At 36.9% G+C, this 115343-nt stretch carries 105 protein-coding genes, 9 pseudogenes and 1 riboswitch (1 of these 115 running past the window's edge); of the genes and pseudogenes, 48 read left to right on the forward strand and 66 right to left on the reverse strand.

Features of this window, described 5'->3' with window-relative positions; all coding sequences use genetic code 11:
- Positions 1-427 precede the first annotated feature (427 nt).
- The 19 genes from K9V48_RS06620 to glaH all read left to right on the forward strand — a co-directional run bounded on the left by K9V48_RS06620 (position 428) and on the right by glaH (position 20095).
- Positions 428-853 (forward strand): hotdog family protein, encoded by a 426-nt coding sequence (locus K9V48_RS06620; protein WP_224137927.1) that lies wholly within the window; start codon positions 428-430, stop codon positions 851-853.
- Positions 854-861: 8 nt separating this feature from the next.
- Positions 862-2175, forward strand: coding sequence for a sigma-54 interaction domain-containing protein (locus tag K9V48_RS06625; RefSeq protein ID WP_224137928.1), 1314 nt, complete (start codon positions 862-864; stop codon positions 2173-2175).
- A 330-nt stretch (positions 2176-2505) separates the two neighbouring features.
- A complete protein-coding gene (locus K9V48_RS06630; RefSeq protein WP_224137929.1) occupies positions 2506-3660 on the forward strand; it encodes an acyl-CoA dehydrogenase family protein in 1155 nt (384 codons plus the stop codon).
- Entirely contained in the window at positions 3635-4075 is a 441-nt protein-coding gene (locus K9V48_RS06635) for a MaoC/PaaZ C-terminal domain-containing protein (RefSeq protein WP_224137930.1), read from the forward strand. The genes K9V48_RS06630 and K9V48_RS06635 overlap by 26 nt, the downstream gene beginning before the upstream one ends.
- 14 nt (positions 4076-4089) lie before the next feature.
- A complete protein-coding gene (gene menB / locus K9V48_RS06640; protein ID WP_224137931.1) occupies positions 4090-4932 on the forward strand; it encodes a 1,4-dihydroxy-2-naphthoyl-CoA synthase in 843 nt (280 codons plus the stop codon).
- A gap of 17 nt (positions 4933-4949) precedes the next feature.
- Positions 4950-6587 (forward strand): AMP-binding protein, encoded by a 1638-nt coding sequence (locus tag K9V48_RS06645; protein WP_224137932.1) that lies wholly within the window; start codon positions 4950-4952, stop codon positions 6585-6587.
- 53 nt (positions 6588-6640) lie between these two features.
- Positions 6641-7387: an SDR family NAD(P)-dependent oxidoreductase gene (locus K9V48_RS06650; RefSeq protein ID WP_224137933.1), complete on the forward strand. Its 747-nt coding sequence runs from the start codon at positions 6641-6643 to the stop codon at positions 7385-7387.
- A 146-nt stretch (positions 7388-7533) separates the two neighbouring features.
- On the forward strand, positions 7534-8727 hold the full coding sequence (locus K9V48_RS06655; protein ID WP_224137934.1) for a thiolase family protein: 1194 nt from the start codon (positions 7534-7536) through the stop codon (positions 8725-8727).
- A 50-nt stretch (positions 8728-8777) separates the two neighbouring features.
- Positions 8778-9608, forward strand: coding sequence for a 3-hydroxyacyl-CoA dehydrogenase NAD-binding domain-containing protein (locus K9V48_RS06660; protein WP_438803872.1), 831 nt, complete (start codon positions 8778-8780; stop codon positions 9606-9608).
- Complete coding sequence (locus tag K9V48_RS06665) at positions 9605-10753, forward strand: acyl-CoA dehydrogenase family protein (RefSeq protein ID WP_224137936.1); 1149 nt, start codon at positions 9605-9607, stop codon at positions 10751-10753. The genes K9V48_RS06660 and K9V48_RS06665 overlap by 4 nt, the downstream gene beginning before the upstream one ends.
- Positions 10754-10766: 13 nt before the next feature.
- Positions 10767-11546, forward strand: coding sequence for an enoyl-CoA hydratase/isomerase family protein (locus K9V48_RS06670; protein ID WP_224137937.1), 780 nt, complete (start codon positions 10767-10769; stop codon positions 11544-11546).
- Positions 11547-11608: 62 nt separating this feature from the next.
- Positions 11609-12361: an SDR family NAD(P)-dependent oxidoreductase gene (locus tag K9V48_RS06675; RefSeq protein ID WP_224137938.1), complete on the forward strand. Its 753-nt coding sequence runs from the start codon at positions 11609-11611 to the stop codon at positions 12359-12361.
- A gap of 60 nt (positions 12362-12421) precedes the next feature.
- Entirely contained in the window at positions 12422-13192 is a 771-nt protein-coding gene (locus K9V48_RS06680; RefSeq protein WP_224137939.1) for an electron transfer flavoprotein subunit beta/FixA family protein, read from the forward strand.
- Between the two features lie 14 nt (positions 13193-13206).
- Positions 13207-14193, forward strand: a complete 987-nt coding sequence (locus K9V48_RS06685) for an electron transfer flavoprotein subunit alpha/FixB family protein (RefSeq protein ID WP_224137940.1) — start codon at positions 13207-13209, stop codon at positions 14191-14193.
- A gap of 182 nt (positions 14194-14375) precedes the next feature.
- Positions 14376-16454 carry a (Fe-S)-binding protein gene (locus tag K9V48_RS06690; protein ID WP_224137941.1) on the forward strand — a complete coding sequence of 693 codons (2079 nt, stop codon included), beginning with the start codon at positions 14376-14378 and terminating at the stop codon, positions 16452-16454.
- 89 nt (positions 16455-16543) lie between these two features.
- The gene (locus K9V48_RS06695; RefSeq protein WP_224137942.1) at positions 16544-17071 is read left to right on the forward strand and encodes an acyl-CoA thioesterase; all 528 of its coding nucleotides are present in this window, start codon (positions 16544-16546) and stop codon (positions 17069-17071) included.
- Positions 17072-17221: 150 nt separating this feature from the next.
- Positions 17222-18439, forward strand: coding sequence for an L-2-hydroxyglutarate dehydrogenase (lhgD, locus tag K9V48_RS06700; RefSeq protein ID WP_224137943.1), 1218 nt, complete (start codon positions 17222-17224; stop codon positions 18437-18439).
- 29 nt (positions 18440-18468) lie between these two features.
- Positions 18469-18804: a DUF3870 domain-containing protein gene (locus tag K9V48_RS06705; protein ID WP_224138026.1), complete on the forward strand. Its 336-nt coding sequence runs from the start codon at positions 18469-18471 to the stop codon at positions 18802-18804.
- A gap of 343 nt (positions 18805-19147) precedes the next feature.
- Complete coding sequence (gene glaH, locus K9V48_RS06710; protein ID WP_224137944.1) at positions 19148-20095, forward strand: glutarate dioxygenase GlaH; 948 nt, start codon at positions 19148-19150, stop codon at positions 20093-20095.
- Positions 20096-20483: 388 nt separating this feature from the next.
- On the opposite strand, the gene K9V48_RS06715 is transcribed toward glaH, so the two are convergent.
- The gene (locus K9V48_RS06715) at positions 20484-20828 is read right to left on the reverse strand and encodes a hypothetical protein (RefSeq protein WP_224137945.1); all 345 of its coding nucleotides are present in this window, start codon (positions 20826-20828) and stop codon (positions 20484-20486) included.
- Positions 20829-21324: 496 nt separating this feature from the next.
- On the opposite strand from K9V48_RS06715, the pseudogene K9V48_RS06720 reads away from it, so the two are divergent.
- From K9V48_RS06720 to K9V48_RS06735, 4 genes and pseudogenes are all read left to right on the forward strand, one after another.
- Positions 21325-21486: pseudogene (locus tag K9V48_RS06720) on the forward strand (IS5/IS1182 family transposase); the annotation flags it as partial.
- A 48-nt stretch (positions 21487-21534) separates the two neighbouring features.
- A pseudogene (locus K9V48_RS06725) lies at positions 21535-21884 on the forward strand (IS4 family transposase); the annotation flags it as partial.
- Positions 21885-21949: 65 nt separating this feature from the next.
- Positions 21950-22282, forward strand: a complete 333-nt coding sequence (locus K9V48_RS06730) for a ribonuclease E inhibitor RraB (protein ID WP_224137946.1) — start codon at positions 21950-21952, stop codon at positions 22280-22282.
- A gap of 33 nt (positions 22283-22315) precedes the next feature.
- A complete protein-coding gene (locus K9V48_RS06735; protein WP_224137947.1) occupies positions 22316-23269 on the forward strand; it encodes an SMI1/KNR4 family protein in 954 nt (317 codons plus the stop codon).
- Positions 23270-23662: 393 nt separating this feature from the next.
- On the opposite strand, the gene splB is transcribed toward K9V48_RS06735, so the two are convergent.
- Complete coding sequence (splB, locus tag K9V48_RS06740) at positions 23663-24691, reverse strand: spore photoproduct lyase (protein WP_224137948.1); 1029 nt, start codon at positions 24689-24691, stop codon at positions 23663-23665.
- Positions 24688-24951, reverse strand: a complete 264-nt coding sequence (locus K9V48_RS06745; protein WP_224137949.1) for a transcriptional regulator SplA domain-containing protein — start codon at positions 24949-24951, stop codon at positions 24688-24690. Before K9V48_RS06745 ends, splB begins: the two co-directional genes overlap by 4 nt.
- A 199-nt stretch (positions 24952-25150) precedes the next feature.
- Between K9V48_RS06745 and K9V48_RS06750 the strand changes: the two genes are divergently transcribed.
- Both K9V48_RS06750 and K9V48_RS06755 read left to right on the forward strand, forming a co-directional pair.
- Positions 25151-25516 (forward strand): carboxymuconolactone decarboxylase family protein, encoded by a 366-nt coding sequence (locus K9V48_RS06750; protein ID WP_285872830.1) that lies wholly within the window; start codon positions 25151-25153, stop codon positions 25514-25516.
- A gap of 190 nt (positions 25517-25706) precedes the next feature.
- A complete protein-coding gene (locus tag K9V48_RS06755; RefSeq protein WP_224137950.1) occupies positions 25707-25898 on the forward strand; it encodes a hypothetical protein in 192 nt (63 codons plus the stop codon).
- 187 nt (positions 25899-26085) lie between these two features.
- Here the strand turns inward: K9V48_RS06755 and K9V48_RS06760 are convergent, their stop codons facing one another.
- Complete coding sequence (locus K9V48_RS06760) at positions 26086-26514, reverse strand: ferritin-like domain-containing protein (RefSeq protein WP_224137951.1); 429 nt, start codon at positions 26512-26514, stop codon at positions 26086-26088.
- A 138-nt stretch (positions 26515-26652) separates the two neighbouring features.
- Here K9V48_RS06760 and K9V48_RS06765 point away from each other — a divergent pair, with 138 nt between their 5' ends.
- Entirely contained in the window at positions 26653-27081 is a 429-nt protein-coding gene (locus tag K9V48_RS06765) for a pyridoxamine 5'-phosphate oxidase family protein (protein ID WP_224137952.1), read from the forward strand.
- A gap of 61 nt (positions 27082-27142) precedes the next feature.
- Here K9V48_RS06765 and uvsE (K9V48_RS06770) read toward each other — a convergent pair whose 3' ends face one another.
- Both uvsE (K9V48_RS06770) and uvsE (K9V48_RS06775) read right to left on the reverse strand, forming a co-directional pair.
- Entirely contained in the window at positions 27143-28108 is a 966-nt protein-coding gene (uvsE, locus tag K9V48_RS06770) for a UV DNA damage repair endonuclease UvsE (protein WP_224137953.1), read from the reverse strand.
- A gap of 47 nt (positions 28109-28155) precedes the next feature.
- Positions 28156-29109, reverse strand: a complete 954-nt coding sequence (gene uvsE / locus K9V48_RS06775) for a UV DNA damage repair endonuclease UvsE (RefSeq protein WP_224137954.1) — start codon at positions 29107-29109, stop codon at positions 28156-28158.
- Between the two features lie 506 nt (positions 29110-29615).
- Between uvsE (K9V48_RS06775) and K9V48_RS06780 the strand changes: the two genes are divergently transcribed.
- Positions 29616-30230, forward strand: a complete 615-nt coding sequence (locus K9V48_RS06780; RefSeq protein ID WP_224137955.1) for an RraA family protein — start codon at positions 29616-29618, stop codon at positions 30228-30230.
- Between the two features lie 486 nt (positions 30231-30716).
- Positions 30717-30944, forward strand: coding sequence for a nucleotide-binding domain containing protein (locus K9V48_RS06785; protein ID WP_224137956.1), 228 nt, complete (start codon positions 30717-30719; stop codon positions 30942-30944).
- Positions 30945-30959: 15 nt separating this feature from the next.
- On the opposite strand, the gene K9V48_RS06790 is transcribed toward K9V48_RS06785, so the two are convergent.
- A complete protein-coding gene (locus tag K9V48_RS06790; RefSeq protein ID WP_224137957.1) occupies positions 30960-31376 on the reverse strand; it encodes a DUF1284 domain-containing protein in 417 nt (138 codons plus the stop codon).
- 484 nt (positions 31377-31860) lie between these two features.
- On the reverse strand, positions 31861-32745 hold the full coding sequence (locus K9V48_RS06795) for a LysR family transcriptional regulator (RefSeq protein ID WP_224137958.1): 885 nt from the start codon (positions 32743-32745) through the stop codon (positions 31861-31863).
- A 172-nt stretch (positions 32746-32917) separates the two neighbouring features.
- Between K9V48_RS06795 and K9V48_RS06800 the strand changes: the two genes are divergently transcribed.
- The 5 genes and pseudogenes from K9V48_RS06800 to K9V48_RS06820 all read left to right on the forward strand — a co-directional run.
- Positions 32918-35806, forward strand: a complete 2889-nt coding sequence (locus K9V48_RS06800; RefSeq protein ID WP_263432750.1) for a 2-oxoglutarate dehydrogenase E1 component — start codon at positions 32918-32920, stop codon at positions 35804-35806.
- An 82-nt stretch (positions 35807-35888) separates the two neighbouring features.
- A complete protein-coding gene (gene odhB / locus K9V48_RS06805) occupies positions 35889-37136 on the forward strand; it encodes a 2-oxoglutarate dehydrogenase complex dihydrolipoyllysine-residue succinyltransferase (protein WP_224137959.1) in 1248 nt (415 codons plus the stop codon).
- 195 nt (positions 37137-37331) lie between these two features.
- Positions 37332-37859 carry an acyl-CoA thioesterase gene (locus K9V48_RS06810; protein WP_224137960.1) on the forward strand — a complete coding sequence of 176 codons (528 nt, stop codon included), beginning with the start codon at positions 37332-37334 and terminating at the stop codon, positions 37857-37859.
- A 38-nt stretch (positions 37860-37897) separates the two neighbouring features.
- Positions 37898-38047, forward strand: a complete 150-nt coding sequence (locus K9V48_RS06815; RefSeq protein WP_224138031.1) for a hypothetical protein — start codon at positions 37898-37900, stop codon at positions 38045-38047.
- A gap of 83 nt (positions 38048-38130) precedes the next feature.
- Positions 38131-38406: pseudogene (locus K9V48_RS06820) on the forward strand (citrate transporter); the annotation flags it as partial.
- A gap of 82 nt (positions 38407-38488) precedes the next feature.
- On the opposite strand, the gene K9V48_RS06825 reads toward K9V48_RS06820, so the two are convergent.
- Positions 38489-39196, reverse strand: a complete 708-nt coding sequence (locus tag K9V48_RS06825; RefSeq protein ID WP_224137961.1) for a DNA alkylation repair protein — start codon at positions 39194-39196, stop codon at positions 38489-38491.
- Between the two features lie 163 nt (positions 39197-39359).
- Positions 39360-39782: a VOC family protein gene (locus tag K9V48_RS06830; RefSeq protein ID WP_224137962.1), complete on the reverse strand. Its 423-nt coding sequence runs from the start codon at positions 39780-39782 to the stop codon at positions 39360-39362.
- Between the two features lie 334 nt (positions 39783-40116).
- On the opposite strand from K9V48_RS06830, the gene K9V48_RS06835 reads away from it, so the two are divergent.
- The 5 genes from K9V48_RS06835 to K9V48_RS06855 all read left to right on the forward strand — a co-directional run bounded on the left by K9V48_RS06835 (position 40117) and on the right by K9V48_RS06855 (position 44530).
- A complete protein-coding gene (locus tag K9V48_RS06835; protein WP_224137963.1) occupies positions 40117-40554 on the forward strand; it encodes a GNAT family N-acetyltransferase in 438 nt (145 codons plus the stop codon).
- Positions 40555-40566: 12 nt separating this feature from the next.
- Positions 40567-41337 carry a class I SAM-dependent methyltransferase gene (locus tag K9V48_RS06840; protein WP_224137964.1) on the forward strand — a complete coding sequence of 257 codons (771 nt, stop codon included), beginning with the start codon at positions 40567-40569 and terminating at the stop codon, positions 41335-41337.
- A gap of 199 nt (positions 41338-41536) precedes the next feature.
- Positions 41537-42514, forward strand: coding sequence for a type II toxin-antitoxin system SpoIISA family toxin (locus tag K9V48_RS06845; RefSeq protein ID WP_224137965.1), 978 nt, complete (start codon positions 41537-41539; stop codon positions 42512-42514).
- A 45-nt stretch (positions 42515-42559) separates the two neighbouring features.
- Positions 42560-42742, forward strand: coding sequence for a hypothetical protein (locus tag K9V48_RS06850; RefSeq protein ID WP_224137966.1), 183 nt, complete (start codon positions 42560-42562; stop codon positions 42740-42742).
- Between the two features lie 396 nt (positions 42743-43138).
- Entirely contained in the window at positions 43139-44530 is a 1392-nt protein-coding gene (locus K9V48_RS06855) for a VanZ family protein (protein WP_224137967.1), read from the forward strand.
- A gap of 2268 nt (positions 44531-46798) precedes the next feature.
- Here K9V48_RS06855 and K9V48_RS06860 read toward each other — a convergent pair.
- The 4 genes from K9V48_RS06860 to K9V48_RS06875 all read right to left on the reverse strand — a co-directional run bounded on the left by K9V48_RS06860 (position 46799) and on the right by K9V48_RS06875 (position 50976).
- Positions 46799-47368, reverse strand: a complete 570-nt coding sequence (locus K9V48_RS06860; protein WP_224137968.1) for a recombinase family protein — start codon at positions 47366-47368, stop codon at positions 46799-46801.
- Positions 47369-48317: 949 nt separating this feature from the next.
- Complete coding sequence (locus tag K9V48_RS06865; RefSeq protein WP_224137969.1) at positions 48318-49145, reverse strand: dihydrodipicolinate synthase family protein; 828 nt, start codon at positions 49143-49145, stop codon at positions 48318-48320.
- 157 nt (positions 49146-49302) lie between these two features.
- On the reverse strand, positions 49303-50169 hold the full coding sequence (locus K9V48_RS06870) for a PhzF family phenazine biosynthesis protein (protein WP_224137970.1): 867 nt from the start codon (positions 50167-50169) through the stop codon (positions 49303-49305).
- A gap of 207 nt (positions 50170-50376) precedes the next feature.
- On the reverse strand, positions 50377-50976 hold the full coding sequence (locus tag K9V48_RS06875; protein WP_438803871.1) for a helix-turn-helix domain-containing protein: 600 nt from the start codon (positions 50974-50976) through the stop codon (positions 50377-50379).
- A 128-nt stretch (positions 50977-51104) separates the two neighbouring features.
- On the opposite strand from K9V48_RS06875, the gene K9V48_RS06880 reads away from it, so the two are divergent.
- Positions 51105-51986, forward strand: a complete 882-nt coding sequence (locus tag K9V48_RS06880; protein WP_224137972.1) for a DMT family transporter — start codon at positions 51105-51107, stop codon at positions 51984-51986.
- Positions 51987-52185: 199 nt separating this feature from the next.
- Here K9V48_RS06880 and K9V48_RS06885 read toward each other — a convergent pair whose 3' ends face one another.
- The 5 genes from K9V48_RS06885 to K9V48_RS06905 all read right to left on the reverse strand — a co-directional run bounded on the left by K9V48_RS06885 (position 52186) and on the right by K9V48_RS06905 (position 60165).
- Entirely contained in the window at positions 52186-55185 is a 3000-nt protein-coding gene (locus tag K9V48_RS06885) for a Tn3 family transposase (RefSeq protein ID WP_224137973.1), read from the reverse strand.
- A gap of 392 nt (positions 55186-55577) precedes the next feature.
- Positions 55578-56294, reverse strand: coding sequence for a trehalose operon repressor (gene treR / locus K9V48_RS06890; RefSeq protein WP_224137974.1), 717 nt, complete (start codon positions 56292-56294; stop codon positions 55578-55580).
- 67 nt (positions 56295-56361) lie between these two features.
- The gene (gene treC, locus K9V48_RS06895; RefSeq protein WP_224137975.1) at positions 56362-58050 is read right to left on the reverse strand and encodes an alpha,alpha-phosphotrehalase; all 1689 of its coding nucleotides are present in this window, start codon (positions 58048-58050) and stop codon (positions 56362-56364) included.
- Positions 58051-58067: 17 nt separating this feature from the next.
- A complete protein-coding gene (gene treP, locus K9V48_RS06900; RefSeq protein ID WP_224137976.1) occupies positions 58068-59468 on the reverse strand; it encodes a PTS system trehalose-specific EIIBC component in 1401 nt (466 codons plus the stop codon).
- A gap of 253 nt (positions 59469-59721) precedes the next feature.
- Positions 59722-60165: a C40 family peptidase gene (locus tag K9V48_RS06905; RefSeq protein WP_224137977.1), complete on the reverse strand. Its 444-nt coding sequence runs from the start codon at positions 60163-60165 to the stop codon at positions 59722-59724.
- 262 nt (positions 60166-60427) lie between these two features.
- Here K9V48_RS06905 and K9V48_RS29665 point away from each other — a divergent pair.
- Positions 60428-60688, forward strand: a pseudogene (locus tag K9V48_RS29665) (hypothetical protein); the annotation flags it as partial.
- An 86-nt stretch (positions 60689-60774) separates the two neighbouring features.
- On the opposite strand, the gene K9V48_RS06915 reads toward K9V48_RS29665, so the two are convergent.
- The 26 genes and pseudogenes from K9V48_RS06915 to K9V48_RS07040 form a co-directional block, all read right to left on the reverse strand.
- Positions 60775-61035: a hypothetical protein gene (locus K9V48_RS06915; protein WP_224137978.1), complete on the reverse strand. Its 261-nt coding sequence runs from the start codon at positions 61033-61035 to the stop codon at positions 60775-60777.
- A 77-nt stretch (positions 61036-61112) separates the two neighbouring features.
- Positions 61113-61760: an RNA polymerase sporulation sigma factor SigH gene (gene sigH, locus K9V48_RS06920; protein WP_224137979.1), complete on the reverse strand. Its 648-nt coding sequence runs from the start codon at positions 61758-61760 to the stop codon at positions 61113-61115.
- 440 nt (positions 61761-62200) lie between these two features.
- Positions 62201-62798 (reverse strand): annotated as a pseudogene (locus K9V48_RS06925) (IS4 family transposase); the annotation flags it as partial.
- A gap of 416 nt (positions 62799-63214) precedes the next feature.
- Positions 63215-63829: pseudogene (locus tag K9V48_RS06930) on the reverse strand (polysaccharide deacetylase family protein); the annotation flags it as partial.
- Positions 63830-64139: 310 nt separating this feature from the next.
- Positions 64140-64304, reverse strand: coding sequence for a hypothetical protein (locus K9V48_RS06935; RefSeq protein WP_224137980.1), 165 nt, complete (start codon positions 64302-64304; stop codon positions 64140-64142).
- Between the two features lie 5 nt (positions 64305-64309).
- The gene (locus K9V48_RS06940) at positions 64310-65353 is read right to left on the reverse strand and encodes a hypothetical protein (RefSeq protein WP_224137981.1); all 1044 of its coding nucleotides are present in this window, start codon (positions 65351-65353) and stop codon (positions 64310-64312) included.
- A gap of 203 nt (positions 65354-65556) precedes the next feature.
- Positions 65557-66402 (reverse strand): energy-coupling factor ABC transporter ATP-binding protein, encoded by an 846-nt coding sequence (locus tag K9V48_RS06945; RefSeq protein WP_224137982.1) that lies wholly within the window; start codon positions 66400-66402, stop codon positions 65557-65559.
- A gap of 135 nt (positions 66403-66537) precedes the next feature.
- On the reverse strand, positions 66538-67314 hold the full coding sequence (gene cbiQ / locus K9V48_RS06950; protein WP_224137983.1) for a cobalt ECF transporter T component CbiQ: 777 nt from the start codon (positions 67312-67314) through the stop codon (positions 66538-66540).
- Positions 67315-67333: 19 nt separating this feature from the next.
- Positions 67334-67612: an energy-coupling factor ABC transporter substrate-binding protein gene (locus K9V48_RS06955; RefSeq protein WP_224137984.1), complete on the reverse strand. Its 279-nt coding sequence runs from the start codon at positions 67610-67612 to the stop codon at positions 67334-67336.
- Positions 67613-67614: 2 nt separating this feature from the next.
- Entirely contained in the window at positions 67615-68373 is a 759-nt protein-coding gene (locus K9V48_RS06960; protein ID WP_224137985.1) for an energy-coupling factor ABC transporter permease, read from the reverse strand.
- A 34-nt stretch (positions 68374-68407) separates the two neighbouring features.
- Entirely contained in the window at positions 68408-69061 is a 654-nt protein-coding gene (gene bluB / locus K9V48_RS06965; protein ID WP_224137986.1) for a 5,6-dimethylbenzimidazole synthase, read from the reverse strand.
- 41 nt (positions 69062-69102) lie between these two features.
- Positions 69103-69963, reverse strand: a complete 861-nt coding sequence (locus K9V48_RS06970; protein WP_224137987.1) for a GHMP family kinase ATP-binding protein — start codon at positions 69961-69963, stop codon at positions 69103-69105.
- Positions 69964-70059: 96 nt separating this feature from the next.
- Positions 70060-70629 (reverse strand): nitroreductase family protein, encoded by a 570-nt coding sequence (locus K9V48_RS06975; protein ID WP_224137988.1) that lies wholly within the window; start codon positions 70627-70629, stop codon positions 70060-70062.
- Positions 70617-71414, reverse strand: coding sequence for a uroporphyrinogen-III C-methyltransferase (cobA, locus tag K9V48_RS06980; protein ID WP_224137989.1), 798 nt, complete (start codon positions 71412-71414; stop codon positions 70617-70619). The genes K9V48_RS06975 and cobA overlap by 13 nt, the downstream gene beginning before the upstream one ends.
- Positions 71415-71620: 206 nt before the next feature.
- The gene (locus tag K9V48_RS06985) at positions 71621-73129 is read right to left on the reverse strand and encodes a cobyric acid synthase (RefSeq protein ID WP_224137990.1); all 1509 of its coding nucleotides are present in this window, start codon (positions 73127-73129) and stop codon (positions 71621-71623) included.
- Entirely contained in the window at positions 73122-74501 is a 1380-nt protein-coding gene (locus K9V48_RS06990) for a cobyrinic acid a,c-diamide synthase CobB (protein ID WP_224137991.1), read from the reverse strand. The genes K9V48_RS06985 and K9V48_RS06990 overlap by 8 nt, the downstream gene beginning before the upstream one ends.
- Before the next feature lie 18 nt (positions 74502-74519).
- Positions 74520-75644, reverse strand: coding sequence for a cobalt-precorrin 5A hydrolase (locus K9V48_RS06995; RefSeq protein ID WP_224137992.1), 1125 nt, complete (start codon positions 75642-75644; stop codon positions 74520-74522).
- A complete protein-coding gene (cobM, locus tag K9V48_RS07000; RefSeq protein ID WP_224137993.1) occupies positions 75641-76414 on the reverse strand; it encodes a precorrin-4 C(11)-methyltransferase in 774 nt (257 codons plus the stop codon). Before cobM ends, K9V48_RS06995 begins: the two co-directional genes overlap by 4 nt.
- Positions 76414-77115: a precorrin-2 C(20)-methyltransferase gene (cobI, locus tag K9V48_RS07005; RefSeq protein ID WP_224137994.1), complete on the reverse strand. Its 702-nt coding sequence runs from the start codon at positions 77113-77115 to the stop codon at positions 76414-76416. Before cobI ends, cobM begins: the two co-directional genes overlap by 1 nt.
- On the reverse strand, positions 77109-78326 hold the full coding sequence (gene cbiE, locus K9V48_RS07010) for a precorrin-6y C5,15-methyltransferase (decarboxylating) subunit CbiE (RefSeq protein WP_224137995.1): 1218 nt from the start codon (positions 78324-78326) through the stop codon (positions 77109-77111). Before cbiE ends, cobI begins: the two co-directional genes overlap by 7 nt.
- Entirely contained in the window at positions 78310-79428 is a 1119-nt protein-coding gene (locus K9V48_RS07015) for a cobalt-precorrin-5B (C(1))-methyltransferase (RefSeq protein ID WP_224137996.1), read from the reverse strand. The genes cbiE and K9V48_RS07015 overlap by 17 nt, the downstream gene beginning before the upstream one ends.
- A gap of 3 nt (positions 79429-79431) precedes the next feature.
- Positions 79432-80079 carry a precorrin-8X methylmutase gene (locus K9V48_RS07020; protein ID WP_224137997.1) on the reverse strand — a complete coding sequence of 216 codons (648 nt, stop codon included), beginning with the start codon at positions 80077-80079 and terminating at the stop codon, positions 79432-79434.
- Positions 80080-80081: 2 nt separating this feature from the next.
- On the reverse strand, positions 80082-80876 hold the full coding sequence (gene cobK, locus K9V48_RS07025) for a precorrin-6A reductase (RefSeq protein ID WP_224137998.1): 795 nt from the start codon (positions 80874-80876) through the stop codon (positions 80082-80084).
- Positions 80873-81751 (reverse strand): sirohydrochlorin chelatase, encoded by an 879-nt coding sequence (locus tag K9V48_RS07030; protein WP_224137999.1) that lies wholly within the window; start codon positions 81749-81751, stop codon positions 80873-80875. The genes cobK and K9V48_RS07030 overlap by 4 nt, the downstream gene beginning before the upstream one ends.
- Before the next feature lie 23 nt (positions 81752-81774).
- Positions 81775-83406, reverse strand: a complete 1632-nt coding sequence (gene cobJ, locus K9V48_RS07035) for a precorrin-3B C(17)-methyltransferase (protein ID WP_224138000.1) — start codon at positions 83404-83406, stop codon at positions 81775-81777.
- 146 nt (positions 83407-83552) lie between these two features.
- The gene (locus K9V48_RS07040) at positions 83553-83936 is read right to left on the reverse strand and encodes a (2Fe-2S) ferredoxin domain-containing protein (RefSeq protein WP_224138001.1); all 384 of its coding nucleotides are present in this window, start codon (positions 83934-83936) and stop codon (positions 83553-83555) included.
- A gap of 128 nt (positions 83937-84064) precedes the next feature.
- Positions 84065-84257: riboswitch (cobalamin riboswitch) on the reverse strand.
- A 103-nt stretch (positions 84258-84360) separates the two neighbouring features.
- Here K9V48_RS07040 and K9V48_RS07045 point away from each other — a divergent pair.
- Positions 84361-84525: pseudogene (locus K9V48_RS07045) on the forward strand (zinc ribbon domain-containing protein); the annotation flags it as partial.
- Between the two features lie 410 nt (positions 84526-84935).
- Here the strand turns inward: K9V48_RS07045 and K9V48_RS07050 are convergent.
- A complete protein-coding gene (locus tag K9V48_RS07050) occupies positions 84936-85529 on the reverse strand; it encodes a YitT family protein (RefSeq protein WP_224138002.1) in 594 nt (197 codons plus the stop codon).
- A 304-nt stretch (positions 85530-85833) separates the two neighbouring features.
- Here K9V48_RS07050 and K9V48_RS07055 point away from each other — a divergent pair, with 304 nt between their 5' ends.
- Entirely contained in the window at positions 85834-86052 is a 219-nt protein-coding gene (locus K9V48_RS07055; RefSeq protein ID WP_224138003.1) for a hypothetical protein, read from the forward strand.
- Between the two features lie 192 nt (positions 86053-86244).
- Here the strand turns inward: K9V48_RS07055 and K9V48_RS07060 are convergent, their stop codons facing one another.
- Positions 86245-87864 carry a multicopper oxidase family protein gene (locus K9V48_RS07060; RefSeq protein WP_224138004.1) on the reverse strand — a complete coding sequence of 540 codons (1620 nt, stop codon included), beginning with the start codon at positions 87862-87864 and terminating at the stop codon, positions 86245-86247.
- A gap of 373 nt (positions 87865-88237) precedes the next feature.
- Between K9V48_RS07060 and K9V48_RS07065 the strand changes: the two genes are divergently transcribed.
- On the forward strand, positions 88238-88885 hold the full coding sequence (locus K9V48_RS07065) for a cupin domain-containing protein (protein ID WP_224138005.1): 648 nt from the start codon (positions 88238-88240) through the stop codon (positions 88883-88885).
- Between the two features lie 138 nt (positions 88886-89023).
- Here K9V48_RS07065 and pdxK read toward each other — a convergent pair whose 3' ends face one another.
- Positions 89024-89860 carry a pyridoxine/pyridoxal/pyridoxamine kinase gene (pdxK, locus tag K9V48_RS07070; protein ID WP_224138006.1) on the reverse strand — a complete coding sequence of 279 codons (837 nt, stop codon included), beginning with the start codon at positions 89858-89860 and terminating at the stop codon, positions 89024-89026.
- Positions 89861-90369: 509 nt separating this feature from the next.
- Here pdxK and K9V48_RS07075 point away from each other — a divergent pair.
- Together K9V48_RS07075 and K9V48_RS07080 are read left to right on the forward strand one after the other, a co-directional pair.
- A complete protein-coding gene (locus K9V48_RS07075) occupies positions 90370-90603 on the forward strand; it encodes a hypothetical protein (protein ID WP_224138007.1) in 234 nt (77 codons plus the stop codon).
- Positions 90604-90977: 374 nt separating this feature from the next.
- Positions 90978-91364: a DUF1259 domain-containing protein gene (locus K9V48_RS07080; protein ID WP_224138008.1), complete on the forward strand. Its 387-nt coding sequence runs from the start codon at positions 90978-90980 to the stop codon at positions 91362-91364.
- A gap of 345 nt (positions 91365-91709) precedes the next feature.
- On the opposite strand, the gene K9V48_RS07085 is transcribed toward K9V48_RS07080, so the two are convergent.
- The 7 genes and pseudogenes from K9V48_RS07085 to K9V48_RS07115 form a co-directional block, all read right to left on the reverse strand.
- Positions 91710-91946, reverse strand: a complete 237-nt coding sequence (locus K9V48_RS07085; protein WP_224138009.1) for a glutaredoxin family protein — start codon at positions 91944-91946, stop codon at positions 91710-91712.
- Positions 91943-92272, reverse strand: coding sequence for a bacillithiol system redox-active protein YtxJ (gene ytxJ, locus K9V48_RS07090; protein WP_111616413.1), 330 nt, complete (start codon positions 92270-92272; stop codon positions 91943-91945). The genes K9V48_RS07085 and ytxJ overlap by 4 nt, the downstream gene beginning before the upstream one ends.
- Positions 92273-92455: 183 nt before the next feature.
- Positions 92456-93418 (reverse strand): tyrosine-type recombinase/integrase, encoded by a 963-nt coding sequence (locus K9V48_RS07095; protein WP_224138010.1) that lies wholly within the window; start codon positions 93416-93418, stop codon positions 92456-92458.
- 422 nt (positions 93419-93840) lie between these two features.
- Positions 93841-94239 (reverse strand): acyl-CoA thioesterase, encoded by a 399-nt coding sequence (locus K9V48_RS07100; RefSeq protein ID WP_224138011.1) that lies wholly within the window; start codon positions 94237-94239, stop codon positions 93841-93843.
- Positions 94240-94363: 124 nt separating this feature from the next.
- The gene (icmF, locus tag K9V48_RS07105) at positions 94364-97639 is read right to left on the reverse strand and encodes a fused isobutyryl-CoA mutase/GTPase IcmF (RefSeq protein WP_224138028.1); all 3276 of its coding nucleotides are present in this window, start codon (positions 97637-97639) and stop codon (positions 94364-94366) included.
- Positions 97640-97663: 24 nt separating this feature from the next.
- Positions 97664-98114, reverse strand: a pseudogene (locus K9V48_RS29015) (3-hydroxyacyl-CoA dehydrogenase NAD-binding domain-containing protein).
- Positions 98115-98440: 326 nt separating this feature from the next.
- Positions 98441-98725, reverse strand: coding sequence for an enoyl-CoA hydratase-related protein (locus K9V48_RS07115; RefSeq protein WP_224138029.1), 285 nt, complete (start codon positions 98723-98725; stop codon positions 98441-98443).
- Between the two features lie 126 nt (positions 98726-98851).
- Between K9V48_RS07115 and K9V48_RS07120 the strand changes: the two are divergent.
- Positions 98852-99233 (forward strand): annotated as a pseudogene (locus K9V48_RS07120) (VOC family protein).
- 563 nt (positions 99234-99796) lie between these two features.
- Here the strand turns inward: K9V48_RS07120 and K9V48_RS07125 are convergent.
- The 7 genes from K9V48_RS07125 to K9V48_RS07155 form a co-directional block, all read right to left on the reverse strand.
- Positions 99797-101227, reverse strand: a complete 1431-nt coding sequence (locus K9V48_RS07125) for a sensor histidine kinase (protein WP_224138012.1) — start codon at positions 101225-101227, stop codon at positions 99797-99799.
- A 12-nt stretch (positions 101228-101239) separates the two neighbouring features.
- A complete protein-coding gene (locus K9V48_RS07130) occupies positions 101240-101596 on the reverse strand; it encodes a hypothetical protein (RefSeq protein ID WP_224138013.1) in 357 nt (118 codons plus the stop codon).
- Between the two features lie 453 nt (positions 101597-102049).
- Positions 102050-102235: an aspartyl-phosphate phosphatase Spo0E family protein gene (locus K9V48_RS07135; RefSeq protein WP_224138014.1), complete on the reverse strand. Its 186-nt coding sequence runs from the start codon at positions 102233-102235 to the stop codon at positions 102050-102052.
- Positions 102236-102458: 223 nt separating this feature from the next.
- Positions 102459-102755, reverse strand: a complete 297-nt coding sequence (locus K9V48_RS07140) for a hypothetical protein (RefSeq protein WP_224138015.1) — start codon at positions 102753-102755, stop codon at positions 102459-102461.
- 440 nt (positions 102756-103195) lie between these two features.
- Complete coding sequence (locus K9V48_RS07145; protein WP_224138016.1) at positions 103196-103879, reverse strand: DUF421 domain-containing protein; 684 nt, start codon at positions 103877-103879, stop codon at positions 103196-103198.
- A 262-nt stretch (positions 103880-104141) separates the two neighbouring features.
- On the reverse strand, positions 104142-104516 hold the full coding sequence (locus tag K9V48_RS07150) for a nucleotide excision repair endonuclease (protein WP_224138017.1): 375 nt from the start codon (positions 104514-104516) through the stop codon (positions 104142-104144).
- A gap of 69 nt (positions 104517-104585) precedes the next feature.
- Complete coding sequence (locus K9V48_RS07155; RefSeq protein ID WP_224138018.1) at positions 104586-107789, reverse strand: DEAD/DEAH box helicase; 3204 nt, start codon at positions 107787-107789, stop codon at positions 104586-104588.
- A gap of 265 nt (positions 107790-108054) precedes the next feature.
- Between K9V48_RS07155 and K9V48_RS07160 the strand changes: the two genes are divergently transcribed.
- Positions 108055-108540: a GNAT family N-acetyltransferase gene (locus K9V48_RS07160; RefSeq protein ID WP_224138019.1), complete on the forward strand. Its 486-nt coding sequence runs from the start codon at positions 108055-108057 to the stop codon at positions 108538-108540.
- Positions 108541-108862: 322 nt separating this feature from the next.
- Here the strand turns inward: K9V48_RS07160 and K9V48_RS07165 are convergent, their stop codons facing one another.
- The 4 genes from K9V48_RS07165 to K9V48_RS07180 form a co-directional block, all read right to left on the reverse strand.
- Complete coding sequence (locus K9V48_RS07165; protein ID WP_224138020.1) at positions 108863-110062, reverse strand: oxalate decarboxylase family bicupin; 1200 nt, start codon at positions 110060-110062, stop codon at positions 108863-108865.
- Positions 110063-110684: 622 nt separating this feature from the next.
- Positions 110685-111125 carry an SRPBCC family protein gene (locus K9V48_RS07170; protein ID WP_224138021.1) on the reverse strand — a complete coding sequence of 147 codons (441 nt, stop codon included), beginning with the start codon at positions 111123-111125 and terminating at the stop codon, positions 110685-110687.
- Between the two features lie 150 nt (positions 111126-111275).
- On the reverse strand, positions 111276-112070 hold the full coding sequence (locus K9V48_RS07175) for an arylamine N-acetyltransferase family protein (protein WP_224138022.1): 795 nt from the start codon (positions 112068-112070) through the stop codon (positions 111276-111278).
- A gap of 350 nt (positions 112071-112420) precedes the next feature.
- Entirely contained in the window at positions 112421-113746 is a 1326-nt protein-coding gene (locus K9V48_RS07180; RefSeq protein WP_224138030.1) for an amino acid permease, read from the reverse strand.
- A gap of 784 nt (positions 113747-114530) precedes the next feature.
- Between K9V48_RS07180 and rsgA the strand changes: the two genes are divergently transcribed.
- Positions 114531-115343, forward strand: partial view of a ribosome small subunit-dependent GTPase A gene (gene rsgA / locus K9V48_RS07185; RefSeq protein ID WP_224138023.1) — the 5' portion only. The gene runs 282 nt beyond the window's last position; only the first 813 of its 1095 coding nucleotides appear in the window; its start codon is at positions 114531-114533; its stop codon lies beyond the right edge, outside the window.

The raw sequence follows: 115343 nt of genomic DNA on the forward strand, positions 1-115343 counted from the left end.
TTGATACATATTCTTTATACTCTCGAGTATGGTGCTTCCCCATTTGAACACGTCCTTTAATTAAATTATCTATATTATATCTTTATTCTCATTTCGACGTGTCCACTTTTAAGACTAACTCTAATATTTACTACATTTCGAATACTATTAGGATATAAAAATATAATCAATTATTTTTAAAATTTATGATTTTCTTATTAATCGAACGGAGGAGTTAGCGTAGAAATATAGACAAAAGAGGACTTCAAAAGGGTCCTCATCTATTAATAAGGTAACAACAGTCTTTTAGAACATAGCCTAGCAAAAAGTCAAACCAATAAGATATGCTACATTAAAGGGTTACTATGACTGATTCCTTTTCATTTCTATTATAAAGATATATACTGAATAATAAGAATATTCTAATAGAAATTTAATGGGGGATACCATGAGCTACTTAATCACGGAGTTGTATGCAGGGCAAATAGAGCGGTTACAGCGATCATTTACAGATGATGAGGTAAAGTCATGTATTGAATTAACGAAAGATCAAAGCCTAGTTTACGGACAAAATAATGATAGTTGGAAAACTTATTATAGCAGACCGATTGTTCCAGGCTTGTTGACTGAAGGGTTAATTACTCAAGTGATCAGCGATAAACTTCCTGGAAGTGCGTGTATTTTGCTACAAAAAGAATTAATTTTTTATCATCCTGTGTATGTTGGTGATGTGATAACCGCCGAGTTAGAAATTATTGATATAAATATAGAGAGAAACTGGGTAACTCAAAAAGTCACGTGCTTCAATCAGACTGGAATTGAGGTAATCAAAGGTCAAGTTGTCATTTTACTTTTAAATAATCGAAGGCTTTAGGTGGCAAAATGGAGATAACTCAAGACTGGGGAACAATTATCGTTGATGAGCATGGAAAACTAGTGGATGCTAGTGCGGACCTTTGTGAAAACTTTGGGGTGAAAAGGGAAAATTTAATAGGTATATCAATTGATCGAATTATCCAAAGAGCAAGTAACAAAAATCGAAATAAAGTATTTTATGGGATTATCTTTGGCCATTCTTGTTTAATAAGAGTGTCACACACGAACAGTCATAAAACATATCGAATCCTTGTACGACAAGAAGATATTGATTCGTTTGAAGTCGTTTCATTTATGAATTCCCTAAATCCAGATAAGGAAAAGAAAAGGGAGTCTGGACAGAATCGCTATAGCTTTGACGAGATTATTGGTGAGAGCAGTGCGATGAAGAAGGTAAAAGAACTAGCAGCTAGGATTGCAACAAGTAATTCAACAGTGCTATTAACTGGGGAAAGTGGTACAGGGAAGGAACTGTTCGCTCAAGCTATTCATGGATTAAGCACAAGAAAAAATAACCCTTTTGTTGCTGTCAATTGTGCTGCTATCCCTGATGAATTATTTGAATCTGAGCTTTTTGGATATGAAGCAGGTGCATTTAGTGGAGCAAAAAGAGAAGGTAAGCCTGGAAAAATAGAATTAGCACAGAATGGTACGCTTTTTCTTGATGAAATATCGGAACTTCCATATCAAATGCAAGGGAAGTTGTTGCGTGTGCTTCAGGAAAGAGAAGTTGAAAGGCTAGGAGGAACAGGCAGTAAAGATGTTGATATTCGAATTATTACTGCTACCAATCGGGATTTGCGAATCCTTGTTGAAGAAGGGAAATTTAGGCAGGATTTATTTTTTCGCCTCTTTGTGTTTGAATTATCAATCCCGCCGCTTCGAAAAAGGGAAGAGGATATTCTCTTATTAGCCCATTCATTTATTGATTACTATAATGAAAAGTTTGGAAAGCCAGGAGAAGGTGTAAAGTATATTGATGAGGAGCTTACAGAACGATTATTAATCTATGCATGGCCCGGCAATGTACGTGAATTAAAAGCCTATATTGAACGTGGAATGCATTTGGTTATGGGGGAGACACTCACATTGAGTGATTTATATGTTGCATCGAAAAAAACTACTGCCGCTACAAAACAAGAAAATAAGCAAGAATCCACAGTACTGGAAAGTTTAGAGGAAGAAGTGCAACGTGCAGAAATGAATACGATTAAGCGAGCTTTAGAAGCATCAAATGGTGATCGTACTTTAGCTGCACAAAAACTGAAAATACACATTGCCAGCTTATATAGAAAAATTGCAAAATACAATTTAAAATAATCACCATCGTTTAGAGAAGTTGATTCTACAGGGAATGGGTTCCCCCTATGAATCAGCTTTTTTTTCGTTCCTTGTTACACTGTTTAACAATTGAATAGAAGTAATGTTCATCTCACATGTAATGGCAATAATCCGCCAAATGTCGAAATCTCACATTATTAGAAGATAAAAACACAAAACAATCACAATATTCGCAAAAATGTTTCGCAACATTGCGAAAATTATCCTTATTGCGAAAATATCCGACAAGGAAATGCGATGAATTCAATAAAAACATGTTGGCACGATAATTGCTTATATATTTAGTATAAACGAAAGGAGGAAAATGAATTGGTAAACTTTTCTTTTACAGAAGAACAAGAGTATTTCAGAAAAATGTTAAGCGATTTTGCAAGAGAAGAACTGCTTCCGAATTATATGAAATGGGATCGAGAGGGAATAACGCCAAGGCATTTGTGGAAAAAACTTGGGGAATTAGGAGTGAATGGTCTAAGGATCCCAGAAGAGTATGGTGGCAGTGGAGCTGATTGTGTAACGACGGGGATTGCTGCTGAAGAAATAGGTCGAGGTGATTTCAATCTTACCTATGCTGTCATGCTGAATGCACTAATTGGAGAAATCATTAATAATCATGCAAAAGAAGAATTAAAACAAGAATGGCTTCCAAAAATTGCGAGTGGCGAAAAAATTGTCGGTATTGCGATTACTGAACCATCTGCAGGTACAGATGCTGGAGGAATTAAGACAACAGCAGTACATAAAGACGGCGTGTATGTGCTTAATGGAGAAAAATCTGGCATTAGCGTAGCTACTGTCGGTGATGCATTTCTTACCTTTGCAAAAACAAATCCTGAACTAGGGAATAGAGGAATTAGTGCATTTATCATTCCAGCAGATCTTCCTGGTGTTGAATGTAAAGCATATGAGGATATGGGGAATATTCCAATTGGCAGGGGATCTATTTATTTAAATGATGTTGAAGTTCCCGAAGAATACTTAATCGGCATGGAAAATAAAGGTTTTTCTCAAGTGATGAATGGATTTGATCTAAGTCGGTTGTTAATCGGATTGCAATGTGTGGGTGCTGCAACCCAAAGTTTGGACGAGACGATCGAACACGTGAAAATGAGACACTCTTTTGGCAAACCTTTAGCAACCTATCAAGGAGTATCATTTCCTATCGTTACCCACTTTACCCAATTAGAACTTATAAAGTGGCAGGCATATCGGGGTCTCTGGCTTCGTGATCAAGGATTAAATCACTCAAAGGAATCAGCATCTGTCAAATGGTTAGGTCCAAAATATAGTGCGGAAGCGATTCATGAATGTTTATTGTTAAATGGTCATTATGCTTATACGAAAGAGATGCCACATGAGCAACGCTTACGTGATGTTATTGGCTTAGAAATTGGTGATGGAACAGCACAAGCAAATCAAATGGTCATTGCAAAAGATATCATTGGAAAAGAATTCCGATCCTATTAATCTAGGGGATTCCATTTTAATAAAAACAGTAGATTGCTATTCTATCGGTCAAATGGAAAGACTAAAAAGGGAATTTACTAAGGCTGAAGTAAATCAATGGAGCTTATTAACACTAGATGTAAATGCTGTCCATCAACACCCAGATTTACTAAACACTTCTCTCGTTCCCGGGACTTTAGGTGAAGGACTCATAACAGAGGCAATCAGCAAAATGCATTCGTGCTCACCTTGTGTCCTAAAGGAAAAGGAATTGTTGTTTATCGAGCCAGTTCAAATTGGTCATACGATTACGGCAGAAATTGAAATCATTGACGTTAATCATAATCAAAATTGGATCACGGAAAAGGTTCGCTGTATCAACGAACAAGGCGATGAGGTTATTAAAGGGAAAATTATTCTTAAACTACTTTCATAATGGAGGGACTCAAAATGGAACGAACAGATACTATACCTAAGCAAACAGATGGAATTGGAGAATTGACAGATATTCTCTATGAAAAAACAAATGGGATCGCAAAGATTACGATCAATCGACCGAACGTTTACAATGCATTTCGGGGCAGAACGATTCAAGAGTTAATTTGGTCGTTCCGTGATGCATGGGATGATAACAGAATTGGTGTGGTTATCTTAACCGGAGCAGGAGAAAAGGCATTTTGTGTCGGTGGGGATCAAAAAGAAAAAGGAGATGAAGGTGGATACGATTATTCTGGAGGCTTAGGTGGTGGAATGGGCTTAGAACTTGAAACATTACATCAAACAATTCGCAACATACCAAAGCCAGTCATTGCTGCTGTTAATGGATTTGCGATTGGCGGTGGACATGTCCTACATGTAATTTGTGATTTGACAATTGCTGCAGAATCAGCAAAGTTTGGACAAAGTGGACCGAAAGTAGGCAGCTATGATGCTGGGTTTGGTTCTGCCTATTTAGCAAGGCTTGTTGGAGAAAAGAAAGCAAGGGAGATCTGGTATTTGTGCGAACAATATACAGCACAAGAAGCAAAAGAAATGGGTCTAGTCAATAAAATCGTTCCAGCTGAACAATTGCAACAAGCAGCAGAAGAGTGGGCTGAAAAAATTCTTGAAAAAAGTCCGACTGCACTTAAAATGCTTAAATACTCATTTAATGCGGATAGTGCAAACATCCAAGGGATTTCACAGTTATCGATGGGTAGCTTAGCAATGTTTTATAACACAGCAGAATCAGAAGAAGGAAAAAATGCTTTTCTTGAAAAAAGACCAGTAGATTTTAAAAAGTTCCGAAAGTAATGAGGAGGCTCGATGCTGTGAATTTGGAAACGATTTTGAATGAGGGGTATATCGAAAAATATCAATCTATTTGGCCAAATCGAACGATTATCGATTATTTAAATGATGCAATCGAAAAACACCCAGAAAAGATTGCCATCATTGATAAAAAGAGCCGCTATACGTATAGGGAGCTTGGTAAACTTGTTGATCGAGTTGCATTAGGTTTGCTTGAAATCGGTATAGAAAAAGGCGATGTCATCTCCTTCCAACTGCCTAATTGGAACGAATTCATTATTCTTCATTATGCAGTGACAAAAATTGGTGCCATTAGCAATCCTCTCATTCCGATTTACCGTGACCGGGAAATTGGCTACACGGTTGGCATGGCAGAGTCGAAAATGATCGTTGTTCCAGATGGATTTCGTGGGTTTGATTACCCGGCGATGGTCGAGAGGCTCATCCATCAGTGGCCAAGTATGGAACACGTATATGTCGTTGGGGATAAAGTACCAAACAAAATGAAACCGTTTTCTAATTTAATTGATCAACCGTGGGAAGAGAGAAAAGATCCAGCTATTCTTGACAAAATCACCCATGATCCGAATGACGTGACGGAAATCATTTTTACCTCTGGAACGACTGGAAATCCAAAGGGAGTGATGCATACACATAATACGCTCTGTGTTTCCACGAATTATTGGATTGACCGCCTACGCTTATCATCTGATGATGTCATGTTCATGGCGTCTACATTTGCTCATCAAACTGGATTTGGCTATGGTGTGCGGTTACCAACACATATTGGTGGCACAGGGATTTACCAGGATATTTGGAATCCGAGTGAATTTCTTGATTTGATAGAAAAGGAGAAGATTACATTTACAGCTGGTGCGACACCATTCCTGCAAGACACAATTCAACTCAAAAATCTTGATCAATACAAGATTGATTCACTTCGCATCTTTGTTGCGTTAGGAGCACCGATTCCGCGAAATTTGGTCAAAGAAGCGACCGAAAAAACGTCATTTAAAATTTTGTCTGGCTGGGGACAAACTGAAGACGGCTTGGTCACTTTGACAAGACTTGAAGATCCAGAAGAAAAGCTGATTGAAACGGATGGTATTCCTTTTCCAAGTATGGAATTAAAAGTAGTTGATAGTGAAGGGAAAATATGTGAACCACATGAAGAAGGCGATTTGCTTGCTAGAGGTCCTTCCTTGTTTGTAGGCTACTTAAAACGATTGCAGGAAACACTTTCGGAATATCATGATGGTTGGTTTATAACAGGTGACCGCGCAACAATGGATGAAGATGGCTATATCCGAATTTGTGGACGAAATAAAGATATCATCATCCGCGGTGGGGAAAATATTCCGGTCATGTACGTCGAAAATGTCCTGTATGAGCATCCAGATATAGCTGATGTCCAAATTGTCGCCGTTCCGGATCCACGTCTTCAGGAAAAAGCGTGTGCATGCATCACCATGAAACCAGGGAAAACGCCATTGACAATGGAAGCTATGAAGGAATTCCTTGCTGAAAAAGGGATCGCAAAACAATACTGGCCAGAACATCTCGAAATTTTCGAGGATTTCCCGCGTACAATGAGTGGGAAAATTCAAAAATTCCTTCTCCGAAAAATGATAGACGAGAAGTTAAAAGAAAAGGTCTAAGCAAGATAGCGACAGATTAGGAGTCAAATTCAACTAAATCAGGAGGGGAAATGATGAGTCAACGAGTAGCATTTATTACCGGAGCTGGAAGAGGGATTGGAAGAGAGATTGCGAAAACATTAGCTTCAAAGTCCAATAAAATCATCGTAACAGATATCAATATTGAAAACGCTCAAGAAACGGTTTCTATTTTAGAAAGCCAAGGGGCAGAAGCACTTGCTGTTTATTGCGATGTCACGAAGATAGAAAGCGTACAGGAAGCAGTCAAAACATCAATTGATCATTTTGGACAAATTGATATTTTAGTAAATAACGCAGGATGGGATAAGATTGAACCTTTCTTAAAAAGCGAACCAAGTACATGGAAAACAATTATTGACATTAATTTGATGGGTCAAATTCATACGTGTAAAGAAATATTGCCGATTATGATCGAAAATGGCTATGGGAAAGTTGTGAATATCGCATCAGATTCAGGAAGAGTCGGTTCAAGTGGTGAAGGTGTATATTCAGCCGCAAAAGGCGGCGTGATTGCGTTAACAAAAACGTTAGCTAGAGAAATGGCGAGATACAAATTAAATGTCAATTGTATTTCACCAGGCCCAAGTAATACACCATTGATTCAGGAAATTGGCTCATATAATGAGGGCATTGTTTCAGCGTTAGAAAAAGCCATTCCATTCAGACGTTTGGCAGAACCGAGCGACCTCGCAAATGCTGTAGCGTTTTTCGCTTCAGACGAAGCAGAGTATATTACAGGACAAACTCTCTCCGTTAACGGTGGCTTAGCGATGTGCTAATCGTTCTTAAGTACGAGTAACATTTCAACCATGCCTGGTATTAATAGAAAGCCTCATTAGGCAATTGACACGAACGAATTTTCAATACTATTTATGCTTATTGGGGCAATACCAGGATAAATGACTTTTCTTTAAGGAGGCAGATCATGAATCCAGTATATATAGTCGATTCAGTCAGAACAGCGATTGGGAAAATGGGTGGTACGTTAAAGGATGTGCCAGTAGATTTCCTAGCAGCAAAGGTTATTCAAGCAGTAGTTGATCAATCTTATATCAATAAGGACGAGATTGATGAAGTGATTTTCGGTCATGTTAAACAAAGTGCAGATGCTCCCAATCTTGGTCGTTTAGCAGCACTGCGCGCAGGACTTCCAGTTGAGATTCCTGGATACACAGTACATAGGCAATGTGGATCTTCTTTGCAGGCGATTAACAATGCTGTACAACAAATCGCATGCGGTTTAGGGGATATCGTAGTTGCTGGTGGGGCTGAATCGATGAGCACGGCTCCCTTCTATCTTCGGAATGCACGATATGGAGTTGGAACAGGGAATACTCAGCTGCTTGATTCCAATACGGAAAGTCAATCTCGTTCACAACCGTTTGAGGAGTATGGCAATCTTACAATGGGTTTAACCGCGGAAAATTTGGCTGAAAAGTATAACATCTCAAGAGAAGAACAGGATGAATTTGCTCTAAGGAGCCAGGACTTAACCAGTCAGGCAATCAGTGCTGGTCGATTTGAACAGGAAATTCTTCCTTATGAAGTTCGGGACCGTAAAACGACGAAGGTATTCGCAGTGGATGAACATCCCCGGGCGACGAATCGAGAAAAGCTTAGTCAATTAAAAGCTGTTTTTAAAGAAAATGGTACGGTGACTGCTGGTAATAGTAGCGGTCGAAATGATGGTGCATCAGCTGTATTGCTTATGTCGGAAGAAGCAGTTGATAAATATGGTGTGACGCCAAAAGCAAAGATAATAGCTCAGGCAGTTTCAGGTGTATCTCCTGATATCATGGGGATCGGTCCAGTTACAGCGACACAAAAAGCATTGAAGCAAGCTGGGTTAACTTTAGCCGATATTGGCTTAATAGAACTGAACGAAGCGTTTGCTGCACAAGCGCTGGCAGTCAAAAAAGAACTAGATTTGGATATGTCAAAGGTAAATGTCAATGGTGGTGCCATTGCTCTCGGTCATCCGCTAGGTGCCACAGGAGCTATTCTAATGACGAAGCTTCTTCATGAAATGGAAAGAAGAGGTGAGAAGTATGGATTAGTTACACTATGTATTGGCGGAGGACAGGGAATTACAACCATTATTGAAAACTGTCACGTATAAAAGGGGGAATTAGCTTGGTTAACCATATTGCTATCATAGGTAGCGGAACAATGGGGCGTGGCATTGCTTACACAGCTGCATTATCTGGGTTCCACGTAACCTTGCAGGATATTTCAGCTCCAGCAATTGCAAAAGCGATGGATTATATTGATTCGCTGATAACGAAAAGTGTTGAAAAAGGCTATATTCAAGGTGAACAAGGCGAATTAGCAAAACGAAATTTGACCTATACAACTCATCTTGAGGATGCGGTACGTCACACAGATCTAGTAATTGAAGCTGTTTTGGAAGTAATGGAGTTGAAAATAAATCTTTTCAAACAAATCGATGAAATCGCACCACCAAATGCGATTTTGGCTACCAATACATCAACGATGAGTCCAACTGAAATTGGCGCAGCAACAACAAGACCGAAACAATTTGTTGCCATGCATTTTTTCAATCCAGTACCTCGGATGAAATTGATTGAAATCATTCGCGGAATTGATACGTCTGATGAGACAGTGGAAATAATCAAGACCGTTTCTGAAAAAATGAGAAAAGAAACGGTAGAAGTGAATGAATTCCCTGGATTTGTGACAAGTCGCATGAATTGCATCATTGGCAATGAAGCCATGAATATGTTGATGGAAGGTGTTGCATCTGCTGAAGATATCGATAAAGCGATTAAGCTTGGATTAAATCATCCAATGGGTCCTCTTGAAATGGCAGATCTTGTTGGATTAGATAGCCGCCTTCGAAATATGGAGTATCTTTATCACAGTTTAGGAGAGAAGTATAGGCCATCACCACTGCTTGTGAAATACGTGAAAGCTGGCCGTTTGGGCAGGAAGTCTGGGCAAGGATTTTATCACTATAATCGAGAGGACGTGACGATATGAATTTCGAACTATCAGAGGATGTAAAATTATTAAAACAGGGTATTCGTAACTTTATTGACAATGAGGTTGATCCACATTCGATGCTGATTGAAGAAAGTGATGAAATTCCAGCATCTATTATGGAAAAGTCGAAGCAAATGGGATTATTTGGTCTCCATATTCCAGAAGAATATGGCGGACTGGGGCTCGATATGGTGGGGAAATGTGCTGTTCTTGAAGAATTAGGAAGAACACATAATGGATATACAACAGTCATTGGCGGTCATACCGGTATTGGTGGGGTCGGTATTGTTGATATGGGAAATGAAGAACAAAAGCGCAAATATTTGCCTGACATGGCTAGCGGAGATCGTATTGGTGCATTTGCCTTAACAGAACCAAGTGCAGGCTCACATGCTACGAATCTGAAAACAACGGCTGTAAAAAAAGGCGATAAATATATTCTGAATGGAAGTAAGCATTATATTACGAACGCACCGATTGGCGAAATTTTCACCGTTATGGCGGTGACTGACCCGTCCAAAGGCGCAAAAGGGATTACATCGTTTATCGTTGAAAAGGATTTCCCTGGGTTCCAAATTGGAAGCATCGAAAAAAAGATGGGACTTCACGGGTCACAATCATCAGAAATATTTTTAGAAGATTGTGAGGTTCCAGTTGAAAATGTTTTAGGCGAAGAAGGTCAGGGCTATGTCAACGCGTTAAAGATTTTAGCAAATGGACGTGCAGGAATGGCTGCGCGGAACTTAGGATCAAGTGATAAATTACTTGAAATGACGTTGGAATTTTCTCATATGAGAGTCCAGTTTGGAAAACCAATTTTCGAACAACAAATTATTCAACATTATTTGGCAGAAATGGCAATGGAAATAGAAGCATTGCGGTCGATGACATACAGAGTAGCATGGATGGTCGATCAAAATATGAGAGTGATTAAAGAAGCAGCAATGGTGAAATTATTGGGATCTGAAACGTATAATCGCGTAGCTGATAAAGCTGTTCAAATTCATGGGGGAATTGGTTATATATCTGAATACCCAATCGAAAGATTTTACCGTGATGCCCGAATTACAAGAATTTACGAAGGAACGTCTGAAATTCAAAAGAATATAATCGCTGCTCAGCTACACCGTAATTTTAAATAAGGGGGAGTTATTAGTGACTTATCAAAATATTGTACTTGAAAAAGAGAACCGAATTGGTTTTATTACCATCAATCGTCCCGAAGTGCTAAATGCGTTAAATGATTTAACTGTTGCCGAAATCCTGTCGGCATTTTCAGAATTAGAAAATGATCAAGAAATAGGCGTCATTGTCTTTACAGGTGCAGGAGAGAAATCATTTGCAGCAGGAGCGGATATTAATCAATTAACAGGTAGGATTTCGCTTGATGCATTAGCTGCTAAAAATATATCTGAAGTATATCGCACGATCGAAAAAAGCAAGAAAGCAACCATTGCAGCCATCAATGGATTCGCCCTTGGAGGCGGGTGTGAGCTGGCTATGTCGTGTGATATCCGGATGGCAGCTGAAAATGTGAAAATTGGGCTCCCAGAATTAAATTTATCGGTTATTCCCGCTGCTGGTGGTACACAGCGCTTAGCTCGAATCATCGGGAAAGGCAGAGCCATGAATATGATATTAAGTGGAGAATTCGTAACAGCACAGGAGGCGAAAGAAATCGGTCTAGTAACTTCTGTCGTTCCATTAGAAAATTTACGGACTGCTGTACAAGAAAAGGCTGAAAAAATATTAGCAAAAGGACCATTATCCGTCCAAATGGCAAAGCTCGTCGTCAATCGTGGCTTTGATGTTGATATGGATACTGGGTTGCTGATTGAAAGCTTAGCACAAGCTGTTTTATATGGAACGAGTGACAAGAAGGAAGGAACAGAGGCTTTTCTTGAAAAGAGAGAGGCATCATTTACAGGAAGCTAATCGTTTAATCAAATTACATCAAAAGTAACCAAATTATTAGACGATTTTAAGGAGATAACGAGATGGATTTCGGGTTAAAGGGGAAAAACATCCTCATTACAGGTGCCGCGAAAGGAATCGGGAGGAAAATAGCATTAGCTGCTGCTGCAGAAGGAGCAAATATTGGCTTGCACTACCGTGAATCTGAAGCGGCGGCATTAGAAGCTGCAACTGAAATTCGTGATTATGGTGTGAAGGTTACCCTTGTTAAAGGAGATATTGCAAGATTGAAAGATGTCAAGCAGGTGAAAGAAACGCTCAATCAGGAATTAGGTAGCATCGATTTTATTGTAAACAATGCTGGCTGGGCACAGATGAAATCGTTCTTTAAATATGAACCAGAAGAATGGAAAAGGGAAGTTGACATTTGTTTTTATGGGATAGTAAATCTCGCTCATACATTTATGCCAGACATGATCAGCAAGAATCAAGGTAAGTTTATCAATATAGTAGGTGATTCAGCAAGAACAGGTGATCGAAACTTAATTATTTCAGCCGCTGCTAGAAGTGGAGCGATTAGTTTTTTAAAGTCATTGGCGATTGAAGTTGGTAGAAATAATGTTCAATGTAACACAGTATCGTTAGGACTAATTGACCAAGGTGATTTAGGATTCAGTGACGTAGCACTTGACAAGCTTATAAAGCAATACCCTTTAAAAAGACTCGGAAAAGCGGATGATGTGAAGGGAATGGTTTTATTTCTGTTATCTAATTCAGCAGATTGGATTACTGGGCAAGTGATTTCGATAAACGGTGGCCATAGTATGTTAGGGTAACCTTTATTTCTAGTAATGACAGGTTAGTAGATTACGTTTTTATAAACAGGAGGAAAAAATATGAACATTTTCGTCATTATGAAACGAACTTTTGATACAGAGGAAAAAATTACGATAAATAATGGACAAATTGATGAAGGTGGAGCTGAATTTATCATCAATCCTTACGATGAATACGCCATTGAAGAAGCCATTGTTCTTCGTGAAAATCAAGGTGGTGAAATAACAGTTGTGACAGTTGGAGACGAAGAAGCAGAAAAAGAACTTCGTACTGCGCTTGCAATGGGAGCTGATAAAGCTGTATTAATCGATAGCGAAGACTTAGATGAGCTTGATCAGTTTACAGTTGCTACCCTTCTTGCAACGTATTTACAAAAACAGGATTATGACATCATTCTTGGAGGGAATGTTGCAGTTGACGGCGGTTCAGGACAAGTAGGACCAAGTGTTGCGCAAATTTTATCTATTCCACAAGTGACAACGATTACAAATCTTGAGATTGCTGATGGGAAAGCAACCATTGTTCGTGATGTAGAAGGAGACGAAGAAACGGTAGAAGTATCACTACCAGTTCTTGTCACGGCACAACAAGGCTTGAATGAGCCACGTTACCCATCACTTCCAGGAATTATGAAGGCAAAGAAAAAGCCTCTTGAAATGTTAGATTTAGATGATCTTGACTTAGAAGAGGAAGATGTGGAACCAAAGACAGCGACAATAGAAGTATTTCTTCCGCCAGCCAAACAAGCTGGAAAAGTGCTTGAAGGAGACGCTCCAAGTCAAGTAAAAGAATTAGTATCACTTTTAAAATCTGAAGCGAAAGTTATTTAATAAGGGGGATTATCATGACAAAAAAAGTATTGATTGTTGGCGAAGTTCGTGACGGAGAATTACGTAATGTTTCATTAGAAGCAATTGCAGCAGGTAAAACAGTAGCAGACGGTGGAGAAGTTGTCGGGGTTCTTCTTGGAGAAAATGTCAATCCTTTAGTCAATAGTCTGTTGTACTATGGTGCTGATCGCGTCGTTGCGGTGAATCATGCCGACCTAAAGAGTTATACAACAGATGCCTATCAACAAGCACTTCTTCAAGTAATCGAATCTGAAAATCCAGATGGATTGATCCTAGGTCATACTGCACTGGGGAAAGATGTATCACCACGTCTTGCGATGAAGCTAAATGCCGGTTTAATTTCAGATGCTGTTGCGATTGGAAAAGATGGAGAAGAAATCGTGTTTACACGACCAATCTACTCAGGTAAGGCGTTTGAGAAAAAGAAAGTAAAAGAAGGTATTGTATTTGCAACCATTCGGCCGAACAATATTCCATCACTTGAAAAGGACGAAACAAGAACAGGTGAAATTACGTACCTTACAGTAGAACTAAAAGATCTTCGTACAGTGATTAAAGATGTTGTTCGTAAAGCAACAGGCGGCGTTGATTTATCTGAGGCCAAAGTCATTGTCGCGGGCGGCCGAGGTGTGAAAAACAAAGAAGGATTTAAGTCATTGCAGGATTTGGCAGATGTGTTAGGTGGCGCAATCGGTGCATCACGTGGTGCGTGCGACGCAGACTATTGTGATTATTCCTTACAAATAGGACAAACAGGAAAAGTGGTTACACCTGATTTGTACTTTGCGATTGGAATCTCTGGTGCCATTCAGCATTTAGCGGGGATGTCAAACTCAAAAGTCATCGTCGCCATTAATAAAGATCCAGAAGCACCTATTTTTGAAGTAGCAGACTATGGAATTGTTGGAGATTTATTTGAAGTGGTTCCAATCTTAACAGAAGAGTTAAAAAGTGCTCTTAATGTAAAAGTAAATGTCTGAGATACGAACAAAAGCGAAAGCGCCTTGATCAGCCTCAGGCATGGCATAAGACGCGCATGACCCCAAGGGGCTAGGTGCTGGAGCTAGATGTCGTGTGCTTAGCCACAGTACAAGAATTTTATAATTTCCTAAATATAAACATAACCTATAGATAATAGATTGATAGAATTGGGAGTGGTTAAATGCCGATGTACATGATCATCAACTTAATTGCTTTTCTTCTCATTGTAGGGTATGCACTCTATTTATTCGCCTCCCTTGTAATAACGCGTTATGAGTATATTAAGCTTGGTAAAAAAGCTGAGTTTAACCATTCGTTGAAAGAACGATGGAATGCTGTATGGGTCAATGTCTTTGGACAGAAGAAGTTAATGAAAGATAAGAAAAGCGGGATTATTCATGTGATGTTTTTCTACGGCTTTTTGCTTGTCCAATTTGGAGCAATCGATTTAATTTGGAAAGGGCTAGCACCGGGTACGCATTTACCACTCGGTGCGGTGTACCCATACTTTGCATTGTTCGAAGAAATCGTTGTCGCTATGATTATCATCGCAGTTGTATGGGCATTCCATCGTCGCTATATTGAGAAACTTGTCCGCCTTAAACGCGGCTGGAAGTCAGGGCTTGTTCTTATTTTTATCGGTGGATTAATGATCTCAAAGACGATTGCAAAAGGGATGGAGATCATTTGGCTCGGAAAACCATTAACTGGATTTGAGCTGGTAGCATCAGGTATTGCTTTTGCCATTAGCTCGCTTGAACCAACAGTGGCTGGCATATTATTCTTTGTCTTTTGGTGGCTTCATTTACTTTTCTTATTAACATTTCTAGTGTATGTACCACAGTCAAAACATGCCCATTTAATTGCTGGGCCCGCAAACGTTTTTCTTGGACGCACACATAAAGTTGGTCAATTATCGACGATTAATTTTGATGATGAAACCCAGGAAGTATTTGGTGTCAACAAAATTGAAGATTTTAACCGAAAGCAACTATTAGATCTTTATTCCTGTGTGGAATGTGGTCGATGTACCAATATGTGTCCAGCTTCGGGGACAGGTAAGATGCTTTCACCAATGGATCTGATTTTAAAAATGCGTGATCATTTAACCGAAAAAGGGGCAGCTGTTACGTCAAAATCACCATGGCTCCCAAAGTTCGCTTTTAACGGTACGAAGGAAAATAAGCTTGCATTACAGGGAGCAGCAGAAGTAGCTGCAGGATATGATGTTAGCTTAATAGGTGATGTGATCACGGAAGAGGAAATATGGGCTTGTACAACCTGTCGTAACTGTGAAGATCAATGTCCTGTGATGAACGAGCATGTAGATAAAATAATTGATTTACGTCGTTATCTCGTGTTAACAGAAGGCAAGATGGATAAAGATGCTGGACGTGCCATGACAAACATTGAACGTCAAGGAAACCCATGGGGCATCAATCGCAAAGAGCGTGAAAATTGGCGTGACGCACGCGAGGATATTGAAGTGCCGACAGTCAAAGAGCTTGAGAAAAAAGGGGAAGAGTTTGACTACTTATTCTTTGTCGGTTCTATGGGTTCCTACGATAATCGGAGTCAAAAAATTGCCCAATCATTCGCAAAAGTCTTAAATGAAGCAGGAGTCAAATTTGCCATTCTTGGTAATAAAGAAAAAAATTCCGGTGATACACCTCGTCGTATTGGAAATGAATTTTTGTTCCAAGAACTAGCAAACGCAAACATCGAAACGTTCCAGAAACATGATGTCAAAAAAATCGTCACCATTGATCCACATGCTTACAACACATTCAAAAATGAGTATCCTGAGTTCGGCTTGGAAGGCGTAGAAGTCTACCATCATACAGAGTTAATATTTGAACTCATCCAGGAAGGAAAAATTACTCCGAAGTATGAAGTGAATGAAACAATTGTGTACCATGATTCCTGTTATTTAGGGCGTTACAACGATGTTTACGACCCACCTCGGGAAATATTGAAAGCGATTCCGGGTGTACAAGTTGTCGAAATGGAACGCAACCGTGAAAAAGGAATGTGCTGTGGTGCAGGTGGTGGCATGATGTGGATGGAAGAAGATACAGGTCAACGCGTAAATGTAGTGCGAACTCAGCAGGCATTGGCTGTCAGTCCAAGCGTAATTGGTAGTGGATGTCCATATTGCTTAACGATGTTAAGTGATGGCACAAAAGCAGCTGAAGTAGAGGACAATATTCAAACGTTAGATATTGTAGAAATAGTAGAGAAATCGATCTTCCGGCACTAACATGAGACCCTGATTGATGATGACGGAACGACACTAATTAAACTACCTTATCGGAAGTTTAATTACGTTTAGGCAAGAAGGAGGTAATCATGAGAGCAAAATATTGTAGAGAATCAAGAGTTATTCAAACAAGTCGTGTATTTCAACAAGATGTGAACAGTCATAATACATTATTTGGCGGTCGATTAATGAGTGATATAGATCAAGTTGCTTCCATTACCGCAATACGACATTGCCGCACAGATTGTGTCACTGCTTCAACAGATTCCGTTGACTTTCTTTATCCTATCCGCACGACAGATGCAGTCTGCCTTGAATCATATGTAACATGGGCGGGTTCATCGTCGATGGAAGTGTTTGTCAAGGTTATTGCTGAAGAATTAAAAAGTGGTGAGTGTAAATTGGCAGCAACCGCTCTATTAACATTTGTCGCAGTAGATGAGGATAAACGTCCAACACGCGTTCCACAAGTAATTCCTGAAACAGAAGAAGAGAGAAAATTAAATAAAACTGCACCAGAGCGAGCTAGACTGCGTAAAGCAAGGAAAGAAAAAAGCAAAGAATTGTCTGCCTTTTTTACAACAAATATCTTAGGGATGGAATCAGTTTTAAGTTAAGTTTCGATAAGAATTCAAATTTGTTCCATGGATTAGAACGCTATTGTAGCTGTTTTTCAAAATCATTGGTTTAAAACAAGTACGAAAGGCAGACCATTCTTAGACGGTCTGCCTTTCGTGAACCATATAAAAAAGCAGGGAGGAACATATATGTATGATTTTGCTATCGTTGGAGGAGGAATTGTCGGTTTATCAACAGGAATGGCTATTTACCAACGTTTTCCTAATGCGAAAGTAGTTGTAATTGAAAAGGAACCTGTCGTCGCAGAGCATCAAACAGGTCATAACAGTGGGGTTATTCATTCCGGTATTTATTACAAACCGGGTAGTTTTAAAGCTCGTTTTGCTCGTCAAGGAAGTAAGTCGATGACAGAATTTTGTCAAACACATGGAATTGATCATGACATTTGTGGAAAAGTGATTGTCGCAACAAAGCAGGAGGAACTACCGCTTTTAGACAATTTATATACAAGAGGTCTACAAAATAAACTCGACATTCAAAAAATAGGTCGAGATGAATTAAAGGAAATTGAACCTCATGTCAAAGGTCTAGGTGCAATCCGCGTTCCACAGGCAGGGATTGTAAATTATCGACAAGTAAGTGAGAAGTTTGCTAGCATAATAGAAGAAAACGGTGGAGAGATTAAGTTAAATACAAAGGTAGAGAAAATTATGGAAGAGTCTGATCAAGTAACAATCGAGACGAACCGTAATACGATCAAAGCACGATTGGTGATTAATTGCGCTGGTCTGCATAGTGATCGTGTTGCTGCAGCAGCTGGGTATAAAACAGACATGAAGATTTTCCCATTTAGAGGAGAATATTATAAATTGAAGCCTGAAAAACGCTATCTTGTTAAACATTTAATCTATCCTGTACCAAATCCTAAATTCCCATTTTTAGGTGTTCATTTTACTCGTATGATTAGTGGGGAAGTCGATGCCGGTCCAAATGCTGTGCTTAGTTTTAAACGGGAGGGTTATAAAAAAACGGACTTCAATGCGAAAGATTTAGCCGAAGCGTTAAGTTATAGCGGTCTCTGGAAAATGGCAGGTAAATTTATGAAAGAAGGAATGGATGAATACGTTCGCTCTTTTAGTAAAAAGCAATTTACAAAAAGCCTTCAGGAATTAATTCCTGAAATTCAATCCGATGATTTAATTCCAGCTCCAGCAGGAGTCCGGGCACAGGCAATCAAAAACGATGGAAATATGGTAGATGACTTCCACATTATCATGGGAAAACGCACGATACATGTATGTAATGCCCCTTCACCTGCTGCAACAGCCTCGATTGAAATTGGCAAAGAAGTCGTGAATCGAATACCAGAACAGGCAAACTTACAGGAAAAGGAATTAACTTTTTAATTTATTTTCGGGGAGGTCGCTTATTTATGATGAATGGAAAAACGATTTTCATTGCAGGTCATGCTCGTCTTCCACAAGGAATGGCCGCAAAAAGTGTATTTGAAACATTAACGATTACAGCAGAGGTTGATGTGAAATATGGCGTAATACTAGAGGCTTCCGCCACATTGGCGACTGAACATGGGCGTGAATTTATTGAGCGTCTATTAAAGGGAACTAGTTTAATAGATGGAATTGATGATGCAATTGATGCGATTCAAACGTATTACAGAGGAAAGGCAACGAACGCTCTGACTGCTGCATTAAAGGATCTCCACCTCCATTTTCAGCAAATTAAGTTTGAAGAAATACCACAGAAATCATAACCATTATCAAGAGATTATACGAAATTTATTTTTATAATATTCAAAATATATTGACATTTATCTCGACATATAGTATATTTAAATTAGTTAATATAAACCTTATGTTCACCTTCTGAAAAATGCCTTTTCAAAATCGTGAACAATCTATTAATAATTGGAAACGGGAAACGTAAATATGAAATGAACTGCGTATTCGCTGTGACTCTATTTGCCTAGAGCGGTGAAGTGAATATAAGCCAGTTGTACAGGAAATCTCCTATTTTATTAGGGGTCTTGTACGACTGGCTTTTTATATTTCCTGTTGACAAATTCACCTATCCACAAAAAACAGGAGGAATGAATGATGAGTATTGCAGAAAAGAAGAAAGCGAAATTTGAACAGAAAACAGCAACATATGAGGTGAAAATCCATCCACAAACAGCCCGTTTGTATCACATTGAAATTTCAAAAACCGCAATCGCAAAGTTTTTGGAAACGGTAGAACAGGATCATCAATCTGTTCAGCACTTAGAATACACTCCATATGCGCGCCATATTGTCGCTTCTTATTTACTGGACCAGGTTGGAGACGAGTTTGGTGAACTGATTCGAAGCATTGTTCATGATCGAGAGTCTGGTGGATTTACACTTGGCTTGGAGGGCGTAACTGAAAATACAGACGAATATGTTATTTTTGCAACAGCGATCTCCCACATATTGGGGATTCCTAATCATGATTCCATGTCAGGTAAATATTATGCACGTTTTTCTGTAAAAGATACAGATAGTAGCGACTCTTATCTTCGTCAGGCGTATCGATTATTCACACTTCATACAGATGGCACGTTCGTAGATGAACCGACAGACTGGCTGTTGATGATGAAAATGGTTGAACAAAATGCACGCGGCGGTGAGTCAAGATTATTGCATCTTGATGATTGGAAAGAACTTGATAAGTTTGTCAAACATCCATTAGCAAATCACAAATTTACGTATAAAGCACCAAAAAGTAAAAATGTTGATCAAGAAATCGATCGCCTAACATTCTTTAATTACAATAATGAGCCTGGTATTTGTTATATCGATCAATTTGTTAATCCCGAAACCATTGAAGAAGCAAAATATCTTCGTGACCTTTCCAATTCAATGGAAAACGACGAAAGCGTAATCGAACTTGAACTTCCGATAGGAGATCTAGTTGTCGTGAATAATATTTTTTGGCTACACGGACGAGCTGCTTTTGAAAAGAATCCAAACTTAAATCGTGAATTGCTACGTCAGCGCGGTCGCTTTAGCCAAAATGTTCAATAAGTTAACGCTTTGAGAAATTAATAAAAACATTGAGGAACCTCACTTTTTAAGAAAGTGGGGTTTTTAATCTTTTCTAGGTGCTTTATGTTATCAAAGAAGCAAGAAAAAGAAGGTGAAGTGATAACAGGATGACGAAATATATCGAGTGAGTTACTTTAGGACTTTACGTAGCGGGTTCTAATATGACGGGTTTTGGCGCCTGATGAAACAACGGCTTCTGTCTTTTCCACAAATGAAACAAAAAATGAAGGAAAGATACTAAATATTGCAAGTAGTGTAGCATCCAAACCAAAGAGTTTCTCTGCAAAAATAGCAAAGTATGTTGCAAGAAGGTAATAAATTTGTACGAGTGTAGTAGAAAAGAGACGATTACATCTTGATACCATTTTTATGGTTTATAGGGTTTATAGATAATAAAGATCAAGTTCCGTTTCAGTGAATGTTTCTCCCAATACTGGTGGAATGCCTCCAATACTTCATTCGCAAATAAGTCGCCTTTTCCTTCCTGCCTTATAACGCCATAATTCAGCATACTTTGATTAGTTGTATCATTAAGTTGTACATAATTTTCTAAGTCCAACTCAATAAAAAATTGCACTTCAATTCCTTCCATATTTTTTATGGCTGCGAGATAATTTCCGAATTCTTCTATAAGAACCTCGACCGTCCATCCCTTTTGCTCACTTTCATTTAAAAATTCTTGATACAATCTGATAAAAGTATTTAAATCCATTTAGTCCCCACACATCCTCTACTGATTGTTGAACATTTTTCAACACCAAAAAATAAATTTAGAATGAAAATGGTGAAATATTCATTTAGACTTGGATTCTATACTTATTATTGTATGCAACATCATAAACGAAAAGACGCTTTCCATAAACAGGGAGCGGGGATCTTACCGCACGGGATAGGAGATAGGAAGGAAGTAGCTAATGGGGTGTGACTCTTTAATAAGAAGGTCTCAAAGGTAAATTTAAAGTAATCAAGAAAATTAAGACTTTTATGCATTGGAATGTTCATTTTGGATTTCGTAATTGTTTATTTAGATTGGGAAGGTTTCTACTTAAACAAACAGGTGCTTTTGTGGATTAAAATGAGTCTCGTTTTGATCGTGTAAGGGGATAGCTGCTTAACTGGAAAAATACTTTTTTAAAAAAACTTGAAACTTTTATCACATTTTGCTTCAGGCAACCTAAATGACAAAAAGCCTGTATTCCTTTAGTGTCCGAGAACATTCGTATCACTACGATAGTTATGACACAAAATATGAAACACTAAAATATACACGACTAAAGGAATGTAACGATTGTCCCTTAGCCAAGGAGGGCCTTTGTCAACAGGCGTACAAAATGAAAATCACAACGAATCTTCGAAAAGATACAGCACCTTATAAATCTGATTATCAATAAAATACTTGAAAAGGATGACGTTTTTTCATGGACCTCTCGCTTTCTGAAGAATTACATCTCTTCTCACAAGAATTACAACTCTTTCTATCTCCAATCGTCCTACAAAAAATCGCTGAACAAGTAGGTTTTGTGAAACGATCTAGTAAGTATCAAGCAGACGAACTCATTGCCCTTTGTGTTTGGCTTAGCCAAGAAGTCGCAAGTACATCGCTTACGCAACTATGTAGTCGGTTAGAGGCTTCCACGGGAGTACTTATCAGCCAAGAAGGACTCAATCAAAGCTTTAATCCAGCAGCTGTCTCGCCTTCCTCCGAAAAGTCTTTACTTCGCTTCTAACACAGAAACTTTGTGCGACACAATCGCTATCTTCAGAGTTGAAGAGGAGGAAACTTGGGAATTTTACTTTGAGTTCTTATATCCTAATAAATATCAACAACAGCATATGGGTAATCGTCAAGTAGTTGATTCATTAGAAGAATCTGGTGATCAATCTGACATTCCCCGTAAAGTTGAACATTGGTTATACTTTGAAAATAGTAAAATGATGAAACGATTTATAAAAGCAGTAAAGAAAAAGGGCTTTTCCATAGAAGAGGAATCAAATCAAATGGATGGGGAAGGAAAATATATACTTTCACTTTCCAGAATGGATGCTGTTGATTTCGATTCGATTAATGAAGTAACGGATCTTTTAGTTGAAATCTCGGAAAAGTACGAAGGTGAATATGATGGTTGGGAAACAGTTGTAATAGAAGGAGAGTTTACGCTCGAATAACTCCTCTATCATTTTAAAAAAGGAAGGTCAATCATGAAGAAGCTAATAAAGTTGCTCCAAACAAGGAAACCAGGAGTGAATGAAATACATATAAAAGCTGCAGAAGAGAAATTAGGTGCGTTGTTTCCAGAAGAATATAAAGAACTGTTTAAGATGACAAATAACCCTGAGATTGGCGATTGGATTCTCTTTCCTATAAAAGATACCATAAATCTAAAGAAAACGTGGGATGATGTAGTAAGACAAAACCAGGAACAAAGAGAAGAAGCCTTACTGCACAATTTAATCGCGATAGGTGAGAACGGAACAGGGGATAAACTATGCTTTCGGATAAGAAAAAAGTTCATGCAAAGCCAAGTGTATATTTGGGAGCATGAAACAGCCAAAACTAGGGTTGCAGCCTTATCGTTAAAAGAATTTATTAAAGATGAAGCTAATGGTGAGTATAAAAATGAAACGATCACTCTGGGGACATTCCAATTGACGACTGACAAGATTATCGTAAGTGACCCCTGCTATCCTTACGACGAAGAAGAGACGGAAGATTTGCAGGTTCTTCTTATGCCAGCCAAAAGAGGGGAATGGTCTGTTACAGTTACGTACGATGAGGAAGAGGTTGTCAATCACCTAGTAGCCTTTTGGGGAAATACGGAGCCTGAAGGAGAATGGACCCGTACAGATCAGGTCATCACGGTCGATTCAGCACAAGCTGGGATTTTTGATTTCACTTTTTTTAATAATGATGAAAAGATAAATACTGAATTAGAAAATGTATATGATATTGTGATGGATGAAGATGTGTCTAAATACTATGTTGCATGCTGCGACGTGGTCGCTTCAGAACAGCAAGGTGGCATCGTGCCGGGTGGTTCGGTAGCGATGTCAGGATATGGCGATGGCCTCTACGAAGTTTATATCAAACAAGATGTTTCTGGTGAGATTGTTTCAGTCATGATTGATTTCTTGGGAGACGAAGAGGATGAATAAACGTTAAAGTCAAAAGAAGTTTGTTCCATCATTATAAGGAGTACTTGTAAATAAATATTGAAGAAATCGTTATTTTAATTGCTTCCTCTTCAAAATGATATGGGTAAAAAGTTGTAACGAGCCGCTTGAATCAAATGTAGCGTGATCGAGCAACTTTACACTTTAAACCTTCAAATATTAAAAATTCATTTTAAAATAAACTCGATCCTGAATGGATGCATTTAGTTGAGTAAGGCAAATAAAGGGCCGATTCCTTTTTATAGGAAATCGGCTTTTTGGGGTTAATTATTCGCTCAGCGTACAAAATTCTCGAAATGTTGGCGGTACTATCATTCTTGTTACCTTTATAGGGGAAATGATTCTTCCTTACATGACCTACGAATAAAACCACCTTTACGTAAAATATTCTAATTTTGCATGAGGGAAAAATTTCTCCATATACGTATAAAGGTGATTTTTGATATCTTCTTCTTCGTCTTTTTGATAAATGTATTTTCCAATTCCATATTTCCCCCATTTGTATCTTCTTTTTTCTTCATCTAATTCTAATTTCGTCATAGGATAGTTTTTTTCGATTACTTTCTTAGCCGGCTTTGTAAAACGGTGCTGAATAAATTCAAATGTTAAGTCTTTCTTCGCTTCTAGAGGTAACTCTGCATCCAAACGCTCAAACATGTGGTAATATCCATCTTCCCATCCTTCATGAAGATAAATAGGCGCTACAATAAAACCAAGTGGATATCCGGCTCTTGCCACTTTTCCTGCCGCCTCAATTCTTTTCGCTAAAGGAGAGGTCCCGGGTTCAAAGTTTTTAATGACGTAATCAGCATTAACACTAAAGCGAAATCTTGTTTTTCCGTTATGCTTGGCATCAAGTAGGTGGTCAACATGGTGAAATTTCGTAACAAATCTTAATTTTCCATACTGTGATTTTCCAAAATGCTCAATTGCATGCTTTAAAGTATGAGTTAAATGATCAATCCCAACAATATCGGATGTACACGATGCCTCAAACCTTGTCATCTCTGGAGCACGTTCCTCCATGTATTGATCGGCAGCATCGAGAATTTCCTCGACATTGACATATGTGCGGATGTACGGTTTACTTCCCATTGTCGTTTGTAAATAGCAATAATGACAATGCCCCATACATCCTGTTGCAAAAGGAATCGCGTACTCTGCTGATGGCTTTGACGTATCAAATTTGAGTGTTTTCCTAATTCCAACCACTAGAGTAGATTTTGCAACCCGGTATTTTTGAAAGTCATTATCACCAGGAAGATTTCTTATTTGATTGTGGGAAGTGGTGTGCCGAATTTCCACGTCCATCGTTTTAAATTTCTCATATAGCTCTTGTCCTAACGGATAATCCAATGCACTTGGTTCAAAATATACTAGCTTCGGTGTAAACGGCTTACTCATTCCAAGGTCCCCTCTGAATCATTTCCATAATAATAATGATAAGCTTGCTCAGCCTCTTCTTCAGTTGAATAGATAGCCATCTCACTTGATAGCGGATAATAAGTTTCATATAAAAATAAAGCTAATTCATTCGAATTCTCAGGGTTATTTACAACAGCTGCTGCCTGTATGTTTGCTACATCTTGAGCATGTGGATTTCGATAAAAAATATAAACGATATCTCCAGCATGATATTCTCGGTTTTCGTTATAAAGTTCCATTTCATCACCTTCTAATTTCATGAAATTTCCTAAAATATGTTATTCATTATTAAAATTTTGCCTTTAGTACGTAAAATTATGTTTTCTTGATTATGGAAAAGGTTTGAACAAAGGTAACAAATTTATTTTTTAAAACAATAATATTTAGCTCATACTAAATTGTGATGTTCAAAATAAGTGAATTGGAGTTGATTATATTTTGGAAATGGAAGCTAGAAACTCTACTGAATCCGCACTAATAAAATATAAAGAAGGACTTGGTATATTCACAGAAAAGATGCCTGAATTTGCAAGACAATTTAATCACTTTACTGAAGAGTGCTTTAAAGAAGGTGTATTATCTCAAAAAGCAAAACAATTAATCGCGTTAGGCATCAGTCTACATGCTCAGGACGAGTACTGTATCATTTATCATACAAAAGGTTGTCTTGATCAAGGATGCTCGGAACTAGAAATTCTTGAAGCTGTAGGTGTGACTGCAGCATTTGGCGGTGGGGCATCCATGAGTCAGGGAGTTACACTTGTTCAGGAGTGTATTCAGGAACTGAATCGATTGAAACAGTAAACTGAATTAAAAGCATTTTCAAACATGCGATAACAGTTATAGTTGTATTTTTTTAAGGTGAAATCATAATGGTTTCATCTTTTCTCTTTTGATTTTCATCCAGTTACCACTGAACAGACCTGACCACTTATCTTTCTCTCATCATTAATCCAGGAACTAGCAAATAAAGTATAAAAGGGGAGGGATAGTCATGTATTCTACAGGAGTATATGTACAAGAAATGTTGGTCCTATACGGTCGTGCAATGTTAGGTTTTACTGCTAGAAAAAATGAAAACGCAAACGTTGTTTTAAAACAACAGATTCTATATATCACTTTACCAACCCTCATTTTATACTCTTTCGTAAAAAAACTGGTAATATCCAGTTTTTTAGTCATTTGAATGAGAAGGCCTTATCAACTTCTAGAGAAACAAAAAATGTGTATGAAGAATTGATTCTTTTTGGCAACCAAGGATTTATTGAAAAAACGTTATTTTAATCTCTTTTTGGAGAGTAGGGAATGAATAATTAAAGTTAATATGAGCAAAATGGAATAGCATAAGATTGGAGCGGTTATGAGAAACTAAATTACTGGAGTAAACGATTTAGAAAATTCACATGCTCTCTGTCCTTATTTAATATTTCTTCAATTAATTGATAACTTTCAGGGTCTAAATCATCTTTTACAATTTCTTCTGATATTTGAATCCCATAATAATCTTCTCCCTTTAATGCACTTTCGATTATTCCAGAAGGAGAATCAGGAATCATGAATTGACCAATATAACCTTGGATGGAACCAATTAACCCTTCATTATCGACTGGTGTTCCTCCAAGATTTTGTATTCTTTCTGCAACTTTTAAGGCATGGCTCTTGTGATCTTGTTGAATTCTTTGAAATTCACTTTTTATATAAGGGTCTGCTAATTTCTGAATGTGGTGTTCATAAGCATGGATACCCATGTATTGCCCCTTTAAAAAAGTATTTAAGGTTTTTATTACATTGCTTACCGACATTTGAACACACTCCTTTTTCATTTATTGTCTTCTTAGTAGTGGATGTTATTCTTTGCATGGATTGGTAAATATTTTTCAGTTTCATGGCAATATCTAAGAGGGAAATTATAATAGCTTATGAAAAAGGAGGATGAATCTATGAGCGATCAAGATTTAAAAGAACAGGTGTTAAAAATTATTTCTGATCACAGAACTGGTATCCTGTCATCGGTTGAAAATAATAAGCCTCATTCACGATATATGACGTTTTATAATGAGGACTTAACATTATTTACACCAACAAAAATGGATACTGAGAAAATTGAGGAAATAGAAAAAAATCCAGCTGTTTCTGTATTGTTGGGGTATGAAGAGAAAGGACAAAGCGATAGCTATGTTGAAGTTTCTGGGACAACTTCCATTAATGATTCACAGGCTTTGAAAACACAATTCTGGGATAAATCATTTAATAAATGGTTTAACGGCCCTGAAGATCCGAACTTCGTATTTCTTCAAATACAACCTGAAACGATTCGTGTCCTAAACATTCATGATGAACCGCCAAAAGAACTTACTCTAGATCATTAAGGATAAATAAATTAGTCTATCTCCAAAACTAATCCTATCCTGATTTCGCTCTTCTTTTTATTTACCTCAAATAAAAAGAAGAGCCATCAATCATGTCAACGTCTGCTCTGGTTTTGACTTCCTCAATTAAGTTAAAAAGTGCTTCATCTTTTCTCTTAGCTTCAATCATACAATCAATTTGCGGAATACTGCCTTTTATCTCTTTTAAGAACTTGAAAAACATATCAATGTCTACATAATCTGAATGATGACGGAATGCTTTAGCGCTTTTGGGACTTGAAATGTGCATTTTTATCGGTAGCGGAGAATGCCTCCATGTTTGCACAACTCGATCCCATTGCTCCTCCCATTTTGAATTTTGATGATGGGCAAGGTGATGATGATAATCGAATACTAACGGGATATCTAGTTTTTCGCATAAGTAAAGGGTATCCTCTAATGTAAAAGAAGTATCGTCATTTTCAAGCATGATCATTTTTTGAATAGATCTTGGGATGACCATCCAATTATCAATAAACCGTTCAAGTGAATGTTCGGTTTCCTTATAGTTGCCACCAACATGCATGACACAGCGATGAGTGGGATCAATCCCCATAGCTTTTAGTAAGAAATAATGCAACTTCAAAGTATTGATTGAGTTTTTCAAGATGTGTTCCTGCATAGAATTAATAAGGACAAAGTGATCTGGATGAAAATCGATTCGAATCTTATGTTTTTTGGTGAAATTCCCAATCTCACTCAGCAGCCCTTTTAGTGGTTTCATATAATTCCAATCAAGCAATTCTTCATGGTTCGCCAAAGGAATAAGGCGAGAGGTTAATCGATAAAAATGAATCTCAGAAGCCACATTATGCTTTAATAACCGTAGTGTATTTTGTAAATTCAAGAGCGCGATTCGTTCCAATTTGCGAATGGCAGCTTCCCGATCATCAATTTTCTGGAATTGGGCAAACGTCATTGTTTTCGATGGGGACGCATTTTTTAGCTCCATGCTCATAGCAACATAGCCGAGACGTACAATCGTCATTTTTCCACCTCATCCTATTAGGGCGTTTTCATTTTAATCCTTGCAATTTACCATTCCACAGATGAACTAGATATACGTCTGACTCCTCGAATAGAGGCTATTTCTTCGATAAGTCTGTGCATAGCAAGGTTTTTTTGTTTGGCTTCTATCATAATGTCAAAGTCTTGATTCAGCACCTTTGCCATTTTTAAGAAAGGAAGGACAAATTCGATCGAGACAAAATCAGCGTGGGAACGATAGGCTTGATCTGACTTTGGTGAAGATAGGTGGACTTTTGGAACCGTATGACAGACATTCCATGTGTTAAATATCCGTTGTAAATAAAGAGGGAGATCAACACCCCCTTGATTTGCCATATAGTGATGATAATCGAGAATCATTGGAATATTTTCTTTTTCGCAAGTAATAAGTGTTTCCTCTACATCATAGGTCTTATCATCATTTTCAAGAGTCATATGCCTTTTAATTTCATTAGGTAATTTTTTTATATTTTGATGGAATCGTCTTAATGCCTCTGTTTTGTCCCCATAGGCTCCACCAATATGAATATTTATAATTCCTCTTTCTAGCGCATTCATAGCCTCAATCATTTGAAAATGGTATTTCATATCTGTCACTGCATTCAGAGTCACTTCTTCACGCGGACTTGTGAAAAGTGTAAATTGATTTGGGTGAAAGCTCGGCCGAAACTTGAACTGTTGAATTAATTGTCCAAGTTCTTCCCATTCGGTCTTGAAAGGGGTTATAAAATCCCACATCACGTCTGGATGGGTTGCTAAGGGGACTAGTGAGCTTGAAAACCGATACAATTCGATTTCATGCGCGATATTATAATACAAAATTCTTTTCGTATGCTGTAAATTTTGCGCGGTAACAGATTTTAACTTTTCCATTCGCTCATTTTTAGGAAGAGCCGAATACCGTGCAAAAGTTAAAGCCTTCGAAGGACTTGCATCCCATAATCCTAATGCATTAGCTACATAACCGAAACGAATCCTCATATATCTTTCCCCTTAATTTAGTACATGCTTCAAAAAGTCTTAATCGATGATTGACAAGGCATGTTTAGACAGTGAGTTAAAAACTAACTTAAATATCTTTATGTTATACGAATTCTTATTTTGCTATACAGGTAGGTAGATCATAAGTTAGGCCGAGCTGGAGGAAGAGAAGGACAAGCAGCTTGAGAAGTACTTCATTGATAGAACTGACCCGCGAAAAATGAGTGGCCAATCATCATTATCTTTAAAAACATATAACTCTATTCGGAAAATCTGGAGATGTTTGGGTTTTTGAATTAAAAGGATGATTCCTAAAATGCATACCTAGTTATGCATTTTTTCAATTTTTTTTAAGGCTAGATTCGAGTTAAAATAAATGAAAGAAATAATTAATTCAGATACAATAAAGAGGAGCTAGAAAAGTCGAATGTATTGATTTTTAGTAAATGGCATTTTTATTATTGCAAGTGAGTTACTATTTAATAATAAAAGAGGAGAGCTAATTTATGAGTATAGTAGATCAATTTCAAGAAATTCCAACAACTTGTATTTCTGATTCTATGCAAGGTCTTAATAACTTAGATTCTGCCATTAAGCCATTAAAAGACGAATATAAAGTTGTAGGACGAGCTTTTACTGTCAAAATGCCTGTAGGTGATAATCTAGTCTTTTTAAAAGCGATTCGAGAGGCGAAGCCAGGAGATGTTTTAGTAGTTGATGCCAAAGGTGATACTTACCGTGCGATTGCTGGCGATTTTATTGTAGGAATGGCACAGACACTAGGTATTAAAGGAATTGTTGTGGATGGTGTTATCCGCGATATTGAAGGAATTAAACAATTGAACTTCCCCGTTTTTTGTAAAGGGACAACAATAGCAGCGAGCGGAAAAGCAGGATATGGGGAACTGAATGTGCCTATCTCTTGTGGGGGAGCTACAATTCATCCAGGTGATATTATTGTCGGTGACGCAGATGGGGTTGTCGTTATTCCGCAGGCAGTGGAACAAGAAGTCTTGGTTAAGTCCTCAGAAAAATTAGAATTCGATATAAAAAGGGCTGAAAAAGTTTCCGGAAAGCGAGAAGAAATAATAAAATATCTAGACGATTTTCTTTCAAAGTAAGAGAAAATATAGAATAAAGAACAAAACCAAACAAGTGAAGGGTGAATTCGAATTTCGTCTTTCCCTTAGTTGGTTTTATTATTACATAAGTTTAATATACCACCCTGAGGCCACAGCCATTCCAAACATACTAAAATACTGATCTCAATTTTCGTTATTCGCGGCATCTCCAAGAACATTCTGTAAGGAGACTGCAATAAATACGTTCGATAGACCAACTATAAATTGACTAGTATAAAGAGCCCACATTTTGGGAGATAAATAAGGAAATATCATACCAATAGCAATTCCGATTAAAACAGGCAATCTGTCCCCGATTTTATCAGCAATCCTACCGGCTTGAATGGCAGAAAATAATAGTGAAAATGCAAAAAAGCTGCGGTGAGAGTATCCCTATTTCAAAAGTTGATAACCCCATTTCAGAAGCATATAAAGTCATGATAGGTGTAGTAAGATTTAGTGCAACCTGAAAGCCTATGTTATACCATGAGAATTTTTTATGGAAGAGAAGGAGTATATCAACCACTTTTTCCGAAAGGAACAGTTAGTAGAAAGCTAGGTATAAAAGGGAATCATGTTCTTGAGGAGATAGAAATAAACGTATCCTCTGGCCTGGCTATTGGTCGTAATATGTCTATCGTGCTTAAATCAGGCAGTTTTGGAAAAGAGGATTTTCTTCACAAGGCAATAGAACACTTGAAAAATATTAATTAAATAAAAGGGAAGGGCTTATTTAACTTCCCTTAAGCCCTTCCCTTCAAGAATCTCTTGTATACCTTCTTCACAAACCCCATAAGAACGCCAAGAACAGTTTTCACAGACATCTTGAATATCGGAGGGAGTGACCTGCTTTCGGATACGGGCTTCAATGTATTCCCAATGTAGAATTTGTCCGATTTCAAGCTCCATCTTCTTTAAAATATCAGCATCTCTTTTGTAGATGTTTTCATTTTGGCAGTGGTATTCACCTGAGTTAGGGTACTTTTCACACAACTGATCAGGTCCCATTACAAGCTTAATCAACGTCTTGGGATTGTTTCTTAAGGTTTGATGCAAACGTGTCATATTTGCAACGTACTCTGGGGAATAGCCCATTCCCCGATAGCCCAGAAGGCAAAAAAGATGATGGCCTCGTAGCTTATACATAATTCGCCCCCAGTTCAATAGGAATCAATTATTTTTTATGTAAATTAAAATTTATATCTGGTTAACATAACTGGTAATTATAGTATAGCATACTTGAACAATTGGGAACTTATAAAAATAGCATACAAAGGTAGGACTATTTTTTAAGAGCATTATTACTAATATCTTTTCTGATGGTCTTATTTATGAAAATTGATGATAAGAAAACACAAGCAGTAGATACAGATTTACAGGAGTTTCAAGTTAATACATAAAAACATTCCAATAGAGTTATATTAAAAATTTGTATCGTTCCTAAAAGCCCTTTTTATGAACGAAATAAACAAGTAGAAAGTCTGGATTCCATTAGAATCCAGACTTTCTACTTTTAATAATATTGTTAACATTTATCCAAAACTGTTTGCGTTAGCTTCATAAGATAGCATATAAAGCAAACTGACACTTTATGTTTTTAGGAAGTAGTTTTTGCAACAGAACCAGTTATTCAATTCTCTTTCCAATCGAAATTTTCAATAAAATTTACGAATGCCTTAACGACATTCCATTCTAGAGATTCCTTATGGTAATACATCCACGTTCTTCGCAATATAGGTTCCCCATTCGGATCAGTTAGGTCGATTTTATATAAGTCTTCTATCCCGGTAAGTATCCTACTGGACAATATGCCATACCCTAAACCATTAATAACCATTTCCTTACAGGTATCAACTTGGTCGACTGCTATACTGATAAAGGGTGCTTGCGCATAGTTTTCAGCCCACCAATGATCAATTATTGATTTTAATAAGTAATCCCCTCTATAATCGATTTTTGGAAGCTGGGGGAGATCAGTAATATCCACCTTTTCCTTTGATGTAATGCAAATGGTTTCTTCAAATAATAGATGTTTCAATAATCCCCTAAAACCATAGTCTCCTCGAATAAAGCTGATATGAACATCTTTATTGTGTATAAGTTGAGTTACGTCTCTGCTCCATCCTGTAATCACCTTGAATTCTACATGAGGATATTGCATTTTAAATAATTTCAAAATATAGGGAAGTTCATAATTTGCAAAAAAATTGGATACGCCCAATTTTAATGTTCCTACAACTTCATTACTTGAATTATTACTCATATTGTGGACATTTTCCTTGATTTTTTGATAATGAGCAAGGGCCTCCTCAGCACAATGGACAAGATATTCTCCTTGAGGAGTAAAATGAACTCCTCTGCTTTCACGGGTTACTATTTTAACACCTAGTTCTTCCTGCATATGCTTTAAACGAGTTGTTAATGCGGGTTGAGTAATAAATAAAAGCCGGGCTGCTTTCGTTATATTTTTTTGGCTATAGAGAACCTTCAGTATTTCCCAATCACGGTAATCCATGATTTTTTTTTCAATCCTTCCCATATAAATATTTTTTATATTTAAATATAATTTTTTGGCATTTTATTTATTTCAATTATTACATTATCCTTATCTGTAAGCAATCAATAATTGCTTCTCTAATTAGGCAATACAAAATATAAGAAGTAACACAATCAAGGGGGTATTGTAATTGACATTACAGAAAGATCAACAAAATCCATGGGACAATTTTCATGGTCCGAACCTTGGCTATGTAATGGAACAATATGAGCAGTATGTAAATGGTGCTGACTCCGTTGATCCAGAATTAAAGGAACTTTTTGTAAGACGGGGTTCTCCTTTATTTTTTGAAACAAACCAATTCCAAAAAAGCATTGAAAGTGCATGTCCTGTTCCTAACGATGTGGCAGGTACGGAAAAAGTAATAAAAATAGTAAAACTACTTGATGACATTCGTTCATATGGACATTTAGCGGCCCGAATTAACCCGTTAGAGAAGAAGGGAAAAGATCACCCTTTACCAACTCCTGAAAGATATGGTTTAAGCAACGATGATTTGAAAGCGATTTCTGCAAAAATGGTATGGACTGATGCTCCAAAGGGTATTCACAGTGCATTCGATGCAGTAAACCAGTTAAAAAACATGTACACTGGCTCATTAGCCTACGAGTTCGGTCATGTACACGATATGGAAGAACGAACATGGTTAACTCAGATGGTGGAAAGCGGTGCTTTAAAGCGTGCACTATCAAAAAATGAGCGCACAAACCTGTTAAAGCGGCTGGCAGAAGTCGAAGGATTTGAACAGTTTTTACACAAAACTTTTGTCGGTCAAAAGCGATTCTCCATTGAAGGAGTCGACATGCTGGTACCGATGCTCGATGATGCGGTTCGCGAAGGTGTCGAGGATGGTGTACGTAATGTCATGATTGGAATGGCACACCGCGGCCGTTTAAGTGTCTTAGCACATGTGTTGGAAAAACCGTACCATAAGATTTTCTCTGAATTCCAGCATTCTTCCGCAAAACCACAAGGACCATCAGGAGATTTAGTTGACATTAGCGAGGGATGGACGGGAGATGTGAAATACCATTTAGGTAGAAACAGATTCACGAAAGGTTCCGGTGCGGTTCGTACCCGTATTACCTTAGCGAATAACCCGAGCCATCTTGAATTTGTCGATCCGGTGGTAGAGGGGTTTGCTAGAGCAGCTCAAGAAGAACGCCATAAAGCCGGCTACCCTGAACAGGATACTTCAAAGGCGTTTGCGATTTTAGTCCATGGCGATGCGGCGTTTCCTGGTCAGGGAATTGTAGCGGAAACCTTGAATTTAGGGGGATTAAAAGGATATCAAACAGGAGGAACGATCCATATCATTGCGAACAACATGGTCGGCTTTACGACAGACAGCCATGATTCCCGTTTTACAAGATATGCGAGTGACCTGGCGAAAGGATACGAAATTCCGGTTGTACATGTGAATGCAGATGATCCAGAAGCTTGTCTAGCAGCCATCAATCTTGCGTATCAATACAGGGTACGCTTCCAAAAAGACTTTTTGATTGACTTGGTCGGATATCGACGCTTTGGACATAATGAAATGGATGATCCGGCGGTCACCCAGCCGCAGGTGTACAAAAAAATTACAAAACATACAACCGTAAGAGCATTATATGCCGACCAATTACAAACGAACGGTATTCTCCGTCAAGAAGAAATCGAACAAATCTATCGTAGCGTGCAAGAAACCTTGCAAGCTGAGTATGACAAAGCGTCAGAGAAGAAGCAGGAAGAACCAGTCGCAGAAGTAAAGGTACCGGGGGTTATTGCCAAAGGAATTCCGAGTATCGAAACGAAGGTGCCGCTTGATACCCTTCGTGAATTAAATCAGGAATTACTGAGATGGCCGGAAGGTTTTCATGTGTATCCAAAATTAAAGCGCATTCTAGAACGTCGTGAAAATGCTTTGGAAGAGAACGGAAAAGTAGAATGGGCGGTAGCGGAAGCCTTGGCATTCGCGACGATGCTAAAGGAGGGCACGCCGATTCGTCTAACCGGTCAGGATTCGGAGCGTGGAACGTTTGCGCAGCGTCACATTGTACTGCATGACACCGAAACAAACGAAACCTTTTCACCTTTGCATCGTATCCCGCAAGCTCGCGCTTCGTTTGCGGTTCACAATAGCCCGCTGTCGGAAGCGGGAGTTGTCGGTTTTGAATATGGCTATAATGTGTTTGCGCCTGAAACCCTTGTGATTTGGGAAGCGCAATACGGTGACTTTGTCAACACCGCTCAGGCGCTCTTTGATCAATTCATTTCCGCAGCGAGAGCGAAATGGGGACAAAAGTCAGGATTCGTCCTCCTATTGCCTCACGGTTATGAAGGCCAAGGTCCTGAACACTCCAGCGCCCGTCCGGAACGCTTTTTACAGTTGGCAGCTGAAAACAACTGGACGGTTGCTAACTTGACAAGTGCAGCCCAATATTTTCATGTTTTACGTCGTCAGGCAGCCATTTTAGGAACCGAGTTTGTTCGACCTTTAGTCATTATGACACCGAAAAGTCTGTTGCGTCATTCACTGACCGCCTCTGTTGGCGTAGAGCTTAGCGAAGGTCATTTCCAAACGGTAGTGGAACATCCGCACCTTGGAACCAATGTGAACAAAGTGAAGCGTTTAGTATTCACAACGGGGAAAATGGCGATTGATTTGGCCGCGAAAATCGAAGCAACAATAGAAAAGCGAAGCCTGGATGAAATACACATCATTCGCATCGAACAATTGTATCCATTTCCGAAAGAAAAAGTGGAAGCAATCTTACAACGTTATCCGAACTTAGAAGAAATAGTCTGGGTGCAAGAAGAACCGAAAAATATGGGAGCATGGCATTATATCGCCCCTATCCTGTTTGAACTCGCTTCCGGTAGCCTAAAAGTAGGGTACATTGGACGTCCGGATCGTTCCAGCCCTGCAGGCGGCGACCCGATTGTTCATAAGAAAGAACAAGAACGCATTGTCGATCAAACATTGAAAATTGCAAGTCTAGTAGATATACAGAACCAAGAAATATCGTTGTTATAAACTAACGATCACAATCAGCGAAACTCTTGTTAAAACATTTAATTAGATAGAAAGACTAAAAAGACCCGGGAGGAGAAGTTACATGATTGAAATCAAAGTACCAGATCTAGCAGAATCCATTTCAGAGGGAACCATTTTGCAATGGCTCGTAACGATTGGTGATAAAGTGACCAAAGGAGAAGGTGTAGTAGAACTGGAAACAGACAAAGTCAATTTAGAAGTAAACACCGAATATTCAGGTGTCATAACAAAAGTAATAAAAGAGCCTGGCGATACGGTAGAAGTAGGTGATGTGATCGCCATATTAGATGAGAATGTTGCAGAAGGTGCCGCGCATGCTGTTCCAGCAGCTCTAGAAAAATCGGTAAAAGAAGCGGTGGATCCACCAAGCACTCCGCCAGCGCTAGAACTTCCAAAGACAGCACACCCGATTGCTTCACCGGCAGCAAGAAAACTGGCAAGAGAACTAGGAATCGAATTACATCAAGTAGTCAGCAGCGACCCGCTTGGCAGAATCAGACCGCATGATGTGAAAGCACACGCGCAGACACCTGTTGCAAAAGAAGAGCTACAATCAGAAAAGACGAGTTCCAAGCCAGCAACTAAACAAGCAGATACCGAGATTGACAAATCAGTAGAACGCATAAAAATGTCCCGCCGCCGTCAAACCATCGCCAAACGACTCGTGGAAGTCCAACATACTGCGGCAATGTTAACAACGTTTAATGAAGTCGATATGTCGGCCGTTATGGACTTGCGCAAAAAACGCAAAGATGCCTTTTTTGAAAAACATGATGTTCGTCTCGGATTCATGTCGTTCTTTACGAAAGCTGTGGTAGCAGCTTTAAAGCAATACCCGCTTTTGAATGCCGAAATTCAAGAGGATGAGCTTGTCTTGAAGAAATTTTATGATATCGGAATCGCAGTAGCAGCTCCGGAGGGATTGGTCGTACCGGTTGTGCGTGATGCGAATCAAAAAAGCTTCGCAGAAATTGAACGAGAAATTGGCCATCTTGGCAAAAAAGCACGCGACAATGCCCTGACATTAAAAGAGTTACAAGGTGGTACATTTACCATTACAAATGGCGGAGTTTTTGGATCTCTGATGTCAACACCGATCTTAAACGCTCCACAAGTAGGGATTCTCGGTATGCATAAGATTCAAACAAGACCGATAGCTATCGATAACGATCGAATTGAAAACCGTCCAATGATGTATATTGCCCTTTCTTATGATCACCGAATTGTCGATGGAAAAGAAGCTGTTAGCTTCCTGGCTATGATAAAAGAGATGTTGGAAGATCCAGAATCTTTATTATTAGAAGGCTAAAAGTTTAATAAAATAAGTTATTAGAAGTGGCTTCTCAGTAAGAAGGAGCGCTAGATTCTTAATGAGAAGCTAAAAGTAAGTCTTCGAAGCAATCCAGTCTTGAATTCCTATTGACGAGTACATAGGAGTGAAGATAACCCTATAATGATGTAAATATAACGTCAACAGATTGATATGATTTAAGGAGATGTGTGTATGGAGGCAAAATATTGCAAGGAATCACGAGTGATACGAACGAGTCGTGTATTCCCAAACGATGTAAATAATCACAATACGTTATTTGGCGGTAAGTTAATGAGTGATTTGGACCAAGTCGCCTCCATTTCCGCAGCGCGCCATAGTCGAAGAGAATGTGTAACGGCTTCAACTGATTCAGTTGATTTTTTACATCCTGTTCAACCAACAGATTCAGTCTGTTTCGAATCCTATGTGACATGGACAGGCACATCTTCAATGGAGGTATTTGTAAAAATTATAGCTGAAGACTTAAAAAGTGGTAAGCGTAAAATGGCGGCGACTGCCCTCTTAACATTTGTCGCACTTAATGAAAAGAAACGACCGACGCATGTTCCACAAGTGATCCCTGAAACAGAAGAAGAGAGAAAGTTACATGAAACCGCGCCAGAGCGAGCAAGGATGCGTAAAGAAAGAAAACAAAAAAGTAAAGAATTAGCTACGTTTTTAACAACAAATCAGCCCTGGGATCGGCATGTCTTATGTTGATTTTGGTTAAGGTGCAGAAATCAATGAAGTTTTAAATAATGATGATGACAATAAAAAAGAGTAGATTTAGAACAATAAATGAAAAATATGTTGCTTTTGGAATTCCTGATCAGTTTATGGGAAGTGATGAAAAGTTATCTATTGGGGGAATTTATTATGTGGGTGATTACTCTTTATTCAAAGGATAATATTACGATGTTTGAATTTGACACTGAAGAAGAAGGAAGGGAAGCTTTCGAAAACATACAAGGCTGCAAGATTCTTTCTGAGATTCTTTACTTTAATTGATCCTTATTATTTTGGAGTCGTACCTATTATAGCTCAAACGGCTGCGGCATACGGAGTAGATCCAGTAGAAATTGCACGCGCCTCTGTTCTTGGACAACCAATCCATGCGATGAGTCCGTTAATTGCTTCTACTCATTTATTGGTGGGGATGGCCAAGGTAGATTTTGGAGATCATCAAAAATTTATCTTAAAGTGGGCAGTCGGAACTTGTGTAGTCATGATTTTGGTTGCTTTATTTACAGGAGCTATTTCGTTATAAAGAGATTGTAGTCGAATATAAAAAGCTGAAAGCATGCAAGAAAGAAATAAAATTTGCATGCTTTCAGCTTTTGCTAATGATGTTAACACCTTACATGTTTACGTTTAAAACCAAGCATTCCTCGATCTACATCCTTTTGAATGCGTTCGAAAGCAAGGACGATACTGCTTTTTTTCTTATCCCGCTTGATTTCGACTGGACCTACAGCCTTAGCGGTTTCAACTGCCTTATCATGGAGCGGTAAATAGGAAATCCCAACTGTGTAAATAAAATTATTCATAGCGGATTTTGTTCGATCAGGAGAATCGTGAATCGTATTTTTCACCATATCAAGCATGCTCGCAAGCGGGCTTTCGCTAAATTCAGCGTCCGGGCGATTCCCTAACAGCCAGCAGTAACAGCTCCAGCCTGCCGACATTTTAAGTTCTTCACCGCTTGCGATCCATTTATCGGCAACAGCCTGCGCAAATTCAGTTTCTGCTAACGTTACGGCAACGACAAAATCTGATAGCATGTAAAAATATGCGCCATCGATCCAACGCTCAAAATCTGCTTCAGTCATTGCCAGCGGATCTGCAATGATGCCCGCAAAATACATAGCATCATAGTTCCCAGTGGCATAGAGCCGATCGGCTAAAGGCTGATTTTTCTTGATTTTCTTTGCAAGTGGCTTCATTGCACCTGTAGCCACTCCAAAAAGCGGCTCGTGTGCACCATTGCTTATGTATGTCTTTTTCGTTCGTTCCTTGCCGAGCGCTTCTAATTCCTGCATAACCGTTTCGAAATCCATTGTCTTGCACTTCCTTTCTTTCTAAACATCCCTAGTTCATTGTCACTCTTCATACATTCTTGAACCCAATCCGATTATCCTGTCTATTTAGTAAAAAAAGAGCTGCCTAAACAGCTCAGTGATCTTCAACTTATGTACTAAATAGCAGAAGGGAATGGTGCTTTTAAAGCTCTAATGTTGAAATCTGCCAGGTTACACCGAATTTATCTTTTATTTGTCCGTATGAAGGACTCCAAGGCGTTTCTTGTAGGGGCATGATCACTTCGCCACCTTCTTGTAGCTTTTCAAATACTTCTTTTGATGTTTTCACATCATTCAGGGTGATTGCTACATCAACTTGTGAGCCAGTCTCATATGGTTGACCTGGGAATGTATCAGATAGCATAAGGAACGTACTACCGACCTTTAATTGTGCGTGCACGACAAGATCCTTTGCTTCAGCAGGAAGCGAAAACTCTGGGTTTTCAGGCAAGTCTCCGTACGTTTGAACTCCAAGAACCTCTGCCTCAAATGCATTTTCATAAAATTTCACAGCTTCTTTTCCATTACCATTCATTCGTAAATAAGCATGAGCTCCTAAAATCATACATACACACCTCTTTTTTCATGATATCCCTAATAGGGAACGTACATTCGTAATGATAGCACATATTTCATGTAGATGGAATAATCATCTTACACTATTTTGCCACAGATTCGAACGCTAATAACCATTTTTTATCTTTCTATGATCAACAAAACAGCCCACATAATCTTCTCTAAGGAAGAATAAAATTTCTTTATAATCTAAACGGTTTGTAGCAGGTGGAACAAAATAAGACGGAGTATCTATTAGTGAACATGTATTTTTCTAAAAATATCGTAGAATACATACTCAGCCTTACATGATTTCAGCAAAATCTAAAAGAGGAGATTCAGTGATGGATACTTTAACAATTAAAGAGCTTCAATCACATAATGAAATAATTGAGGCATTCTCAATCATGAAGCAGCTACGAACTCAGCTTGATGAAAGATCTTATCTTGATTTAGTGGCTGAGGCTCAAGAAAAAGAGAAATACAAAATGTTTGCCTTATTCGATCATGATGAAATGGTTGCAGTAATTGGTTTTAAATCAATGATCACACTCTATTATGGTCGATTCGTTTGGGTTTGTGACTTAGTGACAGATACAAACCAGCGTGCAAAAGGATACGGGAAAAAGCTGCTTACATATGCTCATGAATGGGCAATAGCAAATAAGTATGAAAGGATTGCTTTATCTTCAGGACTACAGCGCATAGATGCCCATCGTTTTTATGAAAATAAAATGAAGTATGACAAAGTAAGTTATGTGTTTACAACATCTTTAAAATAAGGAGGAAACCCAATGGATATCAAAAAGGACGTTCAAAAGCAATTTGGTCGTAGTGCTGATGCTTATGTGAAAAGCAAAGGACACAGTAAAGGTGCTGATTTAAAAAAATTAGTAGAAATGGCTTGTCCAACAGGAAGGGAAGAAGTGCTTGATGTAGCTACAGGTGGGGGACATACAGCGAACGCGCTCGCTCCCCTTGTCCAAAAGGTGACAGCCCTGGATTTGACACCAGAAATGCTAGCGGCTGCTGAAAGGTTTATAAAAGGAAACGGACATGCTAACGTTGTGTTTGTTGCAGGCGATGCTGAAAAACTACCTTTTCCCGACGAAACCTTTGATATCGTGACTTGTCGTATTGCCCCTCACCATTTTCCAAACGTTGAACATTTTATAAGGGAAGCTTATCGTGTTTTAAAAGCCGGGGGACAATTTTTAGTAGACGATAACGTTGCTCCTGAGGACGATGAATTTGATCACTTTTATAATGAGATTGAAAAAATGAGAGACTATAGTCATTATCGAGCATGGAAAAAGACAGAGTGGCTACAAATGCTCGAATTAAATGGATTTGAAACACAGCAATTGTACCGCTTTGAAAAACGGTTTGAGTTTGAGAGCTGGTGTGATCGCATGCATTTGTCAGACATAGAGAAAACAGCTTTAAACGAATTGATTGTAAAAGCTTCGGAAAAGGTGAAACACAAATTTCGTATTCAGCTCAATGACACTCAGGTTGTATCCTTTTTAGGGGAGGCTATGTTGTTACAAGCAACGAAGTTATGAAAAATTAAACTCAAATCTGCTAGATAAATAGATTGGTCATCTTTTCATAATTGGGTTTACGCGCTAACTCTCAAGATCTAAAAAAGTATTTTCGTATGAAACCTTCTCTTTCTAGAGGAGGTTTTTTCATTGTTTATTTGATAAACTAAAGTGGTTTATACATAGAAGAAATGTACTGATAGTTAAAAGGGGAGTTGGAATGGACGTACATATTGGAAAGAAGAAGATTCATTTTTTATGGGTATTTGGAATTTTACTTAGTTTGTCGGCAACGATTGTATCTGTGTTGCTGTATGTTTTTCATGTTCCATTTATGAAAATGATGTTTGGTGGAGTGGCTCTTCTTTTACTGATTGTCCTAGCTTACTATTGGATGAACAGTAAAGGATATCATAACAACCTAGGTCGAATACGAAGAACCTTTTATACGATGTTTTTGCTCTTTGTTATTTACGGCATTATTTCAGGAAATATCGACTACAATGATTGGAAGCTTCTCACGCAGTTGGCTGCGTTAGCTTTATTTGTAGATTTAGCAGTGTTTCAGAATCCTAACATTTTAAAAATTTGGAACACAGAATTAAAACATGAAGATGAAGTGAGAGAAGCCTTGTCAGAAAGTAAGAAAGTCATTCTGAAAAACGCGAAAAAGGTAGAGAAGTTTTCACAAATCATTCAATACACAAATGTTCATTTTAATGAAAGACCAATCCCTGTTACGATGAATGAATACAAAGATCAATTGAAGGAGTATTTGGAACTGTATTCCGATACATTAAGCTTCTCTATTTCATTCTTTCTGTTTGCTTCACCAACAGATGAAGAACAGAAGAAGGAAAACATTAAAACACAAATTGATAACATTAGCATTAGGCATGCAATTGAATTTTTACATAAACAGGAAGATCGAGATGCGATGGTAAACTCCTTTTCAAGAGGGGAAACGCTTATTTTAAAAGAAGGAGAACTCATTGCCATCCCGTATTTCGGTGATTTTTACAGCTTGATTGTGACCATTGAAAGCAAAGAAGGGTTAGTTGATGGCATTGATGCATCTCATATTTTAAATCTGCTAGTCATCTTTGATTGGTATATGACGGATGCTGAAGAAATTATGAACGAGGAAGCACAAGAGAATGCAGAAAATGATCGGTATGTAGATGAACAGGAAAAATGAGTGTGTTATAATAAAGAGAGAACAATGTAAAGGGGGATGCTTCATATGCAAAAAAGAAGAGTAGCAATTGTCACTGGTAAGTCGTCAGGGCTTAGAAGAGGCAAAGTCAAAACAAGAGCGGCATCCGATAACTCTTTAAAGCCAAAAACTCGTATAGCGGTAGCCGAAGGGTTCAATGATGTGCTGTCTGCCAACGACAAAGCGGTTGAACTCACTTACACAAGATAAAAGAATAATAGATTGAAAGAAAAAGCGAGGAGTCAACAAGCTCCTCGCTTTTTTGATGTATAAAAGAGAGGCTCCCTGTATAGGATGGATAACAAGAAGCTATACGGGAGTGAGAAAAATGGGTTTAAAGCGATCAATCAAAAGAAAAACCACACAACCTCACACAAAAGTTCCGAATTTTGGATTTGGAAAAACCATTGAGAAAATTGAGAAAGCCATTCGTTTGTTGGATAATAGGAAGTAAATGTTAAAAGAGTCTTTTCTTGAAATAAGAGAAGGCTTTTTTGTTGCTTAGAAAACGTTAGGTGCTTAATGTTTCTCAATATTTCAAGAAGTGATATAGTGAATAAGTGTAAAATTTTAGAAATAGAAACATAGTTTTGAGGGAGAGAGGAAATGAGATTACAAGAAATCATTGGCATCGTAAGAGAATATTTTCTTTTAGCATTCATGGCATTAATTGTTTTAGGGGTTGTTTTCTTTATCGGGTATTTCATTGTCTACCGAAAGCTTTTAAAAGGAAAGAAACGACTTCCAAAGAAGCAATTGTTTTTTGGAGGCTTGTTTATTGGATATGTAATCATGGTGCTAGGAGTAACCTTTTTAAATAGAGGCTCGGATTTTTATGGTGGAATGAATTTATCCTTTTTCAGTACTTACAGGGAAGCCTGGTATAACTTTAACGTGAGACATTGGCAGTTCGTGATTTTAAATATAGTCATGTTTGTACCGTTCGGTATTCTTTTTCCACTACTGTATTCACGCTTTAAAAGAGCGATTTGGACAATCGGAGTGGCATTCTTCTTTACTCTTTCGATTGAAATCTCCCAATTCATTACAGGGTATGGAAACTTTGATATTGATGATCTATTTAATAATTTACTTGGTGCGATTATCGGCTATGGAATCACGAATGGGTTCATCACAATGAAAGAAAAAAGAATCAAACCATCTTTACTATCCTTTTCACCTTTATTGCTAGTATTGATTTTGTTCGGAAGCACATTTACAGTTTATCATTTGAAAGAGTTTGGGAATCTTTCTATCGCGCCCATTTATAAAACGAATATGGCACAATCAACAATCACTACTGATGTACAGCTTAGTGATCAAAAACAAACCGTTCCAATATATAAAGCACCGAGCTATACGAAGAAAGCTGCTAATGAATTTGTCATCGATTTTTTTAAAAGAATGCACCTTGGTACATTCAATATGGAAATTATTTCCTATCACGATGACGGGGTTTATTGGATCAGAGGGAAGGAATCTTATAATATATGGTTTCGATACTTAGATGGAAGTTATAGCTATACGGATTACTCAAGCTTCGGCGAAGATAAAGAGCGACAAGACGTAGATGAAGAAACCTTAAAAGGAAGCTTAGCGAAATTCAACATAGAGATTCCACAAGACTCGCAGTTTCAAAAAGTCGATACTGGTACTTATGAGTGGACGGTAGATAAAAAGGTGATAGGCAAGCAGCTATTAAATGGTTCTTTAACGGCAAGTTATTATAACGATGATACAGTGAAGGTAATTGACAATCAATTAGTAACCTATAACAAGGTAAGAAATATTCAAATAAAGAGCGAACAAAAAGCGTATAAAGAAATTTTAGACGGGGAATTTAAATATTATTCTGAAAATAAAATGATAAAAAACTTACATATTCATAATATAGAGGTAAGCTACTATCTAGATTCCAAAGGCTATTATCAACCTGTTTATGCTTTCCATAGTACAGTAGATGGGGATGATCTGACTATTTTAATTCCGGGAATCTAGAAAACTTAAGTCCTAAAATGAAAGGAAGTGGAGAAAAAATAAGTTAATTTTCTTCACTTCCTTTATTTAATCAGTTTTAAAATAACACAGAAGTAATAAATGCGAATGCAAACGAAAAACAGAATATAAAACAATATGGCTTTGACCGAATTTTTTAAATTGATGAGGTGCAAGGACTACAGTATCTAGATGTATATTTCATTAATATAATGAAAATTAATGATGGACATGTGAAGTTATTAAAAACACCAAGTAAGCATGCACAGCTAGACAGTGTATACTCAGCATTCTATTAAGGAACAGTATCATAACTTTGATCAGCAGCGTTACCCAAATTTGCAAGAATTGTTAGCAACATTTAATGTGGATGTTCACCGAGAAAAAACAGAACACAAAAAAAGTGCTAAAGACTTTTTAGATGATATTTTTAGTTAGAGTATTAAAAAATCACTTTCACTACAGATATGTAGCATGAAAGTGATTTTTTATATAATGCATCTTGTTAAAATAACTTCAAAAGAAAATTAACGAATTATTTTCATAAAAAATATTATAACATTCGTGTTTAAATAGCGAAAATACAATTCTCCCATCGGCTGGACACTTCATAATTTGAATAAAACACGAACGTTTTAATTAGAAAACGTTCTTTTAATTAAAGAGATTTTAAATTTACTTTGTTTTTCTATATATGTAAATTAACGTTTGCGAAGGTATGCCGTAAGTGATGTAGCCTAAAGCGGGAGGGAGGCCAGCCTTTTGTAACACATTTTTAAAGATGACATGCAAACCGTACGGATCTAATGCTTTCCTGTGTTTCTAAATAAAAATATGTTCAGAAGGATACGTTTGATATGGTCTCAAAGATTCTTGATAGGCCTTTAGAAGCGGATTTAAGTGTGGATGAAGGGGTAATATCCTTCTTTTTTGCCTTTAAAAATCAACTTGTTCCCATGTTAATGAAACGAGTTCAGAACGTCTCAGACCGGTTGTTACTAACAATATTAAACATTACCTCATTTCGTTTCGCAAAACATGATTGATTGCTTCTAAATTAGGTGCCGAGTAGACAAGCGTTGTGTAGAATTTATATAGCATAAAATATTATTATATTGCCAATTATCAGAATATTGTCTCCAAGAATAAACACTAATCTAAAAAACAATAAGGAAAGCATGAGAATTAACAAATGTGGCTTGTATTTTGTAATATACTGTCATAACTAATATTAGCTTTGTAACAATAATGAGTAGAATAAAATTTAGTTTAGACTTTTTTGTCCTTGTACAGTCCTGAACAAACCGATGAACTGCTGATGTGGATTTAATACATCTAAATTAGAAGATCGGTCATTAGACTTTAAAAAGTCATAGAAAATTTTAAAATCAAAATCATAGCTGTCAATCGTATTTATTAAATAGTTTTTTCAACTTGCAAATACATTAAAAAATCATCAACAGATTGAGAATAATTCATTTATATTAACCTCCAACATAGTTACTTATTAGACCGATCCAATTCATTATGGTTAATTTGAAGGGGAGAAGTTCCCCATAAAAATCATGATGGAAACTTGGACGGATTACTTATTGGTACTCTTATGTTTTATTCTAGTTTACATAATATATATTCTAGGAAGTTAAATCATTATCATGTTTTCTGTCTCAAATGAAGAGTTTACTCAAGTAAATGAGACGAAAACAAAAATTTTTATTAATTAATAATTTTTCGTTATTTATTTTGTTGCTAAATCATATCAACTTCAACTATTACATCTAAATTTATAGATCACTTCACATTTGTTTTGCTAATAACTTAACATAGTTTTAGACTAATCGTTTTATATTCTTAGATTTACATGTTATTTAAATTAACTTCACTTATTATTCTCACTACTACATTTGGGGAATATTTCTTATTTATTTCCTGATATAATTTTTATCAGGTTTCTATTCTAAAAATTTGCCAAACTAAAAAATCAACTTTTTTGTAGTTTTTTAAGTAAATTCCTCTTTGTTCGCAAAATAAGTATATTTACAATCTTAAATGCAACTAAAATCTTTTCAGGTTTTTTCCTAGAAGATCTTCACTATACATTAAATAATATTGCTTTTTTGTCTAACTGCCTCCCATTAATTGAACAAAACTACTTCATTAGGATTGCATTATTGCATTATTTATCCACTTTAAGATCCTTCTTTATTGGCTTAGTGACAGGGTTCCTGCTGTAGACCGCAAAGTAAGCTTGGAGAAATAATAAAATGCGCCCTATTTTTTAATTTCTTCAAGCTTCCTTCTATTGACTGCTCTATATAAGGAGCCTTGAGATATTCCAGTTGCCGAAACTATCTCCTTTATAGAATATTCTTTACTATCATACATCCGTAGCGCAACAGTAAGCTTTTCTTTATCCAACTTGGGTCTACCTAATGTTTTTCCACGCCTTTTACTTGCTTCGAGTCCTTCCTTTACTCTTTCAGCAATAAGGTTTCTTTCTAATTCAGCAATGACGCACATCATTTGGAACATGGCTTTGCCCGTAGAGGTTCTTGTATCCATATTTTCTTTTAAAGAAATGAATTGCACCCCCATCTCTTCTAACTGTTGAATAATATTGAGGATATCCAATGTTTTACGCCCTAAACGAGAGATGCTCTCCACTACAACTGTATCGCCTTTCCTGATTACATCAAAAAGTTGATGAAGTCCTTTTCGATCTTTAATCGTACCAGTAAACTTCTCCTTAATTATTTTTTCACAACCATATTCATTAAGCATACCAATTTGCCGATCTAAGTTTTGGTCAATAGTAGACACCCGAGCATAACCAATTATCATTTGTAACCTCCATTAAACTTGTATATTTTTATTTTACTAGAGGAGCCCTTATTGTAAAGGTATTTGGTAATACTTTTGGTAATACTTTTGGTAATCATTTTTGGTAACTGCTAATCTTGATAAAATCAAAGGTCAGTTTGGTGATGAAAAGGTGTTACAAAAATACTGGTTTATGGTAATAGCATGTATTAACATGGCAATAGGTTATTCAGCAATCGGGCCATTATCTACAGTATGTTTTTCCACCGTATTCAACGTATTTTATGATAACAAAAATGGTAGTTTTCTATCTTTGTGGAAGCATTATATACAGTAATTATTTATAGTTTTCAACGTACACAAAGATAGGACTTTATTTGGAGAGGTGGGTATGATAGGCTTGATCGCCTGACGAAACAACTGCTTCAGCCTTTCAAGACAAATCATACCCACAGAGGCTCCAAGTCAAGTCCTTAACCACTTATCTTGGCACACATGTACACAAAGATAAAAGGTGCATTCTATCAGGCTTTTGTCGATAATACTGTAGATAAGGGCCAGATTGTAGAATAACGCCTTTAAAGAAAATTGGATATCTATGTTAAAGTTTAGAAGAGGTTGTGAACATGGGTTTGAAATAAAATCGAACCGTTTTACGGGGCTGTTCCAAAAGTCGATATTTGATCGATTTTTGGAACAGCCCCCTTTTTAGTGGTTGAAGTCACTCTTTCTTTTAGGGGTAGCCTCAGGAAAATGCGGATTTACAACGTTAAGTAAATTACAGCATAAAACAACGATTCCCTTACAACGTTGTTTAGGAACCGATTTTTTAATACTTATTAAGCTGACGAAGCATTTAGTTGAAAAACATTGAGTAAGGAAAATTAAAAAATGTTCAGAAATCGCAACCTACATATTACATGATGAGATAAACATTTTAGTAATCAGTCTAAAATATTTCACTATCTAATTAAATATTTCCTATTGGACTCCTGCAAATCCCCATTGGGATACCCTTATGATTAATGATTTTTTTCAGATTCACAATAGCATTTCCTTGATAAACTTGTTCCATAATATTTTCTATTTTTTCGCTTTCTTGTTTACTTACTTTTTGCTTCATAAGCATTTTTTGAAACCATTGACTAATTTCTGTCGGAGAAACATTCCCAGCAATGGAAGAAAGGCGATCATATCCATGTAATACTTTTTCTTCTAAATCCACTTCTCCACCAGCATAAAAATATAAATCATTTCTATGCATACCGTTTTTTATTCGTTCAACTTTTTCTTTATTGCCAGCATCTTTTATTCCAACCACTAAGTCTATCTTACTTAATTGAATAATACTCTTCTCTGATAAATCAAATCCAGTTCTTTTTGGATTGTTATATAAAATTGTAGGTTTATTACTAAGGTGCATAATCCTCTTTGTATAAACGAATGCTTCTTCTTGTGTCGGTATAACATACGGTGGATACCCAAGCATGATACCTGATATTTTTGTGTGACGAATCTTTTCAGCTAATTCCTCTGCCTCTTTCTGTCTAATTGAAGCCACACCAAATATAATTTCCATATTACTAATGAGTTCTTCTTCCAGTTCTAAACCGTTTATTATTTCAATTTTCTCTTGGAGGTTTAGACTATGCTGTTCTCCAGTAGTTCCAGAGACAAGAACAGATTTTACTCCTTGTTTATACAGGTCTCTTATATGGCTTATTGTCCCTTGAATATTTAAAGATTGATCTTCAAAAAAAGCTGTTGGCACGGCAATATGAACTTTTTCTGTTAGCATTATGTTATCCCCTTTATCATCCTTTTTATCTACTTAAACTAACTGGGCAGAATCCTTTAATAAGTAGTGAGTGCTTCTTATTGAAGGGAATCGCAAGTTTATTAATAAAATTATAAAATATTAGTCTAAAAAAAGCCCGAATTTGGACTTTCTTATGTTAATACCATTCTCCTTTTGCGATTAAAAATACTTTACCCCCTACAAGGATTTGAATGGAATTTTGGGAATTTTTAGCTTGTATATTTAAAATAGATGGTCTTCCCATTTGGAATCCTTGTTCAACTCTGTACACTATGTTTTTACTTTCAAAAAAGTTATGTGCGATAAGGTATCCAGCAAGATTTCCGTTTGCACTTCCAGTCGCAGGATCTTCTGGGAATCCTGTGTCATCTAAAAATACTCTTACATTTAAATCATTTTCTTTTAGTTTGGTTTCAGGAGTAAAGACAAGGATATTTGCTTTTATAACGTTATCAATGAAATTTTGATAATTATTATGATTGATCTTGCAACGATTTACAGCATCCAATGAACAAAGAGGAACAATTACTGCTGGTAATCCAGTTGATACAATTTGAATTGGGAAACGGGAATCAATATCTTCATTTGGTATCTGTAATATTTCGGTGAAAATATCTTGATCAGGAATAATCGTTCCTAATTCGGGTGGGTTTTGCTTCATTATTAATTGTTCACCTTCAATATTTACAGGTATTTGTCCTACTTTAAGGTTTAGAGTTATTTGTTTACTTTCATTGTTTTCTAAAACTTTCTGAATGATAAATGCTGTTCCTAATGTTGGATGACCAGCAAAAGGAACCTCTACATCAGGAGTAAATATTCGAACATCGTATCCTCCGTTGTCTTGTTTGCCAGATAAAATAAATGTTGTTTCATTAAAGTTTATCTCTCTTGCGATCCTTTGCATTTCTTCAGTAGATATAGTTCTCGAGGGAATAAGTACAGCTAATTGGTTACCTTGATATTTTTCTTCTGCGAATACATCAACAATATAAAAATCCATAAATATTACAACTCCTAATTTTTAATTGTAGTATATTATATCATTGCTTATTCAACTAACGGATGCGTTAGCTGAATAAGCTCAATTAAAAAAATCGATTCCTAATGTTGTAAGGGAATCGATTTTTTATGCTGTAATTTGCTTAACGTTGTAAATCCGCATTTTCCTGACGCTACCCCTTTTAATACTTACATGGGGAGGGGCTATTTAAACTAATGATGGAGTTAGTACGAATAAAATATGATTCGGTTCATCACTCTTGTTCAAAAATCGGTGTTTAACATTTGGTGGAATGCGTACGACATCTCCTTCATTTAAAAAATATTCGGTGCCTTCCAGTTCGACATACGCTTGTCCTTTCATGACGACAGCAATTTCTTCTTGGTTGTCGTGTGAATAGTGACTTTCCGTAGTGCTTGCGTGTGCCTTTAAATCCATCATTAAGAGTTCAATATGTGCTTTCATGAAGTCTGGTGTTAACACATCATAGACAATATGATCACTATTCTCACGATATACTTTCTTTCGATCATGTTTTCTCGAAATGAGCGAATCCGTATCAATTTCATTAATGAAGAGGGTAAAGAGTGGCACATTTAATGCTTGCGCAATCAGTTTTAGTACACTTAACGAGGGATTTGCTTGTCCTCTTTCTATTTGGCTAATAAGTGAAGTGCTAATTCCTGCATATTCGGCGAACTCACGAATTGTCATACCATTCTTTTTACGATAATTTAATACCGTTTGCCCGAGGCGATGATTGTTCATAGTAAAGATCCTTTCTAAAATAATGTATGTTTCATTCATTTTGTGCTGACATACTAAACATGGAGAATTAGTACTTTTATAGATTACATAAATATTTTATACTTACGTTTGTACATTATAATGTATTAATTTCATTATTGTAAACAAACATCTAGGGGGAAACAGAATTGAAATCACCACTTATTTCTTACATGACTTTATTTTTTGGCGTATTTGCATTATCGACTTCAGCGATCTTTGTGAAATTAGCAGATGCACCTGCGACAATTACAGCATTTTATCGGATGCTTTTTGCAGCAGTAATGCTTTTGCCATTTTTATTAGTTAATAAAAAGAACCGACAAGAATTACGTTTGTTGTCAAAAAAACAATGGGGACTTGGATTATTATCAGGCGTATTTCTAGCAGCCCATTATGTATTGTGGTTTGAATCATTAAATTACACATCTGTAGCAAGCTCGACGGTTATCGTCACATTACAGCCACTCTTTTCGATGGTTGGCGGCTATTTTCTATTCAAAGAGCGCTTCAGCAAAGGGGCTATAATGGGCTGTCTCGTCGCGATTGCCGGAAGTATTGTCATTGGATGGCAAGATTTTCAAATTAGTGGACAGGCATTATTTGGCGATATACTTGCTTTTATTGCGGCAGGCATCATAACAGCCTACTTCTTCATTGGCCAGCATGTTCGTAAAAGGCTATCTCTTATCCCATATTCAGTTATTAGTTATGGGAGCAGTACATTACTTTTAGGTGTTTTTGCATTCAGTCAGCAAACACCCTTCTTCAATTATTCTGTACAAACATGGTGGTCCTTTATTGGATTAGCGTTTATTGCAACAATTTTAGGGCAAACAATTTTCAATTGGTTGTTGAAATGGCTAAGTACTTCAATTATTTCAATGAGTATATTAGGAGAGACGATTGGAACTTGTATACTCGCTTATTTAATTCTGGATGAGGTTATTTCTTTACAACAAGGTATAGGTATTGCACTCATCTTAATCGGTCTAGCATTATTTTTAATACAGCAAAGAAATAACGAATAAATAATAGAGATTAATTGGCGGTACGAGAATAGATTTAATTGAAGAACATTTATTAGAAGAATATCTTTTAAAATGTATTCCTTGTTCAACTATCGGGCGCATTTCTGAAGGAAGGATTAAGCTCTAGTTCATTACGGAAAACCAGCTAATATCTTGACGGGAGATTAGCTGGTTTTATCACCGTTCAAAATGATGAAAACTATGAAACTCTCAACTTAATAGGTATTCGCTGATCCATATCGAGTTCAAAGGTTCCGTATGGGTTGACATGATGATAAAATAAAGGTGTTAATCCCCTAAAATCTTCTGAAGTCATTTTCTTCAACCAATATTGGTTATTGTCATAAAGTACTTCTTGTACCATTAAGGTATTCATATAGACTAAGCAATTTTGCAGCAATTGAAGTGATAAGGCGGACACCTCTTGATCTTCTATCGAATTGGAACGAATCTCACTGTTTTTTCCATAGAAAATATAGGTATTCACCGAGTTCCATTGTTCCACTGTATTTAATCCTTCATGGATCTCCCTACGAATCTCTTCATAGTTTAAATAATCACATAAAAAGATTGTTTTAATCGCTTTTCCTAATTCACATAAAGCCAGATAGGTTGGATGTTTCGTATCCCTTGTAAATCGCTTTAAAATGGCTTCTGCTGATGCGGTTCCCAATCGTAAGGCAGTTGCGTACTTAATGATTTGTTCATACTGTTGACGGATAAGATCCCAATTAATCGGTCTACTTAGAATCGGTTGCAGGTGAGGATATTCCTCATTCATGCCAGCTTCTGGACGATATAACTTTTGAGACCCGATATTTTTAAAGCGTGGCATCAGTTTAAATCCAAGTAGATGACAAAAAGCAAAAGCAACGACACTTTGTCCGTGTGTATCGACATAATTCCTGTCAACTTCCATGTCCGTACAGTGGCGAAGAACCCCTTCCATCATTGCTGCCACTTCCGAAGAAAGGCAGGACTTTAGCTGAGAATAAATACAAGCTGACTTGCGATCTGTATGCCAATAGATCATGACTCCATGTTTCTTGTAGCGAGGATGCCATTCAGAAAGCAGGTTCTGGTCCCAAGAGCCAAAATGTTTTGAATCGGAAGCACATGCAGTGGTAGCTTCTCCCCATACCTCTTTCATTCGATTGTAGATGATATGGTTGGTAACCTCTGCGTTGGCTTTTCGCAAATGATCCTTATGAATAAATTTTTGACGTATATACCGAAGTTCCCGATAACTATCTAGATGGTTCCCAGCAGAAACAGTTTTCAAACCTGTATTTGTTCCCAATCCAAATAAACTTAGAAGAAGTCGTCGTTGGACGGTTTCTCGATCTAAAATCTCTCGATTGGCTGTTGTTTTAAAGTGTTTGGTAAACTGCGTGTGAAAATCTGTTTCTTTTAGTAAATCCAATAGGTTAATGTCGGTCCAACGGTTCTTAATCTCCTGTTTAAGCATCGCCACATGTGGAGGTTCTGGTTGCTTTTCTAGTGGAGTAACTCTAATCCATCCTTTATTATTTTTGGTAGTAATCGCTACGTTTTCGTTACTTTGATCTCCTAGCCCTTGATTCAATAAATGGAGTTTATCTTTCAGCAACTGTATAATATCTTTGATAAAAGGCTCTACATCAAGAGGAGCTTTCAGTGCTTGAAAATATTCTTCCTTGTGCTCATCAAAATCTTGAGGGAGATCTTCATCCGGATTTCGATACCGATCGGCTCCCTCAATCCAAATTTCTTTACAACGAAGTCGAGTGCGAAGCGATTGTATTACAGCAATTTCATAATTGATTCGATTTACTCTTTCTATTCCTTTGCTGTCTGTCTCAATAATGACATCTTTCCATTTCGGCTGAATTACGCCTTCTATGGGGACCTCATCTCCAGCAGCAAAATAACGCTGCCCACTACTTTCTCCATACTCTTGAATAAGTTGGATAGCCTTGACAATCGGCTGATGAAATTGATTATTCGAGCGAAAAGTAAGGTTGTTTAATATTTTAGAAAGGGACTTTCGATAATGCCCTTGGTAAGAAGAATGCATTTTCGTATAGATTTTTTCTTTGTACTCCCGGTTATTTTTTGTCATGTCCTTAATAATATCTCGAATCATATCAGAGCTAACAATAGGGAATAGAGTATCTTGAATAACCCCTTCTGGGTGATCTACGGTTGCTTTCAATAAATTGACAATATGTTTATTTTTCCCTTGGACTCTTTCTAATTCTTCTACTGCTTCTTTTCGGGTTGTATTTTTGGCCTTATTTCCGAATTTAAGTGTAATTTCATCCAATAAATCAGCTAAATAATCAATGACTTCCTCATGACGATGTGAAAATAAAATGGCAAGAAGGGTATGGCGAATGGGTGCAGGGTGTGCACGCAATTCCGTTACGGTTTCTGTAGCTGCACGAAGTCGATATTTCTTTACTAATTTCGGAGTCAAATGATGAAATAATCTTGGAGGAATGTGTAGATGCCGAATCGCTAACAGTTTTTTAACTTCCATTTCTATGGTGTTTACACTTGGTTTGCTAGGGGAAGATAAAAGTTGACGAAAAGTTAAAATATCTGATTCCTTTTCATTATGAAACTCTTCTTCAAAACCTTCTGGTGATACCTCATCAGCATAAGATTCCAGAAGCGCATCTAATCGTGAACAAGTCTTAGGAGACAGCTGCTGATAGGTCGATTTATACAAATTCTTTTCAAAAGCATCAATGGCTGAATCAATCATTCTCTTTAAACTTCCATTTGAAGGAGGTTCGACTTTCCACTTGTGAAACAGACTGTATGCCTGACTTTTTAAATAGTCAATATCGTGTGTAAAGTGAACTTGTTCGTTTAACCAATCTGTCAAAAGATCGTTGTCCTTTGCCGTAAGTTCTCTAAAACCGAAGAATTCCCTAATTTGCTTTCGATGGTAAGTAAAATTTCTTTCCTCTGCTCCCCAACGATACTCCTCAAAAAGATCTGCGGATATTTCCAATTGATGCGCTATATATTCAACTACGACCTTTGGAATATCTTGTTTCTTGGGCGGAAATCTAGCCTCTTGTTGAAAGTACTTTAATAATACTGCAAATCCTAAACGACTTGCCCCTGTTTTATTACCAATCAGTTTTCTTTCAATTGGTAATACTACAAAGTGTTCCAGTAGCCCATCTTCATTCCAATTTCGTTTCATAATCCTCTTCCCCTAATCTTAAAGTAATTTCTAATTTGAGTGTAATCTATTGATTAAAGGATGAAAACAATACTTTGCGGTCTAGAGCAGCTACCCTGTCACTAAGCCTTATTCATACACAGTTAGTAAGGAGTTGATGTTATCGCTCCCTTTTCACTATTTTTCGGTACGGGACGTTTTTTTTGTCAGTAGTCGCTGAACCTTCACGCCACCGTCGGATACCCAGCGTTCATACGTGTACGCACGCTAATGTGTGTAACTGCTGATAAGCTTTTGCTAATCGCGCACCAATATATTACGGTTATTAAGAATCCCGCTTTTTTTCAATAAAAAACCATTGGGGTAGAACCCAATGGTTAAAAAAAAGTAACTTATTAAGTGTTTGAATCAACTTAAACTCCACGTCGTGCAAAGTCCACAAATCGGAATTTATCAAGGCGATGTCGCGACTCCGTATATTGGAACAAACTGGCGTTATCTAAATACACATAGTTTTTGACGACCACGATATGGGAAAATCCCTCTAAGTCAAGGTACCCGCGGTCTTCCTCGGTACAATCCTCAACAACGATCTCCTTTTTTGCAAAGCTAATGTTTAGCTGTAGTTCTTTTTCTAGGTACTCATAGATCGAACTCTCACAAATTTGCTTTGTTAAGGTTGGGACATATTTTTTTAAAAAATAGTCCTTATCTAAAATGATGTGTTCGCCGCCAATCGTTCGTGATCGGATCACTTTCCAGATTTCATCCTTGCTTGAAGCATTTAATTGCTGTTTCATAAATGGATCTGGTTTGACTAAACCGAAATCATGAACGGTTGTTATAGGTTCCATATTGAAGTTTTTAGAAATTTCCTTAAAACTTACTAACCCTGAAATCGGAAAGCTCATCTTTTGTACGTCAATGACGATCGAGCCTTTACCTCTTATTTTTTGAATGAAGCCGTTTTGAGATAAGAGGTTTAAGGCTTTACGGATCGTTTCCCTGCTTGTGTCGTATGCTTCCGCTAAGTCATTCTCAGATGGAAGTGCTTCTCCTGCTTTGATTTCACCAGACTTTATTTTCTCTGTCCAATCCTTGTAAATGGAAAGGTATTTATTATTTCTCATGTTTTATCACCATTATTATCTTACCATGAACAAGTATGACCATGCATTCTGGTTTAAAGGTTTCTATTCAGCTTTTTTTAAAATAATAGACAACAGATTCATATGGGCGAAGCTCCATTTTTTCAAAAGTATCGACAGAATCTGGATAGTTCGATAGTAATTGTTTTCTTGAAAAATCGTCAACTTTAATATGCTTAGGCAATTCAAAAGTAGTTGGCTCTTCATAAAAGTTATTAACAACTAAAAGCTTTTCAGTTGGTGTTGTTCGTACATAGGCAAATATTTGTTGATCATCTTGTAATAGTAGCTCGTAATCACCATCTGTGATAATATCATATTCTTTTCGTAATGAAATCAGCTTTCGATAATGATAAAAGACAGAATTTGGATCATTTACTGCATTTTCCGCATTAATCTCTTTATAGTTGTTTGCAACATTAATCCAAGGAGTTCCAGTTGTGAAACCTGCATACTTTGAATTATCCCATTGCACTGGAGTTCGCGAATTATCACGTGATTTGCGTTTTAAAATTTCAAGAATTTCTTCTTCAGACAGATTCTTTTGCTTTAAAATAGTATACATATTTAACGATTCAACATCACGATATTGTTCAATTGATGTGTACTTAGGGTCTGTCATCCCAATCTCTTCGCCTTGGTAAATATATGGTGTGCCCTGCATCATATGAATTGTCGTTGCGAGCATTTTTGCTGATTCACAGTGATACTCGCCATCATTACCATATCGAGAAACAACTCTAGGCTGATCATGATTACACCAAAATAGTGCATTCCAGCCTCCGCCTTTGTTCATACCTGTTTGCCATGTAGATAAAATATCTTTCAATGCAATGAAGTCCATTTCTCCAATTGCCCATTTTTCTCCATTTGGATAGTCGACTTTTAAATGATGGAAGTTAAAAGTCATACTTAGTTCTTGACGTTCTGGGTTAGAGTACCTAATACAATGATCAATTGTAGTAGAAGACATTTCACCGACTGTCAAACTATCATACTTAGAAAACACTTCATTGTTCATCTCATGGATATATTCGTGAACATGAGGTCCATCAGTATAAAATCTTCTGCCATCACCTGGTTGTACAGATCCGTCATCATTTGGAAAATCTTGATCTTTTGAAATTAAATTGATGACATCAAGTCGGAATCCATCGACGCCTTTTTTACACCAAAAATCCATCATTGTATATACTTCTTTGCGAAGCTCTTTACTTTCCCAATTTAAATCAGCTTGTGTGACATCGAAAAGATGAAGGTAGTATTGATCTGTTGCTTCATCATATTCCCATGCGGAACCACCAAATTTTGACTCCCAGTTTGTTGGTGCAGATCCATCCTCTTGTGGATCCTTCCAAATATAATAATCACGATATGGGCTTGTTTTTGATTTTTTAGCTTCTTTAAACCATTGATGTTCTGTCGAGGTATGGTTTACGACAATATCCATAATGACTTTAATGCCATGTTGATGAGCTTTATCGAGTAATTTATCAAAGTCTTCCATTGTGCCATACTCCTCATGAATCGAGTAGTAATCACTAATGTCATAACCATTATCTTTTTGTGGAGATGCATAAATAGGTGTTAACCAAATGACATCTACACCTAAGTTTTTTAAATAGTCTAATTTGCTAATGATTCCTTGTAGATCGCCTACCCCATTTCCAGTTGTATCATTAAAGCTTTTTGGATAGATTTGATAAACGACTGCTTTTTTCCACCAAGGATGATTCAATATAAACACCACCGTTATTATTTTTGTTTTTTCATTTTTGCAAGAGCGAGTGTTAAGAAAAACGGTACAATGATAACGATCGCCATTCCGATAAAGAATGATCCCCAGTTTTCCGGGAAGATCGATAAGAATGCAGGAAGACCACCGACACCAATTGATGGAGCTTTTACACCTTGCATTGAAATGAACGCTCCTGCAAGCGCAGATCCAATAACGCTTGAGATGAACGCAAAACGGAATCGTAAGTTTACACCGAACATAGCTGGTTCAGTAATACCTAGATAAGCAGAAACAGCGGATGTTACAGATAGACTCTTTAGTTTCTCATCTTTTAATACAAACATCATCGCTAGCGCTGCCGTACCTTGCGCAATATTTGATAAAGCAACCATTGGCCATAAGAATGTACCACCGGTGCTTCCGATTAACTGCAAATCAACCGCCAAGAATGTGTGATGCATACCTGTGATAACAAGCGGTGCGTATAGTCCACCGTAAATTAATCCACCTACAATAGGTGCTACATTGAAAATACCTACAACCGCATCTGTAATGACATTACCAATTGCAAATGTGATCGGTCCAATTGCGATAAAAGAAACAAGTCCAGTTAACAATAGAGTAATTGGTGCTACAAGTAAAAGTTGGAATGCATCCGGAATGTGTTTTCTTAAGAATACTTCAAGCTTAGATAACACATATGAAGCAAGCAAGACAGGTAACACCTGTCCTTGGTAACCAACTTTTTGAACTTCCAAACCAAATAAGTTCCATGTTGGAATTTCTTCCGCTGCTCCGTAGCCCCAAGCATTTAAAAGATCAGGGTGCACAAGCATTAAACCAAGAACGATACCTAACAACGGACTGCCACCAAAACGATTTACAGCTGACCATCCAATTAAACCTGGTAAGAACACAAAAGCGGTGTTGGCAATCAAGTTAATGATACTAGCAAGATCTGCCCACTGAGGATAAACTTCAATTAAAGCTTCCTCAAAGAAAATCCCTGGTCCAGTTAAAAGGTTGTTTATACCCATTAATAGACCTGCAGTTACAATGGCAGGTAGGATTGGAATAAAAATATCTGCTAATGTTTTAATGGCTCGTTGAAGCGGATTTAAATTTTTCTCAGAAGCTTTTTTTACATCATCTTTAGATGATTCCCCTACCCCTGTTTGATTGACAAGTTCTTTGTACACTTTATCAACAGTACCTTGTCCAATAACGACTTGAAACTGTCCATTAGTTGAAAATGATCCTTTAACAAGATCGATCGTCTCGAGCGCTTCTTTATCTACTTTTCCTTCATCTACTAATGCAAAGCGTAAGCGTGTAACACAATGTGTTGCAGCTGATATATTATCTTTACCGCCTATTGCATCTATAATTTTCCTCACTTGTTTTGGATCGACACTCATTGTTTTCCCTCCCGTAATTCCTTTTATCAACTATATTTCATTACATATTGGAGCAAGCTGATTAAAAAAGAAGCGTTTTCATTTTTAAAACAGCCCGTCGAAACATGTATATACATGTTGTATTTATATCTTAAACTTGTATATACATGTTGTCAACAAAAATAAATGCGTTTTCACAAAGTGTTTTAGGAGATACTATTGAAATAAGTAAAATGTTTAGATTCTTTTCACACGTCCAACGTCCATTGAATGCTTATTCCCAGTAGCCTTTCGTCATGTCAGCAATTGCAACTTCGGTACTAGATTGAGCACCTATGAACTTACCATTTCCTACATAGATTCCTACATGACCATCTCTTTTATAAGTATCAAAGAATGCTATATCTCCTAACTTCATTTCACTAGGTGATACTGGTGTTCCTAAATGTCTTAAAGTTTCCGTGATTATGGAAGTTAATGGACCTAAATTTACTCCTACTTCCTTAAATGCCCAATGGACAAGGGATGAACAATCAAAGCGTCCTCTTACTAGATCACTCTGATTTCTACCCCTACCAAAAACATAGACAGAATCCCCGATCCACTTGTTTCCTACATCGCCAACAGCAACATAACCTTTCACGTATTGATCGGCAAAGCCAAGAACTTCTTCAACATACCAATCAGCCCGGTTATAAGCAAAAACAGCTCGTCTCAAATCTCCATCAGCTGCATCATTTGCCTTAAGATAGTTTGCTGCAGAATAGATCGCATCTTCAATATGGGATTCCGTCAGTAAAGCGCAGATTTACAACGTTAAGGGAATTCAGGCGAGAATGGATATTATGGTAAACCAACTGTTGTAGCAAATGTACATAAATAAGATGAGAATTGCTCAAGAAGAGGTGTTTGGAGGTATACCGTTCGATAATATCGATGAAGTGATTATTAAGCTAGCTAACCAATAAGAGTATGGTTTAGGTGGTGGTGTTAATACAACAGATCTTCGTAAAGCTCATCGCATTGCACACGGACTAAGAACCGGAAATGTTTGGGTAAACACATATAAAAGGTGCCAGGTTCTAACGAAATTCAGAATTGCCTCAGAACTTTTGGTTTTGAATAAAGAGTTTAAATTAGAAAAATTCAGTCTTATAGCCAATCATCAAAAGCCCTCGGATTTATTAAAATTCCGAGAGCTTTTGACGTGTCATGTCACGTTAGCATTGCATTCTATCTAACTTATCCTCATAGGTTCTTCTTGAAACAGACCTCGTTAAAACTGAATTATTGCGCTTCAATAATTATCTTCCTTGCAAAGACTTTGTCAGATTCCGACTTTTTCAAATGCCAATTGTCTTATTTCCTCTTCTAAAGACTTTGCAAGTTGTACAGTAGCACGGTCCACGAGTTTTGTTCCCATACTTTCGATTTCTTTGATTATTTTATGGTAGAACTCTTGATCATTACCTTTTATCTTTTGAGCGTCCTTAAAGAAATCCAATAACGCTTCGTTCGTTTCTTTAGGACGATTAAAATCAATTGTATAAACTCTATGTTTCATAATCAGGTTTGTATTCATTTCCATGTTCATTTCTCCATTCCTTTTAAGTAATAGTCATGTATATTTCTATAGTATCTTCATAAGTTTCACTCTAATTTCTATTAAATAGCCGTTTTAATCACCAGATGGCGTTCTAGTTTACGTTTAACTCGCTGAAGAGCATTATCAATCGATTTAACATGAGTGTTTAGTTCTTCAGAAATTTCCGCATATGATTGTCCATCCATATATAAGTTCAACACTCTTTTTTCCAAATCACTAAGCAATTCCGCTATTTTTAGTTCGATGTCATCTGCTTTCTCTTGGCTAATGATTAAGGCTTCTGGGTTCGTTATTTTATCCCCGGAGATCATATCCATAAGCGTATAGTTGGATTCTTCATCAAAAAGAGGCTTGTCTAAAGAAACATACGAATTTAGAGGTCCGTGCTTTTGACGTGTAGCCGTTTTAATCGCAGTTAATATCTGCCGCGTAATACATATTTCAGCAAAAGCCTTAAAAGAAGCCATCTTTTCCTCTTTAAAGTCTCGAATCGCTTTATATAGACCAATCATTCCTTCTTGAACAAGATCTTCTTTATCTGCGCCAATTAAAAAGTAAGGTCTTGCCTTCGCACTGACAAAATTCCGATACTTATTTATTAAAAAAGTCAGTGATTCACTATCGCCATTCTGAGCCATCTCGACCAAAACGATATCTTCTAGTTTAGTATCATTTTCAAGTATCTGTACTCCGGTATTTACACTCACTTATATCCCTCCACTTAACCCGACATGAATTTTGATGTGTAATAGATTGATAGATTGTCTTATCCTTAAGGGAACGAAACCGATTTAGAAATAAAATCTTTCTTCTTTCATTTCAAAAAAGGTTGATATTGAAAAAAACGCACAGCTTAAACTGGCGCTTGTTTAATCCGCTTTTACATCGTTTGTTTATTTCTTCACCCAATTACTAGTATATAGGAAGAAAAATGAAAACGTTGTCGAAATATAATAGTTATAGTGAAAAATCTAAATTTCTATCATGAGTAAAGTTTTTGTTCAATATCTCTTCGTTCGAAACGTACTTTTAAGACGCCAATAATGCAAGGTTGATCTGACATTATTTGTACATTCCGACATATATTTAAATCAATATCCACATTTTTCACTCTATTCTATTTCTCAAATGAGTTTCATTTCAGTTGATGAATGACTTGTAAGTCTCCTAAATCGAAATAACCAAGATCACGCAAACATAAATCGCCCGCATCTACGGTTTCAAGGCAGATTGTACCGTATGTTTTATCATTGTTTGTTCTTTCCTGGCCAGCTGCATGTTTAAAAATTGGCCACTCAGCTCAGTAAATCGTATTCCAATTAGATTTTCACTCCTGCAGTATTACTAGCCTTGATAATCAGTAGCGAAGGAATCAGGTAGCTGAAACACAGTCGCATCAAAAATCCGAATACGTTTGAAAGATGAAACCAAGTGTGAAGATAGCGATTGTATCGCGCAAAGTTTTTGTGCTAGGAGTAAAGTAAAGACTTCTCGACGGAATATGACAAAGCGTTGATTGAGTCCCTCTTGACTCATGAGTACACCCGTTGAAGCCTCTAACCGACTACATAGTTGCGTAAGAGGGATGTACTGGTTGACTTCTTGGCTGAGCCGAACGCAAAGGGTGATGAGTTCATCTGCTTGATACTTACTAGATCGCTGCACAAAACCAACCTGTTTAGCGATTTTTGTAGGACGATTGGAGATAGAAAGCGTTGTAATTCTTCAGAAAGCGAGAGGTCCATGAAAAAACATCACCCTTTTCAATTATTTTACTGAAAGAATAACGTTTTTTTCGTTTTGGGGAAAATTCGTTTCTTTAGTTTGATGGGCATGTGGTGGTATTCCTTCTTGGATTTACCTCCCGAAATGATTTTGCTACTCATTATATCTTCCTATATAAACCAGTTTTTGAATTGACCACTCTTTTTATCCTTAACGATTGCCCACTTCGTTTCACTAGAATATACGTTTTTACCCATGCAAAAACACCTCTGAATTAGTGCCTTTATAAAGGGTACCATTTCGAAAGTGTTTTATATTGTCTCATTTCATTAGGTTAGTCTACACAAAAAAAGGATTTTATTCCCAAGAGCTTCCAGATGGTGGTTTATACCTTTATAAAACTTTGGATGTCTTGTAGTACATAATGTACCAACGCTTACTTTTTATATGGAATATTTACTAATTGTGGTACTGTAACAAACTCATATCCCTCTTTTTGAAGTTCAGGGATAATTTGACGCAGTGATTCGATTGTATTCGTACGATCTGCATCCCATTCTCCCCCATCATGCATTAGGATAATCGCACCAGGATGTGTCTCTTTTATTACTTTGTTAGCTATTTTTTCTGGTGGATCCTCTTGCCAATCCAAGGAATCAACAGTCCATAAGATCACATTAAATTCCTTTTTTGCTAAATACTCAACTAGCGCTTCATATAAGAAACCATATGGTGGACGAAATAACTTAGGGCGATACCCGATGATCTTATTAAGGGTTTCTTCCGTCTGGGAAATTTCGCGTTCAAGTGTTCCAATATCCGCTTCTTCAACTAAATTAGGATGCCAATAACTATGATTACCAATGATGTGGCCTTCTTTGTTTATGCGTTTAACGATGTCTGGATAAGCATTAGCTCTAGATCCCATTAGAAAAAATGTTGCTGGAACATTGTATTGTTTTAGTACATCTAAAACTTGACCAGTAAATCGGGGATCAGGTCCATCGTCAAAGGTAAGCGCAATTTTTTTAGCCGTAGATGGGCCATGTAAATTGACTTCAATCTTTCTTCCTAACTAAGTGGATCTTTTCTGTTAACAAACATATTCTTTTTTACAGTTGGGTATACATAGTATAAAGATGCTTAAAGGAGAGGTTAGACATAGAAGTTTACCCGATACACCTAAGAAAAAAGCGCATCAATTACAAGGAAAAATCCTTTTTGAACGAGGAAATAACCAAATTGAACGAAAAATTCGAGGGACTATTCAGAGACCTGGAAAAATTAAAAGAGCATCTTGTTTCCATGGAGAATAAGTATAAACCAAAAGACAAGGACGTATAATGTCCTTGTCTTTTGGTTTATCGGGAATTAACAACCTTTTTAATTTCACGATTATATTCAGATAGCATCTTTTTATTTTTTTCCTGTCTTTCTCTTTTTACCGTTTCCAAAACCCCGCCACTTGATTTCTTGTAGTCGGTCCGTTTTTTTCTTCCTGTTACGTCCACTATTACTCGACTCATACAAATCAGCCCCTTTTTTTATTACTGACATTAAAAGCAAACAACTTAAAGGCTGTTGAAACGACATCTGCAAGTCTTTCTATATTCATTTTACCAGAAGTTGTCTTCGTGTTCAATGCGTGACGGTTACGATCACCAACAATCACTGTGTACACATAAACGGTATGATTCACTTCTGCTACAAACGAGATCGTCGATTTACCATCGGTTTCCCATGCATATGTGGATTGCAAGATCTTCAAGTAAGACATGTTTTTAAGTGTTCTGTCATCTATATCGACTGTTACTGGGATATGTTGATTTCTGCGCGAACAATATTCTAAGATAAGTTTGTCATCATCCAAGCGATAAATGGCATAATGACCAAAAAAGTCCATTGTTCCAAGCGTTAGACTGTTTTCTGCCTTTCTTTCAATTTTGTCCACGAGCTTTTCAGATAGTGCATTGACAAATTCATTTTCTTCCTGGGCATAATCAGGAAGATTAATCGCATCTATTGCCGTCTTTTTCAAATCCTTTTCAAGATTTAAAATCATAGCATCTTTCTTTTCAATATCCTTGTCCCATTCTTTAATAAGCTCTAATGCATGCTTGAAACGGAAACTGTTGCCCGTTGCTAGATAAGGTGCAAAGATATCATATTCCCTCCGATGATTTGTGTAGGCATAGTAGTGGAAATACTCCTTTTTGCTCTCATCTGTCATATCATGGAGTGCTTTCATTCCAAGAATGTAGTAAATCAATACACCTATTAATAAGAATAAAAATGGTGTTAGGATAAAAAATCCTAACAGAATGTCTATCGTAAAAAACCATCCGATAACTGCCAAAGGAATAGCATAAACAATTGCTCTCCAACTATACCATTCTTTCACAATACTATATCCTTTTTTCCATCTCTTTCTATTGAGGTCTACTAGGTAATGTTCCTCATTATCACTTACTTTAGGTGCAGCTTCCCTGATTGTTTTTATGTAGGGATCAAATTTATCTGAAGCTACTTCTAGATTTTCTAACGCAAGCTCTTTTTTATTTGCCATATCCCGCAATACAAATACCTCTTCCATTCTTTATATAAAACTATTATAACAAGCATGAATATGAAAATTTCATGTTTTTCAAAAAAAGTTCTTCTGCTCGAAAGATAAATGTAAATTTCCTCTCTATAACCCGTATGATAATTTTTAGAATAGGTGAATATACAAATTCACTAAAAAAACTCTCGTTCGTAGAGAGTTTTTTTGTAGTAAAATTAGTTATTTCTAAAAGAGGAACCAATCATTTCAAGTAACTCATTTTTTGATTTTGGGTATTTTTTTGGTAATGGAGCGTTTATATCAGTAAGTTTATTGAATACTTCCATTATCCAAGGTTGTTCTAAATGACTTTGCTGAACTGTTTCTACATTTTGAAATACTTCAACTGGTGAGCCGTGAGCAATAATTGTTCCATTATTTAAGACAATCACTTCATCGGCCCATTCATAAGCAAAGTCAACGTTATGAGTAGATAGTAAAATGGTTCTGTTTTCATTATGAATATGATCCAATAAATTCATAATTTTCTTCGAGTAATAGGGATCAAGGCCTGCTGTTGGTTCATCTAATACCATTAACTCGGGATTCATGGCAATAATACCTGCAATAGAAACCCTTTTCTTTTGACCAATACTTAAAAAATGAGGTGGTCTATCTTTTAAAGATTCAGTCTCTGTTAAAGTCATTGCATCCTGAACTGTTTGCTTTACCCTTTTAGGTGACAGTCCTAAATTTTTAGGGCCAAATTTTATATCTTCATAAACACTTGATGAGAAAAGCTGAGAGTCAGGATTTTGAAAGACGATCCCTACTTGTTTACGAAGTTGCCGAATCTCTTGTCGTGTATATGATAACTCTTTTCCTTTAAATAATATCTGACCATTTGTAGGCTTAATAATGCCATTAAGGAGTAAGAATAATGTTGACTTTCCTGCTCCATTATTTCCAATTAAAGCAATTTTCTTTCCGTGATGGATTGATAGAGTAATATCTTTCAATGCGAGCGTTCCATCCGAGTATTTATAAGAAATATTTTCAAACGAAAGGATTGGTAATTTCACGATGGATGCCTCTTTTCCATATTCATTCCAAAGTTTATCCTAATCTTAACGGGCAGTAAAACCCCCTCTCAGACTCAAGTGAAGTAAAGATGATAGGTGGGGATAACTGTCCGTAAAGATCCGATAAGTCTCACTTTAAGTTAAAATGGTTATTGCTAAAAGTCCAGTCATGGAGAAAATAATGCTTGCACAATGTAATCGATTATATTTCAAGCTCAACTCGACTTCATACAAGCGATCATCCCCGCCACGACTATCGATTGCTATTTGCAATTCCCTAGCTGAATGGATAGATTTAATAAAAAGACTAACAATAAGTTGTGCTATTGATGATATCCAGACTCTATAATTTTGATAGCCTAGTCTACTCGATTGCGCAAGGTAGATTTCATGCATCTTATCTAAAAGTACAAAGATAAATCGATACGTCAATCCGACTAATTCAATAAAAAGAATTGGAAGCTTTATTTTTTGCAATACCCACATCAATTGGTGTAGTGGTGTTGTAAGAATTAGAAAGTACAAACAGCTCACGCTTGCTAAAACAGTTCCACCGAGATGATAAGCTTGTTTCACATTATATAAGCTGATATATATTTTCCATGTTCCGATTTTAACATTCCATATTGCATTTAAGCTTTCACCATTTGTTGGAGCAATTGAAAACAAAATGGCAAATAGACTTGAAATCAGAAAAAATGATGGTAGCAAAAGAAGTTTTACATAATGAACGAATGGTATTTTTGCAGCATAAACAATCCCTATACTCATCACAATAAACGTTAAACAAGCAATCAATAAATTTTTAGTCATGATCGTAAATAATAAAAATGAAAAAGTAAATCCGACCTTCTCAATTGGATGAACATTCCTTAATGCACTTGTATAAGCATAATCATCGATTTTTAACATAGTAGCTTCCCTTGTCTATTTATTCTTTCGAAGAATATTTTTTTCTAGCTCGACCAAAGCCTATCACATAACCAATGATGATCGCACCCACAGCAGCTTGTAAAGAGAATAGTAAACTTTCAATTTCACCACTTGGTGGCTCCCATATGGAATGAAACCAAGGCTCATATTTAGGAGCTATTTCTCCAATAGCCTCTTCTGCTTGGCCATCAGCCCCACCGAATTCAGCATCCTCTTGAAGAAATAAAGGGATTATGGCCAATAAAATCACGAATATAAATAAAACAATATTTTTCATTATTAAATAGCCTCCTTAACAGAAGGTAGGTGATTTAACTCCGGCATATTATATTTTAAAAGTAAATTCATCACAATAACGGTTAATAATCCTTCACTAATGGCTAATGGAATTTGAGTAATCCCAAAAATACTTCCAAATTTAATAAAAGATGCGACAAATCCTCCAACTTCAGCTGGAAAAGCTAGCGCTAATTGAACAGAAGTAACGATATATGTACCTAAATCCCCGAGCATAGCTGCTAGAAAAACAGATACTGCAAATGACAATTTCATTTTTTTTCCAAACTTAAAGATAGCATATGATAATAAAGGACCAACTACAGCCATTGAAAAAGCATTTGCACCTAAAGTTGTCAGACCACCATGTGCTAATAACAATGATTGGAATAATAAAACAATCGTACCTAAAACACTCATAGCTGTAGGCCCAAACAAAATGGCACCTAAACCTACTCCAGTAGGATGAGAACAACTCCCTGTTACCGATGGAATCTTTAAGGCCGATAATACAAATGCAAAAGCCCCAGATAAACCAAGCATTGTTTTCAATTCAGGGTTTTCTTTAAGTCTTTTACGTATACTTCTTAAGCCGACAATTATGAATGGAAGGGTTACGGCCCACCAAAATACAGCCCACCCAAAAGGTAAAAATCCTTCCATAATATGCATAGCATAGGCTTCTTCATATGAATTCAGCCAAAAGTAGCTAGTAAAACCAAGCACCATTATTAGTAAAGCCCATAATGATTTTTTGCTCATTCAATGCCCTCCTTTAGTATAGTTATGTGGTCGATCATTTGTATGCCTTCTCTCCCCATATGTTCTTATATATTAAGTTCTTTAATGTTTGTCTTTTTTCCCAGTTAGCCGTTTCTAAAATAGGAGCTTTAGGATAAACATCTGTGTAGCCTATCGAAATTAAAGCCACAGGATCAATATGTGGTGGGATGTTTAAAATATCACGTACATCAGATTTTTTATAAAAGCTGACCCATCCCATTGCTAAACCTTCAACACAAGACGCTAACCACATATTCTGAATTGCACAAGCGGTTGACATCATATCGGTTTCAGGAATTGAATTACGACCTAATACATGTGAGCCTCCTCTAGAAGGATCGCATGTAACACAAATCGTTAAAGGAGCTTCTTTTAAACCCTCAATCTTAAGAGCTAAAAATTCTGATGCTCGATTATTTTCTTCATAATGAATTGCAAGTGCTCTTCTTTCCTTATCTGCAGCCCAAGCTAATCTTTTTTTCACTTCAGCCGATTCAATCAAGATAAAATTCCATGGTTGCATAAAGCCTACTGAAGGAGCAAGATGAGCAGCTTCTAATATACGGCCTACTGTGTCCGGTGGTATGGGGTCTGTTTTAAACCTGCGAATATCTCTTCTAGTTGCAATAACTTTATAAATGGATTCAGTATCTTCAATTGAAAACATACGTGACAACACCCCCAAATGAGAAGTTGAATTTTTAGAAACTAGTTAAAGATCTGATTGTTATAGAAATAATAAGGAACAGTTTTAGTTTGATAGAAAAAACTTGATACGTGTAAAAGGAATTCTTCTAAGTTAGAAATATTAGGGTCAAATAATATACCCAAAACTGTTCCACTATGAGCGACTATTATTCCTCCCTGACATATCGAAGTTAGTCTTTCAATTTCTTTAAAATAAGGTTTAGGTAAAATTTTTTCATTCACTTTGGCGCTCATGGTAGAAGCCATACAAATTTGGGAAAGATCCATATTCTTAATGCCTGACTTAATAAGATTATACGCTTCAAAAAACGTATGGCGATCACTCCGATCGTATTGTTTCGGCTGTTGATTGAATTGAATTGTGTCGATAACACCGCCGATATCAATGCCAATCATTCCAAAAGGAGGTAAACTTCCAAAAGATTCAATATGTTGACCATTGATGTAATCAAAAGCGACAACACCCTCAAACATGACGCCATCTGTAGGCTCAATTTCACTGGCAATCCAGGAGATAATATCATCAGTTAAGGGGATGGAAAAGCTATCTGCCACAGCCCTCATCGCAGCTACAAGATCAGCAGAGCTACTGGCCATGCCCTTGCCTCTTGGGATATTAGAATGAAGTTGTAAAAATCCCCCTCCACTCAAACCAAACCACTGAAACACCTTTTTACAGGCTTCGAGCGCTTTAGTATTAGAGCGAAAACCATTAATTTCGCTTTTTATGCTATCAGGAATAAAAATAGCTTCACTTTTTAGCACAGGTATAGGCAGCGTTATTAAAAAAGGCTGTTGATCTAGAACCCCTTGAACAAGTTCACCAAACGTGCCACTGCACTTTCCTTTTCCTACCTTCATGTTGAAAACCTCTACTTTATATCTATCATTCTCGTAATAAGACTACCCTGCATTTTAAATGATCCATTTGTTCCTGCTCCGCATCGTTCTTCTTCTTTATAACCATACTGTTTTTTCTTCAAAGGATGTTCTCTTTGGTGCCTTCTTTTTTTCGACTGACTCTTCATCGGGGTATCCTATAAAGATATTTCCAATAATTTTTTTGTTTTCAGTAGCACCAATGAACTGTTTTAAACGTTCATCATGGACAAGCCCTACTCCTCTTGTGCGCCAGACAAAGCCTAAGTCCAATTCCTTTGCTGCTAACCACATGGAATGAATCGCACAACAGACTGCATATTCATTATCTTGAGTCGCTTCTTTATCCCCCGGAACAATATCAGACGTAACAACGATATGAACAGGTGTATTCTCTAATACTTTTATAGAGCTGTTCACTAAGTTAGGTTTCGTTGGAAAACGCTCCTGCAAATACTCTTTCGCGAGAATTTCATATCGCTTTTTTGCTTCACCCTTTATCACATAGAAACCCCATGGTTCTCTCATCCGATCGTTCGGTGCCCAAGTAGCGATTTCCAATAATTTCTTAATTTTTTCATCTTCAACCTCTTGATCAAGATAGTCACGGATTGCCCTACGGCTTCCTAGCTCGCTTATGATTGACATGCTTTCTCCTCCTCTTGGTCTTCAATATTTACGTCCAGCTCATCAAACCATTTTATCTTTTCTCGTAATGTAACAACTTCCCCAACTATGATGATAGAGGGGTGTTTTATCCCTGCTTGCTTGACCTTTTTTTCAATCGTATCCAATTTACCTGTGAGAGTTTTCTGTTTTTCAGTTGTCCCCCACTGGATAACAGCTACGGGTGTATCAGGATTTTTTCCATTCTCAATTAGTTTCTTACATATATAATTTAAGTTACCAACACCCATGTAAAATGCAAGCGTGTCTATGCCTTGTGCAAGAGCAGACCAATTTAGATGATCTTCTTGCTTTTCGGCACGACCATGACCTGTTACAATGGCAAAAGAAGAAGCATAATCCCGGTGTGTGACTGTAATACCTGCGTAAGCAGGTGCAGCAATACCTGATGTAATGCCAGGTACAATTTCAAATTTTATATCATTTTTGGCCAGTACCTCAGCTTCTTCCCCAACACGGCCAAATACACAAGGGTCTCCCCCTTTTAAGCGCGTCACCGATTTCCCTTCAAGTGCTTTTTCGACTAAAAGCTCATTTATTTGCTCTTGAATTAGTTCATGCTTGCCAGGCAACTTTCCGCAAAAGATAAGTTCTGAATCTTTTCTTGCATGATTCAATAACTGCTTATTCACTAACCTGTCATATAAAATGACATCTGATTTTTGAATACACTCTAATCCATAAACAGTAATTAATTTTGGATCACCTGGTCCTGCTCCAACAAGATAAACGGTACTTTTCGTCATGATCATCCCTCTTTTCGATTATGTTTTTGTTCCATTATCTATTTACACTAATAATAGAGAGACCTACTGAGCTAAAAAGTCTAGGTAGCCATTTTCTTTCATCTCACAAAAATCCCTAGCTGTTTTGTCATTGTATTATCACCTTAATTTTCTTCCTACTTGTTTGTCTAAAGGGAGAATTCCCCTAAAAGTATCTAATTATGTTGTTAAACTCCTTGATGGTACTCCTCCATTTTTTGTTGAATCACGTCCAGATCAACATGTTCTCGAATATGGTCAGCTAATCGATCAAAAGCTTCTTCCCGCAATTTGTTGAAAGAAATACGATTATAGATAGGAGATAGTCCCTTTCTTTTCCGAATATGATTTAATAGCGCTTCACGAAAGGCATCATTATGAAAAATCCCATGAAAATACGTACCCATTACTTCTTCATTTGAATTTTTATAGCCGTCGTTTCGATCCTCAAGTTGAATGAGTGGTGAAGATTCACCATCCATAAATGTTTCTCCCATATGAATCTCATAGCCCTTTACATGAAATTGTTGACTACCAAATTGTAGCTCTCCTTCTGATAGCTTGGTCGTTTTTTCTTTTGTAATAGTCGTTTTTAAAGGTAGTAAACTGAGACCATTCAGGGACAGATGCGGTGATTCGATCGCATAGGGATCATGGATTTCAGATCCTAACATTTGATAGCCGCCACAAATTCCGAATATATGGGACAGACCTTTTCCTTGCAATTCAGTTAATTTTTGAGCGATCCCACTGTCCTTTAAATACATTAAATCTTCTAATGTATTTTTGCTTCCAGGTAAAATAACGATATCCGGTTGTTTTAGTTGTTTTGCTCTAGTAATAAATCGCACATGACAATCAGGCTCGTGAAAAAAAGGGTCCACATCTGTAAAGTTTGATATTTTTGGATATTGAATAACCGCGATATCCAATTCCTTTTCATCATTCAAAGCCGAAGTATATTTATTTAAAATGACAGAATCTTCTGCGTCAATATTTAAATGAGGAATATATGGGATGACTCCTAAAACTCGTTTTCCGGTATTTTCTTCAAACCACTTAAGCCCGGGTTCTAAGAGGCGAATATCTCCCCTAAATTTATTGATAATCACGCCAATTACACGGTCACAATCTTCTCGGTCTAAAAGTTGAAGTGTTCCAACTAAACTAGCAAAGACACCACCCTTTTCTATATCTCCAATAAGAACGACAGGAGCATTGGCCATTTTGGCTACACGCATATTGACTAACTCACGGTCATTTAGGTTAATTTCGGCAGGGCTACCGGCTCCTTCAATCACGATTCGTTCATATGTATTAGTAAGGTGAGTGAGTGAATCTTCAATTAATTTCAAGCCGGTCTGAAAAAAATCCTTTCGATATGCACCTGCTTCCATATTTTTATATGGCTTTCCATGGACGACTATTTGGGATTCGTTCTCTCGATTCGGTTTAATTAAAATAGGGTTCATATGTGTCGTGGCTTGAATTTGTGCTGCTTCTGCTTGTACTCCTTGAGCTCTCCCGATTTCTTTCCCATCGATGGTAATGTATGAATTCAATGCCATATTCTGTGATTTAAAGGGGGTTGTCTTAAATCCATCTTGTGCAAAAATGCGGCAAAATGCTGTAACGATTACACTTTTTCCTGCATCTGAATGGGTACCTTGAAACATAATTGGTAGAGCATTACCCATATGTTTTCATCCCCTTGCAATATTTTATCCAATTTTCTACCATATCGGGGCAGGAGGCAAAATGAAAATGTGTATATCCTGCTACAAGATTATGCTTCAAATACCCTTCTAGCTTTGTACCGCGCATCCCTTTTGTTTCGTATGCATATTGAATATTAGCTTCATCAGTATGGAATGTCGAGTAATGAAATTCATGTCCTCTTGCTTTTTGATGCTCACCAATAAGGATATTACCATTTCGACCACTTATTTCTCTATAGCCCAGTGCAGCTCGTTTTGATTGCATTTTCACTTCACCGGAAATGATTCCTACCATTTCATATCTAGCTTTTTGTGTGGTTTCAATTGACTCAGTCAAGTACATAAACCCACCACATTCAGCTAGTGTAGGTAACCCTTGCTCAATCGCCTTCTTTATTGAAGCCTTCACTAGTTGATTTTGGGAAAGCTCACTGGCAAACTCTTCAGGAAAACCTCCACCAATGTAAAGTCCATCAATATCTGAAGGGATTGGTTCATCTGCGAGTGGAGAAAAATAAACAATTTCAACTCCATAAGACTCTAAGATTTCTAAATTCTCAGGGTAATAGAAATTAAATGCAGCATCTTTCGCTACTGCAATTTTAATCGATTTTTCGTTCTTATTTTCAAAAAGTGAAACTGTTTCGTTCTTATTTAGTGGACCTGCTTGAGATAATGTAAGCAATTGTTCGATGTCAACCGTTTCAAGTACAAGCTCTCCTAATTTATCAAAGAAAGGATCAAGCTCTCCCCTTTCAATAGAAGGAATGAGTCCAAGATGCCTCTCAGGTATTTCGATATCAAGCTCTCGTTTTAAATAGCCAATCACAGGTATTTGACATTCTTGTTCTATTGCTGTTTTTACAAGATTAAAATGTCCTTCACTTCCTACTTTATTGGCTATAACGCCGACGATGTTAGGACCGTCTGCAAACAACTGAAACCCTTTGACAATTGCAGCCACACTACGAGCCATACTCGCACAATTTACAACAAGTAGGACAGGACTTTCGGTAATCATGCTAATTTCTGCAGTACTACCTTCATTCGTCTTGGGGTTTTTCCCGTCAAAAAATCCCATTACCCCTTCCATAATGGAAATGTCTGCCCCTTGGCTGCCGTGTGTAAAGATATCTAAAACGATCTCTTTTGATAACATCCAGCTATCCAAATTACGGGAAACTCGATTTGTCACAGCGGTATGATAGGATGGATCAATATAATCTGGTCCACATTTAAACCCTTGTACAGTTAACCCTCTTTTTCTTAATGCGGACATTATCCCGATTGTTAAGGTTGTTTTACCGACACCGCTTCCGGTACCAGCAATTACGATTCTTTTTTCAGTCACCTAAATGATTCCACCTCTCTAATAGGGGATAACTGCTACAGATATCGTTACATTACCTGATTTTTTCTTTGTCATAGCAAGAGTCTGTGCACCACTATACACACGGGCAGCGGGTTCACTAACACCATAGGCACCAGTGAATTTATAAACAGCCTCAGAAGGAAGATCAATTTGAACACGATTAAGCTCATCTGCGGAATAACATGTAAAGTCCCAGTTGTATTTTTGAGCTACAGCGATGATCCCTTCCTCATCTTTTTTAAGATCAATTGAGCAAACTGCTTTTACACTCATGATTGAAAATTGCAAGTCATTCAATGTATCTTGAATGACTTGCTCGATTTCTTCCATTGATGTCCCTCTATTACAGCCAATACCAAGAACGATGACTTTAGGGCGATAGAGAACTCCGTTTTGTAGGATAACGTCTTCCTCCTCAGTCAAATTTCTGTGAGTCACAACGAGTGCTGCATTTGGTTTCGCATCTATTGCTTCTTTGATCGTAGGATAGACTTTAATCGTCTTTGGAAGAGGTTTGTCGTAGGTCCACCATTCTTTTTCACCAGATTCCTGAATGATCGCAACCTGTTCTTCATTGACGACAGATGCACTAACAGGAGTTAATTTTTCAGCACTTTCCCAGACCCAGCCAAATCTACTTCCAAATAAATCAACCGGGATCGTTTTTTGAACATCTGAAGCTGTTGTAATCACTGGTGTAGCTTTTAGTAATTCAGCTACTTCCTTTGTTAATTCGTTTGCCCCCCCTAAATGACCAGATAGCACACTAATCACATGATTTCCTTTATCATCAATGACGACAACAGCGGGATCGGTTTTTTTATCTTTTAATATAGGTGCAATCATACGAACGACAGCACCTAATGAAATGATCATAATAATGCCTTTATATGATTTGAAAAGGGTAGGAAGAAGAAGGCGGACATTTCCTTCAAAAATGGAAATGTTTCTTTCCTTTTCATCGCCTTTTTCAAATTTACTCATATAAAATAAATCGGTTTGATGGAATTTGGCATGTAGGTTACGAGCTAATTCAACCCCGTGCTTTGTAATCGCTACAACAGCATACGTACCTTTTTGTTTAAGATCGACGATTTTGCCCTCTTCTAAGATAAGCGTCATTCTTTCACTCCTTTTCGAAAACCATGAGTGAATGCTTTATCATAAAGCTTTGACTTAAAGTCTTTTTGATGAATATCTTTATCAAGTGCCCATCCAGCTAAAATCATCGCTTGTTTCCGTATTCCGTTGGTCCGCATATCTTCATCAAGATGCTCAAGTGTTGACCTGACAATTTTTTGATCAGGCCATGTTGCTTTGTAAACGACCCCAACTGGTGTATCTTTACTCCAGCCAGCAGCTAAAAATTCTCTGACAATCTTTTTTGTTAGCGTAGCACTTAAAAATAATGCTACTGTACAATTGTGTTTCGCTAAATCTCTCAGCTTCTCTGTTTCTGGAACAGGCGTTCGACCTTCTGCTCGTGTAAGAATGACAGTTTGTGTTAACTCAGGAATGGTAAGCTCGGCACCTAGCGCAGCAGCTGATGCAAAGACCGAGCTCACACCAGGAATAATTTCCACACTTACGTCTTTCTTGTTTAGAATAGCGATTTGTTCCATGATTGCACCGTAAACAGCTGGGTCTCCGGTATGAACACGAACGACCTTTTTTCCTTCTTGAACACGATCGACCATAACCTCAACCATTTCCTCAAGATGCATACCTGCAGTTTTTATGATCTCTGCTTCTGGCTTTGCTCGTTCGATTAGTTCAGTACTTACCAATGAATCTGCAAATAGGACAACATCTGCTTCTTGAAGGTGTTTTAAACCTTTGACTGTAATTAAATCAGGATCTCCTGGACCAGCTCCTATAATTGTGATTTTCATTATTTCCTCACCACCATTAACGTTAAATATTCCAATTCTACTCGCTCCAATTCCCGTATATCCCAAATGATTTCTTCATCAGATGTCACCTTTGTCACAACAGATGCTTTATCAACTAGATCCAGTTCGCGGAGGATTTGCAACATTAAATCCATTACTTTTGCTACCTTTATGAAAATAATACAGTCATTTTCTGTTATTGCTTTTTTCATAGCTTTATAGTCATCTCTTGCAGGTATAATGGCGACATGGTCGTCCCCCTCTGCAAGGGCAATCCCAAGTCGTGAAGCAGCACCATTAATGGATGAAATCCCAGGTACCGTTTGGATGTTGACTTCTGGATAGCGCTCTTTGACAAGGTTCATCATATGGATGAATGTGCTGTATAAAAGAGGGTCTCCTTCTGTTACAAATGCAACATCCTTTCCTGTTTTGAGCTTTTCCCAGACAAGTTCTACTGTATTTGACCATTCACGTTCAAGGATTTCGGGGTCCTTCGTCATTGGGAACACAAGCCCTAGCATTTCTTTTTCTCCTGGCGTAATGTAAACATCAATAATTCGCTCTGCATAGCTTCTACTACCCTTTCGTTTTTTAGGGTATGCAATCACTGGAGCTTCTTTAAGCTTGCGAAAGGCTTTAACTGTAAGCAACTCCGGATCTCCTGGTCCTACACCTAGTCCGTATAAGGTTCCTAACATGATGATTCTCCTTCCTTATGTTGTGCAGAGATAATATAAATCGGATTTAATGCATCAAAACGAGTAAGGTTCAAAATGGGTTTACTTCTCGAAACTTGAGCAAGTGTTATGTTCACTTCAAAGCCGCTCCTTTTAAAGCCATCTACTGCTTGCATTAAATTTTCAATTGTTACGGCATTTAATACAATTCTTCCGCCTTTTTTTAAACGCGAGCAACAAACAGTTAAGATCTCTTCCATACCTCCCGCTGTCCCGCCGATAAAGATTGCATCAGGATCTGGAAATTCGTCTAATCGATTTGGTGCTTTTCCTTGAACGACAGAAAAGTCAGTTCGAAATTTCGCCATATTCAATCGACAATTTTCTAGGTCATGGTCATTTTTTTCGATAGCAAAAATCTGTCCCTCTTTTGCAATCATGCTGGCTTCAATAGCTACAGAGCCAGTACAGGTTCCAATATCCCACACAATACTGCTTTCTGTTAGTTTTAATTCGCTTAAACTAAGGGTTCTGATTTCTTTTTTGGTTAGTAACCCCTTTTCAGGTTTTCTCTGATGGAATTCTTCATCATCAATCCCAAATTTCCAAACTTTCCCCTCTGATGTTTTTTGTAAGATGACCACATTTAGCGGGGAGAATTCAGTATTTTCCATCTCTTCTAGCCTATAAAAAGCACATCGTTCATTTTCTCCTCCAAGATTTTCAGCGACAAATGCTCTGTACTCATCCATTCCAAATGAACGTAAATAACGTGCGATTTGAGAAGGGCTATTTGTAGCATCAGTCAGAAGTGCGACTATTTTACGCCCATTGATTCGTTGGGCAAGTCCTTTCATGCTTCTTCCATGTACACTTAACACATACGCATCTTGCCAGCTCTCATTCATTTTGGCGAAAGCTTGCTGCATTGAGCTTATATAAGGATAGATTTCAACATCTAGCTTTTTTGCTAGGTAACTACCAATTCCATAAAATAATGGATCACCAGATGCTAATACAACCATTCTCTTTTTCTCATTGCTCAAATAGGTTACGAGAGAGGATAAGTCGCCTTTTATGACAATCTTTTCTCCTTGATAATCCTTAAAGAAAGATAGTTGTCGTTCTCCCCCTACTAGGATCTCGCTCTCATAAATCCATTTTTCATAGATTGGAAGAAGGCTTTGTTTCCCATCATTACCTATTCCGATTATCTTAATCTTGTTCTTCATTTTTCCCTGCCTTTCCAAGTAATGTACCCTTCATTGTGTACAAACTTGTTTCAATCGAGATCCCCCCGCCAACTTCTTTTAATCCAGACAAGCAACAATAGGTACAAAGAATCGTAAAAAAGTCTAGAAAGCCATGCTCAAGAAGGATATCTCCTACTTGTGATGCTGTGTTTGCTTGTTCGATGGTTTCAAGTAAGTTTTGATCCCTTACCCCTGCTTCATAAGCCACACTTGATAGAAAGTTAAAATCAATTGGTGCGCTTTTTGAATGGACCATCATGACCCCTTGTGCAACCTTTGAGAATTTCCCCATCATACCAACTAGAGATACTTTCTTTATTCCTTGCCGTTTACATTGCTTTAGTGTAAAGCCAACGAAATCGCCCATTTCAATAAATGCTTCTTCGGGAAGCTCTGGATATTGCTGCATTCCATATTTCTCGCTTCGTCCTCCAGTTGTGATGACAACATGGTCACAATGACTTGCCCGAGCAACACTAACTGCTTGAACAATACTTGCCATATATGCAGAACTAGAAAAAGGAATGACCGTTCCTCTTGTCCCTAAAATGGAGATTCCACCAATAATCCCAAGACGCTTATTGAGTGTCTTTTCTGCGATTTTTTCCCCCTCAGGAACAGAGATTATGATTTTTATCCCTCTTTTGATTCCATGAGAGGTAAGTATTTCTTCAGCCGTTTCATAAATCATTTTCCGTGGTACAGGGTTTATGGCAGCTTCCCCAACTGGTACGGGAAGCCCTTCCTTTGTGACACGTCCAACCCCAATACCACCATCAAGTGTAATTCCAGGCTTATCACACCAAGTAACAGTGGATTTAATAAGAGCACCGTGTGTAGCATCTGGATCATCACCAGCATCCTTAATCGTTCCAGCTTCAGCTAAACCAGGCTCTATGATGCAACTTTCCATTTCAAAAGTAGCAAATTTGCCTACTGGTAAATAGATCGTTACCTCAGCTTGAGGTTCACCAGTTATTAACGTAAGTAAAGCCGCTTTCGTTGTTGCGGTCGCACATGCTCCTGTTGTATAACCAGAGCGCATTTCCTTTTTGTCCTTCTTTTTCGATTTTCCATCCATCGTTTAATCCTTTTCAGCTAGAAGAGAGATTGCATTTAACGCCGCAACTGTGATCGTACTACCACCTTTTCTGCCTACATTTGTAATAAAGGGCACATCTAGTTTAGCTAATTCTTCCTTTGATTCTGGTGCTGATACAAATCCTACTGGTAGCCCAATAACTAAACTTGGTTTTGCCTCACCCTCTTTAATGAGTCGAATTAATTCCAATAATGCGGTTGGGGCATTGCCAATAGCGAAAATTCCCCCTTCAAATTGTTTAATCGCTTTTCTCACCGAAATAATTGCGCGAGTTGTGTTTAAACGTTTTGCCTCTGCCATCACATCGGGATCAGAAATAAAAACATTCACACTACCGCCGTGTTTTTCAATTCTCCCCTTACTGACACCACTTAGAATCATTTGGACATCAGCATATACTTGTTCCCCATTGCGAATGGCATTGATCCCAGCTTGAATCGCTTTATCATGAAAAAGCACGCTATGTCCTAATTCAAAATCAGCCGAAGCATGCACAACACGCTGAACGACCTTGTACTGCTGCTCTGTAAAAGCATGTTCACCAAACTCTGAATCGATTATATTAAAACTCATTCCCTCAATTTCTTGAGGCTGCACGGTTAAAGGTTTAAACTCTGTTCGAAAATCCATCATTATGTCCTCCCTTTTGTTCTTTCATTTTCATTTTTTAGGATCTTATTTATATGTGATAGAACGTCTGAAAAATCGGAGTAAGCATTTCCATAGTTAATCTTAGGTCTCTTGATCATAATCGTTTCAACCCCAAGTTCAATGGCAGCTTCTAATTTCTCATCAACAGAACCTTGTTTTCCACTTTCCTTTGTAATCATTGTCGTTACACCATATTGATTGTAAAGGGCAAGATTAAATTCCTTTGTAAATGGTCCTTGTATGGCGACAATGTCTTTTTGCGGGAAGCCAAGCTTTTCACATTTCTCCATATTATCTAATCTTGGTAGCATACGAGCGATAACACGCGTATCGGGTTGGTCTAGTAGTTTACGTGTAAAGATTTCCAACGTCTTACTTCCTGTTGTTAGCATAATGACGCCTTTTTTTTCAGCTGCTAATTCTGCTGCATCTTCATAGCTTTCTACCATTGTTATTCCTTTATCTTCATATGATTGTGACTCTCGTTCATAGCGAATGTAAGGAATATCAGCTTCTTTTGCTCCAAATAGAGCATTTTTACTTGCTTCTTCTGCAAAAGGATGGCTTGCATCGACAATTGCTTGAAACCCTTGTTCTTTAATGACTCTCATAAAGTCCTCACTTGTTAAACGTCCAACATATACATCTAAACCAGCCTTCTTCATTTCTTTTCCAGCATTTTCAGTCACAACTGTTGTTAGTAGTTTGTAACCGGCTTCCTTTATCGTTAAAGCTAATTCCCTGGCATCACTAGTTCCAGCTAGTACAAGTATCATAATTTTTGAGCTTCATGATCATGATGATGGTGGTGATCATGATCATGGTCGTGGTGATGATGGTGGTCAATATGTTCCATTGCCTCAATACGGTACATGCACGTATCACAATTCATTTTTATTTCGCCTTGTAATGCCTCTTGGATTCGATCAATGATAATGGTCTTTAATCTTGAGTGGAAACCAAAATAACTGGCAAGCTTGAACTGGGTTCCAGGGTGGACTTGTTCAAATTCTTCGATCATATTTTCAAGACGTTTAATTAAAATACCGGTAAATAAAAAGTATGGTAATATCACAATTTTTTTCGCACCCAATTTAATGCAACGTTCAACGCCTTCTTTAATTAAAGGATCAGTTACACCCATAAAAGCGGGTTCAACAAATTTGTAATTTAACTTTTCCCATAATAAACGTGTGATTTTATACAGATCACTATTAGCATCGGGATCACTACCTCCCCGGCCTAGTAAAATAACAGCTGTATCTGGGTCATTCTCATTTATTTTCTCGCCCACTTCTTCTAACCGATTTTTACAAATTTCCACTGTTTCCTCATGGATCCCAAATGGTCTACCATATGTAAAGGAGACCTCAGGATATTTTTGTTTAGCTTCGTCAATGGCTGCTGGAATATGAATCTTTGAATGACCTGCGGCAAGTAACATAAGTGGGATGATAAAAACACTTGTCGCGCCCTTTTCAACACAGGTTTGAATTCCTTGTTCAATTGTTGGTCTTTCAAACTCTAAAAAGCAGGTTTCAACTAAAAGTTCTCGGTCTAGCTGTGGTTTTAATTCGTCTATTGTTTGTCTTACTTGATCGTTTCCTTCCGGGTCTCGGCTTCCGTGTCCAACTAGTAAAATAGCTTTCATACGTTTCTCCCCTATCTATTGGATTAGTCTCCACATGGAGCTGGTTCAATTTCAATCTTTGGTGTCATGTCCTTATATGTATACCCTTGAATATTTCCAACTCGTTTAAAGTATTTAAAGAACCTTTCGTTTGGATGGCCGTTCTCTTTGTATTCGTAAATAATTTTTTCAATGACCTCTACTATTTTGTCTGGCTCTATTCCTTCTGCGACAGGTTGACCGGCATGGGCTGTCCTCCCTACCGTTTTCGCGCCTAAAAACAAATCAAACTTCCCTTTTCTAAAGATAATTCCAATGTCTTCATTTACTGCACCAAAACATGCCATACCGCACCCATTAAAGCCTACTTTTAACTCTTTAGGTAATTCGAGACCACTTAGCTTTTGATGTAGCTCTTCAGCATGTGGAATGGAATCCTTTTTATCACCATCACAAAAATCACAAGCTTTTACTTGAAAAACATCACCAATTGGCTCTATTAGAAAATCAACATCACTTAATTTTTTCGTGATCACCTCTGGTTTATTTGTTGGAATTTTCAGATAAATTTGATGGTGTGGAGTGTACTCGATTGTCCCTTCACTTCCAACTACCTCTGCGAGTGTGATCATTTGTTCAGATGTAAATTTCTTATTCGCAATCCCTGGACTAACGGCTAATTCAAAGATTGAGGTAATTGGATGACTTACTTGGATATTCTGTTGAGATTGTTGAGTTTTTTTTGAACCATCCTCTACTTTACTAAGAGCTTCTAAAGCTAATTGTAAGGAGGTTTCAATATTGATTTTCTGTTTTACCCTTGTGCTCTGAACAGCATCATTTATCCCTTTATGTAGGGCCCATGGTTCGTTTTCATGTCTTAATCGTTCATGTGGCTTTAATCTTTGTTCCGTTGTATTTAACGTATATTTTCGTTGATAGCCCCTTGGTGTAATCATTTTATTATCGTAAAGAAATGTAGTTGAATTCCCAATGACAACAGTTGTTAGCATCCCTATCTCATAATCAAGCATATGTTCTAGATCTGTGATTTCGATCTTTTCTCGCTCACGATAAGCACTTTTCACAAGCCCAACAGGTGTAGCTGGTGAGCGATATTTTAATAGAATTCTTTGAGCCTCTTGAATTTGTAATGTACGACGCCCGCTCTTTGGATTGTAAAGTGTGACAACAAAATCAGCTTGTGCTGCTGCTTCAATCCTTTTTTCAATTAAGTCCCAAGGAGTTAAGTGGTCACTTAAACTAATCGTACATGCATCATGCATGATTGGTGCGCCTAATAAGGAAGCACAAGAATTAATCGCTGATATACCAGGAATAACCTCAATGCTTACACCTGTTGCTTCTTTCCAGCCTTTTTCGATCAATACCTCATACACAAGTCCAGCCATTCCATATACACCGGCATCACCGCTGGAAATAACAGCAACCTTTTTCCCCTGTTCAGCTAGCCGAACAGCAGCTTGAGCACGACTTACTTCCTCTGACATTCCTGTACTAATAATCTCTTGATCTGTTAATAAATCCTGAATTAACTCAACATATGTTTTATATCCAATAATACAATCGCTCTCTTGTATGGCTTCTTGAGCCCTTTTTGTCATATGTTCAAAACTCCCAGGTCCAAAACCAATGACAAGTAATTTCCCTCGCAAATTATACTCCTCCTTCCAAGCGGTAAAACATTAAAAGCTAAGATGAAAAAACTACTATTCCACCGTTTCCTAGAAGCGGCTGATTTACTAAATGTTCCGATTGAACATTTTAATCATATGAATCTAGTCTCAGGTGAAATTTCAAATTAAACACGGTTTTTTTGTGGTTTTGATATGCCAATCACACTATCTGTGTTTTCAGGGGCAACAAAACGTTGTCGATCATACGTGTAAATGACACTTTCTTCTATCATTTTTTCTCCAGCCAGTTGATTCTGTACGATCTCCCTTGCTAGTTCAGGTGTAGCTACCTTGTACCAAACTCCTTCAGGATAGACAATAACAACACAAGCATCCTTGCATCTTCCGTTACATCGTGTTCTAGTTGTATGTATAGTAGTGTCTAAATCTAAGTTCGTAATTTCCTCTCTTATTACCTGTGTCACCTCCTCTCCACCCTTTCTCATACAGCTACTTCCGTTGCAGATCAATACATGATGTTTTGTTTCCGACAAATTCCAAGTGGTCATATTCACACTTCCAATCTATTGTTTTTGAAAATAAAAATACACCTCATATAGATTGAGGTGCACTAAAAAATACATAGCTTAAAAAACTTAGCATTTTCCACTACACATCAACCTATATTCCCGTAGGTATCTGTATAAAAAGAAAGGCAGGTCTCCTGACTGAGGTTCATTGCTTTATTACGTCTTCCCAAATAATCATATTCAGTGACATTAAGTAATAAAGCTTCCCATTACAGTGGCGGGTACCGTGTCGGTTTTGCACCGACTTCCCATTTAAGCAAAACCTTGACAAAGTTTTGCACCTATCTTAATTTTATTAAATTGTCCTATTTTCAAGGGTATTATTTCACTTTTCAAAATATGACTAATTCCAAAGATAATAAAGCGAGTCAGTGGGGGGTTCTTTATCCCCCACCTTCGCTACTGTTCAAGTTGTGGCTACCAAAACAAAGACGTTAAGAATCTAAATCTTCGTGAATGGAATTGTCCATCTTGTGGCACGCATCATGATAGAGATATTAACGCAGGACAAAATCTTAAAAACGAAGCTATAAGACTTCTAACCGTAGGAACTACGGGGTTCGCCTAATCAATAACTAGTGGATACACTGGTGTTCTTAGGAATCCCCTTCTTCAAACAGCTCGAAAGGGTGTTAAGGAGGGGTAGTTCAATCACCTACTCAATGGGCAAGAATCTTTACGTTTGGAATGTTTCTTTTTTTCACTGAGAGAATGCTCTTGGGCAATCATTCACAAATCGATTTCCTGCAAAATGGAGTCTTTTTCTTGTTACCGACATTGATTGTGATCCTTATCCTTATTGAAGTTTTTTTATTCAGTTCGAAACTTTATCACCATACGACAAGCAAAGAAAATCAAATTCATTTGCCAAATCATGAAAATAGCCGATCTTTCCCACATTAAGGGATCATCGGCTATTTAGTGTTTGGTGTATTCATTTAGTGGAGATGGTACTTATAATTTTGCCTCAGCATATTTTTATTTTTTTGTAAAAACATAATAAAAATTGATCGACTTAAACGTATTAAGTAATGCGACACATAGCCCAACACAGGAAATCGTGATCATGGAATACATTAGCTTTAAGTCTTTTAATACAATAATCCCAATGATGATGATGAGTAAATCAATCATAAACATGACAATTCCGGGATTAATTGCTTGTGATTTTGAGATTAAAAGTGCTAGTAAATCTAATCCTCCAGGACTGATATGTAATCGTAGCATAAAGCCAACACCTATTCCAATAATGAGTCCACCGAGAATAGAACTCGTGATGATTGGTAGATGCAACAAACCGTTTAATGGTGTTAGCAAATCAATCATTGTTGAAGTAAATGCCAATCCAAGAATTGCATTAATGAAATATGACTTATCGTATAGAAGAGATAAAAGGTAGATGGGCGTATTAATCATTATCAGTGTTTGCCCGACTTGTGCTCCCCACACATATTTGATTAACAGACTAATTCCGAATATCCCGCCATTTATGAGATGAAGTGGAAGTATAAACAAGTTAAGACCAATTCCGATACATACACTTGAAAGAAGTAGCACAATAAACTTTTTCATGAAAAGCATTCCCCTTGTCCTAATCGTTATTTTAAAATATATGAGGGGCATGTAGATATATTACGCATGTTCTCGTGACGATCTGAATCTGGACTAGCTTTTCAACATTATGATACCTCGTCATTTTGAATTCCTTATCTGCCATCCTGAATAATTCTGAAAAATAAAAAACATTATATGTATGACTCCGGTCTAATTCAAATCTTTTCTCAATATTTTATAAGGAGAAGATGGATCACTTTCCTTCCTACGGATCTCATCCTCTCTTTTTATGATTGAATTCTAAAAAAGGAGAGACAAAAAGATGATTACCGTTCATTTTTTCGAAAATAATAGTTTAGTATTAAGTCAGCTGCTAAAACAAGTTCCTTCTGTAGATGACAATGTAAAAATAAAAGGTCGCAAAGGAAAAGTTTTGAGTACTAAGCAAATTGAAGAAAACAAGGTTTATGTACATGTCATCTTTGAACAAGTTGTTAAAAAACAAGTACTATCAAATGACAGTAAAAAGAAAAAACGATAGCTTTGATCCAGCTTGACATATCAATGAAATACACCGACTTACCAATTCAAACAAGCTTATTATAAGTTAAAAGAAGGACTGCCATTTGAAGATGATGGCAGTCCTTTCTATTGCTTAGAAATTTATAAAACTCTTTTGTACACTGTGGATAAGCGCACGACATCTAGCGTAAGCGTCCGGCCCCTTTTGGGTCTACAGCCAATCAGGAATTGAAGGTAAAAAACACATTCTATTCCTGATCGTCTTATTTGCCTGAGGCTGATCAAGGCGCTTCCGCTTTTGTTCCTTGATGACGATATACGGCCTCATCATTTCATAATCTTCGTGTTCTAACATATGACAATGCCATACATACAATCCAGTGTAGGGTCCAAATTTCATGATAATTCGCGTGATCTGGTTTGGATTTGCGATAACTGTATCCTTCCATCCCTTTTCATGGTATTTTGGTGGCAATGGCGGGCCTGTGTACTTAATTACTTTTTTCCTCTTATATCCTTCGACATCAAAGTCTCTTCGGTCTAGTATTTGAAAATGAATTAAGTGAAGATGTATCGGATGTGAATCTTCCGTTAGGTTTATGAGATACCATATTTCAGTTGACCCTAATGTAGGTTTTTCCGTAATGGGAGCATCCCATCCCTTACGATCTAACAGCATGATTTCACGACCATATTGATCCAATGTGTGATCTAATGTTAATTTCCTTTTGACTGATGCGGATTGTACATTTAATTTTCGAAAAGGTCTTAAGTAAGATGGGATGACACTCGTATCTATACTTGAAAGCGGTAGTTCTACTCTAAATTCCATCACTGTATCAACCATATTTTTCGCTTCTCCATTTGGAAAAGGAGCTAGCGCATCATTCTTCATGATAATACGCTTTCCATTAAGATTAGTAAAATCAATAATGACATCTGCCCGTTCTGCAGGTGCTAATAAGATTTCATTGATTCCGATCGGGTATTCCATTAAACCCCCATCAGTTCCAATTTGATAAAATAATTGATGCGAATCAAACTTGATTCGAAAAAAGCGACTGTTTGAACCGTTTAGTAGCCTAAATCGATATTTTCGTGGTTCCACGTTTACAAAGGGCCATACCTTTCCATTAACCACAATCGTATTTCCAAAAAATTCAGGTACAATCGATGTTTCTACTTGTGGGACTGGTTTATCTCGCTGCCTTGGGTAAAACAGCGAGCCATCTTTATGAAACGATTTATCTTGAATGATAAGCGGGATCTCAAATTGTCCACAAGGTAGATTCAATGAACGTTCACGCTGATCTCTAATAAGATAAAATCCCGCCAGCCCCGCATAAATATTCAGTCTCGTAATTCCAAGTGTATGATCATGGTACCAGAGGGTGCAAGCTCGCATAACATTATCATACTGATAAACTTTCTTTCTAAAAAAGGGCCCTACTTGTTCAAATCCGTTTGTAAACCAAGCCTCTGGATAGCCATCACTTTCAGGTTCAACACTTGCACCGTGTACATGTACAACAGTACGTACCTCAGGCACATCTGAATGGGCGCCATGTACAGTAAAGTCAATCGGCAAAAGATGTTTCGGAGGCAGATTGTTCGTCCATTTAATGAATACTTTCTCGCCACTTTCCACCTCAATTGTCGGCCCTGGATAGCAGCCTTCATAACCCCAAAGCTTTGTATCATTTAACTCACGGTGGAGAGATTGTTTAAATTCGACCATCCTTACCTTGTAAATTGTTTGAAAGGGATCTTTCCAATAGGGTTTTAAGATAGGAGGAATAGGAAGTTCATCTACAAATTTTGTGAGATTCATATAGACACTCCTTGATCACGTGCTTGTGTAAAAATGAATCATTGTCCATAGACCGTTATCCTGACTGTCGTTATATTGTTGCGGTTGATAGCGTATTTCTACACATCCTCTCATCCTTTATATATAAGGTATTCTCAGCTGCTCATCCTTTATGTCAAAGCTCATTGTGAAGGGCTCTTTTCGTATAGATTGTTGCTGTTGAACAATAAAATAAAGACCTAGTAATAGCTAGGTCTTTAACAAGTTTACTGTGCATTTTTCTCGAACTGCGTACTAATAATTTTTTAATAACTACGCACACCAAACTAATTGTAAGTACATAACATGCCTAGAAGGTTTGTTTATATCTAATGTAAAGAGGTGAAAAAAATTTATGGTTTCATATATGGATTACACATCTCCATCAACTCAATACACTTTTGACGTAAATAAAAGTCCCTTGTTCAAAAAAGATAACAACAACTATATTAACGTATTAGGTGTGCAACAGTTGAATACATTGGAAAATGTGTCTCTGCTAGACATTTTCCTAAGTACTAATAATGTCGTAGAACCGCACTATCACCAAAATGCAGCTGAGTTAGTCTATTGTATTTCTGGTGCTGCTACTGTATCGATGCTGAACCCATTCACAAAACAACTTCTCAATTACACTATTACACCAGGACAAGTAGCAAACGTTCCACAAGGTTGGTGGCATTATGAAGTAGCTACACTTGATGACACTCATCTTTTGGCAATTTTTGATGCACCAACTCCAGAAGTAATTTTAGGTTCTGACATCTTAAAATTTACTCCTGCAAACGTCATGTCGCATACTTATTGCATCGATGAAAATCAATGGAAAAAAGCAGTTGCACCAGTTAAAGCCACAACATATATAGGTCCATACACGAATTGCAACAGAGTAAAGGAACATACACCTCATCAATATGTAAATCAACAGTATCAACAGCCGCAATATATTCCGCAATACCAACAAACTCCTTACGTTCCTCAGTATCAGCGATATTGGGGCTAGCAGATAAACAAACACAACTATTGGCTATGAAAACAGCCTTGTGAAAATACAAAGTACGGGAATGGTTAAATAAGTCGTAAAACCCAAAAAGTCGATCCCCTAAATAAGAAATCGACTTTTTGGATTGAAATGTAAAAATTATTTAGCTATTTCTGCTTCTAAGCGACCAGCTCCGTATAGACGGTATGCCCCATGCATGGTTGGACCGACATATTCATTTAGCTTCCAGCCGTGACGAATGGCTTCTCTAATGAAAGCTTCTGCTACATCGATTGCTTCTAACACAGATTTTCCTTTTGCTAATTCTGCTGTAATGGCAGCTGAGAACGTACAGCCTGCACCATGAACATATGTCGTGTCGATCCGTTCATTTTCATACAACTTAAATTCTTGACCGTCAAATAATAAGTCTACTGCTTTATCGTGCTGTAACTTGACGCCACCTTTAATTAATACATATTTGGCACCTAGCTTATGAATTTTTACAGCAGCTTCCTTCATCTCATCAATTGTTTTAATTGGTGGTACTTGGGCTAGCTGACTAGCTTCAAATAAGTTAGGAGTAACGACCGTTGCAATTGGTACCATAATTTCACGTAAAGAGTCAGCCGTTTCTGGATTAAGAACCTCATCTTCTCCCTTACATACCATAACAGGATCGACTACAACCTTATCTAATCCAGCTTCCTTTATTCTTTTGGCAGCTGTTTCAATTGTTTCAACTGTGCCAAGCATGCCAGTTTTTACGGCATCAATCCCAACTGAAAGCGCTGTATCTAATTGAGCTTGTAAAGCATCATTGGCGATTGGAAATACCCCATGGTGCCAGTGGTTATTTGGATCCATTGTTGCGATAACTGTTAACGATGTCATTCCATAAACGCCAAGCTCTTGGAATGTTTTTAAATCTGCTTGAATACCGGCACCCCCACTTGTATCAGAGCCAGCAATTGTCAAAGCTTTTTTCATTGTCATTTTATGTTCCTCCAAGCTGTTAAAAAATATTAATGAAAAGATAAGAAATCGTTTAGGCTTGTTCATCCTTCATTTTAAAATTAACTTTAATGTAGATTTCACTAAAAGACAATATATTCGACAAAAATTTTGCGGAAATATTCGGTATTATGCTAATTTATGTGTTTTTTTAGTGGAAGATTGTCATTCCTTATCAAAGATTTCAATCAAGTTAAAAAACGGCCTGTGCTGACTACTTGTCTATATCTAAATAATCTATTTTTCTTGAAGCGAAGTGAACGGAACAGAGTTATCTAATTCGACCTTCTGAAACATACACCTTAGTGTTTTGTCTATTGGTGGTACCACTCTAAGAAAAAATAGCAAGTCAGCTTATGTTGACTAGATTTGTATAGAATATTCATTTCTATCTATTAGGAATAATGATAGAAATCGTAGTACAGTAGTACATTCATTTTTAATCTACTCACATATAATAATAGAAATAATAAGTGAGTAGGTGAACATTAGTGTCAGATCAAAACTGGAAAAAATCCTCACCTGCCTATGGCTACGTTACACTAATAGGTTCCAAGCCCATCATGGTCAAATCAGGTAAAAGTATAAAGTTTACCCTTCCTAGCGACACCTTAATAATTCGTAAATCAGGTGACTATAAAATTGAATATATATTATTAATCGATGGTCCTGCTCCTTCTTCAATATATGCTTTGATTTTAAATGATTCTTTAGTAAAGGGGTAGCTTACTCACTATGGCATACAAAGACAAGTCGATGGAGCGAGCCTAATGCTCATTGGGCAAGCTATTATTTATATTCAAAAAATTCAACATTGGAACTTAGAAACATCGGTCCATCTACGGATACCTTATTACCGATTATAGGTAAACAAAAAAGGAATGCTGCATCATTAACAATAGTGAAACTTGATTAGCTAAATAGAGTAGTTGCCTACGCTAAGATTTATTTATAAAAATAATTAATTATGTTCGACAAAACAAACACTTTGAAAAAATGTTTCTTAATGAACAGGGACCGTGTAACCGAATAGATTCATGGCTATTTCGGACCTATCCATTAATTCATAACTTAATAGTGACGGAGGAGGATTAAAGGTATGGCTTTTAATAATGAATCAATATGTCAACAGTTTGCAAGAATTATCGGCGGCCAAGAGGGATTCGCTGGTGGGAAATGTGTGGCAACAATAAATCGAGATGAAATACAAGTAACAATCATGGGAAAACGTTTTAGAGTAACAACTTCTTTCTCATACGAATCAAGAGATAATAAGACTGGACGGGCATTGTGTCTAGGTCGAGTAGCACTCTTGCAAAAGGAAGTCGATAGATTTGTTGCTGCAATTATTGAACAAGGAATAACCGTTTCGTCTGTACACAATGAGTGGCTATTTGATGATCCGAGTTTGATTTACGTTAATATCGAAGACGTTGATGACCCACTAATTTTCGCAAGGAAAGTCAGAAGAGCGTTAAGGAACTAACGGATTTTTTTAGTTGAATTAGCAGTAAAAAGGGATCTTTGAAGACCCTTTTTTCATTGCCGATAAGAATGATTATGTGAACAAGACCTTGTTTTAAAATTAGAACCCCATTACTGACTAATGATGATTGCATTAAAAGTAACCTTTTAGCCTACATGGGTAGCGAGGGAAAACAAACCAGACATCAATATGAAATATCATCTAAAACAAATAAATTGGTCATTTAAGTATCTTCCCATCACCAACAAAATTTTCAAGAGATTTTCTAAAATTTGTTGAGTAGCTCGATCCATATCATCATTAGGAAAAAGCCATGACTTTCAATCATGGCTTTTGTCTGTTTTATTATTTAATTGTTTCTAAAAGCTCTTTTAATTCAGGGTTAAAGCCTTTTACCGCTTTATCTCCTACGACAGTTACAGGCACACCCATAAAGCCAAACTTTTCGACTTCTTGTTGGTATTCAACGCTTGACATAACGTCTCTAACTTCAAATGGAATTTCTTCGTCAGTAAGCATTTGCTTAACGTAGTTGCATTCTACACAACCCGGTGTGGAATAAACAATGACTGGTTTGCTCATGCGTTAAGCGCCTCCTTAATTGCATCTTTCGTAATCTTCCAGTGAGATGTGTTCCATTGAACTTTCCCATCTTCAAAAAGCAATAATTGTGGAGACTCATGTTTGATTTCAAACTCTTCAGCAATATGATTTGAAACAGGGCGATCTTCAATTACTAAAACCATTGCAGCAGAAGCAGTTTCATCACCGTTCACATAGCTTTGAAATTCGTCATTAGCTTTCGCGCTGATTGGACAAGTTGTACTATGTTTTAAAAGAATATGTTTTCCTGGTTGTTGTACAAATTGATTTAATTCTTCAATACTTGTAAGTTGTTTGATTGACATTCCGAATGACACCATCCTGCTTTTCATAGTAGATTTTACGCTATTTACTTTATCATATGAAAAGAAATTTTACTAATTTTATGATTGCTTTCTTCATTTGAAAGGTATGTCGCACTTTTCTTTCAATAAGGGTCATATAATCTTGAAGTTCTCTACTTTTCGAATCATAGTTTCTATTAAATTTCATTGGAAATAATCACCAATTTCCATCTCCATTGCTTTTTCCTTCTGCTTATCGGAAACATGTGTGTATCTTTGTGTTGTATTTAAATTCGAGTGACCTAATAATTCTTGGACTGTTCGAATGTCAGTTCCACCTTGAACTAAATGGGTTGCAAATGAATGACGAAGTTTATGACTCGATATTTTTTTCGTTTTGTAGCTATCCATATCCGCTTGTGTTTCTAAACTGCAGCGAATTCTTTCCGTAATCTCTTGGATTCTCCTTCTGGAAATACGCTTTCCTCGTCGTGAAATAAATACCGCATCTTCATGGCCTTTCATAGGCAACTCCCGTTCATTATTCATATACTCAATTAGTTGGTTATAAAGTGTAAGTGGTAATGGTATGTATCTAGACTTGTTTCCTTTTCCTAAAACCGTGATGCCTTTCTTTTCCGAATTAATGTAGGAACAGTTAAGGTAATGGATTTCTGTCACACGTAAACCTGCAAATGCCATTAATCCTAACATGACTTTGTTTCTTATCACATGCCTTGATTGACTGACTTCCTCAATTTCACAGAAAAACAATTTCAGTTCTTCCTTCTCTAAATAAATTGGCAGTGTCCCTTTTCTTTCCTTTGCACTTTCTAATTCAATTGCGGGATTACGACTTACGAGCTCATAAGATAATAAGCATTTATAAAATGAACGAACGGCAGTTAATCGCCGATTCCGTGTCGTTGCACTATTTCCTCTTTTCGCTTTCAGCATGTTCATAAATAGAGTAATTTGCATTTTTTTCACATGATCTAACTCGACTTTTGTTTCCTGGTTGCGGGTAATAAAACATAAAAACATGACGACGTCTCGTAAATAGTTTTCGATTGTAAACGGAGAGTAATCTTTGTTATCCATGTCTGTTTGGAAAATCGCTAACTCTTCTTCATACCAGGAGGCGACTAATTGTTTATTCGTATCCATCGTGATCCTCCAATTTTTCTATGATTTTATCATTATACTATGAAATGGAATTTACCGCACATAAGAGATATTATGCGCGGTAATGCTGAGAGACGCGTTTTAAGGACATTAGATTGTTATGATTTAGTGATTATACGTTAATATGTACTGTACAAAAATACAAAATAATTGCATATTTGGAACCTTATCCGTAGTACTGTGATCCTTCATTGACTAAGGGGCTGGCCTGATAAATAAAAAAATCCCCAGAATTCAATTGGGAACTCAGGGGATCTTTTTACAGTATCTAATATGTCTAATTCTAGTAGTATATTGCTAGAGTCCATAGCAATGTAAATTGCAGTTGGAATCGTCTGTGTGTTTTCACAATCATTTATAACATTCTTAAGCAGTCAAAAACTAGATGTCCACTATTCATTGTATTACGCTAAATATGTGCTTAGCTTCTTAATCAATTCTTCATCCAGCGGCTCACTTAACTGTGTTTTGAAGTTAAAATGAACTAACACTACTTCCCCTTCAGCAATCAACTCTTCACTTGCTTGATCCATGATTTGATGTTTTAACTTGATACTTTTTCGTCCAATATGGTCGATATATGTTCGAATGACAAGATTTTGGTTTACATAAGCTTGATTAATATAATCGCAATGAGCGGAAGCGACTACAAAGGACCACTCCTCTTGATTTTTATGAAGATTGTTATCTGCAAAGAAATCGACCCTCGCTTGTTCCAAATAGATGAAAAAACTGACATTATTGATATGTCCGTATACATCAGATTCAAAATATCTTGTACGAACAAATGATTCATGTAGCATCTTAATCTACCTTTCTTGGAATATCCATTTAATTTTCGGTTAAGAAGTATCGGCTCAAAACTTAGTACAATTTCACATTATGAATGTCTTTCTGTAAATCTCTAAATTTTCTAATGGTTGATTCTTACATATTCCTACGATATTGTCCACCTACTTCATACAATGCTGCTGTGATTTGACCAAGGGATGCCACTTTCACAGATTCCATCAATTCTTCAAAAATATTGCCATTTTGAAGAGCGACTTGCTTTAATCGTTTAAGCGCATTTGGACATTTGGCTTTGTTCCTGGACCAGAATTCATTAAGATTTTGAATCTGTATTTCCCTTTCTTCTATTGTCGAACGTGCTAATTCTATTTCAAACACGTTTTCTTCCTTATCTGGATTAATGAATGTATTGACACCAATAATAGGTAATTCTCCAGAATGTTTCTTATGTTCATAATAAAGCGATTCTTCTTGGATTTTCCCACGCTGGTATTGTGTTTCCATCGCCCCAAGGACACCACCACGGTCATGGATACGCATAAATTCAGTTAAGACTGCTTCTTCCACAAGATCTGTAAGTTCATCAATAATAAATGCCCCTTGAAGTGGATTTTCATTTTTCACTATACCCAACTCTTTATTTATGATCATTTGGATAGCCATGGCGCGACGTACGGAGTTTTCAGTCGGTGTCGTAATAGCCTCGTCGAATGCGTTCGTATGCAAGGAGTTACAGTTGTCATTAATGGCTATCAATGCCTGCAGAGTTGTGCGAATATCGTTAAAGTCCATCTCTTGAGCATGAAGGGAGCGACCGGATGTCTGAACATGATATTTAAGCTTTTGGCTACGTTCATTCCCACCATATTTATTTTTTATGACGGTTGACCAAATCCGACGTGCAACGCGCCCCATAACGGTGTATTCCGGATCTAATCCGTTGCTGAAAAAGAAGGATAAGTTTGGAGCAAAGTCGTCAATATGCATGCCACGACTTAGGTAGTATTCTACAAAGGTGAAGCCATTAGCTAGAGTGAACGCTAATTGAGAAATTGGATTAGCTCCTGCTTCTGCAATATGATACCCGCTTATACTGACTGAATAATAATTACGCACCTTATGATCGATAAAATATTGTTGAATATCCCCCATCATCTTAAGGGCAAACTCAGTCGAAAAAATGCACGTATTTTGTCCTTGATCCTCTTTTAAAATATCCGCCTGTACTGTGCCTCGTACAGTTTGTAACGTCCATTCCTTAATTTCCTTAGACTCTTCTTCGTTTGGCTGACGGCCGTTTTTCTCTATGAATTTTTCAATCTGTTGTTCGATCGACGTATTCATGAACATCGCCAAGATAATAGGCGCTGGTCCATTAATTGTCATGGATACACTTGTAGATGGATGACATAGATCAAACCCTTTATAGAGCTTTTTCATATCGTCCAATGTACAGATACTTACACCACTGTTTCCAATTTTCCCAAAGATGTCAGGTCGATAATCCGGGTCTTGACCGTATAAAGTGACACTGTCAAAAGCTGTGGACAATCGTTTCGCTTCATCATTTTGACAAAGATAATGAAAGCGGCGGTTCGTTCGATCTGGAGTCCCTTCTCCTGCAAACTGGCGTTTCGGGTCTTCATTCGTACGTTTGAATGGAAATACTCCTGCTGTATAAGGGAAAAAACCAGGAAGATTTTCTTTTAATAGCCAACTGAGAATTTCCCCAGGATCCTCGAATTTCGGTACACTGACTCTAGCAATTTTATTTCCGGCCAATGATTCCGTGAACAATTCCGTAACAATTTCTTTATTACGAACCTTTGTTACGAGTTGATTTTGCTGGTAGGAATCCCGAATTTCCGGCCACTCTTCTACCATTTTTTTGCATTCTGGATGTATCTTTCGTTCATAATGAGCAATCATTTTATCAAGTTTTGAAGTGAAAGTTTCAGCTTCTTCCTTCGACATGAAATCTCTATTGTCTAGCTCAATTAGTGTCTTCGTACCTCGTAGCTGGTACAATTTGCGAATCAGATTTACTTGTTCTTCGGAGTATTTTCGATAGTGATAAACCGTTTGTACGATTTCTCCTAAATAAGCGGTACGATTTGGTGGGATAATTAAATTTTGCTTCGTTACTTTTTGAATGTTATGATCAAAAGTAGTTGGCCAACTACTTTTCGTTTTCTGTTCTATAAATTTCATTATGTTTGCAAAAAGGACATTTGTTCCTGAATCATTAAATTGGCTAGCAATTGTTCCAAACACAGGTAATTTATCATCTGGCATGTCAAAAAGCTGATGACTGCGTTGATATTGTTTGCGAACATCACGTAAAGCATCTTCAGATCCACGGCGCTCAAATTTGTTAATGACAATTAAGTCAGCAAAATCAATCATGTCGATTTTTTCAAGCTGAGTTGTGGCTCCAAATTCGCTCGTCATGACATACATGGCTACATCACAAAGTTCCACAATCTCAGAGTCGCCTTGACCAATTCCACTCGTTTCTACAATGACAAAATCATATCCAGCCGCTTTAACTATATTAATTGCATCTTTTGTGGCAGCGCTTAACTCAGTTTTAGAACCTCGGGTAGCTAAGCTTCGCATATACACACGTGGATTGTGAATGGCATTCATCCGAATGCGATCACCTAATAATGCACCTCCAGTCTTCATTTTGGAGGGATCTACTGATATAATCGCAATAGAGCGGTCTGGGAATTGTTCGAGATAACGGCGCACCAACTCATCAGTCAATGAGCTTTTTCCTGCGCCACCAGTTCCTGTGATACCTAAAACAGGCAATTTCGGAGCTTCGATCAGCACTTTTTCCAAAGCAGCAGAAATCGTTGCATCCACCTTGTTTTTTATTTGATTTTCTTCTACAAAGGTAATTAATTTTGCAATAGAACCCCAGTTTTTCTTGTTTAATTGCTCTAATTCTTGATGAAATTGCTTCGGAGTTTGAAAATCGCTTTCTCGGATCATATGATTGATCATGCCTTGCAACCCAAACTCCCGACCATCATCTGGCGAAAAAATTTTTGCAATGCCATATTCATGTAATTCCCTGATTTCAGATGGAACGATAACCCCACCTCCACCTGCAAAAACCTTAATATGGTCTGCTCCTTTTTGTTGAAGTAAATCTAACATATATTTCAAATATTCGACATGACCGCCTTGATAGGAGCTCATTGCAATGCCCTGCACATCTTCTTGGATTGCGGCATTTACAACTTCATCAACTGAACGATTATGTCCTAAGTGAATGACTTCTACACCTGAGGCTTGAAGAATTCGGCGTATAATATTAATGGAAGCATCATGGCCATCAAATAATGCAGATGCTGTAACAAATCGAACATGGTATGTTGGGCGAGCAATTTCTGTTTCCATCATCAATCCCCTTCCTTATTCTAGTTATTTGCCCTTTAAAAGGTTATTCGCAATCACTATTCGTTCTACTAGATAATTTCTTGTATAGCCGTAGCCACCAAATATGTTGATCAGTATCCTAACTTTCCCAAAAGATTCAACCAAATTCTTCACAATTCCAAAGGATTCTTCTGAAGTTTCCTGACCTTTAATGATTTCTACCAACTTCATTACAGGAACAGGGTTAAAGAAATGCATGCCTATAACCTTTTCGCGTCGATTCGTAGCTGATGCAATTTCTGTAATACTCAAACCAGATGTATTGGATGCAAATATGGTTGATTCTTTACAAATGACATTATGTTCTTTAAAATGATTTTTTTGGTTCTATCTTTTCAATAATTGCTTCAATAATAATGTCGGCTTCTGCTAAGTCCTGTAAATCGACACTTCCTCTGATATTTCCAAATATTTCATTGGCCCTTCCTTGTTCCAACTTGCCTTTTCTTATTGCTCGGTCTAAATTGTTTCGGATCGAACCAAGGCCTTTTTATATATAATATTCTTCAATATCACGCATAATCACTTCGTAACCAGATTAAGCAGCCACCTGAGCAATACCATTCCCCATCGTTCCTGCTCCCGCCACTCCAATAGTTTTAACCATAGATCTTACAACTCCTTAAAGATCTTTATCTTCTATATAGAAATCAATAAAATCTATTTTTCTATTATTATTTTCCTTTGAAATTTGGAGCTCGTTTTTCAAAAAACGCCTTGCTCCTTCGTTTTTGTCGTCTGTTGCACAAAGTTGAAAATAGTTCAGCCTCTAACTGTAAGCCTTCTTGTAAGACCAATTTGATACGCTTCTTCAGCCGAGACCTGTTCACCGGAAAAAATAAACTTCTTTGCTTTCCCGGGACCAATTAGTTTGGCTAAGCGTTGCGTACCGCCATAACCTGGAATGATACCGAGTAGTCCAACTTCTGGTAAGTCAAATTTGGCATTCATAGCAGCAATACGGACATCACAAGCAAAAGCAAGTTCACACCCACCTTCAAGTGCGAAGCCATTTACAGCAAACGAATTACTCGTTAAGTGGCATATTCAATAATAATTGAATAAAACAGGGAAGATGGCGAAGCTTATTCTATTTGGAATGAATATATAGTATACTTTTGTTTACAATGTGAGTGGTTACATTAGTGACAAGAAGAAATGGAGAGTGGCGATTTGATTACTATTTTGGGGCAAGTTATGCTGTATGTAAATAACCAGGAAGAGTCTTTGGAGTTTTGGACACAAAAAGCTGGATTTTCCGTGATTTCTGAGGTAGATGACGCTCAAGGCATGAAATGGTTTGAAATCGCTCCGACAAATGATTCTCAAACAAGAATTGTTTTACATAACAAGGAAGTAGTTGCTAAAATGTCGCCAGGAGTCAATCTGGGAACCCCATCATTATTTGTTTTTCTCGGACAACCTTGATCAATTATATAAAGACTTTCAAGATAAAAATATAACCGTCGGAGAAATTGTCGATGTCCCTGAGGGAAGAGTATTTAACTTCGCCGATAATGAAGAAAACTATTTTGCAGTGGTAGAAAAAAAGTAATAAGGTAAAAATCAGGGGAATTTGTTTCACCCTTAAAAATGGAGTTCTAGTAACTTCAATAATATGTATTCTACCTTACATAGCATACCGTTCATTAATATGATGGACGGTGTTTTCATGACTTTTTAATCATTATATAAGCCGACAAGGCTGAATTTATATTAATGAAAAAGGACATTCTTTTATGATCTGTTCATAGTATCGGCCCCACCTACACCAGATACTATGACTGCCACACACGCCATCCAACTTACTAACATCATAACAGAAAACGATTATATTTCCGAAAATTAATAGAAAACAAGTTTCGACATAAAAAAAGAGCTTCCGTAATGGGAATCCCTTCGTTCGTAAAGTACGTTTACATTCGCTACGTCCCCTTATCAAAAAAATAATAAAAGCAGATGATTCCTTGTAGGAATGATCTGCTTTCTTCATATCGAAATTTACTTAGCGTATGTTTTCCATATTTTGTTGGTAGGACCCGAAGAAGAATTTTATAGCAACAATACTAATTTTCTTCATCATTTATTCTTTCTAAAACTATTTTTATAAGCATCTATTTAAAAGTCACTAAATGCATACTGAGGCAAAACAATTTGCAGATTTGTTCCATTTGAATTACTATCCACTACTTGTATATCCCCACGATGTTCAAAAATAATTTTTTTTACAAAAGGTAAACCTAAACCCATCCCTTCTATTTTATAAGAAGTAAAAGGATCAAAAATAGTTTCCCAGTTTTCTATAGGTATTCCTTTTCCAGTATCAATCACGTTTATATGAATCATGTCAGCCTCAACATAAGTCGAAATCGTTATTTTTCTTATGGTTCTATCTTTGGGAATTGCTTCAATACTGTTTTTGATTAAATTAATAAACACTTGCTTTAAATATGTTTGATTTACATGCGCTTTTAAAGTTTTATATTTTTTTTCAAAAGAAACTTCTACTGACTTGTCTTTTGATAGTTCTTCTGTTAGTTCAATTGCATTATCAATGATTAAATTAAGATCGACCATTTTATAATCAATGGAGTTATATTTTATAAATTTCATATAATTTTGTGTTAATTCATTAATTTGTTGTGCAGCAGTATAAATCATTCCGTTCATTTTATGACCTTGTTTCGGTAATGTTTCTAACTCGCTCAATAACTTTGAATATCCATTTACAACAACAAGTGAATTTTTCACTTCATGTACTAAACTAGCTGTTAAATTCCCTGTATAATCTAATTTTTTTTGACGCTCAATCAAATGATTATAGTTTACTGTCATCATTGTATTTATTCGCACAAACGAAAAGACAATGATGACAGAAAAAATAATTACTCCTAAACTACTATATAATGCCCCTGTTTCGGGAGAAAAGTTAATTAACCCTGATACAAATAGTAAAAAAGAGCATAAGAAAAATGTACTTAAAAAATCTTTATAGTATTTATTTTGAAGATTTTTAGTAATCATATAGGAAAAAGCTACAAATATAATAAAACTAACTATATGAATTATATACAAAAAATGAAGCGGTCCATATTGAGGGAAATAGTAATACGAATTGGAATTTGTAACCTTAAAATCCTGTAATCCGCTAATCCCGAATTCTGTCATATTTATCAAGTAAATGATAGTACTCCAAATGCACGAAAACACTAAAAATTTCCTATTAAACACAAATAATAGAAAACGATTAAATAATGTATTTTTAAGATTAAATGCATGATTTTTTAAAGTAATATATGCGATATAAAAAACTAAAGGTACCATAAAAGTTGTTCCCGCTCTAAAAATCTTAAAAAGCCATAATATAACTTCTTTAGAAAAAGTACCTTTTAAGTATAAAACTGCTATATCCAATTGCCATAAACTAATTGAAAGCATGTAAAGCAGTAAAGGGATTGCTAGTTTAGAACCGCTATACAATTTTAAAACAGAGATCGCTAATACTACCGGAATAATTCCTATAATAGCGATTAAAAACGATATGATCAATGTTTACACCTACTAATATTTATATCTTTTTACATAACCACATGCATTATTGCCTCCAAGCCCATGATTAGTTATTGCTACTTCATTAACCTCTTGAAACAAAGTTTCAGTAATACTATTCATATCTTCAAAACCATCTTTTTTGGTGCGAATGGTTGGAGGTATAAACCATTGGGTAATACTTAACAATGAAGAAATGACTTGCAATACTCCACTAGCACCATAAGGATTTCCTATCATACTCTTTATGGAAGTGTATGGGACGGTATGGTTAAATACTTCTTTTGAAGAATATTCCTCTATTCTATCATTTACATTTATCCCTAATGCCTGACTGTTTATATATAGATTCTTGGTACACCTTTTCACCAATTGCTCCTACTGAACCATCAAAAAAAGTCCGACTTTTTTATCGGATAAATTAGATAGTTTAGCATGTTTTATTGCTTCCATTCCAGCAGACATACCAAGAAGTGTAACCCTTGGTAATCTTTTATATCTTTTATCATGCTCATATTCCTCTAAGCTTTCTTTTATCTGACCAACAATAGTATTTTCACTATTGGTAACAAAGTTGATACAGATTGTAAACAACAGACACCATTTTTTAAATTAGATACAAATTCTGCAGTGTTATTTGTCCTAAGGGCTTTTACCCCATAACCAGTTACAACTATTTTATCTTTCAATATTTCCACCCTTTTATACAATTATACAAAAGATAGTATTATTATCATAGGTAAAAATATCTAGAAATTACTGGATGTATTTTTTGAATTACTGATTAGATTAATAAAATAGTTGTATATTTTTAGAAAATCATTATAACTGAATCTTTCTTTTATTTGATTGCCTTACCATCTGTTTTTGATATATTAATATTTTTTTGTCTAATTCTTGGCTAATTTTTAAAATTTCTCCTTGTGAATAATTTTTAGTTTGATTTCCTAATTTATATAAATACGATCGTAAGGACTGTATTTCTTTTTTTAATTGAAATATGTCCATAATAACCCCCAATAATCAAATTAATTATTCAATTATACCATCAACTTCAACTATTTTTCTGTTTTTTCGTTTTTTTGAAATATTTCCTAATAATTAGTATTGGTGAGAAAGAGAAATGAACACTTCTAACGATTTCGAGGGTATTCACTTAATTAAATAGGATTGATTCCTCACCAGCTCTATGTTGTGTGAAGGTCTGTCAATTTAGAAGCGGCTATATTTTTTATTCAATCCCATCTTTATAATTTTTCTCCCAATGTTTATCCCCAATATGTTCTATGTCATCAGTTGTCTTTTCCAATTCAGTGAGAATGATATTTTTCATTTCATTTATGGTTTCAAAGAATGTTCTTTCTTCCACTGGGTTTGGCTTAATTTTTGCAGTGGAACTTGTCCCTACTAACATTCGGTGCCCCTCAAGTAACTTATCAAACGCTTCAAATATATGCCTAGCTAAAACCGCTATATCTTTGTGATCTTCTGGTAGTTTGTTCTTTATGTTTTCGATCCTATTATGCATTTTCATTTTCCCCTTTTTTAAGATATACCTTATTTTCACCAATTAATCTTAATCCATTCAACATAACAAGATCTTTAGTAGTACAAATTATTGATAATTCAGCACATCTTAAACCAATACCCATTCTGCTTCAATTGCTTAGCATCTGTTTTCATCGTTTATCTATACTTATGAAAATCAATAGTAATTAAAGTATTCTAAGAAGAAAAATTGAAAGTAAAGCTACTTTGAATACTTGATATCCTAACTCAGTAAACAATGTAATGATGTCTTAACACTGAGAAAACATCGAATATCTTACTTAGATAACAAAGGGTTTTAGTTGTTAATAGAGATTGCCGAATCCATGCGGTGAAAGTTGGAACTTTGACTGGAAAATCCCTTTTCGTTACTCATAAGGAGATTTATGCAACGTACTTTAGACATAAGATTCATAGTGATTATGATTTTGGATAGGTTTGAACAAAAATTCCGTCTCCTTCCAACCATTCAGCTATAAAAACATCTTTATAATCAGATACATTTTGTGATAAGAGTTGCCTCTTTAACCAGGATTCATCATATCTCAAATCTTTAATTTCATCCCATAATACTTCCCCATCTCGAATGAGAGTAACAGGAACATAAACAGGCTTGTCCAAAAGATTAAAATCCTCTAATGTCGTTTTCTGATACTGTGACTTCTTTAAAATGCTAATTGAACCGTTCGCTTCTAAGTAGCAAAAGGCAACTTCTCGAATCGAAAAGGTTTCACTTTGCCTAAGTAAGCTTTGTAATTGATTGATATTCATCCGATTTTTTCTTAACTCTTCCCGGTCGACTACCCCGTTTTTAATGAGAGCAGCTGGTTTCCCTTCAAAAATACCGCGAAACAATAAAGATTTTTGTCCGAGATATTCGACAATAAAAAGTAAAATGCTCCACAATGCCATAGAGTAAATAATATAAAGGACACCAATTTGATGATCGTATAATGCGTTGCCTAGTAATTCTCCTAACACGATCGCGGCGATAAAAGTGAATGGGGTAATTTGATTAATGATTTTCTTTCCAACAAACTTGACGATAATAAAAAGAAGGAAAAACCCGATAATAAGTTCAATGGTTAGATACATGACCTTCATTTATAAATACTCCAATCTAATTAAACATCGTGATTACATTTTCATTTATTTCCAATTACTGATCGTTATAATACAAACCGGTACATAACGTTCGCAGAAGCACCTTTTATCTATATGGGGTAGCATCATGATTTTGATTTGTTGACCGGACCACACAAAAAAAGGACTTCCATTTTGAAGAAGTCCTTTTTTAAATATATGAACAATAGCTTTTATAGGAATTAACAAACTAACTTACTGATCCTTAACATCTATGTTTACATTATTTATAATATACTTTATCTACATTGTATTTCGCTTGAAACTTATTCGTAATGTACGTTTCATAAATGTCTCTTTCCATTGGATCTTCTACTAAACATACATCTATTCTGTACACTTCTTCTCTATGATTCTGAATTGGTGACACCGTGTCTTCAAGATGCTTCTTAACTCTTTGTCTTAGCTTTCTTGCTTTCCCAACAAAAAGTAATTCATCTTTTTTATTGTAAAACAAGATAATGCCGCCTTTATCTCTCGGAATCTTATGAATGTCAATGAATCCCTCAATTGACTTTATAACTGGTTCATTTTCATCTCGTACTTGCGTTCGTTCTATGATTGAAACGTCTACTTTAGGTATATCAATTTTTATCATCAATCTTCACGTCCTTTTTTTCATACAATGTATAGAGTATCACAAGTTGATAAGAAATACTATCTTACTCTAAATCATCAAGATCTCCCTAAGATCCTCTTCAGTCAGAGCTGATAGGTTTTTCTCATCAGAATCAATGATTTCTTCGATGAGATGTCGTTTTTTCTCTTGGAGTTCATTCATTTTTTCCTCGATTGTTCCGCGGGCAACCAGCTTGATAACCTGTACATCATTTTTCTGGCCAAGACGATGGGCACGGTCTGCTGCTTGCTCCTCAACTGCTGGATTCCACCAAGTATCATATAAAATAACGGTATCTGCACTCATCAAGTTAAGGCCAGTCCCCCCTGCTTTCAAGGAAATGAGAAATAAATCGCGTTCGCCGTTATTAAATCGATTGCAGATTTCAATTCGATCTTCAGATGGGGTTTGTCCATCGAGGTAAAAGAAAGGCAGTCCTTTCAATGCTAATTGTCTACCTATGAGTTCTAGCATTTTCGTGAATTGTGAGAAAATTAATACCCTTCTTCCTGATAGCTTCGATTGCTCTACAATTTGCATAAGCTGTTCAAATTTTGCTGATTTTCCTTTATAGTTGTCCACAAATAGGCTTGGGTGACAACAAATCTGTCGTAACCGAGTTATACCAGCCAAGATTTTGATGCGATTTTTTCGAAGTGTATCCTTATCCAGATGCTTTAATGTATCATGTCTCAGCTTTGCTAAATAGGCCGCATACAATTTCTTCTGTTCAGGAAGCAGCTCCACTGATTCAGTCGACTCGACTTTTTTAGGAAACTCTGAAAGTACGTCTTCCTTCATCCTGCGAAGCAAAAATGGTCGGATTCTCCGAGCAATCGTTTCCCTTGAAAGTTTGCTGTATTCCTTTAATCCAAGGAATAATTCAGGAAAGATAATGTGAAAAATGGACCACAGCTCTTCAATGGAATTTTCCACTGGTGTCCCAGTGAGTGCGAAGCGATAATCTGCCTGTATCTTCTTTACCGCGCGCGCAGTTTGTGTCGTAGGATTTTTAAACACCTGAGCCTCATCAAAAAACACTGTGTAAAATACTTGTCGCTCATACCATGTTAGATCCATGCGTAATAACGGATAAGAAGTGATCACAACATCGATATCCGTTAATTTCTTTTGAATTTTGCCCCTCTCTGTTTTATTACCATCGATAACAATGGCACGTAATTCAGGGGTGAATTTCATGATTTCACTTAGCCAGTTATACGTTAATGAGGATGGGCATACAATCAGTACCGGAAGTTTATTTTTACGGATTTCAGGAAGCTCTGATAGAATGAACGCAAGACTTTGTAGGGTTTTTCCTAGTCCCATATCATCTGCGAGAATCCCTCCAAACCCATAGTAGGCAAGAGTTTTCATCCATTGAAAGCCTAATTTTTGATAGTCTTTAAGTATTGACGCTAAACTACTCGGTAGTTGAAACTCCAAACTACCGGGATTGTGAATGGTTTCTAGAAACTGACGAAACGATGCTTCTAACTTAAATACTTTGCTCCCACCGACAGTATCAAGAAGTTGTAGACTCTGGTTTATTGATAAACTCAAACCACTTGCAAGATCTTTATTCTGGATCTCGGGTGAATGAAGAAAACGACGAATTTCTGCAAATTCGCTTGTCTCCAATGAAAGCAGCGACCCATCCCGCAAGCGATAATATTTCCGTTTTTCCTCTAAGGCTTGTAGAACATCTCTTATGTGTTTTTCAGGTATTCCATCCATTTCGAATGTAAATTCAAGCCAGTTTGTCCGTTCCCTTTTGAACTTTACTCGTATCTGTGGGTGAACATTTCCTCTGAAAATTCGATTTCTTACAGCAGTCGTTGCATAAATTTGCACAATTTTTTTCATCTTTGGTATGACATGGGTTAAAAATTCATACTCCAACTCATCATTTTGCAAAAAATAACCGCCATCCGTCTTCGTAAACAAGCTTTCATCCATCAGCTGCAGGATCTCATCCTCCTTGTCTACATCCCTTATCACCATCGAACCTGCAGGGAGCACACGATTCTCCACTGGATTCATCACGATTTTTTCATAGTGAAATTCGAGTCCAGCAAGCAGACGATTTTTCACACGATCCAAGTAAAGCTTAGCAATCAACGGCGACTTCATAAACTGGTTAGCTATTACGCCAGATATTTTGACATCACCTAGTTTTCTTAAACCTGGAACCACTTTTTCGAGAAAATAACCGATTTGCCCATGAGAAATTGGAATGTCATTTGTCCCCGAAGCCTCTACCATCTGTTTTAGATCGTAAAGACGATTACAATCCTGACTTTCCAACTGTTTTAATTTTCCATTAAATAATACAGTCAGATAAGAGTTTAGGATAACCATCTGATGTAAGCCATTAATCTTCAATCGATACCTATTACCGTTCGTTTCTTCAAGGTCGAATTGTAATGGAAGCAATCCATCAGTTAAGTGTAATCCATCAAACGTTTGACCGTCATATACCAATTTCACCTTTGGAGCCTTTATTAGTGAAGGTAGCAAATTTTTCCAAGAAGACGGTGAGATGAGTAGTAGATCATTGCTGATTGGTTGGCTATTTTCGTTTGGTAATGTGGCAAAATACATTTTTTCATCATGATTCATTTGGATGAGCTGCTGGGTGACAGCATCTGTTTCTTTTGGAAAGCAATGAAGATGATGGTTAAAAGTAAATGTATCGGAAAGTGTGCAATGAGAGCCCTCCTTCAGATTTTCCAGAAAGGTCCTGATATTTTGCACGTGGATCTCATTAATTTTTATTTCAATACCAAGCATTTGTTGCCCTTTACTAATAGTGACCGGTTTACAAGTAAACTCGACGTCAAGTACTTGCCTGTTTTCAAAATATGTTTGATGACCACTTAATCGGACGGACTGTGTATTAAAAAGGGTAAACAATCCGTCTGTCAGGTCTTGATTCGCTGGATCCAGTTCAATTGGTGCTGTTCCATGACGTTGATGTTCATATATCGCTACTAAAACAGCGGCAATATGCTGACAATCTTTATCAAAAGAAGCTAGCTTAGGACAGCTGCATTTCGTTTGTATTCCGCCGGAGGCATCCCTTTCAATCGTAACAAAAAAATCTTCCGCTCCGAGCACCTTCGCTTTACTTTCATTTGAGGTATATTGTTCAAACTTGATTTTATTTGAATGATAAAAGGCCTCTCCTCTTTTAAAGGATACAGTGCCACACATGTCTTTTATGATTTTATGATTTACTTTTATGTTCAAATGTCCAACTCCTTTCATGAGGACATTTTGATGTTTATTCATCGATGCTTGTTTGAACAGTTTCTAATTATGTAGCAGTAGTCAAAATCAATATCATGATTGTATCATAAGGATTGAATGATTACCTGTAGTAGACCATCAAAAAATGTGTTGCCTAAAACAACTTGCGACAAAAGCATAGCGATTTTGATCCTAAATAATGGGGACAAATGTTACAACGATGAAAATTGTTTGAAAGTTATTACAAAAAGAAAGGCTGATGGAAATGGAATGTACGATCCGAGAGATGCAAATGGCAGATATTCAACAAGTGCAACAAGTTGCTAAAACAAGTTGGAATAACACTTACGAGGAAATAATTCCATTTGAAATTCAGGAAAGTTTTTTAAAATCTGCTTATAATGATGCGATGATGCAAAGACGATTAGAAAATTCATTTATTTGGGTTTCAGAAGTGGATGGAAAAATTGTTGGCTTTGCAAACTTTTCTTCCGTAGAAGAATACGGTGCGACAGAACTCGGAGCAATTTATGTAATTCCTGATTGCCAAGGAAAAGGTATAGGAACAGCTTTACTAAATGAGGGTATCAAAAACATAGAAGGTGCAAAAGAGATTTTTATTAATGTAGAAAAAGAGAATCGTATCGGAATAACATTTTACAAAGCAAAAGGGTTTAAAGTTGTTTCTGAATTTGATGATGACTTTAATGGACATATCTTGAAAACAGTAAGAATGGTTTTAGACGTGTAATGCTCACGAATTAGTCGGTTTTTTTGATTTTTTAATGAACTTAATAACAGAAATAGTTTTAATTATTATAAATAAATTAATTTTATGCTATATTTGTTTAGGAAAAATAGGCAGGATCATATTTGATTTACAAAGTTTAATATGTTCCCACCTTTTCATATTGTAGATTTGATTTGCAATTAAACGTTCTATTGTTACGCTATCAAAGCTTAAGAAAATAAGATAGACAGATATTATACATGACTAATAGGTGAAGTCATGCTCTTTTAGTTCTTAAATTGGATAACCAAACTGAATTTTCAACTCAGAGATTTAATCAACTTCACTCCTTTCTGGATGACTTGTCGATACCGGTGTATTTGACGACTGGCCATTTCTCCTTCCGCAATGCGTTTATCAGCTCCGGTCCTACGTGCAAGTGGTCCTGAACTAGTTCTTTTGGAGTCAGTGCCATCCACTGGTTCAACGATACATCGGCAAAGCGATTACTCTTGAATATCTCTAGAAACCATAGGCTTTGGTTGCAGGTGTTTTGGATGTAATGTCCCATGGCAAACGGTACATACCCCACATCACCTGCCCGGTAATTAAACGTTCGGGCTGTGCCACTCGCCGCGAATACCGTCATTCGCCCGATTCCCGAGAGGTAATACTGCCACTCATCCTTATTCGGATGCCAATGCATTTCTCTCATTCCACCCGGTTTGATTTCCACCAAAGCAGCTGCAATGGAAGTCGAAATGGGGAAATTGGTGGAATCAACTATACGTACCGTTCCCCCCGGAGTTACGATTGGATCCTGTGCAAGTAACCGATGGGTGAAGCTCTTAGGCACAGTACCATAAGGATCCGAAACCTCGTCGCTTTCCAGTGAGCCTGGTGTCTTTGTTTGAAAAATGTATCGTTGTTTTGTCGGGATGTTGGCAAAAGCGCTTTCTGGTACACCGAAATTCGCAGCTAGCACGTCTTTTGGTGTGTGTGCGAACCAATCGGTAATAGTGAAGGTATCGAATTCGGAAAAGCTACCATCGTCGAAAACGAGCAAAAATTCGCAACCTTCCTCTAGTCCTTGTATCGAGTGTGGAATTCCGGCAGGAAAGAACCATAAATCTCCTGCGCCAACATCGGCAATAAAGTTTCGCCCGTCTTGATCGACCGAAGTGATTCGTGCACGGCCCAATATCATGTAGGCCCATTCTGATTGCTTATGCCAATGTAACTCACGCACACCACCTGGCGTCAGTCGCATGTTCACACCTGCAAGCGTGGTAGCGATTGGCAGCTCTCTGACCGTTACTTCCCTTGACCAACCTCCATGATTTAACTGCATATGTGTATCAGAAAAAGAGAACTTTAAATTGGGGATCGTTCCAGCATCTGTGGCCGGAGGTACTAGCATATCGGGGTTTTCAAGGTCCCTCATGACGTCTCGTGGACCGAAATCGGTCGCACCAGCGCCATCATCCCTGATTGGCTGCGGAACATTTTCGTACGAAGCTTTTTCCCTTGGTCGATTTTTCATCAGATATGCTCCTTTCACAGGTATTTTAGAAACGCGAATTCAATAATGTCCTAACTGAAGTTTATGACTCAGAATTCGAAAATAGATCAATTCCTGTAAAAATGCCTATCTTTTCTCGTCTGATAAATGGGAATAAATATTAAAAGAACTATTGTTACAGCCCGATCTTGTTCAACAAGAAGTGTACGAGAGATGTGTGATTTTCCCGTTTCAAAAAGAGCTAAATGGCTCTTTTTGACATGAAGTAATTTAATAGTTTTCCGAAAGAAGTGCCCTTCCTCAAGCGTGTGAAGGGCACAGCCCAGCGTTAGGGAGGGGATGAATTTCGGTTGGCGGTAGCAAAAGGCTTTTCTGTTCCCTAAATCTTGGTATAATAGAATCAAACATGCTCTTGGAAAACTGAAGATATGAGGTTGTGACAGGAAGAACGCTCTGTCACGTAAAATTTTCAAGCCACCAAAGAACTAGTCAACGTGCTATTTTTTGTAGGGCAAGGTCGTGTCCGAACTTAAGCCTGTGGAGATCATGTAAGCCCTATTAGGTATCCTACTAGGCTACGATCCTTGAAGCAGGAAGCCCCTTCTCTTCAACTTCGATGAAGTAAGGAGGGGTCGTTCACCTACTAATGAATTAATGATGCCCTCAAATTATTAATGCCATTTTCCAAGTAACCCTTTAAACAAGTTAACATGTATACCCAACCTTCTTTTTGTCCGATCATTTTGTTTACTATTTCGGGGTCATCTTCTTTCAAACCTGATTCGTTTACTTCAATGATTGTACTCGTATTATCCAACTCTTTTAGAGTAATTGCAACAACCGTTTCTTGATCATTTCCCCCCCACGAGAACGCGATTTGCTTATTTTCCTCGACTGCCAATACATTTATATCCCCCTCTGCATTGTATTCATCATATCTCCAAGTAATCGTCTTACCTTGTTCCACTCTTGCAGTAGCCGATGAAAACCAATAATTAGACATTTTGTTAGGGTCTACTATAGCTTCAAATACTTCATTAACTGGCTTGAGTATTTTTAATTTCGTAGTGATTTGAGTATCCATATTAAATCATCTCTCTTTCGGTATTTTGAAAAATCCTTATAAACCAAGACTTACGGGATGTTATCCCCCTCTATTTCCTTTGCTGATTTTGAATCTTAAAGTAGGTATTTTAATGCCCGTTACGAATGGGTTAACCTCATATTAACAATATTAGATGCTAAGACCAAAATGTTCTTTCGATAGCTCTTTGAACTTATTTTCATCAATTTCTTCTTTCTTTACGATTCCATCTGTCCACTCGGTAAAGGATGAATTTGTTAACGTGATATTTCCATTATCAGTTATTCGATTGATTAGTGGCTTCTTATTAAAGGGGGATTCCTCATGCTCGAGAATCACTTTTTGTATCTCATTTAATTCTCCCATATCTTCAACCACTTTTTTTGAATCAAAAGCGTACCCGGCTTTCCAATCTTTGTCTTTATGCTTTAATTTCATTTCGAAAATATAGTCCCCATGCTCGCTTTCTTCTTTTTTTACACGAAATTCGCCATTTTCACTTGTTACAGATTCCCCATTTAATGGCACGGGCTTTAACGGCAAATTCCCTCCAAAACCTGTGTCAATTATATATAACTCCCCATTATGCATGACCAAATTGGCTACATGTGTTCTCCCAATACGATTCCAACATTGATTTTGATGATTGAATGTTATACCACGAATTAAGTCCGCTTTAAACCCATTTTCAATTAAGAAAAAATTGAGGATCGTATTTAATTCATAGCAAAGTCCGCCCTCATTTCTTAGAACGATTTTAGTTAGTAAGTTTTCTTTCGTGAGTTCGTAAGTATTGTTTGCAATGATACACAAATTTTCAAAAGGGATTGATTTAGCCGCCTTTTCAAGGACATAATCTAATGTTTCAAACGTTATCATTTCATTTTCTGAAATACCAACTCTTTTACGAAATAATTCGTTAATTGCGAGTAAATCGTTTTTCATAGTTCATGCTCCCTCGTCTTCATTATGTAAACTTTTAGATCCTTCAAGTTATTTCTTTGATTTTGAGTTTGCTAGTTTCTTGTTGTTTTATCTATCAATCCAACATTGATTATTAATGACTCTAAAATTGGTATTAATATCTATATTATATAAGAAAATTTAGACATAAAAAAGAGCTGCCATTTTAGACAGCCCTTGAATACTAATTTCATATAAAATTTATGTAAGACAAAAGTAAGTGATGTTTCTAAGTGAAGATTTATAAAAAAACGGGGCATATCTCAAAACTGCCCCGATTTGCTTAGTATATTTGTACATTACTTACTCTACTGTTCCTCAAATAAAATGAATTATTTGTCCTCAGCATCTAGTAATGCACGCTTGCCTATTCCCAAAACGTAATAACTAACGACTACGATGCCTAGAAAAACAAGTCCTACAATCAGTGGTATGCGTGTGTCATTATTAAACCACATTCCGACTAATACCATAATTAAGAAGGCAATCGTCACGTAGTTTGTAAAAGGTGCGAAAGGCATTTTGAAAGGATGGTTGACCATTTCAGCCCCTTTTCTCTTTCTGAATTGAATTTGACTAATAAGGATGACAAACCATGGAATCATACCAGGAAGCACACTTGCACTATATACGTAGACAAATATATTTGGTGGCGCTATATAGTTTAAAACAACACCAATTGCTAAACCGATTAATACTCCAAATGTACCGTATAATGGAACTCCACTTCGAGAAATTTTCGTAAAGAATTTTGGAGCTTGTCCATTTTTTCCTAATGTATAAAGCATACGTCCTGCGCTGAAAATTCCACTGTTGCAGCCAGACATCGCTGCTGTAATGACAACGAAGTTAATAATACCAGCAGCTGCTGTAATTCCAACTTTCGCAAAAGTAGAAACAAATGGACTTCCAAGTGAATTAAGTTGATCCCAAGGATAAACAGTAACGATAACAAAAATAGCACCAATATAGAAGATTAAAATACGCCAAATAATACTTTGAATCGCTTTTGTTAACGTTTTTTGTGGATTTTTCGCTTCACCAGCTGTAATTCCAATTAATTCGACTCCTTGATATGCTGCAATAACGAGAGAGAGCGCAAAGAAAAATCCGGACCATCCACCTGTAAAGAAACCTCCATGTGCCCAAAGGTTAGATATTCCGATTGCGTCCCCTCCGTTACCAAATCCGAAGAAAATAAGTCCAAATCCTGCAATAATCATCAAAATGATCGTAACGATTTTAATCATCGCAAACCAAAATTCAAATTCACCAAATGATTTAACAGAAATTAAGTTCGCTGCACCAAGAATTACCATTGCGATGAAGCCTGGTATCCAAGCAGGAAGATCTGGGAACCAATACTGCATATATGCCCCAACTGCAATAATTTCTGCCATTCCAACAATAACCCACTGGAACCAGTTACTCCATGCAGTCAAATATCCTGCTAATGGATGTATATACTTATAACCTAATGTCGCAAATGAGCCTGTACTTGGCTCTACATACAACATTTCTCCCATTGCACGCATCACGAAAAAAATAAAAATTCCGCAAATTGCATAGGCAAGGAGAACAGACGGGCCCGTCCATTGAATCGTGCTGGATGAACCCATAAATAAACCAACACCGATTGTACCGCCCAAAGCAATCATTTGAATATGACGTGCTTCTAAGCCTCTTTTCAATTCTTTGTTTTCCACTCCATTTCCTCCTCATACTCTAGTAATAGCCCCAGTTTCAAGCAAGTTACTAATACACCCACTATTCGGTTTCGAAATGAGGAAGCAGGCGCCACTTATTCTTAAAAGCTACCTCTATAAATCATTCTTCACTTCTTATTAAGTATTCCTAAAAATAGATTGATTAGATTCCTTGTCTTCCTATCGTTATACGATGAACGAATTCATTATCTTATAATAATAAAATTTTCGATAAAAAACAATTGTACTTTTCAGAAAGACACTTTTTTATTAAAATATATCGATTAACCTCAGGTGAATACAGTTATTGGAAATTACAACTTTTTTATTTTGATACAATTGAAATATTTTGAAAGTTCATCAGAAAGCACTTCTGAGATTAAGAAAACTGGGTGAAGGATTATTTATCATTTTCAGTACCAAAAGTGTATAAACTTCCCTGAATTGCGTGGATAATCATTCTATTTGGATCTAATTCTTCTTCCTTCAAGTATATAAGGTGAATTTATGATTAAGACTTTCATCGATAAAATCGGAGGGTTTATGCCTAGACCTTTAATTCAAATGGGTTGCAAATTATGATAAAGTGAAACTTATACGTAATAGAAAGGAGATGTTGTTTTTATGTATAGCAAGCAAAATCTTGAGATTGTAACCAATGGGGAGGTATGTGCAAAATAAATTCATGCATAGAACCTCCCAAAGGTTATAATCAAATCTTTAGGAGGAAATGAAGTTGAATAAAATAAATATGAAAAATCTAGGACTTACTGAAAAATTAATACAGAAGTCTAAACTATATAAAGATCTTTTTATTGGTCGAATTTCATCACAATATAAAAATTTATATAAAGTTATTACGGAAAACGGTGAGTTTACAGCTGAAATATCTGGAAAATTACGTCATAGTGTAAGCGGACTTTCTGAATATCCTGCTGTTGGAGATTTTATTATGGTCGATCGAACAGATAATTCGCATGGAAACGGAATGATTCACCATATACTAACACGGAACAGTGTTTTTGCACGTAAAGTGGCTGGTTCTAAAAATGATACACAAGTTGTCGCTACGAATATTGATACAGTTTTTATTTGTATGTCTCTGAACAATGATTTTAATCTTCGTAGACTGGAGCGTTATCTTTCTATCGCTTGGGATAGCGGTGCGATCCCGGTTATTGTACTTACAAAATCAGATCTATGTAAGGAGTTAGAGATAAGGCTTAACGAAATATCTTCTATTGCAATTGGCGTAGATGTGCTTGTTACATCAAGTATTTCTGATGATGGATATCAATCATTAAAAAGATACCTTTCAAGTGGAAAGACAGCTGCATTTATAGGCTCTTCTGGAGTTGGAAAATCAACCTTAATTAATCGTCTACTCGGACAAAGTGTATTAGATACGAGTGAAATAAGAAATGACGATAAGGGAAGACACACAACTACAAGGCGTGAGCTGATCATGTTGCCGGATTTAGGCGTTGTTATAGACACTCCAGGAATGCGAGAACTAGGTATTATTAGTGCCGATTTGTCAAAATCCTTT

Source organism: Metabacillus rhizolycopersici, assembly GCF_020075705.1.

What these genes read in the sequence shown, in the direction of transcription:
- K9V48_RS06875 (WP_438803871.1), bottom strand. Translation starts at nt 50,976, where the DNA reads ATGAATGAAACATACATTATTTTAGAAAGGATCTTTACTATGAACAAT.
- K9V48_RS07055 (WP_224138003.1), top strand. Translation starts at nt 85,834, where the DNA reads ATGATTACCGTTCATTTTTTCGAAAATAATAGTTTAGTATTAAGTCAG.
- K9V48_RS06685 (WP_224137940.1), top strand. Translation starts at nt 13,207, where the DNA reads ATGACAAAAAAAGTATTGATTGTTGGCGAAGTTCGTGACGGAGAATTA.
- K9V48_RS06730 (WP_224137946.1), top strand. Translation starts at nt 21,950, where the DNA reads ATGGGTAATCGTCAAGTAGTTGATTCATTAGAAGAATCTGGTGATCAA.
- uvsE (WP_224137954.1), bottom strand. Translation starts at nt 29,109, where the DNA reads ATGAGGATTCGTTTCGGTTATGTAGCTAATGCATTAGGATTATGGGAT.
- K9V48_RS06675 (WP_224137938.1), top strand. Translation starts at nt 11,609, where the DNA reads ATGGATTTCGGGTTAAAGGGGAAAAACATCCTCATTACAGGTGCCGCG.
- pdxK (WP_224138006.1), bottom strand. Translation starts at nt 89,860, where the DNA reads ATGACAATGAAAAAAGCTTTGACAATTGCTGGCTCTGATACAAGTGGG.
- K9V48_RS06860 (WP_224137968.1), bottom strand. Translation starts at nt 47,368, where the DNA reads ATGATAATTGGTTATGCTCGGGTGTCTACTATTGACCAAAACTTAGAT.
- K9V48_RS06885 (WP_224137973.1), bottom strand. Translation starts at nt 55,185, where the DNA reads ATGAAACGAAATTGGAATGAAGATGGGCTACTGGAACACTTTGTAGTA.
- splB (WP_224137948.1), bottom strand. Translation starts at nt 24,691, where the DNA reads ATGAGTAAGCCGTTTACACCGAAGCTAGTATATTTTGAACCAAGTGCA.
- cobA (WP_224137989.1), bottom strand. Translation starts at nt 71,414, where the DNA reads ATGACGAAAAGTACCGTTTATCTTGTTGGAGCAGGACCAGGTGATCCA.
- K9V48_RS06695 (WP_224137942.1), top strand. Translation starts at nt 16,544, where the DNA reads ATGAGAGCAAAATATTGTAGAGAATCAAGAGTTATTCAAACAAGTCGT.
- K9V48_RS07165 (WP_224138020.1), bottom strand. Translation starts at nt 110,062, where the DNA reads ATGAAAAATCGACCAAGGGAAAAAGCTTCGTACGAAAATGTTCCGCAG.
- K9V48_RS06995 (WP_224137992.1), bottom strand. Translation starts at nt 75,644, where the DNA reads ATGACGCTTATCTTAGAAGAGGGCAAAATCGTCGATCTTAAACAAAAA.
- K9V48_RS06760 (WP_224137951.1), bottom strand. Translation starts at nt 26,514, where the DNA reads ATGTCGGTAAGCAATGTAATAAAAACCTTAAATACTTTTTTAAAGGGG.
- K9V48_RS06755 (WP_224137950.1), top strand. Translation starts at nt 25,707, where the DNA reads ATGTATTCTACAGGAGTATATGTACAAGAAATGTTGGTCCTATACGGT.
- K9V48_RS07145 (WP_224138016.1), bottom strand. Translation starts at nt 103,879, where the DNA reads ATGAAGGTCATGTATCTAACCATTGAACTTATTATCGGGTTTTTCCTT.
- K9V48_RS06935 (WP_224137980.1), bottom strand. Translation starts at nt 64,304, where the DNA reads ATGAGTCGAGTAATAGTGGACGTAACAGGAAGAAAAAAACGGACCGAC.
- K9V48_RS07150 (WP_224138017.1), bottom strand. Translation starts at nt 104,516, where the DNA reads ATGATAAAAATTGATATACCTAAAGTAGACGTTTCAATCATAGAACGA.
- K9V48_RS06835 (WP_224137963.1), top strand. Translation starts at nt 40,117, where the DNA reads ATGGATACTTTAACAATTAAAGAGCTTCAATCACATAATGAAATAATT.
- K9V48_RS07175 (WP_224138022.1), bottom strand. Translation starts at nt 112,070, where the DNA reads ATGAAAAACGATTTACTCGCAATTAACGAATTATTTCGTAAAAGAGTT.
- icmF (WP_224138028.1), bottom strand. Translation starts at nt 97,639, where the DNA reads ATGGAAACAGAAATTGCTCGCCCAACATACCATGTTCGATTTGTTACA.
- K9V48_RS06705 (WP_224138026.1), top strand. Translation starts at nt 18,469, where the DNA reads ATGAATGGAAAAACGATTTTCATTGCAGGTCATGCTCGTCTTCCACAA.
- K9V48_RS06960 (WP_224137985.1), bottom strand. Translation starts at nt 68,373, where the DNA reads ATGAGCAAAAAATCATTATGGGCTTTACTAATAATGGTGCTTGGTTTT.
- K9V48_RS07065 (WP_224138005.1), top strand. Translation starts at nt 88,238, where the DNA reads ATGGTTTCATATATGGATTACACATCTCCATCAACTCAATACACTTTT.
- K9V48_RS06620 (WP_224137927.1), top strand. Translation starts at nt 428, where the DNA reads ATGAGCTACTTAATCACGGAGTTGTATGCAGGGCAAATAGAGCGGTTA.
- K9V48_RS06650 (WP_224137933.1), top strand. Translation starts at nt 6,641, where the DNA reads ATGAGTCAACGAGTAGCATTTATTACCGGAGCTGGAAGAGGGATTGGA.
- K9V48_RS07100 (WP_224138011.1), bottom strand. Translation starts at nt 94,239, where the DNA reads ATGCTACATGAATCATTTGTTCGTACAAGATATTTTGAATCTGATGTA.
- cobK (WP_224137998.1), bottom strand. Translation starts at nt 80,876, where the DNA reads ATGATACTTGTACTAGCTGGAACTAGTGATGCCAGGGAATTAGCTTTA.
- treR (WP_224137974.1), bottom strand. Translation starts at nt 56,294, where the DNA reads ATGAGAAATAATAAATACCTTTCCATTTACAAGGATTGGACAGAGAAA.
- K9V48_RS06825 (WP_224137961.1), bottom strand. Translation starts at nt 39,196, where the DNA reads ATGGATTTCGAAACGGTTATGCAGGAATTAGAAGCGCTCGGCAAGGAA.
- K9V48_RS07170 (WP_224138021.1), bottom strand. Translation starts at nt 111,125, where the DNA reads ATGGATACTCAAATCACTACGAAATTAAAAATACTCAAGCCAGTTAAT.
- K9V48_RS07080 (WP_224138008.1), top strand. Translation starts at nt 90,978, where the DNA reads ATGGCTTTTAATAATGAATCAATATGTCAACAGTTTGCAAGAATTATC.
- K9V48_RS06655 (WP_224137934.1), top strand. Translation starts at nt 7,534, where the DNA reads ATGAATCCAGTATATATAGTCGATTCAGTCAGAACAGCGATTGGGAAA.
- cbiE (WP_224137995.1), bottom strand. Translation starts at nt 78,326, where the DNA reads ATGAAGAACAAGATTAAGATAATCGGAATAGGTAATGATGGGAAACAA.
- K9V48_RS06690 (WP_224137941.1), top strand. Translation starts at nt 14,376, where the DNA reads ATGCCGATGTACATGATCATCAACTTAATTGCTTTTCTTCTCATTGTA.
- K9V48_RS07095 (WP_224138010.1), bottom strand. Translation starts at nt 93,418, where the DNA reads ATGGATACGAATAAACAATTAGTCGCCTCCTGGTATGAAGAAGAGTTA.
- K9V48_RS06855 (WP_224137967.1), top strand. Translation starts at nt 43,139, where the DNA reads ATGAGATTACAAGAAATCATTGGCATCGTAAGAGAATATTTTCTTTTA.
- cbiQ (WP_224137983.1), bottom strand. Translation starts at nt 67,314, where the DNA reads ATGTTAAAAATCGATGATTATGCTTATACAAGTGCATTAAGGAATGTT.
- K9V48_RS06680 (WP_224137939.1), top strand. Translation starts at nt 12,422, where the DNA reads ATGAACATTTTCGTCATTATGAAACGAACTTTTGATACAGAGGAAAAA.
- K9V48_RS07030 (WP_224137999.1), bottom strand. Translation starts at nt 81,751, where the DNA reads ATGAAAGCTATTTTACTAGTTGGACACGGAAGCCGAGACCCGGAAGGA.
- K9V48_RS07160 (WP_224138019.1), top strand. Translation starts at nt 108,055, where the DNA reads ATGGAATGTACGATCCGAGAGATGCAAATGGCAGATATTCAACAAGTG.
- K9V48_RS06815 (WP_224138031.1), top strand. Translation starts at nt 37,898, where the DNA reads ATGATGATGACAATAAAAAAGAGTAGATTTAGAACAATAAATGAAAAA.
- K9V48_RS06715 (WP_224137945.1), bottom strand. Translation starts at nt 20,828, where the DNA reads ATGGATTTAAATACTTTTATCAGATTGTATCAAGAATTTTTAAATGAA.
- K9V48_RS06850 (WP_224137966.1), top strand. Translation starts at nt 42,560, where the DNA reads ATGCAAAAAAGAAGAGTAGCAATTGTCACTGGTAAGTCGTCAGGGCTT.
- K9V48_RS07140 (WP_224138015.1), bottom strand. Translation starts at nt 102,755, where the DNA reads ATGCATAATAGGATCGAAAACATAAAGAACAAACTACCAGAAGATCAC.
- K9V48_RS06955 (WP_224137984.1), bottom strand. Translation starts at nt 67,612, where the DNA reads ATGAAAAATATTGTTTTATTTATATTCGTGATTTTATTGGCCATAATC.
- cobI (WP_224137994.1), bottom strand. Translation starts at nt 77,115, where the DNA reads ATGTTAGGAACCTTATACGGACTAGGTGTAGGACCAGGAGATCCGGAG.
- K9V48_RS07060 (WP_224138004.1), bottom strand. Translation starts at nt 87,864, where the DNA reads ATGAATCTCACAAAATTTGTAGATGAACTTCCTATTCCTCCTATCTTA.
- K9V48_RS06765 (WP_224137952.1), top strand. Translation starts at nt 26,653, where the DNA reads ATGAGCGATCAAGATTTAAAAGAACAGGTGTTAAAAATTATTTCTGAT.
- K9V48_RS06785 (WP_224137956.1), top strand. Translation starts at nt 30,717, where the DNA reads ATGAGAATTTTTTATGGAAGAGAAGGAGTATATCAACCACTTTTTCCG.
- K9V48_RS07050 (WP_224138002.1), bottom strand. Translation starts at nt 85,529, where the DNA reads ATGAAAAAGTTTATTGTGCTACTTCTTTCAAGTGTATGTATCGGAATT.
- lhgD (WP_224137943.1), top strand. Translation starts at nt 17,222, where the DNA reads ATGTATGATTTTGCTATCGTTGGAGGAGGAATTGTCGGTTTATCAACA.
- treP (WP_224137976.1), bottom strand. Translation starts at nt 59,468, where the DNA reads ATGAGTGTCGATCCAAAACAAGTGAGGAAAATTATAGATGCAATAGGC.
- K9V48_RS06810 (WP_224137960.1), top strand. Translation starts at nt 37,332, where the DNA reads ATGGAGGCAAAATATTGCAAGGAATCACGAGTGATACGAACGAGTCGT.
- K9V48_RS06745 (WP_224137949.1), bottom strand. Translation starts at nt 24,951, where the DNA reads ATGGAACTTTATAACGAAAACCGAGAATATCATGCTGGAGATATCGTT.
- K9V48_RS07040 (WP_224138001.1), bottom strand. Translation starts at nt 83,936, where the DNA reads ATGACCACTTGGAATTTGTCGGAAACAAAACATCATGTATTGATCTGC.
- K9V48_RS06665 (WP_224137936.1), top strand. Translation starts at nt 9,605, where the DNA reads ATGAATTTCGAACTATCAGAGGATGTAAAATTATTAAAACAGGGTATT.
- K9V48_RS06780 (WP_224137955.1), top strand. Translation starts at nt 29,616, where the DNA reads ATGAGTATAGTAGATCAATTTCAAGAAATTCCAACAACTTGTATTTCT.
- K9V48_RS06915 (WP_224137978.1), bottom strand. Translation starts at nt 61,035, where the DNA reads ATGGAAATGAATACAAACCTGATTATGAAACATAGAGTTTATACAATT.
- odhB (WP_224137959.1), top strand. Translation starts at nt 35,889, where the DNA reads ATGATTGAAATCAAAGTACCAGATCTAGCAGAATCCATTTCAGAGGGA.
- K9V48_RS06865 (WP_224137969.1), bottom strand. Translation starts at nt 49,145, where the DNA reads ATGCTAACAGAAAAAGTTCATATTGCCGTGCCAACAGCTTTTTTTGAA.
- K9V48_RS06830 (WP_224137962.1), bottom strand. Translation starts at nt 39,782, where the DNA reads ATGATTTTAGGAGCTCATGCTTATTTACGAATGAATGGTAATGGAAAA.
- K9V48_RS07015 (WP_224137996.1), bottom strand. Translation starts at nt 79,428, where the DNA reads ATGGATGGAAAATCGAAAAAGAAGGACAAAAAGGAAATGCGCTCTGGT.
- K9V48_RS07180 (WP_224138030.1), bottom strand. Translation starts at nt 113,746, where the DNA reads ATGATTGCTTTGGGCGGTACAATCGGTGTTGGTTTATTTATGGGTTCA.
- glaH (WP_224137944.1), top strand. Translation starts at nt 19,148, where the DNA reads ATGAGTATTGCAGAAAAGAAGAAAGCGAAATTTGAACAGAAAACAGCA.
- K9V48_RS07020 (WP_224137997.1), bottom strand. Translation starts at nt 80,079, where the DNA reads ATGGATTTTCGAACAGAGTTTAAACCTTTAACCGTGCAGCCTCAAGAA.
- K9V48_RS06790 (WP_224137957.1), bottom strand. Translation starts at nt 31,376, where the DNA reads ATGTATAAGCTACGAGGCCATCATCTTTTTTGCCTTCTGGGCTATCGG.
- K9V48_RS06985 (WP_224137990.1), bottom strand. Translation starts at nt 73,129, where the DNA reads ATGGGTAATGCTCTACCAATTATGTTTCAAGGTACCCATTCAGATGCA.
- K9V48_RS06625 (WP_224137928.1), top strand. Translation starts at nt 862, where the DNA reads ATGGAGATAACTCAAGACTGGGGAACAATTATCGTTGATGAGCATGGA.
- K9V48_RS06795 (WP_224137958.1), bottom strand. Translation starts at nt 32,745, where the DNA reads ATGGATTACCGTGATTGGGAAATACTGAAGGTTCTCTATAGCCAAAAA.
- bluB (WP_224137986.1), bottom strand. Translation starts at nt 69,061, where the DNA reads ATGTTTTCAATTGAAGATACTGAATCCATTTATAAAGTTATTGCAACT.
- K9V48_RS06970 (WP_224137987.1), bottom strand. Translation starts at nt 69,963, where the DNA reads ATGAAGGTAGGAAAAGGAAAGTGCAGTGGCACGTTTGGTGAACTTGTT.
- K9V48_RS06660 (WP_438803872.1), top strand. Translation starts at nt 8,778, where the DNA reads ATGGGGCGTGGCATTGCTTACACAGCTGCATTATCTGGGTTCCACGTA.
- K9V48_RS06840 (WP_224137964.1), top strand. Translation starts at nt 40,567, where the DNA reads ATGGATATCAAAAAGGACGTTCAAAAGCAATTTGGTCGTAGTGCTGAT.
- ytxJ (WP_111616413.1), bottom strand. Translation starts at nt 92,272, where the DNA reads ATGTCAATCAAACAACTTACAAGTATTGAAGAATTAAATCAATTTGTA.
- uvsE (WP_224137953.1), bottom strand. Translation starts at nt 28,108, where the DNA reads ATGACGATTGTACGTCTCGGCTATGTTGCTATGAGCATGGAGCTAAAA.
- K9V48_RS06735 (WP_224137947.1), top strand. Translation starts at nt 22,316, where the DNA reads ATGAAGAAGCTAATAAAGTTGCTCCAAACAAGGAAACCAGGAGTGAAT.
- cobM (WP_224137993.1), bottom strand. Translation starts at nt 76,414, where the DNA reads ATGAAAATCACAATTATAGGAGCTGGTCCAGGAGATCCTGATTTAATT.
- K9V48_RS06845 (WP_224137965.1), top strand. Translation starts at nt 41,537, where the DNA reads ATGGACGTACATATTGGAAAGAAGAAGATTCATTTTTTATGGGTATTT.
- K9V48_RS06975 (WP_224137988.1), bottom strand. Translation starts at nt 70,629, where the DNA reads ATGTCAATCATAAGCGAGCTAGGAAGCCGTAGGGCAATCCGTGACTAT.
- K9V48_RS07085 (WP_224138009.1), bottom strand. Translation starts at nt 91,946, where the DNA reads ATGAGCAAACCAGTCATTGTTTATTCCACACCGGGTTGTGTAGAATGC.
- K9V48_RS06870 (WP_224137970.1), bottom strand. Translation starts at nt 50,169, where the DNA reads ATGGATTTTTATATTGTTGATGTATTCGCAGAAGAAAAATATCAAGGT.
- K9V48_RS07135 (WP_224138014.1), bottom strand. Translation starts at nt 102,235, where the DNA reads ATGGACATATTTCAATTAAAAAAAGAAATACAGTCCTTACGATCGTAT.
- menB (WP_224137931.1), top strand. Translation starts at nt 4,090, where the DNA reads ATGGAACGAACAGATACTATACCTAAGCAAACAGATGGAATTGGAGAA.